This is a genomic window from Ochrobactrum sp. AN78, assembly GCF_029909885.1.
GTDB lineage: Bacteria > Pseudomonadota > Alphaproteobacteria > Rhizobiales > Rhizobiaceae > Brucella > Brucella quorumnocens.
Window position 1 is genome coordinate 1 of record NZ_JASAMU010000009.1, and the last position, 112,902, is coordinate 112,902.

Genomic DNA, 112,902 nt, shown 5'->3' on the forward strand with positions numbered 1-112,902 from the left:
ACAGCTACACAATCACCGGAAATGCCGGCTTCCGCGTCAAGTGGTAAATCAATAAAATGCGCAACCGCTCAAGGCGGTTGCGCAATCGTTCAGGCGGAACCATCCACCCATTTCTGTTGGGAACCCACGCTAAGACCATCCGAATATCGACCGAAGTCGCAACAGCTACAATGCCCATCCCCTTGACGGGGTCCCCGCCGTCAGTGTCCTGCCATCTCGCGCTCCTTCGGTCTCTGAGGACGCTTTCTGAGCATTTTTGCGGGTCTGGCTCCCCAGTCGTTCGGCCTGGCATCGGAGAGACATTCAAGTGTCGCCGTCAGCAGATCGAAAGCCACAAAATCGGCTTCAATCTCGGAACGCAGCCGGGCTTCATCAACAGCCTCAACCTCCCCGTCGCTTCGCCAGATCGCCAGGCCAATCCGGGCAAGCGCATTGAGCCGTCTTAGCCTGCGCAAGAGGAATTTCGCGCGACTGGCAGATTCCAGATCAAGCACACACAGAACAATGGCTGTCGCGTGCTCAATATCCGCTCTGCGCAATTGACTAGGCTGGGAATGTTCATGATCGACCACCCTGCTCGTCGCCCCTTGCACCGCCAGAACCTGCGCCAGCATAGCGGCACTCACGTCATCCAGCGGACCCCGGCCCCCAAGACAGATGATCGATTTTCCGTCGCCGGACGGCAATTGCAGCGCTTCGCCCTGCTCACCATCGGTCACGGTCTCAACCGCAACCTCTTCCTCATTGTCTTCCTCTTCCTCGGCGATCTGTCTTAAATTTGCGACAACCAATCGCGCGCTGTGCGAAAGCTGGCTCAATTGCGTGTCGCTTAACACGCCACGCACCCTATCCTGTTCGGCAATCAGCAATGCTGGTATCGCCACGCTGCCGTAATACTCCACCAGAAACGCCTTGGACAGAAATTCCAGCGCGTTGTCAGTCGCCTCGTTGGGATCGCCGGACAACAGGCGCTGATAAAGCCGCTCATGCGGGTTCAACACCGGCTCGGCACCAAACAGTATTTCCAGAAACCGGAACTGCGGAACGTAACGCCCCAGCACCACCAGGCAGACCGTCAACGGTGTCGATAACACAAGTCCGATCGGCCCCCATAACCAGGTCCAGAAAATCGCCGCCACGATGATGGCGAGCGGCGACAATCCGGTGCGCGATCCGTAAAGCCACGGCTCCATCACATTGTTGGAAATCAGCTCAATGACAATGAACAGCCCGATCGTCCACAGCAGCAGGTTCCAACCCGGTGCAATGGCAAATGCCAGAAACAACGGCATGACCGCAGCAATCACTGGACCGATATAGGGGGCAAAGCGCAGCAGGACCGCCAGCATGCCCCATAAAAGTGCATTGGGTATCCCCAGAACCCAAAGGCCAATCCCCAAGGGCACACCATAAGCGATATTGACCATAAGCTGGGTTAAAAGATAACGTCCGACCCGGCTGCCCGCTTCCTGCAGGGCGATGGTGGTGCGGTGCAGATCCCCATAGCCGACCAGTCTAATGAAGCGATCGCGCAACTCCTCCCTTTCAAGCAGCATGAACACAACCACGACAATCACCAGACCGAGCGTGGCAAGCGGCCCCACCAAGGGGCCGATCACCGTTTCAAGCGTTTCGATCGGATTGCGTTGCGCAAAGATCTCCACCAGGATCGGTTTGCGTTCAACCTCTGCATTCCCTGGGGCGGAGGTGGCCCTTTCTTCGTCCTGGTTGATTTCTGCGCCCACCCGTTCGACAAAGCGATTGAGGCGACTGATCAGGCTGTTGTCGGTGCCCGCCTCTTTCAGCGTGCGGATTTTCTCTATGATATTATATTGGTATGTCGCGATATTCTGACCGACTTCCGAAACTTGAAAGGCCAGGATTGCGCTGAACAGAACAATCACCAGGAAGCCACCCGAAACACTTGTTATGATGGCTGGCAGACGCGGCAGGCCCAACCGCCGCAATGACGAGACGATTGGCGCCAGCATGAAGGTCAGCAAAACGGCAATGGCCAGCGGCAGAAACACATCCTTGGCAAAATACAGCACAGCAATCCCAGCAGCGATCGCCGCGAGAGCCGGCAGGCGTGACTGTTCCTGCGCTGCGGATAAGGGGCGGGATTCTAGTCTGAGTTCGGGCTCCATCAAAGCTCTTGTCTTCTGGCATTCATTTTCTATTGAGGTAGATAGAGCCCGACCCGATAATGGCAAAGGCTCGGAGCCTGCAAATTTTGGCTGTCGACAGGGTCGGGCCTTTCGTGCAGCACGCATGTCCTTCGGACGCGAGAAAACCCACTTATCCGCTGAAAGTCCTCTTATCTGGTGCCTGCGTCATACCGCTTCACATGCGCCGAAAAGCGCACGCCATCGGCCGAATGATCGTCGAGCGCCGATTTCGCCTGTGACCAGATCCCGCCAGTACTGACGCCGACATCGCTTGCAATCCGACCAATCAGGATCGGGTGACCCATCGCCGCGACAATTGCACCCCCTGACGCAGGCCGCTCTGCTGATCGTCACAATGGGCGAATAAAAACTCGTCTCCCCCTATCCAAGCCACCCGCTCGCCATCGCCTGCAACGGCCATTAACCGTTTGGCGGTCGCTACCAATATTGCGTCTCCCATTGCGTGACATTAGCGGTCACTGACCGCTTTGAAACCGTTAAGGTCAATTACCAGAACGCAATAGCCCAGTCCCGAGTGCAGCGCATCAAAACCATGCTCAAATCCGCGCCTGTTGCGCAGACCGCTCGACTGATCTGTTTCCGAACGTCGCTCCAGATCCTCAAGCTTCAGACGTTCCTGTGTCCCGTCTATGGTGACAACAACAATGCGGGTCGGGACGCCATCCTCATCCCGCAACATTCTCCGGTCGCAGCGCATGAAGCGCTCGCCATCCACTGTCTTCAAACGGCATTGCGCCACTGACTGATTCACCACACTCCGCATCAATCATTCAAGATCGGCAGCGGCAACGTCGTCGAGCTTGATCCGGCCGAGAGGGCTTGCAGATCAAGCCGTGGCGCCTGAGGGCCCTTGATGAATTCTGCAAGCCGGTCGGATGTCTCAAAGGTTTCGCTTGCCACGTCCATGTGCCAAAACCCACCGCGAAGCGCCTGCATCGCCATTGACAGCATCGCGGCGCGCTCGGCGAGTTGCCGCTCTGCCTCCTTTTCTTTCGTAACGTCTTCGATCTGGGAAATAAAACCAACCACCTCGCCCTTGCCATCGCGCATGGTCGCGAATGAATGTGCACATAACATGGGGGTTCTCGGGACGCCGCAAGCGTTTTTCGATCGTGTAGCCATCATGCGCACCGGCCAGAAGCTCATTGATGAGATTAAGGTCCCCCGAAAGGTCATCGGAATGGGTAAACGCCCTGAATTGCATTGATTGGGACCGCAGAGGCCAGACCAACTGGACCTTGTTCGCCTATTGATCTATAAAAAGCGATGAAAGATGCAGTATCTTAAAGAATAGGTTAATTTTATTGTTCTAGGCTCACCCCGAATGCTGTGCAATTGTACCATACCATATTAGGAGAAGTGACACATGGCCGATCAGAACACGACTGAAGTTTCGGAAGCGACTGCAAGCCCGAAACCGGAACAGGCGAAGGCTGCGGAGAAGAAATCACCAGCTGCAAAAAAGACCGCCCCGAAATCCAAATCGGCTGCAGCAGCACCGGTTGCCCCGGTGCGTAAGCTGCGTCGTTACACGCCGGAAGAACGCTCCAGCCTGCTGGCAGCGGTCAGCAGCGAAACCGCTGCCGGTAACACCCTCAAGGACACGCTCGTCAAGCTTAATCTGAGCGAACAGACCTATTACAACTGGAAGAACGACGTCCAGTCGAAAGCCAAGCCGGCTGCGGCAAAGGCTACAACCAAGTCAGCACCGGCAAAAGGTTCCAAGCCGAAGACCGCAGCTGCAAAAGCCCCTGCTTCCAAGTCATCCTCCACAAAGGCTCCGGCAGCCAAGGCCGCTGTTGCAAGCGACGATCTCAAGGCATTGGTCTCGCTCGAAGCCGAAAACCAGCGTCTGCGCAAGTCGCTCGCCGAAAAGCTGCGCAAGGAGAATGCTGAACTGCGTAAACGTCTCGGCCTGAATTAATCAAGACTATGGCGCCTGGTGACCCCGGTGACCGGGATATTGACCAGGCGCCTCCCGCAGACTTCCCACAGACACGCATTCCACTCTCCGTTGTGATGGTCGCGGGAGGACTTTCATAACGAGCAAGGTCCCCTTGACCTCGCCACCTGCCGCAGCGTTGATCTCCGATCACCAATCAATCCCATAGGCGGCGTCGGGCATTGTCTCCGCATTACCGATCGCTGCGGGCAAATACGTCAGAGCCCCTTTCAGCAGCCGATCGTTTGCTTTGCTCTCGACATTCGAAATGAACCTTATTACTGTTTGCTTATGGAGCAGCCGGTCACACGACGCGCGGTCTTTTTTATCGGTGGTTATGACCCCAAGACGCCGACCACTTTTTTCAGGCGGATGCGCAAGGAAATCCAGCGGTTTGACCGGCTCTGGGGCACAGAGACCCAACTATTGGATCAACCCTCTCAGACTGATGATGAAAGTGGGAGTGTTGCGATCACCGCGCGCAGCCTGCCTGAAGGCTGGTCAACCCAGACCGATTTCAGCTTTCTCGCCCTCGACCCGATCGTGCTTTCCGATTTCAAAAGGCCCATCCTCAATCGACTGCTTCGCTATCTTAGAGCCTTTTCAGGCTTCATCATCGAGGGCAGCGCGCAGCGTTTCTTTCTCAAAGCCTGGCGCTTCGGACTGTATTTTCTTTACCCGTTTCTGACAATTGTGGCATTTGCAATGCTCGGTGGCCTTGCGGCTCTGTTGCTGTCTGCATGGCTCGGGCTTGCCAGCATCGCGATCGGCTTGATGGTGTTTTTCCTGGCGCTGTCGACCCTGGGAAAGCGTTGGTCAGCCTTGCACTTGATGGACCTGTGGTCATTCTCGTCGCAATTCATGCGGTCGCAGCGACCTGACGCGGACGCGCTGCTCCAGCGCTTCGCCAGTCGCATTGTAGATAAGGCTCAAGGGCAGCGTTACGACGAAATCATTCTCATCGGTCACAGCACCGGCGGCATGCTCATTCTGGATGTTGCAGCCCGCTGTCTTTCACTTGATCCAGATTTCTCCCGGTGTGCGCCTGACGTGAGCATTCTGACCCTTGGTTCCACTGCATTGAAAGCCGGCTACAGCAAGGCTGCGAAGGACTTTCGCCAGCGGATGCGCCAAGTCATCGCTGACCCGCATCTGCGATGGGTGGAAGTTCAATGCCTCACGGACCCGATCAATTTCTATAAAACCGACCCGGTAAGGGAGATGAAGCTTGATCAGGAATCCAGAAGCGAGTTTCCGTTGATACGCACCGTCAGAATAAAAGACATGCTGCAACCTGATAGCTATCGCCGCATCAAACGCAATTTCTTCCGCGTGCACTATCAGTATATCTTCGCGAATACCAAAGCCTACTGGTATGATTTCTTTCAGATCTGCTGCGGGCCGACCACGCTTGAGAACCGGGCACGCAATCACCTTCTGGGCAATCGACAGGGTTTGAAGGAGCCTTCTGCATGACCCCACAGCTGGCAATGATTATCTGGGCGACCGGGCTCGTTGCCTGGGTGGTCATCCGACTTCCCCACCGCAGGCGAGCGCGCAAGACCAGCGTTGCAGAGGATCAACGCACAGGCCTCGACCGGCTGGCATTGGCGGCGGCGACATTCTCGCTGTCGCTTGTTCCCCTTGTCTATGTGACCACAGGATTTCCCTCCGGCGCCGACATGCCGTTTCAGCCATGGCTGGCTTGGACCGGCCTCGGGATTGAGATCGCGTTCCTGGCCCTTTTCTATGCAAGCCATCAACAATTGGGCCGTAACTGGTCGGTTTCCTTACAGATCCGCAATGAACATGCGTTGATAACCGAGGGTCTCTATCATTACGTCCGCCACCCGATGTATCTCTCGTTCTGGCTATGGGCGCTTGCGCAATTTTGTCTTCTGCAAAATTGGATTGTCGGTGCGGCGGCTCTGATCGGGGTGGGGTTCCTGTATTTTTACCGCGTTCCCCGCGAAGAAGCGATGATGCAGGCTCGTTTTGGCGCGGAATACGACGCCTATTGCAGGCGAACCGGTTCTGTCATTCCAAAATTCTGGTTATTTGTACCATGACCGATCCTGACAGCTGTTTATTTCAAGCATCCCTGCATCGTCGTCATTTGCTGCGGCTTGGCCTGGCCTTGTTGGCCACACCCGCAGCGCTCACCGCTCCCGCATCAGCAAGAAAGCTTGCATCCGCTGCTGCAAACAGGTCCGTACCCGCAAGCCGCGCGTCGGTCTATCTGCTGCGCGGCTTTGGTAATCTTTTCTCGACCGGCTTGGACGCCATCGCCGCAGATCTCAAAGCGTCCGGAATTGTCACCCATGTTGAAAGCCATGTTGCCTGGCGACAGGTCGCCAAGACCATCATCGCCGAGCGCCAGAAACCCGGGCCCCGCCCCATTGTCCTGATCGGCCATTCGCTGGGGGCCAACGCCATCATCGCCATCGCCGCATCGCTCGACAAATTTGCCATTCCCGTCGACTATCTCGCGACCTTCGCTGCGACCGCGCCGGAGCCCTTGCCTAAGAATGTGCGAAAGGCCGTCAATTTCTACTTCTCACATCATGGCTGGGGATTGCCTCTCAAAGCCGGCCCAGGTTTTAAGGGTAAGCTCGACAATCGGGATTTTTCCGACGCGAAGGACGTTGGCCATTTCAATATTGAAAAGCAGCGTCCGTTGCAGCAAGAGGTGGTGCGCCAAGTCATTGCCCTGGTAAAATGATGATGGCAATCCGACCAAATTCTTCTAGAGCATTTCCTGTTTTGACTGAGGCATTGGAAATGCTCTATCGATTTGTTTTTACGCGGATCTTGTGCCGTAAACCGCTTCGTACTTTTCGGGATGCGCTCTAACAACCGCTATCACACAGCATCAGCGATCAGCCTTGTGTGTTTAAGGTGCCAGCCAAGGGGTCCCGAGGCTGGGCGACGTACTGTCACCGCGCCTTATATGGGTTGTAAACCGGCTCAGGCGATGGATAGGGCACAGATTGCCGCGATGCGCCAGCACCAATCGGCGTTGATTGCGGGGATACGCCTGTTCCAACGGGGCGAGATTGATCACTGTGGCTTTCAACGCCCCCACCGATTGCATGGGGCAGGATCACCGGACCCGGCGCAAGTGGAATCGTATTGGGATAGGACATACCCTGATCAAAACGGTGATCGGGCAGCGGACCCGCTGCGGAACGCTTATGATGATGCGGCTTCAAAACCAGCGCAGCGCCACCCACCACGACGCCACCAATAATCGCAGCCTTCAATGCGTCAGACTGTTTTTCGCCGGCATGAACCTGCGGAATGCCCAAGGCAAGCGCGGCGATCAAAGCTGGAAAAACTACATTTCTGTTCATCCTACTCCCCTTCCTGCCCACTCTCTGGTTACAACAGTGCATTGATGGCTCAATGGCCGGGATCGCCGACAGATGGCAATCCCGGCCATTGACGTTGGCCTTCAGGCATGGCGCGGATAGGCACCAATATTGATATCTTGGATGTCCGCCTTCGGAAGACGTAAGCCATTCAATGTCGACAGCAAAAGTTCGATATGCGGCGAAGCAGCCGAGTAGAAAATGGTCTGGCGATGGCGGCGTGTTGCCACAAGCTGCAACTCCCGCAGCTTCGCCAGATGCTGCGACAGCGCTGACTGGCTGATGTTCAGCCATTCGGCCATGTCACCCACCGAACACTCACCGTCGAGAAGTCTGCTCAGGATGCGCAGACGCGTCGGGTTCGCAAATCCCACCAGGAATCGAGCAGTGCTCAGTGCGTTTTCATTCAGTTCTGAATAATTGTGATGTATTGTCATGAAGTCATCCAGTTACTGTGTTGCCCTTTGACTGGCATTGCCCAGAAATGCCCTGTCATGATTCGATACCATCGAAATAAACGAAGTAAAAAGACTGAAACATTCTAAACGCCTAGCTATCTGGACAGCTGTTAAAATAAAACAACTTAAATTAGGCGCATAAAATTTATAACAGATACAGAAACGGCGCGCAGAGCTATATCCATGCAATTTGTCTCTTTTATTATAGTCAAATGTATCATTTTGTTGCATTTATTGCCCGCACCTGACTAAACCCTGCGGCCGGGCGAGCAATAGGCCGGCGAATAAGTGACGCTTGGATGTGCAGTGCAAACAAAGGTCCAAAAGGGCGGATATTGCTTCGTAGCCGCCACATCGTCACTCCAGCAGGACATTCTGCAGTCACCGCTCTGATCAGAACGCCTGTTGAAGTGACAAACTTTAGCAAAACTATCGAGAGATGCGAGGCGCTCTTCATAGCTCTCTAATATTTCTCAAATATAATTATCTATTTATAGGAGAAATACATTTTAATATAGATATTACTTTACCATATTATACTAATAAATTGGCATAATTGAATATTGAAAACTTTTTTATTGACACAACTCGTTATTATATTGATAAAGATCATGCATAGCGAGTGTGTTGACGTATTGGGCTCGACAGACTCCTCCTTCAGAAGGGCCGCGGTGCCATTGGTGATCTGCGGCTCTTCTTCCATTGCAGGCGACCACGACGATTGAGATTCCGTCAACTTGCTCTGTACAGAGGAGGAGATCGGGCCATGCACGCATCAGGGAGGGGGCGGATGACCACGACTATTCACAGTTTCAAGGCAGATCCTGCAATCAGGCACCGATGGCTGGTTGAAACCGCGTGTCTGCTCTCAAGCCGCCTTAAACCGTGGGCAGCGTAAGGCGCGTCGCCGGCCCTGAAATCGGCAACGAAGCAGTTTGAGAGGCGGCAACAGTTGCTTACGACCGCCGTGATAGAATTGAGAGTGCTCCGCATGCGCTGCCCTTGCTGGCAACCGCGCGCATTGAAATACCACCAGTTCAACCCAGGTCAACATCACGATGTCCAGCATTAAAGTCGATGCGCTCCTGGAAGGCGTCCGGGAGTTTCACAATGAACAATTTGACACCGTCCAGCGCTTGCGGGAAATGGTGCTCGCATCCGGCGATCCCGTTCGCGAACATGTCAAATTTGGCGGGATATTGTTCAGCGCGCGCGGATTTCTGCGGGATCTTCTCATTCAAGGATCACCTGAACCTCGAATTCAGTCACGGCGCCACCTTTCTCGACCCCTATGGCCTCCTTAGAGGCGCCGGCAGTCTGCGGCGCCACATCCGCCTGCAACAATTTTCGGATATAGAGAGCAAGCATGTCAGCTATTATATCCGGATCGCGCGCCAGATCGCCGATCATCAGCCCCTCTCACTGCGGCCCAGCCGGCCTTTGGGCAGCAAAATCGGCAGAAATATCCTGCGCAACGCGTTGATCAGTAAAGCCGAGCGCCCAACGAGCTGGAGGGGCGTTGAGCGCTCGGTCGACACTCCCAACCTCCCGGAAGTGTGAAACATAGCATTGACCATAGTCCGCCAGGCGGTTCAACTCCAAGTTCTAGTGGTAAATTCTATAGGGTTTTCAATAAGAAACATGTGATATATGAGCGGGGATGCGGTCTCCTTTGAGCCATCCTCGGGTGCCCTCGCGGCGCGGGATAGCATGGAGAAAAGCGACAAACGCCGCCTTGCGTCGCGAGCGCCCACCAGAGTTATGAAATCCGCACTGCTCATCAGATCCCATCCCCATAAACCTCCACCAGACCTCAATGCCGCCTGTTCGCCTCCAGCCTGTCCTTAATGCTCTGAGAGTCTCCGATTTATTTGCGATAAGCCGTTCCAATCAATCGGGATCAGGGCGGATCAGCACCACAGGACGGCAATACCGCATGTGTGCCGGCAATAAGTTGCGATTGAGCAGAAGCAGGCAATTGACTTATGCCTTTTAGTTATAGGTATAAACCATCAGTCAGGGTTCATTCCATGTCCCACATGACCAATCCAGTGCCAACTGCATTTTCGCCCGCCTTGACCCGAACAGCGCGTGCAAGCCGAAAGCCGAGCGGCTATGACATCGCGCGTGCTTATCTCGATCAGCAGGATCAGAACAACCATCTCAATCATCTCAGCGAAACGCGCCACCTCCCCCTGCTTCCTGCGCCAACGTGGCTTGCTGCGCTAACGTGCCGAGGCGCCATTCGTTGGTTTCATCAACAAGCCTTCTTAACGCAGTCGCGATGCCCTGCAGGGAAGGACGCGGCTTTCGGCGCAGGCATTCGACACAAAAGCCGCGGCAGCCGCTTCTGGCTGCGTCTCGCTCAGATCAAGCGACCGCGACCATCTCCGGCTCTTCAAACGCTGTTTCGCGCATCGAACACGACCGCGGGCAGTCGTCATCGGCACCAGCCGCCACAACGCCCTGCAACCGCGACGGACAGGGCGAGTTTCTGGTCACGGGTCCTCCATATGATTGTTGCCCCCAATATTTTCCTGTTGCTTGGCAATATGCTGTTGTTGCTGCCCGTTCTGCTGCGCCCGCAAAGCTTGTCGCAAGACATGCTTCTGCAGACCGCACTGCTGATCAAGCTGAGCTGCAACTACATGCTGCCACTGCTGTGTGGCTGGGCGGTGATGCTGTATGCTCTCAGACGCCGCACGGGCATTGTATGGCCGGTTGCCGGGCTGGTCAGCCTGGCCAGCAACAGCTGCTGGCTGCTCATCGACGCACGCGTCGCGTTAATTGGTGGGTCGGTGCGTGTCTGTACCAACATGAATGGTTCCAGCTGGAATTGTTTCATGCTCTATCTGGCGGCGACGCTGCCCTTTTTTCTGCTTTGTCCAAAGCGATTGCGCCCCAATTTGACCCGCACGCGCCGGCTGGACTTAGGGTCGACAGAAACGTTTCACGACCACGACGCTCACCAAGCCCGCGGCAGCGAAACGCTTTTCCACCAGGATCCGGGCTTTCTTGTCAATCGGTGGCGTCACTGAGCATGCGCGGCAGCCAAAGCATGCGGAGCCGTATGCCCGCAATAGAGCGAGTCCCATTCTTCGCCTCAGACACCCCGCAAGCACCTCTCTTTGAGCGCTTGCCACAAATAACCGGCTTGGAGCAGCCATGGAAAAGCAGTTTGTTGACCTTCGCGATACGCTTTTGCGCCAGGGTGTCGTCCGGCGCCATGCGCATCTCTGTGTGCGGGAATTGTCTCACCATTTCGAGCGGCTGTGTGAGCATTATCGGGCGGAAGGTTATCCGCCGGATCAGGTGCGCGCGCGCGCTGCGCGCGGGCTTGGTGATATCAGGCAACTCACGCAAGCCATGCTTAACGCGCCACACTTGCGTTCCCGCTGTGCAACAACCCCTTTCCGCGCACTGGTTGTCGCGCCTGCTGCCATCCTCATACTCTCGCTCGCCCTCACCGTAATCGGGCTGTCAATGCTATCAACTGCTCTGTCGCCCATCGCCGCGCAATCGCTCATCAAGGGAACAACGAGCATATTTACCGGCGCGCTGCCGGTGGTTTGCGGCTGGTGGGTGGCCTCCATTGCCATCCTTCAGAGGCTTCCGGCATTCTGGCCGGTCTTCGCCCTATGCCTGCTTGCCGCTCTGAGCAGCCTGATCAATTGTGCGATAATCGTGCCGGAGGCGCCTTTGCCTGGGCTTGTCTGCGTCACGCTGCGGATTGGCAGTGAGAATTTCGGTCGCATCACTGGTGATCTGCTGTTGACGCTGATGCCTTATTGGATCATCACGCAATGGCAGGAACTGCGCCGCTACCAGGCTTGATCCATATCGCTGCATCGCGTGGTGACAACCCCTGAAACCGCGACCGAACCTCACACAGTCCCGAGCGGAAGCGTGCTGAAAACGACCGTCTGGATGGTGGTTGCCAGCGCGCTCCAGTTCGATGCCAATTCCGTTAGCCGCGCCTCACCGATTCGGGTTATCGAATAATAAATCCGGGTGCGCCCGGCGACAGCCAGGCGCCGGGACCGCAATGCCCCTTCGCGCTCAAGCGTATGAAGAACCGGATAGACCACACCTTCACCCAGCGCGATCGCCTCGCCGGTGTGGAAGCGGATCGCCTGTACCACCTCATAGCCATACATTTCCCGGCCTGACAGCAGCTTGAGAATGAGAAGCTCCGGTACACCATTCATGAAACTGGGATTTGTACGATTGCCTGCCATGATCAAAGTCCTTATGCTCAACTGCCCATGAAGGCGGATCCACGCTCCGTCCTGTCACTACACCCGGTGCCGTGCAAACCAAAACAAAGAAACGACAGCAAGGGCGCACTGAGCCTATTCATTCATACAAAAATACCCAGTCCTATTCGCTTAACATGCAAACACACCGCGGACGAAACATCGTCGGATAAAACATTCTGACATGCTGACCTGAAAGCTTGCAAAAACCGGCTCCATGACGCGGCTCTCCTTTCGAGCGAAAAGGAACCGACCTGAAGATCAATACCAGACACTTCTAGGTATAAGCCTGGCTGACGTGCCCGCAAACCCCTAGAAATGAGGATGGTGGCTCGGGGTAACAAACTCGTGCCTCTCAACCGGTGGTCGCGGCTCGGATCACTTCCGCCGCCGAACCAAACTGACTGTTGCGCGCTTGCTGGAAATGGATGAAATCAGCCGCCGGCAAAGGGCGCGAGAACAGCCAGCCCTGTCCGAAATCAACATTCTGCGCACACAGAAAATCAAGCTGCTGCTGCGTCTCTATGCCTTCTGCAACGCTGAAAAACCCCAGATCCTTGGCCATATCGATAATATGCAGAACCACCGAACTGGTTGCCGCCTCCCGTCCAATCGTATCAACGAAGGCCTTGTCGATTTTCAGGGCATCCAGTGGCAGTTGCTGAAGATGGCTTAGGCTGGAATAGCCGGTGCCGAAATCATCGATGGCCACAGAATGTCCGCGCTGTCGAGCAGCGGTCAATGTGTTGCGCGCGGCCGTCACCTCAATGAAACCACGTTCGGTGGCCTCAAGCCAGATCTGCTGCGGACGAATATCCGCCTGTACGAGCTGTTGATCCAGCACCGCGAGCACCCGACCAGATTTTATATCCTGCGCGCTGATATTGATGGCGATATGCAATGTCCGGTCGGTAACGAGAGTGCCTCCCAGCTCTTCCACCACTGCAGCGATCACCTGGTCGGTAATGGGTTCAATCAGGCCTGTTTCTTCGGCCAGCGGAATGAATATATCCGGACGGATCACACTTCCATCTGGACGTTTCCAGCGCACCAGCGCTTCTGCGCCCACACAGATCCCGGTCTTAAGTTCGACGATCGGCTGATATTCGACAATAAATTCACGATTGCGCACAGCCAGCTCCAGCTCCGCCTGCGGCGACAGGCGTTTGCGCGAGAGCCAGATCACCAGCCCCACCATGAAAAAGGCAATGCCTGCGCCGATCGGCAGGAATATAATCAACTCCCGAACGAACTTGGCTGCAATATTGGCGCTTGGCGCAGTGGCAATGGCGATCAAGCCATTCTTGCGCGCCGTGCTGAAGAAAATGCCATTCTCCTCCCCTTGCTCCTGCGTGGTGACCCGTTGCAAAAGCGCAGGCGCGATCGGTTGTCCGCGCGCACCCAGAAGGCGTCCGCTTTCGGTCATCAGCGCGACGTTCATGCCGGGATCCAGAACCACGTCGACAAAGCGTCCGGGCTGGATCAATACATTATGCTGCCCCAGCTGTAACGCGGTCATAAAACTCCCCGAACTGACATAGGGCCTGACCTGAAGCGTCACATGAAGCCCGTCCTCCCTCACAAAATCGGGGGCGCTTTGTTGCAGTTCGTCTTCTACCGGCCCCCAGGACGTGCATCGCAGCCGACCTTGCGCAAAGAAGCCAATCTCCTCCACACCCGTTGAATTGACCGTGGCATCGCGCATCTTGGCGATATGGGCGGCAGTACAGGCCTGCAGTCGAGCATCCTGCATGGCAACAAGCACGGCCCGTGCATCAGAAAATGTCGTTTCGGCGCGAAACTCCACCCGTTGCGCAAACAGACTGAGATAGCTCAACTCCTTCCTCACCGCGATTTGCCATGACATCCACGCCATCACAATCAGAGGAACGAGAGCACCGATCACCGCCAGCAGGATGGCGATCACCATGATACGGTATCGGGTTGACTGCATGATGCTCTTTGTCCCAGTAAATCTTGCCAACACTTATAGCCCTGAAAAGAATAACAGAAGTTTGCCAACGGGTCGTCAACTGGTATTCTGTACCTCCACCTACCGCTTATATGTTGGGAATTTGTTGCGAGTTGAACAATGAAGATTCGGCGCGCAGAATTCATTTACGCTCGCGACCGCCTCGCTATTTCCTCATCTTCAGGCGGGTATGCGTGATGAAAAACTATCCATTCACCGACAGGCAAAAGACGTGGCTGGGAGGCTATTGGCGGTCGGAGATAGCGTTGAGAAGGAGCCACCATGAGCTGGGGACACCCGTTGAAAATACATTTTGAGAGCGGGCCGCGCATCATCAGATCCTCCGCCGGTGCTGCGCAGTGCCTGTTAACCGTCTGGCCCGAAGACGCGCTCGATGAGGACTACCGACTAGCGCTGCACGCCTGCCTGAATGATATAGAGGGCCAACCCAATGATGCACGGAGTAGTTTTGTAGCTGCGGCGAAAAGCGCCGGCCTGTTAACCACGACGCTGGGACAGAGCTAGTTGCCAGCGACACCCATTCCTGGCGGGCAGTATAGGGCCGACCGCAGCCTCCATCAGCTGTCGGCGACACCCATAAAGAGTCGATGATGGTCGGTACGCCCCGCGTCGCAGAATTTGATCGGCGGCCTGGTCGAACTGCGCGGGTTTGAGACTTCAAGGCGAATCCGACCCCACGATCCCCAATGCAAATCGCACACGGAGCCGGCGACCGCGACCGTCGCTCTGAAACAGCACCAGCCCCGAAATGCTGCCGCAGCGCTATGAAAACGCCGCCCGTTCATGCTCTTCCATGTTGGAAACGGCGCGCAGTCGCAGAATGTCCTGGCGACTGACCAGACCTTCGAGGCAGCCTGTCATCCTGTTTACGATCGCAAGGCGTCCACTTTCATTGGCCAGCATCAAATCAATCAAATAGGCCACACTATCATCGGGATGGGCGATGACCCACTTTCGCCCGGCTACGAAAGCCCCCAGCGATTGCTGCAGCATGGGTTCAGGCGAGGCGACCCATTGCAACGCCTCCGCGCGTCCAATCATGCCCAGCAGCACATTGCGACTGTCCGTGACCGGATAAAAGCGGTGCCTTTTGCTCGCCGATCCGAAGAAATCAAGTGCAGCGCGGACCGACATCGACGCCGGCAAGGTCTCAGGCGGCGCCACCATGACCTGGCTGGCGCGCATAGAATCCAGAAGATTGACACTATATTCGCGGGTAATGTGATGGCCACGGCGGGCGATCTTCTCGGTCAGCATGGACCGTTTCAAAAGCAGAACAGTGACACAATAGGCCGTGACACTAGCCACAAACACCGCAACAAGCGGATGAAAGTCACCGGTGACCTCCACCGCAAAGAAAGTGGCGGTTAGCGGGGCGCGCATGGTTCCGCCCATCATCGCAGCCATTCCGAGCAAAGCCCAGAAGCCGGCCTCGCCGCCCGGCAGCCACAATCCCATCAACCAGCCGATGGCACCTCCAAATATCAGCAGCGGCGCAAGCACGCCGCCAGAGGTTCCCGATGCCAGCGCCACCAGCCAGATAATCACCTTCACAGCCAGCACGCTGATGACAAGGGAACTCACAAACCTGTCGTGTAGGAAACCGTCAATCAGATCATAGCCGACCCCCAGGGCCCGCGGTTCCACCAGGCCGCCGAGGCCGATCACAACACCGCCCAGTGCTGGCCACCACATCCAATGGATCGGCAGCCGCTCAAAGGTATCTTCAAGCTTGTAAAGCAATTGGGTCAGCAGGCCGGAGAAAAGGCCACAGACAAGGCCGACGGCGATGAAACAAGCCACACCCCACCAGGGCAACGCGAGCTTGAAGCTACTCGCAAACAGCGCGGCTGTTTCGAAAAAATATGGCCGCACTGCAGCAGCAACAACCGTTGCAGCCGCAACAGGAATGAAACTGCGGGGCTTCCATTCAAACAGCAGCAGCTCGACACCAAGCATCACCGCAGCAATCGGTGTACCAAAAATTGCCGTCATGCCAGCACAGGCTCCCGCAACCAGCAGCGTCTTGCGTTCGGCTGAACTCAGTCGGAACATCTGCGCAAAAAGCGAGCCGATCGCACCGCCGGTCATGATGATCGGACCTTCCGCACCAAACGGGCCACCGGTGCCGATCGAGATTGCTGAGGAAACCGGTTTGAGCACCGCCACCTTCAGCGACATGCGGCTACGGCCAAACAGGATCGCTTCGATCGCTTCGGGAATGCCATGGCCCCGTATTTTTTCGGAGCCGAAGCGCGCCATCAAGCCAATCACGGTGCCGCCAAGCACCGGGATCGCCACCACCCACCAGGAAGCAGCAACATCCGCAAGCCGCACCGGCGCGAAACTGACACGACCAAACCAGGCCAGATTGCCGACAAGCGCAATCAGACTGATCAGCAGATAAGCGACCAGCGTGCTCGCGGCACCAATGGCAACTGCCATGCCGATCAGAACGAGCATGCGCCTGTCCGCCGAAAAATCAGCCGCCGCGCGGCGTGGTAGTCCGCGCATGAAATCGCGCTCCGGATGCATCGGTTCTTGCCCGGCCATGGCCTATCCTTGTTGCTCAATGAAATTGCATTTGAAGAACGCTCACGACCATTGCGGCCACAGCGCGGGTTATTACATCGTATTGCGATATATTTTAAAAACACATTTTCGTGTAGGCGCGCGCTCTCGATTATGATCAAACACAGTCGCCGCGCCCCCGTCTTGCACCCCACCGCAAGCGGGCAGAACGCCGCTACAGGAGTGCGCATGAGAGAACCCGGCAGCCATTTAACCGCCGACGATTACCGGTCGCTGGCCCAGTTTCGCCATGACCTGCGTCGCTTCATGAGTTTCAGCAGCGTGGCCGCAGAAGCCGAGGGCCTGCCGAGCCAGCAGCATCAGGCACTCCTGGCGATCAAGGCGCATGCATATTCCATGACCATCGGCGACCTCGCCGACTGGCTGGTCATTGCCCCCCATAGCGCGACCGAACTGGTCGGACGCCTCGTCGAGGCCGATCTCGTGCGGCGGGAAACCGATCCCGCTGACCGCCGGCGCCAACGCATTCTTCTGACCACAAAGGCCGAGGATATATTGCACCGCCTGACCGAAACCCATCTGACGGAACTGCGCAGCATAGCCCCCAATCTGATCGCACTGCTGAAAGCGCTGACCAGAGCCGACACAGCCGAATGAGGGAAGAAAAGCCGCATTCGCACACCATCACCGCGACGCGGTGATGGGTCACCCAATCGCAATCACACCAAGTAAACTCCCATTTCGTTGATGGCGAAATTGAATTGAGGGATGAACTAATAGCAGGCTTGATCTCGCGGTAGGCAGGACTTGCAAACTCTGTAATATGGCAATTGCTTCGAGGCGAAGACGACAAACATCTCGACATGTAAGCTCTATTTATCCCTGCTATTTTGGAGAATTATCATGCTATCGACATCCTACAGTCAGAAACTCGCACATAAGGTCATTGGCCAGACCGCTGGCCTGCCAAAGGCACAAGCAGCCTGCACCAATGCTCCCGGATGTACCGGAATGGAATGCGCAGGCATTGTCAATACCGGGCCCGACTGTCACTAGCGCGGACCCACGCCATGGCTCAAACTGCGTGCATGTTGCAGCCAGACCTTGAGAAATCGGATCTGGCTACGACGCAGGCTCTGGGCGAGCCAAAGCATTGCGGGCTGCGCATAATCCGCAGCCCGTCTCCATGACGGAAATCCACTATTGGAGGGCACATGTTGATGGGACCCTGTCAGACCTTGACTGGCGATGCTGAAATCAAACAGTTCAGCTATTTCACCGAGCATTTCAAAGATGAAAGCTACCATATCGAGTTTCTGACCATTGATGACACCCAGTTGACGGCATCAACTCATGTTCAAAGCCGCGATCGGTTTCATATTCCGCTTCTCCTGTTGGACCGGCTGGTGCAGTCCATCGGCTTCGTTGCCATCCAGCATGTCAGGCAGCAGCAGAACCGTCCCTTGCGCTTTATCTTCATTCGCCAGATGAACTGGTGCTTTTCCGGGCCTGTCAGGCCTTCTCTGCCGGTGTTGGTCCAGGCCAGCTATCGCTTCCACGACGAAACAATCAGGAAACAGTGTTTTGACGTGAAGGGCGCAGTGAACCGCTCTGCCAGTTTCTCCCTGTCGGTCGATGTGATCAGCACCAAGGGCAAGCCCGGCTGCCTCTAGACAGGGCGCACTCCAATCGCCGTGAACCCTGCGCTTGGCAGCACGGTTCCCCTGCACCCCTCCCGCTTTCCCCACGATGGACGATGAAAAGGCAACCCATGGTCATGTTTGAACAGGATATGTTCGGTTGCATCTATCGGCATCTGCTCAAGCGCACCGCTGCGATCGAGCAGTTGCAGCCATCCGCCTTGATCCGGATCGAGGCCGCCCACAGGCTCCGCGATAAGGCATGGTTGCCCTTGTTGCGGCGCTGCTTTGAACGGGTGTTGATGGTCGAAATGAACTTCGCAGAGGCCGAAGGTCTTCTGAAAGGGAGCGATCCCACCGAGCGTTTCGACTATTTTGTCACGCAAGTGGTGCGCGAGCAGAACCTGTCAATGCTGTTAGAGAAATATCCCAGCCTGTGGCAACGCTGGTGCGTCCAGGCCGGTGCTTTGCAACAAAGCCTGTCTCTGCTGCTCGCCCGCGTTGAAAGCGATCTCGCCGCCGTCGCCCAGAGCTTATATCAGGATGAAGAGGTGCGGCAGATCACCGATATTGATCTGGTGGGCGACCCGCATCGCGGCCAGCAGCAGACCGCACGCATCACCTATCGCAACGCCGACAACACCAGCCGTGTCGTCTATTACAAGCCGCGGGATCTGGCGATTGATGCGGGGTTTTCTGAATTCATAGGCTGGTGGAATGGCACGGCCGCCATTGACCACCGCGTTCCGCGGGTCATCGTGAAGCAGGATTATGGCTGGGCCGAATCCATCGATCACACGGCCTGTGACAGTCAACAAGAACTGCGGCATTATTATCGCCGCTATGGCTCGCTCGTCGGCCTCACCCACATATTTGCCTCCACCGACCTGCACAAGGATAATCTGATCGCCAACGGTGCTTTCCCGGTCATCGTCGACTGCGAGACACTGTTCTCATGCAGCCTGAGACAACCGCTTTCCAATCCTTGGGAGTTTCATCTCTATGCTTCCCTGCTCCTGCCGGCGCGCCAAATCCACCCGGAGATCGAAATGAGCCCTTTGCCGGCGCTTGACCCCGAGCAAAGGCTTGTAAGACGGGTCAACTTGCAGCAGCATCTCAGCAATGCGCGTCTTAAGATGCGATCCCTCCCGCTGAAGAAATCACAGTCTGAGGTCCGCCTCGGCTCTGAAACCATTGCCGATTTCCTCGTCTATCAGGCAGACCTAATGGAAGGATTCCAGGAAACGCTCGCATGTTTGAAGCAAAACGCCGCCAAAGTGATGGAACGGCTTCACATTGCCATGCATGGCGCTCCTGTGCGGATTCTCACTGCGTCGACCCAGCATTATGTGACAGCCCTCGACAACAGCTTTCATCCCGACACGCTTTATCACAATTGTGCGGAGCGCGAACTTTCGGTTCTGTGTACGCCCGATCGTCACCCATCCATCGCAGCCAGTGAACGATCTCAGCTCCGGCAGGGCGACATTCCCTATTTCCACATGGGCTTTCAGGGCTTGGCGCTTGCGGACGGCAGCCACACTGCGCTTGACGTTGCAGTCTGCCGCAATCCGGCTGCGAAAGTTGAACATCAGCTCGCGCAGCTCTCTGACGCGTTCATCACAAAGGTCATTGCCGATCTGCAACAGGCTCTGCTTGCCTTCAGGCTGCGCCGCGGCGACGCGATCACGCCAGTCAAACCACCGCGAAAAGCAGCAACCAAGCCCAACAATCCATCCTGGCTGCTTGCTCTTGCAAAGACTATTCTTGATCAGGTGATTGCCGAAGCGATTCTTGCAGAGGACGGCACCTATTGCTGGCGCACCATTACCGTCGGCGCCGATCACACAGCCCAGGCTGGCTTGAGCGGACATGATCTTTATGATGGCGCCTCCGGCATCGCGCTCGCCTTTTATCTGATCGGTCATCGCACCGGCAATAAGCGCTATCTGGCCTTTTCGCAACAATTGGCGTCTCAGCTCGCGCAACAACTCGATGAAGCTCCGGTGGCGAGACAGGGCGCGCTGACCGGTGCCGCCGGCACGCTTTGGGCATTAAGCTTCATGCAACCGGACAGATTGCTGCAATTGCTGCCGGTCCTGCAGCGCTGCCTGCAAAAACTGTGTTTTTCCCTGACCAGTGGCGACTGCCAACATTATCGCGACCTTGATTATGTTTCCGGCTTGGCGGGGACGCTTGCCATGCTGCTGCGCCTGGAGCAGATCTACGCAGCACTGCCGATCGCAGCCGACATCCGACACCTTGCCAATCAGCTGTTTGACCGGATCCTCCGCTATGCAACACGGTTGCGCAAGCAGGACACCCTGCTCGGCTTTGCGCATGGTACCGCCGGAGTCTCGGCGGTTCTCGCCCAGTTCATGCAGCAGATGCAACTGGAAAATGCCGCAGCGAGACGGCTGATTGAAAGCAATTTGTGCCGTGAAACTGCGCATCGCAGCGAGGCCGGATGGCGACGGCTCGACAGCAACGATCCGCCAGACAGTTCCTGGTGTCACGGTACAGCAGGATTCGGCTTCTCCCGTCTGGCGCTGCGCAGTTATATGCCGCGGCAGATGTTTGAAACAGACATGCGCATCGTGCGCAGCAGACTTGGCGCGCCACAACAGTCGCTTGGACTCTGCCATGGTATGATGGCGGACTTCTGGCTGGAACAGGCTCTCGGAGACAGCGGCGAACACGCCTTGCAGCGCGTGCATGACAGCTATCAAACGCAGGGCATCTGCACCAATTTCGGGCTGCATGGATTCGAACTGATCGGAGCCATGACCGGCGTGACCAGTCTGTTTTCAGGGGCGGCAATCTTGTTGAACCGACCGGATTTTTAAACGGCTCAGCCGCTGCAGCCGATCCATCTTTTCACAAGCAAACATCCCCAGATGGCAGCCCGCGCGGCGATCGCACTTGCGGGCCCAGGTGCGCGCAAGCGGTATACCCACCCAATATTCAAGGTATTGCTCTCATATAGCTTTGCCTGCAGAGAGACCCATGCAGCAGTCACAAACCCCCAATCCGATTTAAAAACACCATTTTATGCCCAACAACCGCATCGTCAACCGCGCTGTTCTCACCTTCGTCGCAACCATGTTCTGGATCAGTTCCGCTTGGGCACAGGATGACGACTATGATTGTGGTGGGCCCATACCCTTGCGATCATGCAGAAAATCTACCCCCAATCCATCGCGAGAACGCCCGGCCTTCCGTTTCCCGAAAATATCCATGTGGATCTGGCCCGCCACCGTGACGAGACAAGCGTGAAATGCCGGGTATGGCCCGGGCATCCCGATCTCACTTTGCTGGCATTTCCGCCTATCGACAGCGACGACATCAGACTGATGGTCATCAAGTCATCAAATCTGGACATCGAAGGCCAGCTGCTACTGAAAAATGCCACCGCCGCCGAGCAGCCGTTGCAGATTAAATTCGTCGATTTCGATACCGCGAATTATCACGTCACATCATCGCTTGTCGCATTTGGACTGAGGACAACACGAGAGGACATTTCCCCCGCGAGCCCGCTGATCAAACAACAATTGTCACTGTTCAGCTTGCAGAACGGCAAGATCGTTCCCCTACTGGAGGATATGATAACCAAGCTTGAGGTTGCCGATCTTGGGCACATTTCCTGTCACGATCAGAAATTCGACAAGGAAATCGCGCTTCACATGTCGCTGTCGAGCCATCATGGATATCGCGACATTTTTGTTCTGGAAAATCAGATCGCCACCACCGGAGGTAGCATTATCAGCCACTGCGCACCCACCACCGTTTCCCTCACTGTTCGCCATGTGCTGAGCTTTGATGGCACGCGCTACCGCTTGCCGTCTTTGCTCAAGGCACAATAAAGGAACAGTGTCGTAAGCACGTTCTGCTACCCAAAGCCAGTGCGCCAGCGATCTCTCTTTGCTGTGAATGCGAGCTTGTCTGCGGGCGAGCCTGGTCGCGTCGCCCCACGTAAGAAGGATTGGCGCTGCCTGCATGTTTCCCCCCGCAATCCCAGGCGACATTGTCTTAAGCCTGACGTTGCAACGCAAATCGGACAGGCTCTTCTCAAAAAGCCGCTGCGCAACCGCGCGCAAGCCTTCTTCCAATCCAGACATCAACCAGATTTTGACAGGCCTTTCATGCATTTGAGCCATTTCTTGAAATTCAGCCCCATCGTCGTCGCCCTGGCAACGCTTAACAGCAGCCATGCTCTCGCAAAAGACGACAGCTATGACTGTCATGGTCGCGCGATCACCATCATGGAGAAGATTTACCCTGCATCGGTGCCAGAAGGCGACGATATGCCGTTGCCACACGAAACCCATCTCGACTTGGGCGGCGGACGCAATGAAAACAATGTGATCTGTCGCGTCTGGCCTGCCCATCCCGAACTCACTCTGGTGGCTTTTCCAATTATCACCGATGACGGGTCTTTCGACACGGAAGGCGACGTGAAACTCTTTGTTCTCAATACCGGCAATCTCGCCGTCAGAGGCGAACTGCTGGTAAAAGATGCCGCATCGGAAGATATCATGCGGATCAGCGCTATGAAACTTGATACCGCCAATTATGCGGTCTCACCTTCGGGCCCGGTCTTCGGACTTCGAACGACGAAAGAACATCAAAGCCGCGTCGATTCCACGAGCCAGGAACAACTCTCACTGTTCGAATTTTCAAACGGGACCATTCAACCCCTGCTCGACGGGATGATGACCGGTCTGGATGTGGCTCGAAATGAAAACGATGCTTGCCTCGATGAGCAACAACACGTTACGACGCAACTCCGTGTCGCAAAAAACGCTCACCACGGCTATCACGATATTGTTGTATCCAAACAAGGCGTCACCGCAAAACTCGACACTATGTCCGTCGACTGTTCGCCGAAGATCAAGCAAAGCAGCAGCCAACATAATCTTATCTTTGATGGTCAGCGTTATAGAGTACCGTCAGCTCTTGGCACCGCCTACTAGACCGCACTGGGAGTCCCTGCAGCCTCGAAGGAGGCTTCGACCCCCACCCTGGAAATGCCTCTCAGTCAATGGCGGGTTCAGTTTGCACCTTCCCATCGAGATGGTGCGCTTGAGCGCCTTTATAACCGTATTCTAGTCAGGCCTTTTCATGCATCCCTTTTTCGAAACGATCTTTGCCCTCTCCATGCTCGCACCCTGTTTTGTAACCACAGCCACTGCCAGCGCAGATGATCACTATGATTGCAGCGACCGCGCCAGCGCCATCGTCAAACAGGCCTACCCTTTCGCGCGTGCCGTTAACGGCGGATATAAGGTGGGGGAGAAGACCATTAGCCTCCCGGAAAGCCGAGAGAGTACAGCGGTGATGTGTCGCGTCTGGCTTTCTCATCCGCACCTTACCCTCGCCGCTATTCCGCTGATGAAAAACAACGATGGTGCCGAAAGCGACTGCGACATTGAACTGCTTGTGCTCGATAGCACAGATCTGGCTGTGCGAGGCCGGATCCTGTTAAGCAACCGCGCCTCCGATCAAGGCGCCCCAATCGATATTGTCAGCTTTGATGACGGCGAATACCAACTCTCCGCAGACACGCTTGTCTTCGGATTTCGCGTCAAGCGTGAAAAGAATTATCCCACCGCCTCTTTTCAACAGGAGGTGTTGTCTTTGTTCGCGTTCGCAAATGGTCGGATCAAACCTCCACTGGACCGCCTGGTGACCTTGAGAAGCAGTGATGAAAGCGGTTCTGATGATTGTACGGATCAAAGCACCGAGATGCTTGCGGCGTTGTCGCTGACCAAACTTAGCCATCACGGTTACAGGGATATTGATCTGCGTGAGGCCAACCGTTCCAGCCGGCAGACCGGCACCGCAGAACATTGTTCGGAAGAAAACGCCCATTCGATAAAGCACCACCAACTCATCTTCGATGGTACGCACTACGCAGTTCCCGACGCTCTGCACGATGGCAACTAGCCGCGCAGATCGCAAGCAACGAGGCGCTCGACCCAAACAAATCCGCTATCACGCCACCGCAAAGGATTGCAGTCTGGCGGCAGTGATCAGCTGCTTTTTCTGGCCGCATACTTCTAGGATTTTCCCCAAGAAATGATGGGCTCTGACTGCAGAGACCGCCTTTTAGGATCACGCGCTTACGCGCCTTTTTTAACCGCATTTTAGTCAGGTTTTTTCATGCGTTCCTTTTTCAAATCGATCTTTGTCATCTCCATGCTCGCACCCTGTTTTGCAACCACGGCCAATGCCAGCGCAGATGATCACTTTGATTGCAGCGACCGCGCCGGCGCCATTGTCAAACAGGCCTATCCTTTCGCGCGTGCCGTTGACGGCGGATATAAGGTGGGGGAGGCAAGGATCAGCCTGCGAGAAAGCGGCGAGGCAAAGTCTGTTTCGTGTCGGGTCTGGCCCTCGCATCCGCAACTCACCCTGGCCGCCATCCCGTTGATCCGCAGCGAAGATGATGAGGAAAGCGACGGTGACATTGAACTGCTTGTGCTAGACAGCGGCAATCTCGCCGTGGAAGGGCGGCTTCTGTTAAAAGACCGGGCCATTGAAGATGCAGTCCGCATCAAGACGATCGAGTTTGATACAGCCAACTACCGACTTAGCCCTGATCTCCTGGCTTTCGGACTTCGCATCAAACGCGCGACTAACTCTCGTGTCATGCCCTATGAGGAAGAAGCTCTCTCGCTGTTCACTTTCTCCAAGGGCGAGATCACCGTTGTGCTGGACGGTTTGCTGAGCCAACAAAACAATATTGATAGCGGCTTTGCTGTTTGTGAAGATGAACGCACTGAGCTTGCAACCGAGTTGACCATGGCACGGACCAACCATCACGGTTACCGCGATATCGATGTGCTTGTCCGCGAAAGCTCCGCCCGGCAGATTGGCACCGTCGATCACTGTTCAGAGGACGACTCGCATTCTATCAAACATCAGCAGCTGATCTTCGATGGCACCCATTATGAAATCCCCAAGACAATGAGCGCCGGACGATGAGGGATGCGGCTGAAACCTCAATCAACACAATTGGCTCGGACGATTGCGTCAGAGCGGCACCTGCCGGGCCAGCCCCCGCCCTTCTTTCCGATCGTTTTCGAAAACCGTTGCAAAGCATGGCCGGCATCAGGCTTGCACTGTCGGTGATCGCGCACACCGCACGATTTCGCACTTTGCTAACAAGCTATTTTTCTCTCCCAATTAATTGAGGTTATGTCTTCATATAATTCTATTAGCATATTCGTAAAGTAACCAACTAATTGTCTATAATATAGAAAGAGTTAATTAGTTGCTTTTTTGATACATTGCTATTTCTAATCTCTATTTTCCTGGATCTTGTAGTTGCGCTGATCCGTTAAATGCTTTCTACCGGTGCCACCTGAAATCGACTCTGGAGTAATAAAATGAAGATCAACAGCCTGTTGTTGGGATCAGCCGCATCCCTGATGGTTATGTCCGGCGCGCATGCGGCCGACGCCATCGTATCGCCGGAACCAGAAGCCGTCGAATATGTCCGCGTTTGCGATGCCTATGGCGCAGGATATTTCTACATTCCTGGCACCCAGACCTGCATGAATATCTCGGGCTATGTGCGCTATGATGTCGGCGGTGGGGACAATGTCTACGGACGCGGCTTCCGCGATCGTGACGGCAATGTCGACACTCGTCGCAATGGTTGGGACAATCTCGCTCGCTTCACGCTGCAGCTGTCCACCGCATCGGAAACCGAACTGGGTACCCTGTCCACCTTTGCCGAAACCCGTTACGAATGGGGCAATGGCGAAGAAGGCGCTTCAGGCCAGTTGCGCTATGCCTATATCCAGCTGGGTGGCCTGCGTGTCGGTCTGGATGAATCGGCCTTCGTGACCTTCCCCGGCTATCTGGGCAATGTCATCAATGACGACGTCATTCTCGCCGGTGGATACCGCACTGGCTTGATCAGCTACACCTTCAATGGCGGCAACGGCTTCTCGGCGATCCTGTCGCTCGAACAGGGCAACAATGTCGATACCGACGGTGACTACGGCTTTGACGGCGCCATCAAGGATTACACCCCGCATATCGTTGGCGGCCTGAAATATCAGCAGGGCTGGGGCAAGATTGCCGCCGTTGCTGCTTATGATGCCCGCAACGAAGAATGGGCCGGCAAGATCCGCGCCGACATCAATATCACAGACCGCTTCTCGGTCTGGGCAATGGGCGGCTACAAGTCGGTCAAGGACGAATATATCCAGCAATATGACGGCAACGGCAATGATCTCGGTGCTGTGCGCGCCATCAACAGCTTCTACGGCACATGGGGTGGCGATTGGGCTGTGTGGGGCGGCGCCGCATTCAAGGCGACCGACAAGGCAACAATGAACGCGCAGCTCGCCTATGACGGCAGCTCGACTTTTGCTGCCACCGCGAACATTGCCTATGAACTGGTTCCAGGCTTCACAATCACCCCTGAAGTCTCCTACACCAAGTGGAAAGATGACAAGTCTTACCTCAATGGTCAGCATGCCTGGGAAGGCATGGTTCGTTTCCAGCGCAGCTTCTAAATCCGGGCGTCCTTCCCGGACGCATCGACAAGCCGAAAAACCTACTCCCAACAACCCGCAGGTTGTTGGGAGTATTTCTTATTTTAAGATTTTATATATATTTCTCTTTTCAAAGCATATCTTAGTTTAATACTTTATTATATGATAGTAATTATTTTTTATAACGTAAATATTACTTTACTATGCAATTAAATAGAGCTAGCAATGCATTACCGTTCGACGAGGTAGAAGGACTGCCTTGTCATGCTCTGATCTCCAGCAGATGAATGGTACGGCGAGCATCATGCTCGCCGTTTTTATAAGCTTTTGGGCTGTTCGGCCTATCGCCCCCCCCTGCGACGAAGCGACCACACTCTGATCGAGGCGGGCGGCAGGAAGACCGGATCCCCTCTTGATCTATTGTGCGCAAAGGGCGCGCGGCCTGTGCTTTCGGCGGTTTTCCTGAACGCACAAACTTGTGCTTCAGGCCTTGCAGTCCGGCCCCCGCTAACCCATTGGTTGCTGCCGCAATGCAAGCGATCGCATGTCATTATCACCCGCTGCAGCGCGCAAGCGCACGCCGGCAATTAGCACTTTTCAAGGTGGGTTTGAGCCCGCCACTCTGTTTGATTTTAAGGAATTGACAATGAACACCAAATTTCGCGCCGCGCTGTCGCCATTAAGCGCGGCAACGCTGACCCTCTGCCTGGCCGTTTCGCCGATCGCCGTCAAGGCGCAGACAGTCCCAAAGCAAACAATCGAAAACCTGCAGCAAGCCTACCAGCAACAATGGGTGAAAGAATTTGGTCCCCTGGCGACAGAGCCGCAAGCCCCGCTCGCCAAACTGCTTAGCACGCTGCCCCATTCGGATAGAGATGCAGACTATGACACACTCTCCAGTCGTGAGGGGCTCGCGTCGATCACCACGGCCAATGTGACACGGCCCGCACCACTCGCTGCGATCATCTCAACAGATGTGCAGTTAAACGGCCGACGGATCCCGGTTCGGATCTATTGCCCAGAAAGTCACGCAGCCCGCAACGTGCTGTTCTTCATTCATGGCGGCGGCCATCTTAGTGGTTCCGTGACAGTCTATGACCCGATCGCCCGACGTCTCGCCCTTGCAACCGGTGATACGGTTGTCGCCGTCGACTACCGGCGTGCACCCGAAGCGCCCTATCCCGCAGGTCTTCATGATGCCCGCGCGGTCCTGCTAAAGGTCTATCAAATTCTCAATCAGCATCAGATCGCGTTTCAGCCCCATCTCACTTTGGTCGGCGACAGCGGCGGCGGCGCTTTCAGTGCAACAATTGCCCAGGACCTGCAAACAACCAAGCCGGGCTTTATCTCCAAACTCGTGCTCATCTATCCAAGCCTGGATTACACCATGTCCTGGCCGTCTCTCATGGAGAATGGCAAAGGAAAATTGCTCGATAAGAACAAGATCGCCTGGTATTTTGATCAATATTTCCAACACAATGAAGATCGCCGCGCCGTTTCACCGCTCTATCGGCCCATCGCCGCAGATTTTCCACCAACCCTTTTGTTCAGTGGCGGGCTTGATCCGCTACGCGATGAAGATTTCGCTTTTGTTGCCCGGCTCAAGCAACAGCATGTGCGCGTGAACCATGTGCATTTCCCCGATATCGTCCACGCATTTCTGATGATCGAGAATTTGGTGCCCGACCAGGCCAACCAAGTCTATCATGACATTGCCGACTTTGTTGCAGACGCTCCGCAAACGCCCCTAAAAACGCCCGCGCATGATCCCGACCCGCTAGCAAACCCTTAAAGCGCATGCACAACCGGGTCACGAGAGACGACCGGAAAGCATAAAGCCCTTTTGGGTGCCATGTCGGTTGCCGGGGATTGGCCGATGACGTGTCGGTGCCGTATGGGCTTGTTGGAGGCTTGTTGGTGAATTTTCACGGCCCGATCAACCGAAGATATTGCGCGACCATCTGCAGATCGGCGATCGTATCGATGTCTCGCATCATCGAATCCGCGGCGACAGGTCCATGCGCATCACCCAGCAAGGCCTTCGCGCCATCGTCGCCGGTTTTCGGCAATTTGCCGAGCAGAGCGCGCGGGAATATGGCCGGTGGGCAAAAGCCGGAAGCGGCTTTTGTGGCCACCGTAGCAGCGCGATTGGCACCGAACGCCGCCAGCAGTTCCTCAATATGGCCCCGGCTGATCAGTGGCATATCCGCGAGACAGATCATGACCCATGGCTGGGTGGTGATCTCTGACAATCCACGATGGATCGACCCCGCCATGCCCGCATCAGCATTGTCAATCTCCGCTCTGACGAAGCCGTCATCGACATAGGCCTGCATCCATGCCGGCTTCGAACGACAGACGACAATTTTTCGGCCCCAGTGAAAGCCGCGCAATGCCGCAAGGACATAATGGGCTACCGGCTTTCCCAACAGAAATTGGTCGAGTTTGTCACCGCCTTTGAAGCGCTGGCTGCGACCAGCACCCAGGACGATGACGGCGATCGCGTTGGCCTGATCGCTATCGGGCGCTTTCATTGCGACACCGAAATGTTTCTCAACGACAGGATTTCAGCAACAATCGAGACTGCGAGCGAGCGGGCATCGCGTGTGGGTCCGAACAGTCCAATCGGCGCACGGATCGCCGCAATCTGCTCCTCGGCAAAACCTTGTTCGCGCAGTCTGCTGCAGCGCTGCTGATGCGTCTTTAGACTGCCCAGACAACCAATATAGAAAGCCGCACTGCGAAGCGCATCGCCAAGCAAGCGGGTTTCGCGGTCCAGATCATGATACAGCATGACGATGGCGCTGGAGCGATCCACTGGCTCCAGATCAAGCCCGCTGACCATTTCAATGCCCAATGCGCCCGCAATCCGGGCAAGCATTGTGGCCTCCTGTCCCGTGCCACATACCACAAGGCGCAGCCCCGGACGGTAGACGGTGACAAAGACATCATCATCCCAGCCAGAGCAACGTTGCGCATCCTCGGAAAGCGCAATGGCCGTCAACCGACATTCCACAGGATCATAGGCAAGGCCCGCAGCACGGCGTCTGTGATGCGCTGCAAGAACCTGTCGGATCGGCTCACGTTGCCTGACCACATGGATTGCAAGCAGGATGCTGCTGCCACAGGGCAGGACAATATCGAAATAGGCCGATCCCTTGCCGAGCCGCAACTGGCGGTCGCGATTGGCGGCGATCGCAAGCAGCGCTTCCTGCGCCACAATCGCTTCGACACAGCCGCCCGAAACGAAACCGCAATAAGCGCCGTCTTCGGCTACCGCCATCTGAGCCCCCAGTGATCGCGCAGCACTGCCCCCAATATCCACCAGCGTGACCAGCGCGCAGCCTTGACCGGCTGTGAGCGCACCCTCGACAAACTGCAATATGGCCGTGGCGTCGTCTTCGACCAAGGCACAAAAGGGTTGGATCTGCGCGTCGTTAAATGGGTTGTTCATGTCGGAACCCCATCAATGGAGCTAATGCTGTGCACGCTCAATTTCCATGCTTGTGATGTCGGCGGGCTGATCACCCCACTCTTTGCGCATGTAATTCACCAGATCTGCGATCTGTTGCGTGCTGAGTGCCGTGCGGAACCCCGGCATCGCCTGCATCACCTCACCATCGGCCATTTTCTGCTCCGCCACCCCATTGACAATGACATGGATGAGATTACTTGGATCAGCAAGCATGGCGCTTGTATTGATGTTCATCGCAGGCGCAATATGCGGTTTGCCCTCACCGTTGAGACCATGACACCCCGCACAGACAGAAATATAGACGTCCCGACCTGCAGATTGTGTGATCGCGCGCTGATCCGGCTCAGCCGCAGTGCGAGCACTGCTCTGTGGAAGCCGTCCCTTGGTCAGATAAACTTCCAATGCCGCAATGTCGGCATCCTGCATATATTGTGAGGAATGCATCAGCACCGGATACATTTCCAAGGTCATCGTGCCTTGCGGAGCCATGCCTTTCTTCAGAAACGACTGGATGTCTTCGGAGGTCCAGCCGCGGTCCGCCAGCGCCTTCGGCGTCAGGCTCGGCGCGGTGATCCTACCCAGACTGGCCCCCTGATAGGCCCGTGACTGCACGAGCCCGCCCATGAAGTTGCGGGGCGTATGACATTCCTGGCAGTGACCGAGCACATCGGCGATATAGGCACCCGCCAGCGCAGTTGGGTCACCCTTCAGCCGGATCGGTGGATTGACCAGCCGCCAGTAAGCCAGCGCCCAGCGCTGATTGAATGGAAATGGCAGCGTATTGGGGGGAACCTTCCGTACGACCGCTTGCTGGGTGTTTAAATAAGCGAAAATCGCGTCGGAATCGGCCTGGCTCATATCATGATAGGAGATGAAGGGCATCGCCGGATAGAGAAAGGCGCCGTCCGGGCGAATGCCATCGGTCAGCGCATGATAGAAATCGCTGGAACTGTATTTGCCGATCCCTGCCTGCTTGTCCGGTGTAATATTGCTGCCATAAATGGTGCCAAAGGGCGTTTCCAACCCTAACCCGCCCGCATAGGGCGCGCCGTCCGGCGACTGATGACAGGCTGCACAATCAGCCATCACCGCGAGATATTTGCCCCGCTCCACCAGCTTGCTGTTCTGATTGGCAAAGCGTTGCTCTGCAGCCTTGTGGTCATAAGGCTGCCTCACAGGCCAGAACGGCACAGAGGCGGCGATCAGTCCACAGACAAGCCCCATGCCCAGACCCCAGACTACGCGCCGCCTCATTTCACGAGCCCCGGCATGCTCAACACCAGATCATGGACAGCCTGATAATAGCGCACATAACCAGTACAGCGGCAAAGATGATCGTTGAGGGCTTCTTCAATCACGGTCTTGAGATCGTCATGCCGCACCGGTTCACGCTGAAGACGCTCGACAAGTACCGTTGCGGCATTGACAAAACCGGGCGCGCAATAGGAACATTGGAAGGAGAAATGATCCAGGAATGCCTGCTGGACCGCCGAAAGGCGGAGATTACCACCTTCCTCGGTGACCGCATGCCCTTCGACCGTCCGGATCGAACGGCCATCAAAATACAATGCGCCGGTGATACAGGTCCGCATCTCACGGCTGCTGCCGTCGGCATCGTCAACAATCACCGTGCAGGCCCGACAAAGTCCCTGCCCGCAGCCATAACGGCTTCCAGTCAATCCAACATATTCGTGCAGGAAGTCGACCATCGCCAGTTCGACCGGCACGCTGATGGGACCAATCTCTTCATTATTGATGCGCAAGCTGATTTCGCGCGTCGCAATGGTCATGACAAGGCCTCTTTGATTTTCTCTTCCGTGAGCGGCAGTTCGCGCAAATAGCTGCCAATGGCATGCGCCACTGCATTGGCAATTGCCGGAATGGTCGGGATCTGAACCACTTCCGCAATTCCCTTGGGATCGTTCTCATCCGCAAGCGCCGGAAGAATTGTGGTGGTTTGGTTCCACACCGCGACATTGACGGCGCGGGGCAGTCGGTAGCGATTGAAATTCCAGTTGCCGCTCCCCGGCCCGCCTTCATAAAGCGGCATGGATTCATATAGCGCATGTCCGATCGACATGGCGATACCGCCCTGCAATTGTCCCGACACAAATTCGGGGACGAGCACCCGTCCGCAATCCATGGTGGAATGATGTGAGAGCACCGTCACCGCACCCGTTCCGCGATTGACACTGACCTCAACAAGCGCCGATATCGCAGAAAAGCGAGACCAGCTTGCTCGGTCTACACGCGGATCCATGTAACGCATATTGGAGCGCTCGACCCATTGCCAGCCCTCAGATCCGGCGCGAATGGCCAAACCATCCAGCGGTCGCCGTGACGTCTGACCCAAGATCGTGAAATCAGCCTCCCCCCAGCCCCAGCGGTCAAATCCATGCACCATCGCGCCGGACAAAGCGCCGATCTCATGCAGGGTCGCGGCGATTGCTGCAAGGCTAAGCGAGCGTCCATCAGAAAGCACAAAACTGCCATCGATCCATGTTGCCTTGGTGGCCAGATCCTGCGGGATGTTCCACAGTTTCGCCGCCGCAGGGACAATGCCCCGCTCAAAGATCAGGCGTCCGGCTTCATTGGTGGCGTGGGAGAAATAAAAGGAACTGTTGGAGGCACTCGACGGTGAGGCGAAAGCCGGCGTCCAACGCGGATCCGACATCATCTTATCCTGATAGGCCTTGTCCATCACAAAGGGGCTCAGCGTCTCGTACATCTGCAGTGGCGACCAGTCAAAGGCGGCGCTTTCGACCGTATCGGCCGATTTTCCCAGCCAGCGCGCGCAGAGCACCGCTTGCGTGCTGACCGCGCCGGTGCCGATCTCCACAGCAATATGCTGCAGATGCACCCGGCCATCGCGGTCAAGCTCAATACTTGCGGCAACCCCCTCATTGGTGCTGCCAAACGCCTTCTTGCCAATGGCATAGCCCACACCATATTTGAGGGCCGGATGCTCCGCCTCAAATGCGGTCTTTCTGCTGGCACGATCGACCCATATCGGATTTTTTCGATCCGTTTCAAGAATCTCCGTCAATCGGCTCTGGCTGAGCGGCACCGCACCTGCGGAATTGCGCTCGAAGCTTTGCAAGGCGTTAGCAAGGCGCAACTCCATCGCGTCGACGCCAAGGTCCCCAGCCAGTTCGTCAATCAGCATTTCAGTGCCAAACTGAGCTTCCACGGCACCAAAACCGCGCATCGAACCGGCAGTCGGTGCTCGTGAAGAAAGGGCAACGCCAACAATGTCGCTTTTGGGGAAATAATAGATCCCCTGCGCCGCACCGGCGGCAACCTGCACAACCGGCGTGGTAAAATTCTGCCTGCCGCCACCGTCGAGCGCAAGGTCAACCGCCAACGCCTGCATCTTGAGCGATTGGCGATCAATGCCAATCCGATAGGTCATATCAAAACTATGGCGTTTGAGCGCCGTCTGAAACTGCTCTTCACGATCAAATGCAAGTCGAACCGCCAGTCCCTCTGCATAAAGCGCCGCCACAATTCCATAAAAAGGAAACGGGCTGTGATCCTTGGTGCCATAACCCACCGTATAGGCGGAATGGCCTTTCAGGGACCTGATCTTGAAGCTGCTCTTTTCGAGCATCGCGGCCGTTCCGGTCATCACTTCATGTGGGCTTTGGCTCGCCATGACCAGCTCGAGCGCAGCATTTTTTGCATCATACCAACAATTACAATTGTCAGCTTCAAGCGCTGCGCCATCAATATAAGGGGAATGGTAGCTGCGTTCGATGACATGGAGACGATCGGGCGGCGTCTGCAATTCTGCGCGGATCGCCTGGGCAAATCCCATCCCGCGCTCCATCCCCTGACCGTCACTGTTTGCCGAGGGCCAGATGATCTTGTTGCCGTCATAGCGTGCGAAGACGTAGCTGTCATCGACCGGGTTGAACCGATCTTTCGCGCCCTTGCTGCCCTGATCGCCCTCCACCCGGACAAAACGGAAATTGGCCTGCGGCCCCTGTTCAACAGGCTGTGTTGTTTCCCCAAAGCGGATGAGGTCGTGGCGGCGCGATTTATAAAGACGTTTGGCAATGCTAAAGCGCGTAAAATCTCGGTAAATCAGGATTGCCAGCGGATATCCCAGAAACAATGGAACCTTGCCCTGCGGCAACAGCATTTCCTTGCCATAGACGAAAGGATCATAGAAATCCAATCCCGCCGCCTGCAATTTTTTCGCATCCACCACGAAATCAGGCTGAAACTCGGATCCCAGCATGGACAGATTTAGACCGAGATAGGGGGCATCAGCCCGCGGCGACAGAACCATGAAGGCATGGGCTTGCGCTGAAGGCCAACCTCGCATGTCGCGCGCGCGAATGTCACGCGCAAACACCTTGCTGCCAGTAACTTTGGCGACACCGTCAATACGCCGCTTGAGCCGCATGTCTCCTTTGACCGCAACGGGCAATTCAACCAGTCTGTCTTCAAACAAGGCCGCTCTGGCCGCTTGAACAGGCATAAGAGTGACCGCGATGCCGGACGCTGTAAACTTGAGAAAGTCTCTGCGTGTCGGTGTCATTTCCGGTGGCTTCCTTTTGAAATTAACTGTTTGAAATCGAAAGGCCTGCGGGCCGTTCAGCGCCGGCTGCCACGCGGCTCCCGCCGCATCAGATCCACCGCAGCAATGGCCCGACCGCGCTTGCCAGATCAGCGATCGGCACCAGCCATAGTGTTCTGCTGCCTCCACCCCGGCGGACGGAGCCTGAGATAAACCGCGGGCCTAAGCAATAAGGTCAAATTCATTTATGCTAATATTATTATCGATCTAAACTTTCGTAATGTCCTTACTACATTAAATATTTCTTCACAATACACCATTATTTTACAGATATATGATTATATAACAGTTTAATATGTATATCTAATATATTTGTTCTTGAAAATCAGTCCAATCAAAGTAGCCCCTGCCGCGCGAACCGCCGCCCATCGATCATCGACGACAGGGAAAGCCAGCGCGGGTCTATCCGTCGTTTTGCTCGCAACAAACTGGTGTTTCTTTAGCCGCGCAGCCCGCGCCATGTCCCGCTCAGCTTTCCCGGACCGGATTGTTTTGCGCGCCCTCTCCCGGAGCGTGATCGGGAGCCGATAAACCCGCCCGGTCATGCCCTGATGGTGATTGAATCCGCCACAAAGAACGCCATCAGAAGCCACTCAATTCAGCTCCGGCAGTTCAGTTCCGGTCAGCCATGTGAACGGCATCGGTCCCGGTGACTTGGGATTGCACCGGGACCTCCCTTACCCACTCCCATCAACAATTTTTACCACCGGTTGCGCGCTTGAAGTCGCAGCAGAACGCATATTTGATATGCTGCGACGCCTGCAGCCAGTCATCCTCAAGGGGATTTCTCGCAATCCCGCAGATTGCGTCTTGTCGCCATTTTCCCACCAGAGCCGCCGCCAATTGCACCCATGGTCATAGGCAGCGCCCAGCCCCACTTCGCCCCTCCCCAACTAGTTGTAGGTAATATCCAAACAGCAAGTATTAGGCAGCGCTCAATTGGTATTGTTGTCGACGATCAAGCTCGCGATGATACCACCTCCACCAAAGGAGGATAGACCAATGCCACCAAGATTATTCATCGAAAACTATTGTTCCACCACCGATTATTTCAGCCATCTGCTGCATGCCCTGCACGATCGATGCCATCGTCTGGTTAGCCGGCTGCGCAAGGCCCGACAACGCCGCGCCGGTCTGAGAACTCTACAGTCGCTGCCACCGGAGATTCTGCGCGATATCGGCTGGCCGGCAATCGTCGACGACACCCAAACCATGGTAGACAGCCAATTTGTGCATCATCTGCCCACAAGCCTGTCGCAGTCGCGACGCAGCCGCCAATGTGCCCGCTCTGTCCCCCGGCGCGACTGGCACGACCCCATCATCTGAGCTGCACCTGATCCCCCCAAACCTGGAGGCCCGGTACGCTTGCAGACCCGGTGCTCTTGCAGACCCGGTGCTCTTGGAGACCCGGTGCTCTTGCAGACCCGGTGCTCTTGGAGACCCGGTGCTGGGGTTCACAGAGCCTCTTGCTCCCCGCACCAGAGGCAGGGCCACATGCGAACTAAAAAGCTAAAAAGGAGACACAATCATGTCCAATCATCGCAAGGAAGCGATCGCCGCAATGGTGCTTGATAACGCAACAGCGGTTTTCGCAAGCGGTTTGGTTGTCCTGGTCATTCTAGCAGCCATCGAATAGCGATGAAGCGATGCCCGCCATATTCATCTCCCGCATCGCGTTGAAACCGCATCCCTGTCAATCGCTTTGAGGTCTTCACCGCCGCTTTCAGGCGGCGGTGCATGGAGGAACAAACCACAGTTCAGGGGGACCCGCCCTCACGGGAACATTTCATTTTTCACAAAACCATAACGGCCTTGCGCGCCGTTGAGGGGATGATCATGCGTTTCATTCTGATGATGGTCCTGCTCTTGCCGACCGCCTGTTGCAGACCGGTTCCCTCGCAAGGCCGGTCGGTCTTGCCGCTGATCGACACAGTCAACCAGCGCGTAAGACGACAAAAATCTTTCGTCTATCTCGATCCGTCAGCTTTCAATAAGCGTCCCTTCGGCGTGATTGAACAATCCGCAGTGCCGGTGGCGCGCGATGCCCTCAAGACATCAATCTATGCCCCTTTTCAGGCCAATTTTCAGGGGACTGTCGAAGCGCTGCTCGCCGCTGTGGCCAGCAGGACGGGTTATCGATGGCGTTTCGAAGGATCCCGGCCGGCGGCACCGATTCTGGTCTCGGTCAACCGGGACAGAGCCAGTGCCTATGCGATTCTCGAAGAAGGCCTGCTGCAGGCGCAGGGACTGGTCACGCTGCGGATCGATCGAGCGGGTAGATGGATGACTCTGCATTACAATCGGCGCCGCCGCCACTTGCTGACGCATCTGGATGATCCGAGGTTTTGAATGCGCAACCGTGTTGGTTTCCTGTTCCTCGCCTGTTTCTTGAGCGCTTGCGCGCGCCACCATGAGGCTCTTTTGCCCGCGCTGCCCTCGATTGGCGGCAAGGAAGCGCTAACCCAGCCCGAGGTCCCCCTCAATTATGCAGGGTTTATCGCCCAGACACAGCAAAACGAGCCTGGTTCGGGTGTCGCAGCCGCGCGGGCCCAGATTCTGCGCGAAGCCGCCATTTCCTACGCCGCCCAGGCCGGTTATCGACGCCGTGTCTTTGAAATCATGCGTGGCCTCGAAACCAGGGCGCCGCAACTCTCTGAGCAGTTCAATTTCAACGCCATTGTCTTCACTGCCCCCCACCAGGCAGGCTACATCGTGCCCCCGGTGGTGTCCCGGACAAGGCAGGCGCTTACCATCAGTCAACAGGGTCGTAAGAGCGTCGCCGCCGATGACTATTATCGCATTCAACAACCCGGCCGCATCGTTGGCATCGCTCCAACCTGGCGTGATTATCTTGTCCTCCCGCTGGACAAGCCTTCCGAACCCGATCCACAATTTCTACCCAGAGGAAAAGCGGAGCGGACATTCTGGGAAAGCGCGCTGGCCGAAGGCTGGGCAGCCGGAAACCAGCAGGCCGACGAGGCGCTGGCGATCAACCTCAATCGGCTGGCGCGCGACTATCTGGGAATGATCGAGTATCGCAGACTGGTTGCTGCCGGTATGATCACCTCCCTGCTCGTTTCATCAAGCCAAAGCACCATCGCCGGCAACAAGAGCGAATTGTTTATCGGCCAGCGCCAGGTGCGCATTCAATCCGATGCAGGCTTTGCGCCCCAGGTTGCGAAGGGGAGAGCAATCAAGGCTCGATTGAGGGCTCAATCACGCAAACGATCATCGCCATGATCGATATGGACAAAATCTCTCGACAGCCCTTGGATCCGCAATCAGCTGTGGTGCCGCTGCTCATAGCCGAGAGCCAGCGCTTCGACAGCGACCGGGACCTGATCAACCACCTTTTGGTCGCTGCAGCCTTCAGAGGCGCATCCGACTTGTCGGTCATGTCGGAGAGCCGCGTCCACCTTCAAATCAATGGCCGCCAGTATTTTGGTACTGGTCGAGCGCTCTATCATTCAGAGGTGGATATCATGCTGGCGACCCTTTGGCGCTCAGCGGATGCGATAGGCATTATCAGACAGGGACGGGTGCTTGATTTTGCCTATGAGATTGCTGTCGACCGGTTCACACGGCAACGCTTCCGTATCAATGCCACCGGTATCACCGTCAATGGCGCCGAAGGGGTCGAACTATCGGTGCGATGCTTGCCAAACCGCACACCCTCGCTTGATGATATCGAGTTCGAAACCGAAATTCGAGACTATCTCTCCCCCAAAAGCGGCATCATCATTGTTGCCGGCGGTACCGGTCACGGCAAATCCACCACTATGGCTGCCATGACGCGGGCCCATCTCGAAAACAATATCATACCGCGCAAGATCATTGATTATCAGGCCCCCATTGAGTTCACCTTTCACGACGTGCTCGAAGACAATAGAGATAAGCCCGCCTTCATCGCGCAATCCGAGGTCGGTGACGGTCGCAATCTGCCGAGTTTCGGCCAAGCCATCTGGGCCTCCCTGCGCCGCGCGCCACAGATCATCAATGTCGGGGAAGCGCGCGATCATCAATCGATATCCGGTTGCCTTGCCGCAGCCTTGCAGGGCCATATCGTCAACACCACCACCCATGCGGGTTCGATTGCCGAAACACTGAGGCGCATGGTGCTCGAATTTCCTGCGGCCGAGCAAAAGAGCCGTGCCTACGATCTTATAACTGCATTGCGGCTGGTGGTGGTGCAGCATTTGGTGCCAACCACCGATTTCAGCGCGCGATGCGTGGTGCGTGAGTTCCTGGTCTTTACCGACAGGATCCGTGATCGCTTTGTCTCGACGCCCTTTGAAGACTGGACACGGCTTGTCAACGACATCTTCAGCATTACCTGCCGCGATCGCCAAGTGATCGCACGTTCACTCACGCAATCGATAAAAATGCGCATCGATACCGGTCGATTGACCCATCAAGGCGCTCGTGACCATCTCGGCGCGCTTTACGGCGACAGCGGTTCAGATCCATGCACAAGGCGGAAAAGCGGACGACAATGAAGCCACCTTCACCAGAACCCCGCTACCGGATGGGCGCCACAATCCTTGCGTCACGCATCGCCGAGAGCGGCGTTTCAGACAAGGGCAATGGCGCTTGGGCGCAGACGATCCGTTCCGCCGCAGCGAAAGGCCAGCGGCCAAACTGTTTGTGCACGCTCCCCAATCCACCCATGTATCTTTGCCGATTTGACGACAGATATGTCATCAAGCGAATGCCTGGAACAGGCTTTCTGCACGCGGCTGGCTGTCTCCACTATCAACCGCGCCCCAAGCCGCTTTTCAATGCGCATCCCACCCCCTCAGCCCCCAGTCGGGGCACCAATGAGACAGGCAATCTGAAACTGACTTTTGACCTGTCTAAAAGACCGCCACGCTGCCTTGTGCCCGCCACATCCTCTCTGACCGATCCAACCACAGCGCGCCTATCAACGCTGCCGGGCCTCTCTTTGATCGCGCTGCTGCAACTCTTGTGGCAATCTGCCGACCTTCATCACTGGCATCCGGCCTTCGAAGGAAAGAGGCACTGGTGGACTGTGCGCAATCGACTGCACGACGCGGCGGCGCGCTTTCGCGTCAAAGCTCAACCGCTGCTCGACAGGCTCTACATTCCCGAAGCCTTCAGTCACGCGCAGAAACAGGCGATCGCGAGCCGCCAAAAAGCGTTTCTGCAACCGTTTCGAGCCCAGCGGCAGGTTGGGCGGGAACTCATTGTCATGATCGCCGAGATCAAAGACATCACGCCGGCCCGCTACGGCTTTCGGCTCTTTTGCAAACATGCGCCGCAATTGGCGGTGTTCATCAATCAGAACTTGCTGAACCGGCTCAAAAGGCATCACGCTTCCGCCTTTGCACTGCATCAAGCGCATCCCCATACCCATCTGATGATGATCGCAACCGCCGGCATCACCCTGCAGGATGCTGTCTGTATCGAGCAATGTGCCCTGATGCTTGTTACGCAACACTGGCTTCCCTGCGCGAGCGAGCCGGAGGTGAGATTGCTGGAAGGCCTGGTGCAACAAGGAAGGCTGTTCGTGAAAAAACTTGATTCGGACTGCCGCGACAGACAAACGCCCACGGTTTTGCTGACCGACACCCGTCCGCCGACGGCGCTGTTTATCACCGAAACCGCGCTCAATCCAGCGCGACGGCAAGCCCTGGCTGACACGGCACATCAATCCGGCTTTGCATGGCGAACCTTTAGCCCCGTCGAGACGATCTGGCCCGAACTGCCGCCCTTGGAGCCCGGCCATGATACAGGCTGAAACAGGCCTGATGGCCAAACCCTGTCGCCGCAACCCGTCTGCAGCCAGGTGGAATGCGTTGACGCCTATCACGCTTCGCCAAGCAACGGTGCGGTGTCGGGCTCCAGCGCTGACCCGCCGCTCCAAGGGCAATAGACTGGCAATCAGGCTTCGTTTTCCGCCGAAAGCGGATTGAGTTGAAGGGATTGCGGTGCTGCCATCGCAACCACGGCATCGCAATGGCTACAAACAATGGCTGGGAAACTGTGCGGGCAATTCACAACCGAAAGCGATTGCAGCCGGAATTGCAGCTTGCCACAGAAACCACATTTGGGCGCGGGTGCACGGATCATTTTTTCTCCTGTTGCCTGTCGATGACGATCCGGATGATCAGAATCGCGGCACCGGTCGCCAAGGTCATGCCGACAATCATCCCGGCGCCGAAAGCCACACTTGTGCCAACAAGACTGCCATGAAGGGCCAGCAGGAACATGCCACCGAGAAGTAAGCAGCTGCCGGACGCAAAGCTCAATGGATTTCGTATCATGGGTCTCTCCTTGCCCGGAAAGTCTAGGTGAAAATATCTGCTGATTGAAACCCCAACTAAATCCCAGCAAGATTTGAAGTTCATCACGCCGGCCAGCGCTGAGGCATTGAGACCCCGTTCCTGGAGCGGAACGCCGCATCCCTGGCCCGGCTCACTGCGCACCCCCGCCACCGATGCCAGGCGCGGTCGACATCAACACAGGCAGACCGCCATTGTAGCGGTTCTGCGCGAAGCCCTTTGGCAGCGGCTTTGCTGGGCGGGTTTGGGGAGTCTTTCGTCGGATAAAACATGTCGATAAAGGGCGGAAGAGGCGCTCCGAACCAAGGAGCCGAAAGGTTTTGAACTCGTCGGAGCGCCGCGCCTGCATCGGCAGAAACAGGCGCCCCCCATTGCAGCATGGAGCCCCGGTCCCGACAACCGCAACAATGTGTGGGTGGATTGGTGCGGGCATGCATTTACCGGCAGATTGTTTTGGGGGGATCGGTGAGGTCCCGGTGCAGGATATTAAACACCAGGACCTCTACAGCCTGCTGCGTCCCAACGCAGGCTGCATATTCATCGTCGCCTCCGTCGCAAACAACGCTGGCCGGTCTGCGCGGGCACAGGCCCTTTCATCCTCCCAAGAGAAAGCCCAAAAAGACAGTCTCATTGAAACGCTGCCTGATAGACACGCCTTTGAAGACGATGTTTATGTGCCGGATAAACCCATGCAACGCAACCCGGCGATAATTGGGGCCTTATTTATGTGTTTCTGAAGCTCTGAGCCTTGCCTCCCCTCATTCTTTGGCGCTGGCGCCAGAGCATTCCCGGTTTGACAGCGACGGACCAAAACAGTCTCTCACACTGACGCCGTCGGGAATATCATAGTGCCGCGCATGCGCGGCGGAGCTTCTCCAGCCTTTTTCCGCAAGGATTTTGACCTGCTGCTCAATCCGTTCACCGTTGCAATGCGGACAACACTGCAGCAACGTGACGAGTTTGACAGCGCCCACCCCTTTCTGGCCATTGGGCGGCGTGAGAGCGAGCAGCGATCGAAACCTCTCTGCGTCCCCACCCATCTCAGCCAGCGCATGGTAATGAACCGAAAAAATCGCCGGATCGGAGAAAATCTGATTTTTGCGCGCCACTGTTTTGAGATAGCGGGCGCAGGATTGGCAAACAGGATGGGTCAGTAATGCGAGATAGGCCGCCAAACCACCCAACAAGAAGCCCAGATATTCAATCACGGCGATAAACCATCCGATGCCACCCAGGGCACCCAGATCGCGAAAACCGCGGCCACCATAAATATGGGTGGATCGGAGATAGGCTTGCACATAATCGAGGAAGCCCATCACGGTCGATACGGCCGTGCCATCTTCAAAGCGCATCAGGCGGAATTCAGCGTAGTAGATCATCAGCTGCGCCAGTGCCGCAGAAAGCACCATCTGCGACAGGACCATCCTGTTGGGTCGAAGATCGAATTTGATCGAGGCAAAATAATAGCCCGAACATGCCGCGAAGCCGGCGATCATGCCACCAATCGGGACGATGGCATAAAGGTTGAACGAAAACAGGTTGAAACCGGTGATTTGATTGATCAGCACAATCAGCGAGATTGTCAGAACAAGACCAATTGCGCCGCACAGACAAACGGCCAGATGTTTTCCACTCTTCAAAATTTGCTCCATCGATTCTGGCTGCAAACTAGGGCGAGACGCCCGCTCATGGGTATCCCTCGACCTTGGGATGCGTGCAACCCGTGCAAAGGCGCCCAATAGGGAGGGGACTGGCCGCTTGAGAAGCACGGTTCTTTGCGGTTTCGCACGGCGGCCATCGAGCCTGCTCGGCTTTTTCGGTTTTCATAGCGACCGGGCCCGGCCCGCAACCACGCCGCCCATCCGATCGCTCCTGCGATGTCTTAGCGGGGGGACAGGAGGGAAATATTCGCCTTTTGCACGCTGATCAGAAACCGGCGTGCAACTCTCAAAGCGGGCCCGATTAAAATTAAGTAAGCGGCAGTGAAACTTTTCGCGCGCTGTCGAGTTACTATCGCATCAAGAATTATTCGTCTGAAAACAGGCTATTCTGATCGCTACGCATTTTAAAAGGAGATAAGTCAACATGAACTCTATCATCTATTTAGTAGGTCTTGTCGTGATCGTGTTGTTCATTCTTTCTTTTCTGGGATTACGTTGATGGTAGACCAAACTGTGATCGAAAACACTTCCGACCGGAGCTATGTTGACTGGGCTGCCATCTTCGCTGGCGCTGCTGTGGCATCCGGCGTCATGGTGGTCATGACCACTTTTGCCAGTGGGCTCGGCCTCAGCTCCTTCTCCGTTGATGAGGGCGGGGACGTGAGCACTGTCTGGCTGGTGATTACCGCTTTGTTCCTGATCCTGTCCATGGTGGCCTCCTATATGCTCGGTGGCTACATTGCTGGCAGAATGCGCCGACCGACTGGAACCGCAACGCGCGATGAGTCAACCGTACGCGATGGCTTGAATGGTCTCGTCGTCTGGGGACTTGGAACGATCATCTCTGCCCTTTTTGCGGTCAGTTTGATCTCCGGCGGTGCAAAAGCGGTGGGCGGCGCGGCGCAGACAGCTGTCGAAGCCGCGGGAGCCGTGGTCGCTGGGACAGCACAAGGTGCAGGCCAACTGGCAGGCGGCATCATATCTGGTGCCGGCAATGCGGTTGGTGGCGTCGCGCAGGGTGCCGGTCAGGCAGCAGCGCCGTCGCTTGAACAGATGCTCCCCGAAGGTCTCAAATCCAACCCACTGGACTATCTGACCGACAGTCTGCTGCGCAATGACGGGCAGACCACCGGTGCGGAGCAGCAGGTGCAGGATATGGCCGCCCTCCAGCGTCAGGTAACAGGCATTCTCGGCAATCTGCTGACAACCGGTGAAATCTCCGACGCCGACAAGGCATGGTTGGCCAGTCAGATTGCCAGCCGCACCGGCATCACCCAGAATGACGCGCAGACCCGCGTCAATGAGACGGTCAGCCGGGTTCAGGCTTTGCGCAGTGAAGCCCAAGCGAAGGTCGATGCAGCTCAAAAAACCCTCGCCGACGCGAAGACGCAGGCTGAACAGGCCCTTGAGGAAGCCAAGACGAAGGCTGCGGCTGCGGCTGAACAGGCACGCATCACCGGCATTCTCACCGCCTTCTTCCTCGCTGCCTCCGCGCTCGTCGCCGCTGCGGCCGCTTATATTGGGGCCGTGCATGGTGGACGTCATCGTGACGAAGGCCGCATCTGGGGCGGTCTCGCCTATCGCAGATAACCTGCTTTGGTCACACTGCCTGAGCATCGCAGCCTGCATGGCTGCGATGCTCTCCTTGTTTTCGACCGGCTTGTTGGAGCATTCCATTCGTTTGAAACGATAGATTGGGTGGTGGCCTGCACCCTGGGCGTGGATTTTGCACAACCCCCTTGCCGTCATTCTTTCGGATCTGCGGCTTTTCCAGCAGTTTCAGGACCGTCTGCAACGCGGATGGTCGCTTCAATCCTATCCTATATCCACAGCAGCCCAGCACCAAGAGCAGTCGGGCGTAAAGAGCAGTCACGTCGCTCTAGGCCCAAAGGCAAGGCCGATGCGCAACATGCGCGGGAGCAGGGCGCATTTTCCTTGAAGTCGAGATCAACTGAGCTAGCACGGACACAATGGCTGCGATCCTGCGCCCGCATATCAGACACTGACCTCTTGCTTGGGCATCGTTGCTTGGTTCCTGTCGTGTTTGACACTGCGGCGCTGTCTTTCACTGTTATCGCCCGACAGCCCGTTGCAATGGCTTGCAAGCGTCGCCGTGCGTGGCACGCACCGTCAAAAAGCTGTGGAACCAAACGGTCCGGGATCGGTTAGTGTGGATAATCAAAGCTGAAAGATGGTCTGCCATGCGCCTTCACAATCACCTGCTACGCGCAGCCCATCGCGCTGTTGCCAGCAAGAAGACACAGGCATTGCATCCTGCCCAGGCAATCGGGGAAGCCTTGCACGAACTCAGCCCATTGCCCTCCAAGGAGGAGGCGACCTTCGATGATCTGCTGCAACAATTGCACGAGGCGGAACAGAGCTCGCCCAAAGAGCGGTAGATTCTGCCTCCGAACCTGCATTTCCGACCTAACCTTGATCGGCAAGCGTCATGTCCATGTGGTCCAAGTCCAAGTGTTCCAAGTCCAAGTGATCGGTGCTTATCCGTCTTTCACGATTACGCCGCGTTCAAAAGCGGGCGAAGCTGTTGTCCCGCCCGTCCGCTTATCACTGCGAATGAAACTTTTTGAAACAGCATGGATCCTATAAATTCATCAAACGTTAACCAATGCTTAACAAAACGAGGTTCGCGATGACGGAAGAACTTTTGGCAGCGGCTGCAACAATTGGGGTCCTGGCTATTATTGTCTCAGCACTGAAATGGCGGTGCCGACAGACGCTTGATCGGTCTATCCACTGATCGTTCTTCCCATGGAGTTTGGCCGCAATTAGCAGCGCCTCTATCTGAAAGCTGGCCCGGCCTTCGTAACCTTAAACGCGGGCCGACTGTGGCGTGGCTTCCAACGATTGGCCGATGATCAGCCCGCTTTTCTTGGGTCATGGCGACCCCTATTGCGTTTCAGCCGATCAGTTTGGGTGGCTTTTTGCCGCGCAGACCGGGTGTTCCATCATCGCCGTCATCGATGATTGCTCTGGCCGGCTCTGGCCGAGACGCCGATTTTCTTGGGTTATGGCACCGAACCATACATCAACAATTCCCACGTCACGCATCTTTGCTTTTCCGTTCAGTTTCCAGTCATCTGAATGCTGCTCAGGCGCTAGCAATATCACGCGTCGACCGTCATCCTGTCCCGACGCGCGCCAGTTTAAGGATCGTTGAACCATGTCGCCTGCCCGTTCCGTCATCCCCTATGTCGCTGTTGTCGTGGCAATTGTGCTGGCTGGCTGCCAGAAACAGACAGTGGCTGCGGCGACCGATCCGCAAAAATCAATCTGTGATCAGTCTGCGGCAAGTGCTTTGACTGGCAAGGACAAGATCACCGATCAGCTTGCAATGCAGCAAACCGGTGCGACCCTTGTTCGTCAGATCAAGCCCGGCGACCCGGTCACGATAGAGTTTCGCCAGGAGCGCGTCACCATCGAGACTGACCCCAGGAGCGGCAAGATCGTTCGCGTTGCCTGCGGCTGACTGACGGGTCCCAAAAGCCCCGGCTCACCAAGGCGGCCCCGCCGCCCATGCCCTGCGCAATGCTTCGACAAATCGCCGAACTTTCGGCGACACATGACGACGCGTGGGATAGACTGCAACAATTGGCGGTTCTTCACGAGCATAGTCCTCCAGTACCGGGATCAGCCGCCCCTGTGCAATATCCGCCCCCACCAGAAACGCGCCGAGTTGCACCATTCCGAACCCCTTAAGCGCCGCATCGCGAAGGGCTTCAGTATTGCTGAGCCGCAAACGCCCCTGCACGGCCAGCTCGCGCTGTTGACCTGCGATCTGATAGCGCCAGGGCACCGGCAGATTGGCATAGGTGAAGCCAATCCTGTCATGATGCTTGAGATCATCAAGCACAAGCGGGATGCCGCGCTTGTGTAAATAAGCCGGCGCAGCACAGGTCAGCAAACGATGCGGTGCCAGAACCTGGCGGATCAATCCGCTGTCGGTCGGTCCGCCAATGCGCACAGCAACATCAATGCCGTCGCTGACCAAATCACAATAATCGTCCGAAAATGAAACCTCGGCTTCAAGCTCCGGCCACTCCGCCAAAAAGTCCTGCAGAACAGGCAGAACATGCAGCCGACCGAAGGCCGTGGGAAGATCGACGCGCAGGCGTCCTTTCGGCCTCTGGTTGCGTTGCGACAGCGTGGCTTGCGCATCATCCACCTCACATAGAATGCGCAGGGCGTGCTCGTAAAACAACTGGCCTTCCTCGGTCAGGCGAACGCTGCGGGTTGTGCGGTGCACCAGACGCGTCAAAAGCGCCTCCTCAAGCCGCGCGATACTCTTGCCCACCGCAGACCGCGTCACGCCAAGCCGCTCGGCAGCCTTGGTAAAGCTTGCCGTGTCCGCCACACGCACAAAGGCCAGCACATCGCCGAAATGATCGATCATTGTTTCCAAATCGTCCCATCTGTTGCCACAACAGCCTTCTTTATCGAATTTTCAGACCGAGTAAACAGGGCGCCAATACCAGGCAACCCAGCCGCGTCTTGAAAGAACACAAAACTATGGAACCCATCACACCAGCATCGCTCACCCTCAGACATGGCGGATGGCCAGCGGTCCATGCCGTCGCACTGGCAATCTTTGCCGTGGTCACCACAGAAATGTTGCCGGTTGGCCTCATGGCGCCGATCGCCAGCAGCTTCGATATAGCAGTGGGCGTCGCCGGCCTCACCATCTCGGTTCCGGCAATGGTGGCTGCTTTGTTTGCGCCGCTCATCATCGTGATGGCCGGTCGCATTGACCGGCGCCAGATCCTTGCTGGTCTGCTGGTTCTGTTGGTCGCCGCCAATCTCATGGCCATGTTCGCTGCCTCCTTCTCCTGGCTTGTTGGCGCGCGGATTCTTGTCGGGTTCTGTATGGGGGGCATATGGGCGATCGCCGGCGGCCTGGCGCCACGGCTGCTGCCACCGAAATCAGCTGACCTGGCAGCAAACGCGGCAGCCGACTTGCCAACAGACCTACAAACCGACCAGGCAACCCCAGCAACCTGCCGATCCGGCACTCACTCAATCGCTCACTCATCGGCTCGGGCGACAGCGCGGACGGTGGCGCGGGCGACGGCCGTCATCTTCAGCGGGGTCGCCGCCGCCTCCGTTCTGGGGGTACCGCTCGGCGCGCTGATCGACAGCCTTTTTGGCTGGCGCGCAGCCTTCGGTGCAATGGCCGCATTCAGCCTGGTCGTCCTTGGTCTCAATCTCTGGACATTGCCGCCGCTGCCTATTGATCAAGCCATCGATCCAACCCGTTTCAAAGCGGCGCTGCGGCTTCCCCTGGTGCGACCGGGCCTGATGCTGACAATATTGCTGGTGGGCGGGCATTTCATGGCCTACACTTTCGTCACACCAGTGCTTTTGACGCTAAGCGCCGTTCCGGCATCCGCAATCAGCCTGCTGCTCTTTGTTTATGGCGCTTCAGGGATTATCGGCAATTTCCTCGCGGGCATGATGGCTGCGCGGCGCGTCAGAACGCTGATTGGCGGCATCGCCTGCATGCTTGCAGCCACCCTGCTGGGCTTCGCGCTCGGCGCCGACAACATCCTGAATGCCACTGCGCTACTGGTCATCTGGGGACTGGTCTATGGCGGTGTGTCGGTGGCCTTGCAGACATGGATGATGAAAGCCGCACCCGCCGCCATCGAAATCGTGACCGCGCTTTTTGTCTCGGTCTTCAACATTGGCATCGCAGCCGGTTCTTTCATCGGTGGCCGCATCCTTGACCGGTTCGACCTTCAGATCAACCTGATGGCAGCAGCAAGTCTCGCAGCCCTCGCATTCTTCACGCTGCTCCTTCTCGCAATCAACCGACAAAGGCCGCACGATGCATTATGATAGACTAGAATTGGGCGACATTGTCTTGCAATCGGGGCGCATCATTCCCAATGCAAAACTCGCCTATAAAACCTATGGCACACTCAACCCGGCCAAAGACAATGTCATTGTCTACCCGACATCTTTTGCTGCAACCCACTGCGATGCGGAATGGCTGATCGGCCCCGGACGTGCGCTCGACTCTACCCGCTACTTCATCATCGTGCCCAATCTATTTGGCAACGGGCTGTCCAGCTCCCCCAGCAACACCGCCGCACCAAACGGCAGCGCCCGTTTTCCCGACATCACACTGCATGACTGCGTCAAACAGCAGCACCGGCTTTTGACAGAAGTCTTCAATATCAAAACAATTCGCCTGGCAATTGGCTGGTCATTGGGGGGTGCCCAGGCCTTTGAGTGGGCGACCGCCTATCCCGCGATGGTTGAGCGTCTGTTCACTTTCCAGAGCGCCGCCCGCACCTCCCGTCACTTCCGGCTCTTTTTTGAAAGTGTCCGCGCAGCGATCGAACTGGATACAGAGTTTCGGCAGGGCTTTTATGCCAGTCCGCCCCAGCATGGTCTGCGCGTGGCGGCCCGCATCTATGCTGCCTGGGGCTTCTCGCAGGCTTTCTTCAGACACAGGCTGGACCAACGCGCCCTCGGCTATGCCGCGCTCGAAGACTTCCTCGTCGACTTCTGGGAGGCCTGGTTTCTCAAACGCGACGCCAACGACTTGCTGGCCCATCTGTGGACCGGCATTCACGCCGACATCAGCGCAAACGACACATATCACGGCGATCTCGACACAGCGCTTGCCGCCATCACCGCGGATACCATCATCATGCCCTGTTCAAGCGATCTGTATTTTCCGCCTGAAGACGCAGCGCAGGAGGCAGAGCGGATCGCAAAGGCCGAATTACGCATTCTGCAATCCCCATGGGGCCACGTTGCCGGAGAAGGCTTGAATGACGCCGACACCCTGGTGATTGAGCAGGCCATCACGGATCTCCTTGGACGCTAAGCCGCAGGCTCCGCATGCAGCTAAAACGCCCGCGGAGCCTACGCCAGTGAGCGCTGGATCCGCGCTCAACGTCGACGATCATTTTTTGGCAGCAACGGCGCGATTGAAATCTTCAATCACCTTGGCCCGGTTGGTGTTGATCTCCTTCCAGTTGGGAAGCGACAGGTTCTGCACGCTGCCATCAACACCCCACGGCATTTTCTGCTTCGCATTGTCAGACAATTCAACGCCTTTGGTCGCTGGACCGACGAAGATCCGTTCGGACATGCATTGCGCCGCCACCTTGCTCACAGCGAAATCGATAAACTTCTCCGCCGCTTCCCTGCGCGGCGTGTTGGCAACCAGGTGCAACCGGATATCACCGCCAATCGCGCCTTCCTGCGGCACCACAAATTCGATTGGCAGCCCCTGGTCGCGCATGGCAAATGCCGAACTGGCATAATGCGCACCAGCAATTACCTCACCGCTCTGGAACAGATTGGTGCCTGCACCCGCCGTATCGAAATAGGCCGCAACCCGCAATTTCTGGAGTGCATCGAGAACCGGCGCCATCGCGCTCAGCGGCGTACCCTTGTGTTTGGCAAGCTCCGCCAGGAACGGCACGCCCATCGCATTGGCGGGGCTCGGAAATGTCACCGCGCCCTCGTAATCCGCACGCCACAGATCCTGCCACGACTTGGGCGGAGTCTCCACCTGGTCTTTGTTGTAGACCAGGCCGAGCGAATAAAAGCCGGTGCTCACCGCGAAAATATCGCCCGCGTCATCCTTGTAGACGCCTTCCGCAACAAGCCCGTCCACGCCGGGAACCTGTTTGGGGTCGATCGGAGCGATCACGCCCTGAGCGGCAGCCTGCTCGGAAACGCCGCCATCCAGCCAGACCGCATCAAGAACCGGCGCGCCTTTTTGCTGAAGCAATTTGCTTAACGTAACCCCGGACACCCCCGGTTCAGGCGTCACCTTAATGCCTGTCGCCTTGGTAAACGGATCGATGATGCAGGCTTGCAGCGCTGCCCCCCATTCGCCTCCATAGGTGGCGACGGTGATGGCCGACTGCGCCAGTGCCGGTCCACCCATCAGGCCCAGAGCCAGGGCCGTCATGGCGATCTTGCTGCTGTGTTCGCGTTTCATTGTCAAGTTCCCCTTATGTTGTTGTTTGCTTAACTCTGGATATTAGGTATCGTGAAAGAGAAACCGCAAATTGCAATTTATTCATCTGAGATAACCAAAAGTTATGAATATCAGACAACTCGAGGCCTTCAAGGCCATTATGGAGCTTGGCAGTTTCACACGCGCCGCAGAAAAGCTGCATCTCACCCAGCCGGCCGTCAGCAAGCTGATCACACTGCTTGAGCACAGCTGCGGCTTTCAACTGTTTCTGCGCCAGAAGAACGGCGTCCTCCCCACCGCCGAAGGCGAAATGCTCTATTCGGAAGTCGAACGGGTGTTTCTGGGACTTGAATCCATCTCGGCACGCGCGCGGGCCATCAAGAATTTCGATTTTGGCGAGATCGATCTGGTGGTGTTTCCGTCGCTCGGCACCCGGGTGCTGCCGCTGATCCTTGCCGAATTTCTCGAGATAAAGAAAATAAGACTGAATCTGACCAGCCGCAATTCCTGGCTGCTGGTAGACCGCGTCGCCACCCAGGGAATCGATGTCGGCTTCGGCATGACCCGCACCGAGCGTCCCGGTGTGCATTTCTCGCATCTCTGCTCGATGCAGGCGGTCTGTGTCCTGCCGCCATGGCACCCCTTAGCTGAAAAAGACTGCATCACCGTGCGCGATCTGGAGAATGAGAAATTCATTTCCCTGGTCGAGGAGGACCGCGCCCAGATCGAAATCGATCGCACCTTTGGCGAGCATAATGTTTCCCGCAACATTGTCCTGAAATCCCAGCTTTCGGAAAGCATTTGCTCCTTCGTCTCCGCAGGCAGGGGCGTTGCGATTGTCGATCCATTAAGCCCGGTCGGCTTCACCCGCGACGAGATCGTGGTGAAACCATTCTTCCCCGAAATCCACCAGGATATCTGGGTCGTCACCCCCAGTTTCCGCGAGCCCTCTCTCGGGACCCAGGCTCTCATCAAGCATGTGCGCAGCGCCTTGCCTGCGAAAATCGCCGCACTCACCCAAGCCATCGCCCCCGCTGGCTCCCAGGCATGACAAAAAGTTATGTCTGACTGTCGATAAGCAATTTGCTTTCCTCAAGCCTTGCAGCGCATCCTTTAATCGAGGTTGGAAATACTTCCGCTACGAGCATGCCGAAGTAATGCCAATAAAAACTTGATAAAATGGAAGTATCTCATGGCACTCAGTGGCACGATTACAGTTCTCACTCCCACCGGAACTTTGGGCTATGGTTTCGGTGCTGAAGCACTCGCACGCGGAATGGCGCTGGGACCACAGGTCATTGCCGTCGATGCCGGATCAACCGATCCTGGCCCCTCCTATCTGGGGTCGAATGAGCCGCTGGTATCGGATTTTGGCATTCGCCGCGAACTCAAGCAGCTCATCACCGCCGCGCATCAGGCGGGTATTCCGGTCATCGTCGGCAGTGCCGGCGGCGCAGGCACCGGCGCCCAGGTCGACCGCACGGTCGCCCTCGTCCGCGACATCGTTGCCGAACTCGGCATCAAACGCAAACTCGCCTTTATCTATTCCGATATCCCGATCGAACGAGCAAAGGCCGCCGTGCGTGCCGGCGAAGTCATCGATTTTGAAGTCGGAGCGCCGTTGACAGAAGCGATGCTCGATGAAACCTGCAATCTCGTCGCACAAATGGGTCACGAGCCGATCTGTGCGGCGCTGGAAGCCGGCGCAGACATCATCATCGCCGGACGCGCCTGCGATGACTCCGTCATTGCATCCTATCCGATCTGGCGCGGCGCCGACCCGGCTCTCGCCATCCACATGGGAAAAATCCTCGAATGCGGTGCCTTTTCCGCCGAACCTTTCGCCATGGATGTTATGCTGGGCACCATCCATGACGATCATTTCGTGCTCGAACCCGGCAGCGTCGATCGTCGGGCATCGGTGAAATCCGTTGCCGCCCATTCCCTCTACGAACGCGAAGATCCCTTCTCTCAGGGTGGCCCCGGCCATATCATCAATCTTTCCGACTGCGCCTTCGAGCAGATCAACCAACGCCAGGTCAAAGTGACAGGCGCAAAACTATCCGACACCCAGGCCTACTATATCAAACTCGAAGGCGCACGCCTGGCCGGCTATCGCTCGATCTGCATCGCCGGCCTACGCTGTCCAAGCCTGGCCAACGCCATCGAGCGCCTGCTGGAAGAAATCCGCGTGAAAACACGCGCGTATTTCGCGCCACAAGCCCTCACGATCACCTTCCACCTCTATGGCCGCAACGGCGTCATGAAGGCGCTCGAACAGGCACCGCCCTCAGGCCACGAATTGGGGCTTCTGATCGATGTGGTCGCCGACAGCCAGGATATTGCCCATGCTGCCTGCCACTATATCAGCGGCGGCCTTTTGCATTACCATTATCCGGACGTCATCAATCCATCCGGCAATCTGGCGTTTCCCTACTCTCCCTCGGACCTCGACACCGGACCGCATTACGAGTTCAGCGCCTATCATCTGATGAAGGTGGAAAGCCCGACCGAACTGTTTCCCGTTCATTTCGAGGACCTCTAAGATGTCACACCAGCCTCTTCATCAAGTTGCCGATATTGTCCGCAGCAAGAATGCCGGCCCCTATCGCATCACATTCGACATCATCTTCACGGACAAGGGGCGTTACCACGCCGTGCGCGACAGTGGCGCGATCACCCCGAAGTCCGTCGCCAATGCCTATGGCCTTGATGTTGCGCAAATCTCGTCTTTCTTCAAGATCGATCAGGCTATGGCGATCAAAGTGACCATCAAACGCCCGATTGCACAAGGCGCCGCAGGCGATGGCGACATGTATGGTTGCCAACACCACGTGCCTCTGATGAACATTCTCGTACCACCAACCAATCCCAAGGGCGACAATGGCTAATTACATAGAGGTCAGAAATCTCACCAAGCGCTATGCCGACTATGTCGCCCTGAACGATGTGTCTCTCGCCATTGCCGAGGGCGAGTTTCTGGCACTGCTGGGGCCAAGCGGCTGCGGCAAGACCACGCTGCTCAGATCAATCGCCGGCTTCGTCGACAATGTCGCAGGGGAAATCCTCATCGACGGCAGATCCATGCGGGACCTGCCCCCCAACCGGCGTCCGGTCAACACCGTGTTCCAGAACTACGCGCTGTTTCCCCATATGACGGTTGCCGACAATGTCGCCTATGGCCCGCGACGCAACGGCGCCAGTCGCAAGGCGGCCGCCGAACTCGCCGAGGAAAGCCTGACAACGGTCGGCATGGCTGACTTCCGGCTGCGCTACCCCACCCAGCTTTCCGGCGGACAGCAGCAGCGCGTGGCGCTCGCCAGAGCCATCGCAAACCGTCCAAAGGTCCTGTTGCTCGACGAGCCGCTTGGCGCACTCGACCTTAAACTGCGCAAACAGATGCAGATCGAGCTGAAAGCGTTGCAACACCAGCTCGGGATGACGTTCATCTTCGTCACCCATGATCAGGAGGAAGCCCTGGTCATGGCCGACCGCATCGCCGTGATGGAAGCAGGCCGGATCGTGCAGGTTGGTTCGGGTCGTGACATCTATCACAAGCCCGCCACCCGCTACGTCGCCGATTTTATCGGCGATGCCAATCTCATCGAATGCCGGATTGCCTTAAATGGGTTTCTTGAAACGGTGATCGGAAACATTGCCATACCCGCAGGGGCCGCAGGGGCGGTGGGGAGCACCGTGACCTATCTTGTGCGCCCCGAAGCGATCGTGCTCAGCACCGATGCCCTGCCTGCCAAACCGCAAACCATCGGCCTCACCGCGACTATCCAGGACATCGTGTTCGTTGGCAACGCCACCCGCGTCTATGCGCAGACGCAGGGGCAAGTGTTTATCTGCCAGTTTCCATCCTCGGTGCAACCCGCGTCTCTCAGCACGGGGCAAACCGTTATGCTGCGATGGAACCCCGACAGCGGACAGGTGTTGGCGTCATGAGAATAACAAACCTCTGGGCCCTCATCCTCATCGCCCTGCCGCTCAGCTTCATGGCCGCGTTTTTTCTGGTGCCATTCCTGTTCAGCGTCATCGCCAGCCTGCAGAACCCGCAAGGCGACTGGACGCTGGAAAACTATCAGAAGATCGTCGCAGATGGCTATTATCTCGGCATTTTCTACACCACATTCAAACTGTCGCTGATCGCCACGATCCTGTCTTTCTTCATCGCTTATCCGATCGCCTACTACATCGTGAACATTGTGAAATCACGTAATCTGCGGCGCTTTTGCTATGTTCTCGTCATCATGCCGCTATTCACCAGCAATATTGTTCGCTCCTTCGGTTGGCTGATCCTGCTCGGACGACAAGGCCTGGTCAATCAGGCGCTGACCGGCCTCGGCCTTGCGGACAGACCCATCGGCATCCTGTTCACCGAAACGGCGGTGATTATCGGTCTCGCCTATATCCTGGTGCCCTTCATGGTGCTGACCATCGCAGCCATCCTCCAGACCATTGACCGGTCCCTGGTCGAAGCCTCGCTTGATCTGGGCAGCAGCCGGCTGGCCACCTTCTTCCATATCACGCTGCCGCTCAGCCTGCCGGGCGTCATCGCCGGGTCGCTGATTGTCTTCACACTCGCCGTCAGTGCCTATGTGGTGCCGGCAATCATGAGCGGCGGACGGGTGATTGTCGCCGCCATGCCGATCTTCGACAATTACGCATCGCTGTTCAACTTCAATTTCGGGGCCGCGCTGGCAGTCTCCCTGCTCGTCGTCACCTTAATCCTCATCGCACTCTACCTGCTGTTCATCGAACGGGGCAGCGCCAAAAAAGCGGGGCGCACATGAATATCACCGATCGCATTGCACGCTGCGCGGTCATCCTCATGGCCTGGGCAGGCCTTGTCTTCCTGACCCTGCCGCTGGTGATCATCATCGCCACCTCGTTCACCGAAACCCAGTTTCTCGCCTTCCCGCCCGTCGGTTTTACCTTCAAATGGTATGGCGAATTTCTCAGGGATACCTCCTATCTTGAATCGATCTGGACGAGTGTTGCCATCGCGGCCCTTGCCACCGTGCTGGCGATCAGCATCGGTATTCTGGCGGCTCTGGTCGTTTCGCGCAGCGAGATCCGCGGCAAACGCATCATCAGCACCGTGTTCATCGCACCGCTTATTCTGCCGACAATCGTCATCGGTGCGGCGCTGCTGCAATATGCCAATGCACTTGGCTTCGCCCGCAGCTTCTTCGCACTCGTCATCGGTCATACCGTGATCGTCGTCCCCTATGTCCTGCGCACGGTGCTTGCATCGCTTCAACGGTTCGACCGCTCACTTGAAGAGGCCAGCCATGATCTTGGCGGGACTTCCGTCTCGACCTTCTTTCTAATCACCTTGCCAATCATCAAGCCAGGCGTGGTTGCCGGCGCTCTGTTCGCCTTCATCATCTCCTGGATCAATGTCGAATTGTCGATCTTCAATGCCACAGCCGAGGTGATGCCGATCCCGGTCAAGCTGTTCAATTACGTGCAATATGCCGTTGATCCAATGTTGGCCGCCGTCTCGGCAACAACAATTTATGTGGCGATCATTGCCGTCATCATCCTGGACGTGTTCGTCGGTCTCGACCGGGTCGCAGCCTCGCAAAAATAAGAGTGTAAAAGGGAAACTCGAAATGTCATTTGGTTCAGGAAACGCTGAAGATGCTTCAGCGCTGGGGGATATCCGCGTTCTCGAATTGGGATCGATGCTGGCGGGGCCATTTGTCGGCTCGCTGCTGGGCGATTTTGGTGCGCAGGTCATCAAGGTTGAAAAACCCGGCAAGCCGGACGCCCTCCGCGAGTGGCCACCCCACAAGCAGGAGGTTCCACTGTGGTGGAAAACCATGGCGCGCAACAAGCACGCGGTGACCCTCGACATCTCCCGGCCAGAGGCCCGGGACATCGCCGAGAAACTGATCGGTGGCAGCGATATTGTGATCGAAAATTTCCGGCCCGGCACCCTGGAACGTTGGGGCCTGTCTCCGCTCACACTGCGCGAACAGTTTCCACATATCATCTGGGTGCGGGTCAGTGGCTGGGGGCAGACGGGTCCCAAGGCGCGCGAGGGCGGCTATGCAACCATTGCCGAAGCCTTCTCCGGCCTTTCTTCCTTCACCGGCTATCCCGAAAAGGGACCAATGGTGTCCGCTTTCCCGATGGGCGATTACCTCGCCGGCGTGTTCGGCGCGTTCGGCGCCCTGGCAGCCTTGCACAACCGCTCCAGGACCGGCAGCGGCCAGATCATCGACGTTGCGCTCTATGAACCCATTCTGCGCATCATTGAGTCACTGGTCGTGCGTTACGACCAGACGGGGCGCGGCAAACCGCTGCTGGGAAACCAGATGGAGGAAGATGTTCCGCGCAATGTCTATGCCACCGCCGATGGCGGGGCGATCGCCATCAGCTGCGGATCGCAAAGCATTTATGAAGGACTCGCCAACGCCATGCAACGCAACGACCTGATCAGCGATCCGCGCTTTCGCACCATGGCCCTGCGCGTTGAACACCGCGATCTCGTCGATCGGGAAGTTGCCGCCTGGATGAAAACCCAAACCACCCAGGCTGCTCTCGCCAAACTGCAGGAATTCCGGGTTGTGGCCGGCAAGATCAATTCGATCGAGGATGTGTTTGCCGAACCGCATATCGCCGCCCGAAAAGCCATTGAGACGATCATCGACAAAGAACTCGGTCCCATCCGGATGCCCGCGCCAACGCCCAAGCTCTCCGATACTCCGGGGCGCATTCGCTGGACCGGACAAAATCCCGGCGACGCCAACCAACAAATCTTCGGCAATCTGCTCGGTATGAGCAGCAGCGAAATCGACGCATTGCGCGCGCAAAACATCATGTGAGGATGAGATGAAACGTGACAGTCAGATTGGCATCATCGGCTATGGTGCGACCGCGTATGAGAAAAAGACAAGCCGTTCGCTGTTTTCCTTTCTCTCCGAAGCGGGACGTTGTGCCGTTGAATGTGCTGGGCTGCAATTTGCAGATATTGACGGGCTGGCAATCAGCTCCTTCGAGCTGCCGCCCGATAATACCGTGACCACGGGCGAGCAGTTTGGTCTGTCGCTCAGCTGGGCTTATCTGGGCACAGCAGGCAGCGCCGGCCCCGTCGCCAGTATCATCAATGCCGTCCACGCCATCGAAACCGGGCAAGCGACCACCGTTCTGTGTCTTGCAGGCGATAATTATGACGTCGGCGGCCATTTCAAACTGATGGATAATTTCAGTCGCGGTCTGCGCAATTATGGCACGCCGCTGGGCTTTGGCGGCGCCAATGGCCTGTTTGCCATCATCCAGCGCAAACATATGGAAACCTATGGTACCCGTATTGAGGATCTTGGCCGCATAGCCGTCGACCAGCGCAAGAGCGCGCAATACAATGAAGCGGCGCTGCTGCGTGGCCCCATGACCATTGACGATTATATCAATGCCCGCATGATCGCCGACCCGCTCCGGCTTTATGACTGTGTCTTGCCCTGCGCCGGCGCGGAAGCGGTGGTTGTCACCACACTCGATCGCGCATCCCCCGGCAAAGGCGTGCGTGTGGTCAGCGGCTATGAACGCCATAATCATCCAAAGATGGAAATCGCACCCTTGCGAGGCGGTTGGGAAACCTTCGCCGGCAAACTCTATGCGGATGCGGGTTATGGCCCCGGCGACATGGATTTCGTGCAGCTCTATGACGACTACCCGATCATGGTTGCCATTCAGTTCGAAGACCTCGGCTTCTGTGCCAAGGGCGAGGTCAGCAAGTTCCTTGCCGACAACAGCTTCCATTTCAAAGGGTCGGTGCCGCTCAATACCGGAGGCGGACAGCTGTCCTGCGGCCAGGCCGGCATTGCCGGAGGGCTGTTGAGCGTCACGGAGGCCGTGCGCCAGTTGCGCGGTGAAGCCGGGGGGCGTCAGGTGGAAAACGCCACACGCGGACTGGTCGCAGGTTATGGCATGGTCGGATATGGCCATGGCCTTTCCGCAAGCAGCATCATATTGGAGACAAGCCGATGACCCCTGTCTATGATTACCCGGTTCCTGCAGCGGATGACGACAATGCCGCCTTCCTGACAGCCTGGCGAGACCGCGCTGAAATCCTGCTGCAAGTTGCTGCTGTGGGCGGCAAGCCGTTCTTTTATCCAAGGCCCATCTGCCCCTATACCGGTTCCGCGTCACTGGTGTCCATCACCGCAAGTGGCCAGGGCCGCATCCTGTCTTATGCACTCGTGCGACGCCCCAACCATCCCGCATTCAATGCGGAAGTGCCGATCATCCTGGCGGAAGTCGAACTCGAGGAAGGCGCAACCATGCTGGCGCGCATCCTTTGCGCCGATCCCGATAAGGTCCAAACCGGACGGGCGGTTGAAACCCTGCCGCGCGCCGAGGCGGCCCGTTATCCTTTGCCCACCTTCCGGCTAAAGGACCCGGACAATGTCTGAACCCGTGCGCCGCTACAGCGATGCCGATGTGGCCGCACGGCTTGACTGGGCGACGCTTGTTAATGCCTTGGCCACAGCCTTTAAACGCGGGGGCGAAAGCCCGCCGCGAATGCATTACGATATCGGCGTTGCGGGTGAGCCGAACGCCACATTGCTGTTGATGCCCGCCTGGAACCAAGGCCACCATATCGGCCTTAAAACGGTCACGGTGTTTCCTGGCAATGCGGCGCGTGGCGCGCCGAGCATCGCGGCGCAATATCTGTTGTTCAGTGCAAAAAACGGTGCGCTGATTGCCCTGCTGGAGGCAGGGGAATTAACCGCAAGGCGCACCGCCGCAGCATCGGCACTGGCATCCCTTTATCTGTCACGCAAAGATGTACGGCGCCTGCTTTTGGTCGGAACCGGCCGGCTCAGCGGCAATCTTGCCTTGGCCCATGCCACAATCCGCAATTTCGAGGATATTGCTGTCTGGGGCAGGAACCGGGAAAAAGCCCGCGCCGTCGCCGATCATCTTGTCGCACAGGGCCTGCCGGCGCGCGCCGCCGGCGATCTGGAGAAAGAGGCCCGCGCCGCCGATCTCATTACCTGCTGCACCCTGTCCTGCACACCGCTGATCAAAGGGGCCTGGCTGAAACCAGGCACCCATCTCGATCTGGTCGGCGCCTTCACCCCGCTGATGGCGGAAACCGATGATGAAGCCCTGCAAAGGGCAACGCTGTTTGTCGACACGCGCACCGGTGCCTGCCAGGAAGCCGGCGAAATCGTCCAGGCAATCCGGCGTGGGGCGATCAAACCCGACGATATCCAAGCCAGCCTTTTTGAACTTGTCAGCAAAGCGCATCCGGGACGAACCAGCACCACGCAGATCACGGTGTTCAAATCGGTCGGCTGCGCGCTTGAAGATTTGGCCGCAGCTGAACTCTGTGTGGAAGACGCCAACAGATCCTTTGCCAATGCCACCACAACCGCCTGAGCGTCCGTCCGCCCTGAACGCCTCTGCGGCCTGGGGAATCCCCCTTTTTTATGCGGTCGCCGTTTTGGCGCGCACGATGGTGATCGTGGTCATTCCAACCCTGGCCTTCCGTCATTTCGACAATGCCAGCCTGGTCAGTGGCATCTATTTTATCGCCAGCCTGGCCGGGCTGTTGGCCAGCCTGTTGCTGCCGGCGGTCCTCAAGGCCATCGGCCCATGGCGTCTGACGCTTGTTGCCAGCGCAATGGGTGTGTTGTCGGCACTGCTGTTCCTGCGGTCCGACAGTCTCTCCATCCTCGCAGGCCTTTCGGCCTATCTGCTGATGGTGCAGCTGTTTGAAACTGTCTGTAATATCTACGCTCTGCACATGATACCAAGACGCGATCTGGCGCGCTTCGAACCACGGCGCATGCTGATGGCAGGCATTGCCTATGGCAGCGGCCCCATCATCGGCATGACGCTGCTGCGCCATGGCTTGCCATGGTCTCCCTTTCTCATCAGCGCCGCCTGTGCCGTTCTCGCACCTGCGGTGCTGGTCGTTCTGGTCGACAATGTCCGCGAAACCTTGCCCGCAAGCCGGCAAGCACAAAGACCCGAACGCGCAATCAGACAGTTTTTGCGACAGCCACGCCTGCGTCTCGCCTGGGTCCTGGCAATCGGACGGGCGGCTTGGTGGCAGGTGTTCTTTGTCTATACGCCCATCCTTGTGATCGCAGCAGACTACGACGCCAGCTATAGCGGTGCGATCACCAGCATCGCTTCAGGGTTTTTGCTGCTGAGCCCTCTCTGGGGCCTGTGGATGCGCAGCATCGGTCTGCGCCGCCATCTGACCATCGCCTATGCAGCCTGCGGCATTGCCACCGTCGCCACCGGCCTGATCGCAGCATGGTCATTGCCATGGGCGATGATCGCCCTGATGGCAGCCGCTCTGACAGCCAGCGGGATTGATAGCGCGGGCAACGCGCCGTTCCTGCGTTCGGTCAGACAACGCGACCGGATGCAAATGGTGCCCATCTACAATAGCTATCGCGAAATGTCACAAATCCTGCCGACCGCCGTCTTCACCCTTGTCTTGATGGTTCAGGATGTCTCTCACGTCTTCCAATGGCTGGGGGTGAGCCTGATCGTCCTGTCGCTTTACTGCAGGAATCTACCGCGCCGCGCCTAAATGGATATAGCCCCGACATGACAGCCTGCCGCGGACGCGATGGCTGCGCGGTCCGACGGGCCCGATCCTGCCTGATCACAAGCACCGCACGGCGCTGAGACAGCGCAATCCATAGTCAGCAGCAACCTAGCTGGCGCCCCAGCAGCATGGTCACAGCGGCGACGCAGCCGATCACCCCAAGATAGAGCAGCTTATAGGGCTTAGGCATCGGCAACTTCACCGCCAGATAGGCAAAGGGTCCACAGAGCATCATTGCAAACAGCGCTATCGCTACAGTCAGCATGCCGCCCACAACACAGCAATACGGCACCACTGCCGCGCGTCGAACTCTTGGTCAGCGGATGCGAAAATTTTCATAGGATAGGATCTAGGATATTTGCGTGCCGCGCACAACCAGTGGCGCATTTGCGCTCTGTCAACCAATGGACCAGCGCGGTGCCGGCTTGCTGTTCCCGCTTTTTCGGCACCGGCGGTAACGCCAGTTTGATGGCATGCCTGAGAATTGATGCCACATGCCGCCCGAGCGGCCCGCCTGCGCCTTGCAAAGTGCTTGGATCATCGCGGGATCTCTGCTATGTTCCTTCTTTGTTCGACGCGACACGATCTGGCTTTTCATGCATGTTATCGACCCCACAGCCCTGCGAAAAATCATCCATGTGGACATGGATGCCTTTTATGCATCGGTCGAACAACGCGACAATCCTCACCTGCGCGGCAAACCGCTCGCAGTCGGTGGCGCCGCCGCCCGCGGTGTCGTGGCTGCCGCCAGCTATGAAGCACGGGTCTTCGGCGTTCATTCCGCCATGCCCTCTGTGACTGCGGCGCGCAAATGTCCGGAGCTGATCTTCGTGAAACCGCGTTTCGAGGTCTATCGCGCGGTCTCGCAGCAAATCCGGGAAATCTTCGCTGAATACACGCCGTTGATCGAGCCTTTGTCGCTGGACGAAGCCTATCTCGACGTGACCGAAAACCTGAAACATATACCGATCGCAACCCAGATCGCCGCCGAAATCCGTGCCAGGATCAAGCACGTGACCGGCCTGAATGCCTCGGCCGGCATCTCCTACAACAAGTTTCTGGCGAAGATGGCGTCTGACCTCAACAAGCCCAATGGTCAGGCGGTGATCCCGCCGCAGCAGGGACCGGGCTTCGTCGCGAGCCTGGCCGTTAACAAATTTTACGGCGTCGGACCGGCAACCGCCGAAAAGATGGCGCGGCTCGGAATCCGAACCGGTGCCGACCTCAAGGCGCAGTCCTTGCAGTTCCTGACCCAGCATTTTGGGAAATCAGGAGACTATTTTTATGGAATAGCACGCGGATATGATGCGCGCCCGGTCCGTCCCGATCGGCCGCGGAAATCGCTCGGCGCCGAAGATACTTTTTCACAGGATGTGGAGGGTCTGGGTCCTGCCACAGACCTGCTCAAGCCGTTGACCGAAAAGGTCTGGCACGCTTGCCAGGCGAAAGGCATCAGCGGCAAGACCATCACCGTGAAAATCAAATATTCCGATTTCACACAAGCAACACGCAGCAGGACGGCAACGCGCCCCTTCGCCAGCGCTCAGGAAATCCTGGAAACCGCCACCGCGCTGCTCGCCAGCGTCTATCCGTTCCGGCGCGCAGTAAGACTGCTCGGTGTCACACTGTCCTCGCTCGTCAGCGACAGCTTTGAAGACCGGCAATCTCAGCTCGGGTTTGAGTTATGACAGGCAACAGAGAAACAGGCACGCCGCACGCATCAGAGCGCATTCGAGTCATTGATCTGGAGACTGCCGGCAACGGTCGCACCGATGTCTGCGAGATCGGTTGGCAGGATGTGGCGCGAAACGCCGATGGTCGCTGGGCGTTGACGGAACAACGCGGCGCTCGTTTCGTCAATCCCGGCCGCGCTATCTCTGCCGAAACAATGGCCATCCATCATATTGTGGATGCGCAGGTCGCCGATGCGCCGCACTGGAAAGACATCGCGCCACAGATCCTGCGCAATGCAGCTGTCGGTGCTCTCGCGGCCCATCGCGCCGCTTTCGAACAGCGCTACTGCACGCCGCAGCTGACCGGCGGCCTTCCCTTCATCTGCACCTGGAAATGCGCGCTCCGGCTGTGGCCGGAACTGCCGCGGTTTTCCAATCAGATGCTGCGCTATCAACGGATGCCGAAAGGGCTGGTGCACGAGCTCGGCCTGCCCGCTCATCGTGCCCTGCCCGATGCCTATGTGACCGCCCATCATCTGCGCGACATGCTGAATACCGCATCGCTGAACCAACTGCTTGCATGGAGTGCGGAACCTGGGCTCCTGCCGCGCGTTCCAAGCGGCCCTGATCGTGGCAAGGGCTGGGACCGGATAAGCGCGCAAACCCTCAACGCATTTCTTCAGGACCGCGATGGTGATATCCGCTTTAGCGCCAGAACGGAACTGATCAGACGCGGCGAAAGGCCCGCGCCCGCAAACCTCGAACCCCAGCAAGGCTCGTTGTTATAACCACCCTGCGGCATCGGCGGACCCTGGCTTTCAGTCCGTCTTATCCGGTCATCAGCGGCATTTCACCCGTCTGTCTGTCGCCGGTGATCCTTTGCTGACCCCGCTTGGGGCAATGCCCGCACGAAGTCAATGAAGGCGCGCAGCGGCGAGGGCACCAGACGCCGCCCCGGATAGTAGAGAAAAGGACCCGAAAAGCGCAACCACCAGTCCTCCATGATCGGTGAAAGCGCGCCGCTTTGAAAATCCGGCCTTAGCCAGTCTTCAAACAGATACAGGATTCCGAGCCCGGCCTTCGCCGCCTCGATCCCCAGATCGGTGGCCCCACCGGACTGCACAATAAGGCGGCCCGTGGGCTCAATGAGCACCACATGCCCATTGCGTTCAAATTCCCAGGCCGGGATCGCGCGACCCGCAAAACGACCGCGAATGCAATCATGCACAAGCAGATCCTGCGGTGCTTTCGGGGTGCCCCGCGCGGCCAGATAGGTCGGCGAAGCCGCAAGCGCAAAGCGCTGCTCACGCGGGCCGATAGGCACCGCAATCATGTCCTGCTCCAGCCGCTCATCATAGCGAATACCCGCGTCGCACCCAGTTTCGATGATGTCGACAAAGTTCTCATCCGTGATAATCTCCAGACGGATATCGGGATAGGCTACAAGAAACGCCGGCACGATATGCGGCAGCACAAGCCGGGCTGCACTGGCTGGAACATTGAGCTTCAAAGATCCAGCTGCACGATCGCGATGACTTGTCGCCTGGTCAAGCGCTGAGCCGATCTCGGCAAAAGCCGGACCCAGCCGCTCAATCAAGCTTCGTCCAGCCTCGGTGGGCAACACACTGCGGGTGGTGCGGTTAAGAAGGCGCAGGCCAAGGTCCCCCTCCAGACGTTTAACCGCATCACTGAGCGAAGAGGAACTGCGTCCGCTGATCCGCGAGGCCTCGCGGAAACCACGCGCCCGTGCCACCAGTAAAAAGGCCTCGACATCCGCCATTTCCCGCATGCATCTCTCCTGATCGCCCTGCGCATTGTCCGCCAGGGCGGACAACCCGTCCAGATATTAGCGGATTGTTGGTTCAAAGTCTGCGGCTTAGGCTCAACCAAGCAACAGGAGACAAAACCATGCCAGACACCCCGATTGCCGCCACCTACGCGCTGGGTGGACACCCAGTCTCGCGAATGGGCTACGGCGCCATGCAGCTTGCAGGAAAGGGCGTTTTCGGGCCACCGCGCGATCGTGCCGAAGCCATTGCCGTGCTGCGTGAAGCGGTCGAGAGCGGCGTCAATCATATCGACACCAGTGATTTCTATGGTCCGCATGTCACCAACCAGATCATCCGGGAAGCCTTGCATCCCTATGCCGATCCGGTGGTGATCGTCACCAAGGTCGGGGCCACACGCGGTGCGGATGCGTCCTGGAATCCGGCTTTCTCACGCGCCGAACTCACACAGGCGGTCCATGACAATCTGCGCAATCTTGGCCTGGATGTTCTCGATGTCGTCAATCTGCGCGCCATGTTCGATGTCCATGGACCCGCAGAAGGCGCATTGGAGGAACCGCTCAGCGTTCTCGTGGATCTGAAGCGCCAGGGACTGATCCGAAATATCGGCCTGTCGAACGTGACGGCAAAACAAGTCGAGGACTCCAGGGCATTGACCGAAATCGCCTGCGTGCAGAACCAGTATAATCTGGTTCATCGCGCGGATGACGGCTTGATTGACAAGCTTGCCGCAGAGCAGATCCCCTATGTTCCCTTCTTTCCGCTCGGCGGCTTTTCACCCATCCAGTCCTCTGCACTCAGCACGGTCGCGGAAAAACTTTCGGCGACGCCCACGCAAGTGGCCCTCTCCTGGCTGCTCAGGCGTTCGCCCAATATCCTGCTGATCCCCGGCACCGGCTCACGACTGCATCTGCGCGAAAATCTCACAGCCCCCCAGATTGAACTGCCTCAAGACGCGTTGTCCGAACTCGACGCCTTAGCGGTGCAACCAGCCTTTGTTGAGCGACGCTGAGCGTGGCCCTGCACCATGTGGTCAAACCACGGCGCCGATCTTAGGCAAAGCATCAGCGCAGCACCTCTCCCACCTTAGCCTGTAAGCAAAAGCCAGAGGCTGGCCGCAAGCCGGTCGGCATGCCCTGCACGCTTTTGCCGAACAAAGACCCGTTTAACGCGGGTTGCGCCCAGTTCACCCGGCGCAATGGCGCCGCGGCGACTGGCGTTTCACAACAGTCGATTGCGCAAGCCTGCACGGGCGCCGCTGTTTCATTTCATGTTCAATATCCGGTCAAATCCCAGTCAAATCGGCGCAGGGAACGCAACGCATCCCGCAAAAACAAGGTGCAAGCACCTCATCGCATCAAGAGAGGATTAATCTCTCTCGCCTATGGAGGGAGCAACACCAAGACATAAAATGCGGGAGGACGTCGATGTTGTCAGATTTCATCATAGGATCAGCGGTCGGATTGATGGTCATGATCGTGCATCTGCTATCGACACTTTTGATTTATTACTTCGTTCATCTCATCGGCACCCGGATGAACGAACGGCGGGTTTTGTTCCTGGTGATCTCCCTGATCGTGCTTTATCTGGTGCTGTTTCTCTGCGTCTGCCTGAGCGTCAGCATCTGGGCTTTGACCTATTATCAGATGGGATTTGCCGGCAGATTCAGCGATGCGTTTTACACAGCCATGTTGAACTACACAACGCTCGGCCCTGGCGGATCTGCCGAAATCCTGAAAACGCGGCTGTTTGGACCAATGACTGCCGCCAGTGGAATATTGATGTTTGGCTGGGCAGTGTCGCTGATGGTCTACATCATCCAACTGCATTTGCCGGCGATCCTCAAAAACAGATGGGGCGGAACGGCCGAGAACTGATCTGATCCACGCACCGCAAAATTGGCATTATCGGCTCAGTGCGGATGCTGCCGGCTGATCACCCGCCGTTCCTGTCTGTTGGCTGCCATTATGACCTGGCGCTTGCTCGACAGGCCGGGATGGGGCAGCGGCGCCGGGTTTTGATTGGATGAAGCGTGTTGAGGAGACCGATGCTCCGCCAAGGAATGACCAGGCCAGAAAAATCACGATCAAAACGGCCAGCAGCAGCAGCACCAAGCGCGGAATGTAACGAAACAACCGCGGAGCCTTGCCTCTTGTGTCACCCTGCTTATCCGATTTCACACTCATTGCCACATCCATGAAACCAGCAAATATCCAATGATCCCCGCTGCAATCATCAACCACCAGATCAGAAAGGCGGGTCCCTCCCGCAGCAGCGCCTCCCCCGAGGGGGTTTTCGTGGCTTTTCCCCGCCAGGCGCGCAGCGAAGAGCCATGACTGGACGCATTGCTGTCATGCGGCTGCATCGATTGCGGCGTCAGATCGCGATCCGCGGGCTGTGACGTGCCGCCCGCTTCCGCATCGGTTTCATAAGGCGCAGCCGCAGGGTCAACGCCAGGCACCTTGTCGCCGCTTTCACCCCGCTGAATGGCGCCGCGCAACCGCGCCCCGGCGCTTTTGTCTGGGGAAATATCTCTTGTCATGCTTCACCTCTGCTTTCTAACCGCAGAATAGCTCGATTGTTCCGCAGGTTTCCGATCGGTCGCAACCGGTCGCCCGCGTCTGGCTTTGCAATATCAGTGTTGAGCGCCACCAATCCGCCGCCTTCTTGCAAGCAGTGGCCGGGAACACTGTGGCTCGTTGGCAGTTGGGCTCTCAAGACATAATTTCAAAGGCCCCTGGCCACAGCTAAAACCTTGATTGAGCAAGCATGGATATTGCCCTGATCATTGGTTACCTGGCTTCGATATGCTCGGTGACCAGTTTCATTCCCCAGGTGATCAAGGTCATCCGGACCGCCGACACCGAAGCCATTTCGACGCGCATGTACACGGTGACAGTTATCGGCTTCGCATTGTGGACAACATTCGGCTTTCTGCGCATGGAATGGCCAATCATTCTCACCAACACAGCCTGCTTTTTCCTCTCCGCCTATATCTTGCTGCGCAAACTGCGCGCGCCATAAAACAGCAAGCGACACACGTGTCATTCAGGAAAACCGTCAGCTTAACCTAACCCCGAACGGCGGGTTGTTTGGGAACCTTCGAAAGCCGTCAGAGTTGTCATGGCATCGCCGTTCAACCATCTGTGGGGGCCCCTTGAAGATTGCAACCTACAATGTCAATGGCGTGAATGGTCGGCTTGAAGGCTTGATGCGCTGGCTCGAGAAAGACCGCCCTGATATTGTTGGTCTTCAGGAACTCAAGACGGCCAATGAGAAATTCCCTTTCGAAAAACTCGAACGTGTCGGTTATGGGGCTGTGTGGCACGGGGAAAAGGGCTTCAACGGTGTGGCAATCCTCGCGCGCGGCACCACACCTGTCTTGACGCAGATCGGGCTGCCCGGTTTAACCCCAGATCCACATAGCCGCTATATCGAGGCGGCAGTAGCCGGTATCCTGGTCGGTTGTCTCTACCTCCCCAATGGCAATCCCGTCCCCAGCCGCAACTTTGACTATAAGCTTGACTGGTATCGCCGTTTCAACGCCCATGCCGAGCAGCTTTTGGCTCTGGCCGTTCCAGCGGTTCTGCTTGGCGATTTCAACACCATTCCGACCGACCGCGATGTCTACGCGCCTGAGCGTTGGCGCGGCGACGCCCTGTTTCGCCCAGAAGTTCGCAAGGCTTATGCCGATCTCCTCGCCCAGGGCTGGACCGATGCGCTCCGCCATCTGCATCCTGCGCAGACGCTCTACAGCTTCTGGAAATATTGGCGCAATGCATTCGAACGCAATGCCGGACTGCGGATCGACCATATCCTCGTCGATCCCACCCTCGCCCAAGCTCTCCGATCGGCTGAAGTCAGACGCGCCCCGCGCGGCTGGAACCATGCCAGCGATCATGCCCCGGTGATGATTGAGATCGAAGCCTTAATAAAAGCCCGCAACTGACCTTAAACCCGGTTGCGCGGGCGCCAAAGTCCCGCAGCATGCACCCTGCCGCGCATCGCGGTTCAAACCCCGGCGCTTATGTGAGCAATCTATCACTCTTAAATGAGCGAGGGCTGCAGCCTGGATCAAAACAGCCTGTCATTGCGTTATGCTTGCATCCTGGGAGGAGACCACCATGAACGTTGCCAATCTGCAAATTGAAGGCCTCTGTCTGGCGATCGCCGCTCTCAACCGCGCCCTGGTTGAAAAGGGATTGCTGTCACGAACCGAAATCGAAAGCGCGCTGCAAACCGCTGAAGTGACCGCGCGCAGCGATGATCGCTTTGTCGAAGACCTCACCCCCGCCCAGCGCGATGCCGTGTGTTTTCCAATTCGTATTCTGCTGGTGGCCAACAGCTGTGACAACGCAGCGCCAACCACCTTTTCCGAGCTGGCGAAATCCGTAGGGGAGACAAAAAAGCCCTATAATGACATGTTGTAATCGCCCAAAATCACCCGTCGGTTGCAGGCCGGCAGCCATGGTTTCCGTTTGGTGCTGAGCCATCCCCGCGCGGATGATTGACTTTCGGGTCTGCGCTTTCCATCTATTCTAACCATGACCAAGTCTAAAAAATGCAATGGCGCGCAAAAGATCAAGAGCTGGACCTTGCCCGTCGAGGCGACGCTGGGTTCCGCCGTGCGTGCCAAGGGCATCTTGCAGCACATACGGGCGAAGCTTGTGCTCAGCCAGCGCAAATCGATCGAGCTTGACGGCGGCACCCTTTGCTTCTGCATGCCGGTCACCCCAGACAGCCTGTCAGCGGCAGCGATCCAAACCATTCAACAAAGCTTGGAGGATATTCGCAGCCTGCCGATCATTCCACGCGAGATCGAGGATATTCTGTCCATCTCAGCAAGCGAAAGGCATCGATGGCTGAAGGATGGTCGCCTGGTGAGCGCCGGGCTCAGGACGGTAAAACTGCGCGGGCGGGCCAAAAAAATCAGCTTTCACGTCTATGAGCCCCGCTTCGTCGAGGATGTTCTCGATCGAGGTGCACCCGACCTGTGGCGCGTGCAAGACCGGGAAACCGCCGCTGAAAACCGCAGACGTGCGGCAGCAAAGGCCAAACACACACGCGTCCTCGCCAAAAAAACCGGTTCCGGTGAAAAGGCACCGGCTTCAAAGCAGACGCCACAATTGCGCGGTTGGGAAGACTTCGATGCTGACGGCTTCCTGAAATAATGGCTTGCACTCGGCTTGCTCAATCAAATGAGGCTGCCGTGGCATGGTTTGCGAGGCGAGCGGCGCTCGCTGGCTGGCTCGTCTGACAGTGACAAAGGCTGCTGGTGTTTTAACCATTGCCGCCTAGTCGGCAAAACATGCGGACCAGTGACGGCAATAATGCCGGACCACGAACTCCGCCCTCACCGCATTGATAAGAATATAGTTGGAAAGGCCAGTATGGCCACTGTCCTGCAAATCTCTGATCTCGTTGGAGAGCACCGCCGCATTGGCGATCATCTGGGTATGAAGCACACTCTCACTCCAATAAATGTCGCCCCGGAAATCCATCAGATCATCCATGAACACCCGTTTGAAATTCTCTTTGAAGCGTGGAAGAATGAAGTGATCACTCAATCCGCTGCGGGCTAAAGTGAGCCGGTTGAGCAGGCGGTTCTGCTTCAACTCCAGCGGAAGCATCTGTGCGAACTGCGCCAATCGCGGATCGATGAACGGGTTTTTCGGCCATATACCTTGCCGGAGAAAAAGCGGCGCGCGCACAAAAGCCGCCGATAAAGCGCTTTGGCTGACGCCAGTCGCCGGCAGACGGCGCGTGGGGATCACCTGATGAAAAAACAGCGCTTCGAGAGCCTCTGTGGATCGTGCGGAGATGGTCATTGTGGCATCGGATAATTCGGTGATCGTCAGCTCATCCCCCCCAATCCCGGTGATCACCAGATCCGGCCTATCACCGGGCATCGCATTCAGACAATCCAGAATCCCGTCCCAGTACAAATCGTCATAAACAGAGATGCAATCGACCCCCTCGACACAGTGTTGTTGCAGCCGGGTAAAGGGTTTACAGACGCGCGAGGAGATGCAGCGATCCGTGCAATCGAGTTGCGATAGCAATTCCTCGCGCCTGATTTTCTGTTGATGTCCGGCATTGCCGTCATGCAGCAACGCATAGGAAAGAAACGACATGTCTGCCGCCTTCAGGGCAACGGCCACACAGGAGGAATCCATACCGCCGCTGAGTTCGAGCGCGGGCCGCGCCGCATGCTGCAACAATGCGCGACAACTCAGATTGATCAGATCCAAAAAAACCGCAGTGACATGCGCCCCCGGGCTCAGAACCGATTGTTCCAGACTCTGGCATTCGACCATGGGTTCAATGTCAATCTGTGGCTGACCCATCCGCCAGCTGGCGGCCTGGCCGGCGAACACCTGCTTCACGCCGATAACAATGGTCTCCTGCGCAAGTTGTGGACCATAAAGGATGAAGCAACGCAGTTCGCTTCTCGACAGCACCACCGCACCACGCGCCGCAACAACGGCATTATAATCCCAACCGACATTGAGCCGATCGGCCTCTGCGGAAACATAAAGCGGTATTGTGGCATGGGCCGTTCGCACCAGTGTCACCCGCCGATTGTCCGAAATATAAATCAGCAGACCATCGCCAGTGCCATTTTGCGCAAAGGCCGACAGCACTTGCTGGCGCGTCAAGGCGGACAGGGAGGGAAGCACAACCGATTGTTCGGCCACGATGAAGATCAATCCGTCTTCGGCGACAAGCATCGCCCGCTTGAGACAGCGATTATCGATGAGGCTGATACGGTTCGGCCCACAGTGCCAGCCAGCCTGGGTTTCGACCCAGCCCGTCGCGGCTATATCCGACACAATCGATAGTGAAATCATCGGGATCTCCACTGCTGCAGAGCCGCATGGAGCGGCCCTGACTGGCGCAGAGGCTATTCGTAGAAAACATAGCCCGCATCAACGGTTCCATCCGCCTTGCGCGCACTGCGCGCCGGCCCGATGCGTGGTGCCGACAAAAACACGGTCGTGAATATTTCCATGTCATCACTCCTTCTCTCTGGATTGCCGATGGTCTGGATGAAGATGTCCCGACAGATCGCGGATCTGTTGAAGCATCGACCGATTAACGCATATTCAGCGAAAAGGTTAAACTGCTAGTAATAGTGACCACAGCTTTAGAGAGCGCGCAGTATGCTGCGGAAGCTGTGCGCGCCCCTGATTTCTGGAATTATGATTGCGAGCATTGTGATTACGGGCATGGGGATTGCAGGCATGGGGATTGCGCGCCTTGTGATTGTCTGGGCAAACGGCGCCTGCGTCCAAGGGCAATCTCTTTGCCTTGATCAAAAACCGCTCATATATCCCCTCTTTGCTGGAGTTACGCAGTCCCGGAGCAGTGTGCTAGCTGTTTGTTGTGTAGCAGAATCGACTCTGTCGAGCGATTTTGCGCAACGTCCCTGGTTCCGACCAGGGATGTCATTGGCCGGGTTATTGCGAATCTGATTCCGAGCAATGCACATCGGTCGGCCCGAAACGTCTTTTCAGGCCGACCGATGACGAAGCATGCGTGAAAGACGATCGGTGGGCATGGCAGCCGTCATCCCTGACCCTGACCGGCAAAACCCACCCCCGCCTGCACCGGGTGGATTTCTTTAAAAGCCTAACGCAGCCAATGCTTGGGTTATGCTGAGAGCATTCAGACGATTTTTGCCCGGATCACAACCCGGTCTCTTCGTGAGAGACCGGAAAGCGCCCGATCCTGTCACCGGATGCATCCGGAATAAAGCTCGGGCCAACGCTGCGCGGAACGCGCGTGGGCATCGGCTTGTCATCAGAATAGACGCGCGTATCGGTTGCTGCGCTGTTTATTTCGGGACGCTTGTCCGGCAGCGGTATATCGCGCTTGGCAAGCTGCTTCGACTGCTGGCGCAGGAGGAGATGGGCGCGCACCTTGGCCACATAGCCATTCCAATTGCAGCGTTGGAACGCCGCGCCGCCATGGTAGTTGTAAGCCACCGGAAGATCGGCATAGGATTGGCCTGTGGCGACAGATACCATGTCGGCGCTTTCATCATTGTGATCGTTTAAAACATAGACCGCTATGTCCTCTGTCTCACAGATCATGCGGCATTGCGCCAGTGCCGTGTCGGCTCCCCCCTTCTGGCCATATTGCGAATTTGGGGTAGGGAAATAATAACCATCCGAGAGACGTACGCAATAGTGCAGCGCGTTTTTCGGTGCACGGCGCTTTCTCGGCGCCAGCTCTGATGATCGCACCAATGCTTGCTTCACTGCCGTCGCCGCTTGCGGCGCCCGCTCTGGACCGCGCTGCGGTTTGACATGGCCTGCCTCCCTCGCCCGCGGGCGCGTGCAATTGGTCTTTGTCGTCGAACCAAGCTGTTGCTGAACCGCGTTGATCTTGAGCGCGACTTCCCGACAGGCATTGAAAAACCCACTCCGGTCCCCAGACTGGCAGCCGCGCGCCCGTTCAATGGATCTCAAAGCAGATAATTGTCGCTGCAGCATTTTTGAAGCCGCGTCATCGGTCGCGCGCGCTCCGCCACAGGCTTGAGCGCGGGCCACCGGTGGAAGCAGAACAAGCAGAAAACCGGAGAGGACAGCGATGATCTTCAACATTGATCCCTCATAGTTCTGTCCGACCGACATGGGCGCGCAGGCGCGCTTATATCCGGTCGCGGCTTGACCGCTTGTCTGGTAAGACTGAGACTAAGAAAAGCGAGCCCCCTATTTGCTCTGGCGGCGCGGGACGAGACTATCCGACCCCGTTGGCAAGAGAGGGGCGAAGCGAGGATGCGGATTGGCAAGGTCTCAATCATGCAGCAACAGCCGGGTGAGAACCAGGCAGGCGGCGATTTGGACAAGCCCTCCAGCCAGCGCGCCGTCCAGGAATGGGCCGATGATCGCGCCGAGATCCCAACCCGTCGCAACCTCGGTATTGCCGAGAATATGGCTGATCAACTGTCCACCCGCGACGCCACCCAGCGCCCCTGTCGCAGCATTGATGACCCGGCCCGCGTCCGAAAGATGGACCATCTTGCCCGAAACCGAGCCTCCGGTCAGTCCGCCGAGAAACTGAATAAGGATCGTCTCCATGCAAAGTCTCTCCAAGAGCGCTTTAACCTAATACTGAAGACCGCTTAAATAGCGAGTAAATAAAAATAGCCGTTCGTTTAATCCATTTTCTCGCTTTAAATCTCAAACCTAACAACAGCATGAAAAAACATTTTTATACTTATGACAAGTAATTTTTATAAGAGAAAGAACGATACATTATATTATATTTAAGTTATATTATAATCCGATAGCTATTATTTATTTACCTCACTTACATCTAATATTTGCTGAAATGTCGTTTTACCTCCGGGCGAGGATCCAGCCGCTGTCGTGCGCAACGGGATATTCTTACCCCTTCGCATAATTTAGACGGCTAGCGCGATCTTTTTGCGCCCGACACGGCGCACGGCGCTCTAAGCCCTCATTCATAAATGGTTTTCCCAGGACAGAGGGCACAACGCTCTGGTTGGGTTCAAGGCCCAGTTTCGGTTCAAGGCCCAGCCAGGTCTTCCCAGACTGTGGCATAAGCATGCGAACGCCGTCAAAGCCGCAGCAACACGGACGTCCTCGCTTTGAGGCGATCACAAAGAACGCGCGGCTTTGACTGCCTTTGAGAGGACGCAAGTGTCGTGCAGCCTTGTCCTCGACGCTGCTTTCAGGTCACAACTGGCTTGATCAATCGCGCAGAGCCCATGCCGACCCCTGTGAAACGGGAGGGGCTTGGAGATCAGTCCATTCTTCCACTGGACTGATTTCTGGTGCCGCTTCAAGCAGGCAAAGATCCACGTTAAAATAGATGATACGAGCGCCGATCTGATCCAAACAGATCGGAACCTGCCCCCCGCGCAGTCGTGACGAGGTCCGCACAGTTCAACGCCCGCAGCACGCACTGGTCTCGGTGATTTGCCCGCTGGAACCCTGGGCGCCACCCACACCTATTCCGGGCATGGCCGCGACAGGATCAGGGCATATTCTTCATCATGTCATGGGTAACCGGCATCATATTCGCATTGAGGTGATGCATGACCCATAGCGAGCCCGCAAGGGCAATCCCCACGATAATCAGCGTGAAGATCAGCGCCATCAATGTCCATCCGCCCTCCGAGCGCGGGCTCATATGCAGAAAATACACCATGTGAACCACAATCTGCACGGCGGCAATCGCCATGACCAGCATCGCGGTCAATTGCTTGCTGGCGAAGACATCTCCCATCACCAGCCAGAACGGAATCGCAGTCAGAATGATCGACAGGACAAAGCCGGTCATATAGCCGCTGAAACTGGCATGAATCTCGCCCGTCGCCGAGGCATGCAGGTCGTGGCCGCCTTTTTCCAATCCGTGCTGTTTGTCGTCAATGCTCATCCCAGCACTCCCAACAGATAAACAAAGGAAAACACGCCAATCCAGATCACATCCAGAAAATGCCAGAACATGGAGAGACACATCAACCGCCGTCTGTTTTCGACAATCAGCCCATGGCGCTTTACCTGCAACATCAAAGTGATCAGCCAGATAATGCCAAACGTGACATGCAGCCCATGGGTGCCAACCAGCGTGAAGAAGGAGGACAGGAATGCCGAACGCCCCGGTCCCGCTCCCTCTCTGATGAGATGGCTGAATTCGTAAACTTCTATGGCCAGAAAGATCGCACCAAACATTCCGGTGATTGCGAGCCAGAACAATGTTGCAGTCTTCTCATCGCGCTGCATCTGCAGCATGGCGAAACCATAGGTAATCGACGACAAAAGCAGCATCGCCGTATTGATCGCAACCAGATTGAGGTCAAACAAATCCGCAGGCGCCGGGCCCGCCGCATAATTGCGGCCCAGCACTCCATAGGTGGCAAACAGAACCGCAAAAATCAGACAGTCACTCATCAGATAAAGCCAGAAGCCCAGCATGGTGCTGTTTTCCGGATGATGATCTTCAACCAGATAGAATTGCGGCGTTTCGGCAGTGTCGAGACGGGTCTGGGTCATCGTGTCAAACCAACCGGGCCAAAAGTTTGGAACGAGCGTCCTCGGTCATCGCCACCGTCTCGGCGGGGATGTAGAAGTCACGGTGATAGTTGAATGTATGGGCGATCGCCGCCAGCAGCAAAGACAGCAGGGACACCCCGGCCAGCCACCAGATGTGCCAGATCAGCGCGAAGGCAAGAACAACACTCAAACCGGCAAGCATCACCCCCGCACCGGTGTTGCGCGGCATGTGAATGGGGCGGAAACCGGTTAACGGTCGCTCATATCCGCGGTTCTTCATGTCATACCAGCTGTCATGATCATGAACGACCGGAGTGAAGGCAAAATTATAATCGGGTGGCGGGGATGCGGTCGACCATTCCAGCGTGCGTCCACCCCAGGGATCGCCCGTCAAATCCCGCAATTCATCACGCTTGCGATAGCTCACCACCAATTGGATCAGAAAGGAGGCGATGCCCAGCGCGATCAACCCGGCACCAAAAGCCGCCACAATGAACCATATCTGCAGCGAGGAATCCTCAAACTGGCTGACGCGGCGGGTCACCCCCTTCAGACCCAGCACATAAAGCGGCATGAAGGCGAAGAAGAAGCCGAGCTGCCAGAACCAGAAACTCATCTTACCCCAGAAGGGATCGAGCTTGTAACCAAAGGCCTTCGGCCACCAATAGACCAGTCCGGCCATCAGCCCGAACACCACCCCCCCAATGATCACATTGTGAAAATGGGCGATCAGAAACAGCGAATTATGCAGGACGAAGTCAGCAGGCGGAATGGCCAGCATCACACCCGTCATACCACCGATCACAAAGGTCACCATGAAACCGATCGTCCAGTACATCGGCACTTCAAAGCGAATGCGTCCGCGATACATTGTAAACAGCCAGTTGAACATCTTCGCCCCCGTGGGGATTGAGATGATCATCGTGGTGATCCCGAAAAAGGCGTTGACCGAGGCCCCCGAGCCCATGGTGAAGAAATGATGCAGCCACACAATATAGGAGAGAATCATGATGACGCAGGTCGCGTAAACCATCGATGCATAGCCAAACAGCCGCTTGCCACAGAAGGTGGCTACCACCTCCGAAAAAATGCCAAATGCCGGCAGCACAAGAATATAGACCTCCGGATGGCCCCATATCCAGATCAGATTGATATACATCATCGGATTGCCACCAAGATCATTGGTGAAAAAATTGGTCCCGACATAACGATCCAGCGACAGCAGGGCCAGCGTTGCCGTCAGGATCGGAAATGTTGCCACAATCAGCACATTGGTGCAGAGCGCGGTCCAGGTGAAGATCGGCATTTTCATGAACGACATGCCCGGCGCCCGCATCTTGACGATGGTGGCGATCAGATTGATCCCCGACAAGGTGGTTCCGACGCCCGCCACCTGCAGACCCCAGATATAATAGTCGACCCCAACGTCAGGACTGTAATCAATCCCCGATAAGGGCGGATAAGCGAGCCAGCCGGTGCGCGCAAACTCGCCAACGAAAAGCGACATCATGATCAACACCGCGCCACCCGTCGTCATCCAGAAGGAAAAATTATTCAGAAACGGAAAGGACACATCGCGCGCGCCGATCTGCAGCGGCACCACATAGTTCATGAAACCAGTCACGAACGGCATCGCCATGAAGAAAATCATGATCACGCCATGGGCTGTGAATATCTGGTCATAGTGATGCGGTGGCAGATAGCCCTCATAGCCATTAAACGCAATCGCCTGCTGGATGCGCATCATGATCGCATCGGCGAAGCCGCGCAGCAGCATGATCAGAGCCAGAATGATATACATGATACCGATCTTCTTGTGATCGACACTGGTAAACCACTCATGCCATAGATAGCCCCATAGCCGGAAGTAGCTGATCAGTCCCACCACAGCAATGCCACCGATCGCAACCCCGATGAAGGTGACAAGCAGGATCGGCTCATGATAGGGAATGGCCTCCAGCGTGAGCCGCCCGAAAATCATACTGCTAGCACTGTTATCGCCGATCATGGTGGACATTCCCGAGGTTAACGTTATCTGTCGCCGCGGCTTGACGCTCACTCCCGTTCAAACAGCGGATCGCATCGAAATTCGCCCTTCCGCGCGCAGGCCGGATGCTGATCCGGTCGGGTTACGGCATGCTGTGGTGTTCATGCGCTTGCTGCTGCGCTGCGTCTGGCAGCGTTGCAGCTTTTGTGGCACCAATCGGCACGACTTGATTGCTATGGCGATTGTCATGTTCAAGCCTCGACTTGTTGTCGTGACTGTCCAGACCGCCGCCGCCCATTCGATCAATATGCATCATGTCGTGCATGCACATCTGGCCCGGACGCACACACATGTTGAGCACCGCCTGGTAAAGCCCATCCTCCACCGCCCCGAAATACCGCACCGGTTCGCGGATACTCGGCTTTTCCAGCTTGAGATAGCTATCCCGGTTGAGCATGGTGCCATTCTGCTTCACCTGCGCAATCCAGCTGTCAAAATCCGGCTGTTCGAGCCCGCGAAAGGCAAAGCGCATATGCGAAAAGCCCTCACCACTGAAATTTGAGGAAAAGCCCTCAAACGTGCCGGGCTTGTTGATGACCGCATGCAACCGTGTCTGCATGCCGGGCATCGCATAGATCATGCCTGCCAGCGCCGGAATGTAGAAAGAATTCATCACCGATGACGCCGTGATCTTGAAGGCAATCGGCCGATCAACCGGCGCCGCCATCTCGTTGACGGTGGCAATGCCATAATCTGGATAAAAGAACAGCCATTTCCAGTCGAGCGCCACCACTTCAACAACCAGTGGCTCGGTTCCGGCGGCGACCGGCCGAGCGGGATCAATCCGATCGAGCGGTCTGTAGGGATCAAGCTTGTGGGTATTGACCCAGGTGATCGCCCCCAGAGCGATGATGATCAGCAAGGGCGCGGTCCAGATCACCACTTCCAGCGCGGTCGAATGATGCCATTCCGGATCATAGCGGGCGCTGGTGTTGGACTGCCGGTAGCGCCAGGCAAAGTAGAATGTCAGGAAAATGACCGGAACGATGATAATCAACATCAGGATCGTCGAGATGACAATCAGATCCCGTTGCTGCGCGGCGATGTCACCAGAGGGGGACATGACAACCATGTCGCAACCCGCCAGCCCCAACCCCACAAGCAGGAGCAGCATCGATTTTCGTGTGAAACTCAAGAATGCGTTCATGTCTAATCCGACCTACATTCTGTTCCTTTCAACATGATAAGGCACAATTGGATTTCGGAAAGTCCAATTTTTCATTTTATACAGATTTCGTAGTAAACTGTGTTTTTGTGCAACTATATCTACTTTTTTTTTCGACTTTTCCTTGATATCGTAGGTTGGTGCGACATCATAAAACCATTGATACGCCTTTGGAGAGTTTCATGAGTTCGTCAGCCACACCGACGTCAAAAGGTCTTGAACAAGACGCGCGCCGCATCCACAGCGACGGAAAGCCCCTTTCCCCCGGCAATGTCGCCATCGGTGTTGTCATCGGACGAACCTCCGAATTCTTCGATTTCTTTGTTTACGGCATTGGCTCGATCCTCGTGTTCCCAAGGCTGATCTTTCCTTTCGCACCCGATCCAGTCTCAGCGACGCTGATGTCGTTTGCGGTTTTTTCGCTGGCCTTCATCGCGCGACCGGTCGGCTCCTTCATCTTCATGTGGATCGATCGGCAATATGGCCGTGGAACCAAGCTGACACTCGCCCTGCTGATCCTTGGAGGATCCACCGCCTCCATCGCCTTCCTGCCCGGCTTTGAAACGATCGGATATTGGGCGGTGCTGCTGTTGGCTTTGTTCCGCTTGGGTCAGGGCTTTGCACTGGGCGGGGCCTGGGACGGCCTGGCGTCGCTGCTCAGCCTGAGTGCGCCTCCCGAAAAACGCGGCTTTTATGCCATGATCCCGCAGCTGGGCGCACCGATCGGTTTCGCGCTCGCCAGCACGCTGTTCGCCTATTTCGTTCACAATCTCAGCGAGGCCGATTTTCTGGCCTGGGGCTGGCGCTATCCGTTCTTCGTCGCCTTCGCCATCAATGTGGTTGCGCTGTTTGCACGCCTGCGCATCGTTGCAAGCAGTGAGTTCGGCGCGGCAATGGATGCGCAGGAGCTGCAGCCGCGACCGGTGTTTGAAATGCTCAGCAAGCACAGCATCGATGTCATTCTCGGGGCATTTGTCCCCCTGGCAAGCTTCGCCATGTTTCACCTTGTCACCATCTTCCCGCTGAGCTGGGTGATGCTGACAGGCGCGCAACCCGCTGAACGCTTTCTGCTGGTGCAGATCGCCGGCGCAGCCCTTGGCATTGTCGGCATCGTTCTGTCGGGCTTCATCGCCGACCGCATCGGTCGGCGCCGGGAATTGATGCTGGGCGCCGTACTGATCGCCATCTTCAGCTTTTCCGCCCCCTTCCTCCTCGATGCGGGCAGCGCCGGACAAGACGCCTATATTCTGATCGGCTTTGCCGTTCTCGGGTTGACCTTCGGGCAGTCCTCGGGCGCGGTCTCTTCGCGTTTCACCCAATATTATCGCTACACCGGCGCTGCCCTGACCTCAGACCTTGCCTGGCTGGTCGGCGCCGCTTTTGCGCCTCTTGTCGCGCTTGGGCTTGCCACCAGTTTCGGCATCGTCTTTATCGGCGGCTATCTGATATCGGGCGCGATCTGCACCTTGTTGGCGCTGAGCATGTCGCGCGTTCTCGATCGGAGCGACTGATGGTCTGCGGGGGCGCCGGTCGCGCCCCTCAGGCCCCCGCCCTCATCAACAGGGCTGTCATGACCGCGCCTCCTTTGCGCCGGACTGTGCATGCAGACGATCGGGCAAGGGTTGGCGGCGCGCGTTCAAGATCAATGCCGCAACCAGACCGATCATCAGCCCCCAAAACGCCCCACCAATGCCTAAAAGCGTGATATTGGCCGCACAGGCAAGGAAAGTGATCAACGCGGCTTCGCGCGCGGCAGCCTCCGCCATGGCCCCCGCCAGACTTGTCGCAATAGCGCCAAGCAGCGCAAGTCCTGCCAAAAGGGTGATGAAGCTCGACGGCAATGCCATGAACAATCCCGCCAGTGTGACACCAAATATTCCCACCAGGACATAAAGGCTTCCCGCAGCAATCCCGGCGATCCATCGCTTGCCCGGATCTTCGTGGGCTTCACGCCCGGTGGCGATCGCCGCTGTGATAGCGGCGATATTGAAGGCATGCGAGCCAAATGGCGCCATCACAAGCGACCCAAGGCCCGTCACCGCCACAATGGGATTGGCACTGGTGGAAAAACCGTCATTGCGCAGCACCAGCATCCCCGGCATATATTGCCCGGTCAACGTTATCACAAACAGCGGCAAGGCAATGGCGAGCGTCCCATTGACGCTGAATTGCGGCCAGGTCATCACCGGCGCCGCAAATTGGAGCTGCAGGTTGGAGACATCGATGCGGCCTTCAAAAGACAGCATCACCAGTCCAGCCAGCAACACTGCAACGATGGCGTAGCGGGGCAACAGCCGCTTAACGACCAGATAAACAGGGATCAACACCGCCGCCAGCAGAGGATCTACGCTCGCGGTTCCGAAGGCGCCAATGCCGAACTGCAACAATATTCCTGCCAGTAAGCCCGACGCAATGCCGGCGGGGATCAGACGAATGACCCTGTCAAAATAGCCCGACAGACCCAGCAGCACAAAAGCTAAGGCCGAGATCATATAGGCACCCACCGCTTCCGCATAGGATGTGGTAGCAAGTGCGGTGACCAGGAAGGCTGCAGCGGGTGTCGACCAGGCTGTGATGATCGGGGCCCGGTAACGCCAGCTTAGATAAATGCCCGTGAGACCCACGCCAATCGATACCGACCAAACCCAGGATGCGGTCAGTTCTGGACCCAGATTGGCCGCCCGCGCCGCGTGAAAAACAAGAATGAATGTCCCGCCATAATTGACGATCACCGAAATAAAACCCGCGACAATGGGATGAAGGATATCTGTTAATGCAATGGATGGGGGTGACATCTTGAACGGCATGAACGACTTTCTCCAGAAATGATGCGATGACTGGCTTGACATCTAGCCGATCATTGGCCTGATATTTCCAGCCAATTTTGCCCGGAGGACCAGACCATTGTTCAAGCATTCGCAACTGGAGTCGGTGAAAGCATGGCTCAGTCATCCAACCCATGCCAGCATGCCGCTTCACGCCCGCATCCAGCGGGCAATCCGTCAGCTCATCGTTGATGGACGTCTTAAGCGGGGCAAGCCTTTGCCTGCCTCTCGCAGCCTGTCCCAATCGCTCGGCGTGTCCCGGGATACGGTGGAAGCCGCTTATGCACAGTTGCACGCCGAAGGCTTCATCGAGCGAAGGGTCGGCAGTGGCAGCTTCGTGGCGCAGACCCCGGAATTGAAATCGCGGCAACCACGGTCGCGACCCCATTCCACCTTTCCGCCATCCTCGGAACTAAGCCAGCGCGGCGATGCACTGTACAAGCTTGGCGGCGTCACTGAAATAGAAGCGCCGCGGCCGTTTGCCCCGGGCGTGCCAGACGTGCGCAGCTTTCCCCTCAGGATCTGGGAAAGACTGCATCGGCAGGTTATCAAAGAGCTTGGCGCTGGCGCCCTCTGCCATGCCGATCCGCAAGGGGTGAAGCCGCTTCGCCAGGCCATTGCGGATTATCTCAATCTTGAACGCGGTGCCCGCACCACTGCCGATCAGCTGTTGATCCTGACCTCCTCACAACAGGCCCTGACTTTGTCCGCCACCATGCTGTTCGACCCGGGAGAGCGCATCTATATAGAAAACCCGGTCTATCAGGGCGCGCGCAAGGCATTTGACGCAGCCGGGCTCATCCCGGTGCCGGTGCCCGTGGACCAGCAAGGTATGGCGCTTGCTCCCATCATCAGCGATCCCAAGCCAGGGCGAGGTGTTTTTGTCACGCCATCCCATCAGTTTCCAACCGGCACGACGCTTCCCTTAGACCGGCGCCTGCAGTTGATAGAATGGGCGCGACGCCACGACGCCTTCATTCTCGAAGATGACTATGACAGTGAATTTCATTATGACGGAAAGCCCACGGCCTGTCTGCAGGGGCTCGATACCCATGACAGGACCCTCTATATCGGCACCTTCACCAAATCGCTGTTTCCCGGCCTGCGGATTGGCTATGTCGTGCTGCCCCAGAGCCTGGTAAAGCCGATGACCGCCGCACGCACATTGCTTGACGGTCACAGCGCATCCATCGCGCAACACACGCTCGCACGATTCATCGAAGGCGGGCATTTCGGCATCCATATTCGCAGCATGCGACGTATCTACGCCCAAAGACTGCAGGCATTGAAGCAGCTTGTTCACAAGCACCTCTCGGAATTCGTCACGCCACAGGTTCCCGCAGGCGGATTGCAGATGCCCTGCCTTCTGATCGGTAATCTATGCGAAAAGACTGTTGTGGAGGCTGCCGCGCGGATCGATATCGAGTTGGTCGGCCTGTCATCACTGCACGCCGGCACAACCGACCAGAAAGGCTTTCTCATTGGTTTTGCAGCCTATACACCTTCAGAACTCGAGGCGGCAATCCAGAAACTCGCGGCTCTTTTTCAATCCTTGACAAACAATCCGCGTGAGAGCATGGCCGGCAATCCTGCAGGCGCGTTCGCGCCCCTTCGCGTCCATAGGGCTAAGGATCAGCGCCAGGATAGCGGCTGCGACAACAAAGACGCGGAATGAACAGAGCGGCAGCCACAGTTGCTCGTCCTGCCAGATGCTTTTGGCAGCCAGGCGGCGACCCGGCGATTTCATGCTATGAGGCACATAGAGATGTGCGAACAACGGATGGCGGACCATGCAATTGGCAAGACAACAACTCTTTCCGGATTTCAAGATGCAGGATGTGCAGACCCAAGCTGTTCGCTTTGCGGTGATGTCCGCCGGACAAGGCCTGCCGATCCTGCTGCTGCACGGCTATCCGCAAACCATGGCCGCCTGGCACAGGATCGCGCCCGCCCTGGCTTTGTCGCATCAGGTCATTATCGCGGATCTGCCCGGTTATGGTCGCAGCCGTATCACCGCTCATGCTCAAGGGGCCGGTTCGAAACGCCGCATGGCCGCAAGCCTGGTCGAAATGATGCGCGCGCTTGGCCATCAGCGTTTCGTGGTCTGCGGTCATGATCGCGGGGGACGCGTCGCCTATCGCATGGCGCTGGATTATCCTGATAAGGTCATTGGCCTGATCTCGGTGACCGTCGTTCCCACCCCTGAAATGTGGGAGGGCGCCAGCAAAGCCTTTGGCTTGGGCGCCTGGCACTGGTTTATGCTTGCCCAACCCGAGCCATTGCCGGAAAAACTGCTGTCGGGCGATCCGCGCTTCATCATCGATGCAACCCTCGCAAAAATGGCAGGTAGCCTCGATCAGTTGCATCCCCTTGCCCTTGCCGATTATCGGCGGGCCTTTTCAGACCCGGGGGTGCGGCATGGCATGTGCGAAGACTATCGCGCCGCGGCAGGGGTCGATGAATCCGATGATCTTCATGATCGTGCCGCAGGACGGCGGATCACCAGCCCGGTGCTCGTGTTGTGGGAACAGGGCCGAACCTATGGCGGCGATAGGCAACCGCTCGCAATCTGGAATGACTGGGCGACCGATGTTGTCGGGCAAGGACTCGGTGGCGGTCACTTGCTTCCAGAACTGGCTTCAGAAGCAGTCCTTGCGCAGGTGAAGCCGTTCCTTGCCCGGCTTGAGCACGCCGTTGCGTAAAATCACGGCGGTTGAAAATTCGCACCAGGGCCCTTATGGAAAACAAGCCAGCAAGGCTTGATGGCAGAGACGTAACAAAATTTTGTTTGCCGGGCCTCGCAGAGAAATCTAAACCATGCGCAGCCCAACAGCACAGGAGCGCCAGCATGGATTTGTCCCCAACCCGCCGACAGGCCCTGATCGGACTGAGTGCTATCGGCGCTGGCCTGGTGCTGGGCTCGCCCGTCCGCGCCGCCACCCGCAATCTTGCCGTGCTGCATCTTGCAAGCCACGCCCCCAGCTATATCGCCTTTGAGCGAGGCTATTTCAAAGATGCTGGGCTCGATATCGCACTGAAATTCTTCGAGGCCGCCCAACCAATGGCGGTTGCGATCGCATCGGGGGATGCGGATTTCGGCGTCACGGCAATGAGCGGCGGTCTGATCAGCCTGGCGGACAAAGGCGCCATCAAGGTGATTGGCGGCGCGCTTTCCGAGGAAAAAGGCATCACCGGCAATATCATCCTCGCCTCCAACAAGGCTTATGATAGCGGCCTCACCGATCCCTCCAAGCTCGCCGGGCACAGCTTTGGCATCACCACCGCCGGATCCTCCTTCCATTTCATGGCGCACAAGATTGCAAAAGCCAACAATATCGCGCTTTCCGACATTCAGCTGCGACCGCTGCAAAAGCTCGGCGCGGTGGTTGGCGCCCTGTCGACCGGCCAGATCGACGCCTGGGCAATCCAGCCCAATGTCGCCAGAAAGCTCATCCGTGACGGTGCCGCCAAACAGATCGGACTTGTCGCTGATTACGCGCCGGACTATCAGGTGACGACCGCTTTTACCTCAACCCGCAATGCCAGCGATCAACGCAGCATGACCGAGGCTTTCGTAAAAGCCTATGCCAGAGCCATCGATGACTATAATGCCGCCTTTGTCGACAACCATAGCGACGACGCAGCCCGCGATGATATCGCGCGGATCGTGCATAAATATGTGGAGAGCGACAGCCCGTTTGAGACAGCAAAACAGAACCTGATCGATGGTGCCATGCGTATCAACAAGGGACTTGCCCTCTCCCTCTCCAGCTGTGTCGAACAACTCGACTGGTTTCGCGCCGAAGGCATGGTCAAGGAAGCGGTCACAAAAGAAAAGCTTTTCGACACTTCCTTTGTCAAAACAATCTAACCAAGTGATGCCGACGCGCTGCAGGCAACGCTCAAATGGGGGCAGATCGATCACGATCAGCCAGCAACAGCCTGCCGGTTCAGCGCTCTTTGGTGTCTGGAGTTAAAATGGATCTGCTGCTTGAAAATATCAGTCATAGCTATGGCTCGGTTGAAGTCCTCAAGGACCTGTCGCTGCGGATACCAAACGGTCAGATTGTCTGCGTGATCGGTCCTTCCGGCTGCGGGAAATCGACATTGCTGCGCTTTCTGGGTGGACTTGAACGCCCGGCCGCAGGCAAGGTGCTGGCGATCGGAACGCCGCCACCAGACTCGCTCAACCCGCTCACTTATGTCTTTCAACATTTTGCCTTGCTGCCCTGGCGCAGCGTTGAAGGCAACATCCGACTGGTGCTTGAGGATCATGCAATCAGTCGCGCGCAAACCGACCAGATCATCAGCAATGTGCTGGAGCGGACTCGACTTGTCGACTTCCGCAAGGCCTTGCCCAAGCAGCTTTCAGGCGGCATGCGTCAGCGCGTGGCGATTGCCCGCGCGCTGGCGGTCCGACCGGCCGTAATGCTGATGGATGAACCCTTGTCCGCCCTCGACAGCCAAACCCGCGAATTGCTGATGGACGACCTGGTCACATTGTGGAACCGGCAACCCTTCACATCCGTCTATGTCACCCACAACCTCAATGAAGCGGTGCGGCTCGGTCATCGCGTGGTTGTGCTGTCACGGCGTCCAGGAACAATCCGCGAGATTGTCGACATCGACATTCCGCTGGGCGAGCGCCGGCTTGGCGATCCCTTGCTGGAAGACAAGCAAAAACAACTCTGGGAATTGATGCGGGCGGAGGCCAAGGCCGCAGATCAGGAGCTGATTCATGGTTGAAATCGCCCCGCTGGACCCACAAGCGCAGATCGTGCGTCCGGTGCCATTCCGCGGCGGCGGTTTTGCGCCCAGACCGGTTCGCCATATCGCGCTGGCCCTGTTCCTTGCCCTGATCCTGCTGGCGGAAGTCGGAACGCGTCTTGGTTTTATTTCCAATCTGACGCTGCCCCGCCCCTCTGCCGTCCTCCAAACATTCGTCCAGCTCTGGCAGACGGGTCTGTTATGGCAACATTTGCTGCCATCGCTGCGCCGCCTTGTCGTGGGCGCCAGCCTTGGCATTGCAGTCGGCGTCAGCCTTGGCGTGATGATCGGTCTGTTCAGCCATGTGCGCGCCGGGCTGGTGCCGCTCGTGGCCGCCTTGTTTCCGATCCCGAAAATCGCGCTGCTGCCCCTGTTTGTCATCTGGTTCGGCATTGACGAGATGTCAAAATATATGCTCATCGCCTTCGGGACATTCACCCCGACTGTCGTGGCAACCTATGGCGCGGTCGACAATGTCGATCGATCCCTCATCCGTATGGGCCAGAGCTTCGGCCTGGGCTGGTGGTCCATCGTCCGCAAGATCGTGCTGCCCGGCGCCTTTCCCGCCATCCTGTCAGGTTTGCGGGTGTCGATCTCCATCGCCATCATCTTGCTGGTCGCCGCTGAAATGCTGGGCGCACAGTTCGGTATCGGCTCCTACATTCTGGAAGCCGGATCGCTCTACGATCTCGAAAAACTGTTTGCGGGCGTTACCATCCTCTCGGTGCTGGGTTTGATCGTCAACGCCGTCATCGCACAGATCGAAAGACATTTCCTGAACTGGCGCGGTTGATCTCCATATCCCGCCCGCCTCAAGAAGGCCTTTGACGGCGCGCCGACCGATGCAGCCAAGAACCGTCACACCCCACAGGTCTCCCCGCAAGGCGCCTGTCGGGCGTGATCCCTCATGCGACGTTAAGCACCGTTTCTGCTGCATAGGCCTGATAGCCCAGGGCTTCCGCCACCGGTCCGTTGGTAATCCGCCCCCGATGGACATTCAGTCCATTGCGCAAATGCTTGTCCTCCGCCAGCGCGCGCAATCCCCGGTCAGCGAGCGCAAGCCCGTGATGCAGCGTGGCATTGTTAAGCGCATGGGCTGCGGTAACCGGCACGGCACCGGGCATATTCGCCACACAATAATGCAGGATCCCCTCCACCAGATAGGTCGGGTCAGAATGTGTGGTGGGCCTGGAGGTTTCAAAGCAACCGCCCTGATCAATCGCCACATCGACGATGACCGCGCCGGCTTTCATGCCCGACAACATATCATGGCTGACAAGCTTGGGAGCGGCGGCGCCCGGTATCAGTACAGCGCCAATCACCAGGTCGGCCGCAAAGACCTCATCTTCAATCGCTTGCAGACTGGCGTAGCGCGTATGCACTCGTCCCTGGAGCAAATCATCGAGCTGGCGCAGACGCGGCAGAGAACGGTCGAGAATGGTGACATCGGACCCCAGGCCCACCGCCATCCGGGCCGCGTGCAGCCCAACCACCCCGCCGCCGATGATCGTGGTTTTCGCTGGCAAAACACCCGGCACGCCACCCAGCAGGATGCCGCGTCCACCATTGGCTTTCTGTAATGCAGTCGCGCCCGCCTGAATGGACAGACGTCCGGCCACTTCCGACATCGGTGCCAGCAGGGGCAAACCACCGCGATCATCGGTCACCGTCTCATAGGCAATCGCTGTCACGCCCGATGAAAGCAACCCCTTGGTCTGCTCGGGATCAGGAGCCAGGTGAAGATAGGTGTAAAGGATCTGGCCCTCGCGCAACTGTCTCCATTCTTCGGCCTGCGGCTCTTTCACCTTCACGATCATGTCGCATTTTGAGAAGATTTCCTGCGCTGAAGCAACGATCCTCGCCCCGGCTGCACTGTAACTCGCGTCATCGGCACCGATGCCGGCTCCGGCCATGGTTTCCACCAGGACATCATGGCCATGGGCCACATAGTCCCGCACTGCATCAGGCGTCAGCCCAACTCGATATTCATGGTTCTTGATTTCCTTCGGGCAACCGACACGCATAAACGTTCCTCTCTGTTCGCCCACTTCTGTGGGTCCTTATCCAGTCTAAAATCAAAACATCTCCAGCGCGCAATGTCCTTGCAAAGACGATTTGCAACCATCGGTATTCTGGTGGATTATTGCGTAACCAACCCTTTGTTTCGAAGGTTCTTCGAATGAGCACTCTCGATCCGATCGATCTTGCAATCCTCAGGACCTTGCAGGCAAATGCCCGCATCACCAATGCGGAGCTTGCGGAAAAAGTCGGTCTGTCGCCCTCTGCCTGTTCACGCCGGCTCGACAGTCTGGAAAAAAACCAGATCATTGCCGGCTATCACGCCCGGCTGTCGCCGAAAGCTCTCGACTATCGGATGATTGCGATTGTCCATATTTCCTTGTCAGGCCAGTTTACCAAAATTCTCGCCGATTTCGAAGCCGCCGTCAGACGTTGCCCAAATGTGCTGGTCTGCTATCTGATGTCGGGTGAGTATGATTACATCCTCCGTATCGCCGCACGGGATCTTGAAGACTACGAACGCATTCACCGCGACTGGCTGTCCGCCCTGCCGCATGTGGTCAAGATCAATTCAAGCTTCGCTTTGCGGGAAATCGTCGACCGGCCATATGTCGGGCCAAATCAGATTTAACACCGTCAAATAGCTGAGAAGAGCCCGTCGCAGGGACGGACTCTCCCGATCGAGCCTATTTTTTGTCGTTTGACTGACTGGTCTTGCCCGTCTGGCCACTGCCAGACTTCTTGTCTTCATTCTTGTGGCTCTGTTCGCCAGCCTTGACATGCTGCTCGTGGCTTCCGCCTTGCTTGCCGGAGGCCGTTTTCTTGCTGTCCTGCTGATTGTTGGCCATGGTCATTCCTCCACATGTACCGGAATGGTACGCCCCCCTAACCGAGGTGATCAGGAAAAGTTGCATCCGCAATGCCTGCGTGTCATGCAGCGTACCAAAACCTTAGTGCGCCTCTGCGTAGCCGCTGCCGTCCGTGTTCAGCCTTGTCCGCAGGCTGCTGATCAGGGCCTTTCGCCAAGCATCTCCAAAGCCTCCCGATAGCGTGTGCTGCGCTCCGCATCCTGCTGGTGAAGGCGCAAATTATCCCTTAAATCAGCGATCTTGACCGGTCGGGCAATCGGATTGGAGCAGGCACGCTTCACAAAGACCAGATGGTCTTCGTCATCACGCCGCGTGATGGCATTGAGCGCTAAAACAATATCATCATCAAAGCCAAAGGAATAAACATCATTCAGTGATGTCGCCGTATGCTCGATCATATCATGCATGACAGCAAGAATTTGTGCCTCCCTCGTGGTCTGCGCCATCATCACCCGCAAGGCGTGAAGGATATAGGGATCTCCATTGTGATCTTGCTGATCCATATGGGCGGCTGCGGCAACCGCGATCGCTGTTTCCAGATTACTCAATTGTCACTCCTGCCCAACGGATTGTTGGGGCTGCACTGTTTGGTCCGCCGATACCACATTCCTCGGCAAAGACAAATTTGGCGGCGCGCGCGACGCGCGTCGACTGTTTCAAAGATCCCGTGACTCCTGCCCAAAACAGCGTATACTCATCGCATCGTCACCAACACGAATATGTAGGCGGTGGCGGCTGAGGGTTTCTTGTGCTCTTGCCTGCTAGCAAGGAGGAGCACGAATGGTACTCCCCGATGATGCACGCGGCTACTCCAACATTGATCATCATGACATTGATCACTTCGACCATGATCAGGATTTGCGTAGGATGATCGGCAAACGCGCTGAACACTACTCCCCGGTCATGCGGATCCGGCAACGCATTGTTGAAGCGACAATCGCCAGGCTGATCGATTATCCCGAACAACTATCCCAAGGCGATCCTGACAGGGTTGTGTTTGGTGTCCTGCATAAAGTGGCGCTCGGTATTCTTTGCGATCAGCGACGGGCATCAAAGACCGCGAATGGATATGTCGAGGCGGCGGAATAGCGCGTCCTCCCCGTTGGTTGGATCCTTTTTCGGAGCGCCTTTTGCTGTGTTTAAATCGCAAGCCAGGCTTTTAGCACCCTCGCAGGGCTGGTCCCTGCGTTCAACCCGCGGCACACAGGTTGGTGATGATCAGGTGGTAATGGCTGCGCCGGGCGATTGCCCGACTTCGGTTCGCCCCCCATCCTTGGCTCTGCCCGTAGGCGCGTTGCAATGGATCAAAGGTTGTTCGGAATAAACCAAAGTCAGGCATGACCCTCCTTGCTAGGGATGGTAGAAGACTCGCCTGAACCCAGGGGGAAAAAATGGGGCACGGTGCTGATCTACACAAATCGGAAATTTTGAATGCGTTGCTTGCGGAAGCGAAAGATGCAGCAACAGACCCGGGTTCGTCCGGTCGCGCAAGCTGGCTCGACAGAATGCCCTGGAGTTATTTTTCCGCGCTGGCTGGTTGCTGTATCTTGGCAACCCTCTACGCCATCACCTTTCTTGTGTAACACCCGCCGACTTTGTGTCTTGATCGCTCGCCACATCAGGTCGGTCTGATGAAGCATATCGCCTGCCCCCCAAACAATAGCAAACTCCGACCCCATTGGCCGACCGCGGCAGGCCCGACCATAGCAATGGGCTGTTGTGCCGCCTTGCTCGTCGAAAGACCAGTGCTCCAGGCAATCATGCTCATCCCACCACCGAAACCATCGGATCAATCCTCTGTGACCGCAACTATTCATGCATCATTATCAATGATAATGCAGCCTGTAGTGCAGCAAAGGAACGACAGGTCGATGGGCATTTTCGCGGGTGACAAAACAACTGTACTGGTCGTCGAGGACGAAGCACTGTTGCGTCTTGTCGCCGTCGGCGAGCTGGAGGATGCGGGCATCGTCACGTTGGAAGCAGAAAATGGCAGCCAGGCGTTGGACATCCTCAGTTGCAATCGCGGCATTGATATCGTCTTTACCGATATTGATATGCCAGGCGGCATCAATGGCATCGAACTGGCTAATATCGTCCGGGAAGCCTATCCGCATATACGGGTGATTGTGGTGTCTGGTCTCAGCAATATTAAAAATACCGCACTGCATGAAACCATTCCCTTTTATTCCAAACCCTATGACATGGCGCGCATTATCCAGCAGATGCAGGCGCTTGATCGGGATGCCCAGCCTGAAGCTCCGCTCAAATCCGGCATCTGAACCTCATCGCCCTCCGAGCGCTGCTGGGTCGCTTGAACCGACTCTTTCCCTGATCCGAAGATCCCGCTATAGCAACACAATGCGATCTAAGGCGGGGGGACAATGGCGCACACAATCATTTCACAAGGCATACCCAACCGGCTGTTCATCGCCGCAGCCATAGCGATTGTCTTTGTGCTGGCGCCTTTCCTACAAGGCAGGGCACAAGATCTTCCTGCCTATCAAACGCTCGACAGCCGAAGGCTCTGTACACCCACGCTGATCAGCCAGACGCCTGGCCAAGCGGGCAGCCGGACCGGTCGCATTCTTCTGGATGCTGGCAGTCAGGTCAGGCTGATTGACATCACATTTGGCCCCGATCTTCAGCCATATTTCGTGGTGGATTACCCTACAGGCAAGGGTCTGCAGCGTGCGACCGGCTTTGTCCCTGTCGAAACCGCATCCAATTTCTGCGGTTTTTCACAGCGCGCCGACAAGGGTCAGCGCTTTGTTGCACCGCCCAACACCTGCCATCTCATCGCCGCCATAGCCCCATCGCTTGCCTCTTTGAACAACCAGGCTCGGGCGCTTGAGGCATTCCGCCCATCGATGGCCGCTTATCTGCAGGCCGACGGTCACTATGCGTTGTCGCTCGGCCTGCTGAATATCAGAGCAAGCAGCAACATTCTCGCGCGCGCAACGCGCCTGCCACAAAACAGCCATTGCGCGACCGGTCGGGAATTCATCGCTTCGCTGGTGAAGACCGGTAGCGAATTTTCGCAAGCCGAAACAGCGGGTTACGCGTCCGACCCAGAGCGGCTTGCCGCCGCAGCCGCTCTGTTGCAGGCATATGCCGCAGCGCAAGACGCTAATAGCCTCAAGAAAGCCTGCGATCTGGGACTGTCCGCAGCATGCAGCCTGTATGCGCAGGCGATCTATGATGCCCCGGATCCCGCTGGCGACCTGCCTGCGACCGTGACCCATTACGCTTTGCTCGGCTGCATGGGCGGCGATGTTCTGGGTTGCAAGCTGGCGATCAACCGTTCCGAGAATACGCTTGAAAATGCCCAGTTTCGAGCGATCGAAGGCGGCACCGGCGACGCCGCCGATCTTGTCACACCGGAACTCGCCAAACCTGGCTGTGATGCCGGTGACGCTGTGAGTTGCGTTTTGCTGGCGCGTGGAACCGCAAGCGGCACCACTCCAACAGCAGTCGAGGCAAGCTCCAATTTTGCCGCCTCCTATACCGCCTGCCGGGCAGGCATCGCCTTTGTCTGTCGCGATCTTCTCGACAGTTTCGACCCTGTGATCAGGGCGCGTGGCCAGGCAGCATCCGCGACGCCGGACGAAAATTATGCGCTGGCTGCCTTTCTCGAGGAAAGCTGCGTACCAGGCCCCGCACAAGACAATCGGGTCCACTGCAAACCTGCCTACTACAAATATCGTGATTTTCTGCAGGCCATAGAGCCCAATCCTCGCGACACGCCCCGTCTTATAAAGGCCAAGGCCCTGCTTGAGCGCGGCTGCGCTCAGGGCGACCCCTCGGCCTGTATTGCCCAAACCCGGCTTGCCGCGCATTGGGCCTTGGATGCCCGCAATGAAAGCGCGGCGCGCGCACTCGCCCTATGCAAGGAGCAGGCCGACAAAGACAGTGCCTGCACCAGTGTGGGGTCTGCTCTCGACCCGACACTTGCTGCGGCAGCACCGGCGCAAATTGACAGCTATCAGGCTCTTTCCAACAGCTGTCGCACCGATGCATCCGCCAGCGGACCACAGGCCTGCGCGGCAGCGGTCTCCGCTGCTCTCGCTTCCAAAGACATTGAGCGGTCGCAACTCGAAGCCATGCTCAACAGCGCCTGCAGCGATGAAACAATCAACGGATGTCAGGCTTTGGCCTCGCTGCTGTTCGACAAGACACAGCCGCAATCCCCGCCCCCGATCATCGCCAATAGAAATGTTAGGGCGTTGGTTGCCCTTGAAAAGGGCTGTCGTTTCGACAATGCACCGGCAAGCACCTGTCTGCCGCTCGCGCAGCTGCATGGCGGTGCCGGTGACATCGTCGCAGCGATGGATGTATTTGAGAGAGGCTGCGCCGCCCATATCGCGCAGAGCCGCAGTCGGCCAGAAGCCGTCAGCCTCTGCTACGAGGCGGCAAAATTCGCGTTGCAACATAAGACGAATTATCCGGCAGCGCTGCAATGGGCGGACTTTGCCTGCAAGGCCGCTGATCCCGGACTTTCGCCTTATGCCTGCAAACTGATCGGCAATATTTACGCTCTCGGCCTCGGCACCGCTGTCAACACTCAGCAAGCAGCGATGGCCTACCAGACCGGCTGCTTTCATCCCTTCGTCACCACCACCGATGGCGAGGCCTGCATAAAATATGGCAATCTGCTGCTTGAAGCGCAGCCACCGATCGTGCTGGCCGGTGACGCCTATGATCGTGATCCGGCAAGCCTCATCACCGAAGCCGCGCGCGCCTACGACATGGGCTGCATGGATGATTTGGAGCAGGCCTGTGAACTTAACCGGACATTGCTCGGGGACTGGAGCCGGGGCCGCTATCCGCATGACCGCGCCACCTGCAGTGTGCGGGATGATGCCGGAACCATCCGGTCTGAAAAGACCTGCCGCAGGTTTTTCTTCTATCAGGCGGCAGCCGAACGAAAAATAAGCCGACGTCAGCTGCGTCTCGACGTCCATGTGTGGCCCGATGGTGATAAGACCGTGATCTATCAGGACAATGGCCGTTGGCTTCTCAACGAAGTGATCACCGATGGTCCGCGGCAGAAAGCCGGCAGAACGTGCTGGCGCAACCCGATTTCAAAACGCAGCTTTTGCGCAGAACCGCTGTGACGGGCGCCTGGACCATGCCCCCCCGCGCCCCTTAAGTCCGGTTGGTCATGTCAGGCGGATGTCAGCAGACACCGGTGAAGGCAACGACGGTGATTGACGAACAAATCAAGAACATCTAATCTCCGCCCATGGCTTCCATGACCCTGCAACGAAAACTTGAAATCCTGTCGGATGCGGCAAAATATGATGCGTCCTGTGCTTCCAGTGGGGGCGAAAAGCGCAATGCCCTGAAAGGGGGACTGGGGTCCTCCGGTGGCTCGGGGATCTGTCATGCCTACGCGCCCGATGGGCGCTGCATTTCTCTTCTCAAAATCCTGATGACCAATTTTTGCATGTTCGATTGTGCCTATTGCGTCAACCGGGTTTCGAGCAATGTCGAGCGTGCGCGCTTTTCCGTCGACGAGATTGTCACCCTGACCCTCGAATTCTATCGCAGGAACTATATTGAGGGCCTGTTTCTGTCGTCGGGCATTATCCGATCACCCGACCAGACAATGGCCGACATGACCCTCGTTGCCCGCAAATTGCGGAGCCTGCACGGTTTCAAGGGCTATATACATCTCAAGACAATTCCGGATGCCGCCCCTGAGCTTATTCGGGAGGCCGGGCTTTATGCAGACCGACTGTCGATCAATGTCGAATTGCCTCAGGACCAAAGCTTGCGGCAACTGGCCCCTGAAAAGCGCCCGGAAACCATTCGCGCCACCATGGCTCAGGTCCGGCTTGAAGGCGAGGCCGCGTCTGAAAAGACCATCCGCGGGCGCAAGCCGCCAAAATTCGCCCCTGCTGGTCAAAGTACCCAGATGATCATCGGCGCCGACAGCTCCAATGATACCGTGATCCTCAACACCGCTGTCCGACTCTATACCGGCTACAAGCTGCGCAGGGTCTATTACTCCGCCTTCAGTCCGATCCCCGACGCAACCAAGGCATTGCCGCTGATCCGTCCGCCGCTCGAACGCGAACATCGTCTCTATCAGGCCGACTGGCTGATGCGCTTTTATGGCTATGAGGCCGCAGAAATAACCGCAGGCACCCGGGACGGATTTCTCGATCTGGATATCGATCCCAAACTTGCCTGGGCGCTGCAAAATCGCGGCCATTTTCCGGTTGATATCAATAAGGGATCACGGGAAATGCTGCTGCGGGTTCCCGGCTTCGGCGTGCGAACCGTCGATCGCCTCATCAGCGCCCGTCGCCTGCAGCCTTTGCGGATCGGCGATCTTGTGCGCATTGGTGCCCTGACACGCAAGGCCAAACCCTTCATCACCGTCACCGACTGGACCCCGGGATTGATGCTCGACAGTGCGGATTTGCGGCAGCGTTTCATGCCCGCGCCCAAACAGTTGCGTTTGCTTTGACAGAAAGGTTGAAACCGGCGAAATGTCCTTTTGTGCCACAATTGACGAGATTGGAACGGTCAACAGCTGGCGCCAGGCGGCGCGCCGCGCCATGTCGCATCGTATCCCGCCGGAGAGCATGAACTGGAATCCCGCTGACGGCCTGTTTGACGGCGACGGTTTGCCGGAAAAGGACGGTCCGCACGCAACCCTTGCCTCCAAAACCTTCCTTGAAACCATGCGCAACGTGATATGGCACGCCGACACCGAGCGATTTCATCTGCTGTATCAGGCGTTGTGGCGTCTGGCGCATCGCGACGGCGATCCGCTGTCTGCGGTGGATCCGCTCGGTTATCGTCTGATCCGGATGAGCAAGAATGTGCGGCGGGATCTGCACAAGATGCATGCGTTCCTGCGCTTTCGCGAAATCAGCGCGACAACACAACGCCGGCACTTCATCGCCTGGTTCGAACCCGAGCACAATATCGTCGAGCCGGCATCAAAATTCTTCGTGGCTCGCTTCTCCGATATGGACTGGACAATCCTGACCCCAAAACGCAGCGCTGTGTTTGAAAATGGTGCGCTGGAATTTCAACCAGGGGCCGCGAAACCCAATCTGGCGCCCGATGACAGCGAGGCGCTTTGGAACGCCTATTTCACCAATATATTCAATCCCGCTCGAACCAATATACGCGCCATGCTGTCGGAAATGCCGAAAAAATATTGGCGCAACATGCCCGAAACAAGATTGATCCCGGCCATGCTGAAGGACGCGGAGGCGCGCACCACCAAAATGCGCGAAGCCCAGGCCACCGCTCCGCGAAAAGGTTCTGAGCTGATCGCACAGCGCTACCGCGACCAGTTTCCAGCCATCGCAGCCACAGCAAAAACGCTCGACGATCTGAGCGGCGCGATCCGCAATTGTCAGCGCTGCAGCCTTTGCGAACAGGCCAGTCAGGCCGTTTGTGGCTCTGGCGCCCAGAATGCCGCGATGATGATTGTTGGCGAGCAGCCCGGAGATCAGGAGGATTTAAGCGGTCAGCCCTTCGTTGGACCTGCCGGCCAGATCCTGCGCCGGCTGATGCGGCAAGCCGATATCGCAGACAACACCGTGTTCCTGACCAATGCAGTCAAACATTTCAAGTTCACACCGCGCGGGAAAAGACGCCTGCACCAAACGCCAAACCGCGATGAGATCGACCATTGCCGATGGTGGCTCAATCAGGAAATAACGCTGGTAAAACCCAGGCTTATTCTGGCACTCGGTGCATCAGCAGCTTTTGCTGTGAGCCACATCTCTGTCCCGATCTCCCGCCGCCGCGGAACTGTCGAACAGTTGCAGGATGGAACCCGACTGCTTTTTTCCTGGCATCCCTCCTATATTTTGCGGTTGCCTGATCCGGCGCGGCAGCAGCGCGCAGAAGGCGAATTGCTTGAAGACTTGGGCCAGGCCAAAGAACTCACCGCCACATTGGGGCGCGCTGCCTGACCGACCGCAATGAATTAATGATCACCGGGTCGGCAGTCGCATGGCCTCTGCAATCAGATCTGCGTCCGCATCACTGATTTCAAACAGCCCAAAACGAAACTGGTAGCCCCAGTTTGACTTTGAACGAGTGAAGGAAAGCTGGTCAAGCATAGGTCTGATCGGTGCCTGGCGTGCGGGCAACCACTCCACATCGCGCCGCCATGGATAAAAGCCGCGCGCCATCTCGACCTGATAGGGCTGATGATCACGAAGATATCCGATCGTCGTGAATGCCTGCAGGCTGTCATTGCTGCCGAGACTGAGTTTGGGTGAATACGTGAAGATGCGATCACCACAATGCAGCCGGCGTAACGGTGCCGCCTTGCCGTGGCAGACCTGTACGAAGCCGAGCCTCTGGCCGACCATCGCATGCTCGGCAGAAACAGTGGCAATCCAATGCCGAGGCGCGATATTCATTCGTAATCTCCCAGCGCATAAACGCGCAAACGGTGGCCATCCGGGTCAAGCGCGACAAAACTGCGCCCGAAATCAAGCACCATCGGTGCCAGGGCAATCGTTACCCCTTTTGAACGCCACTCGACATGCAGCCTGTCGACCTCATCAGCACACGCAACCTGGAACCCCAGCTCGCCGCCGCCGGCCCGGGTGACGGGGACCGGCTCTACACGGGCTTGCGACCACAGGCCCAAACGCATACCGGATGGTAATAGAAACAGCGCAAAGCTTGGGCTGATCTGGTCGGCCGCACGACCAAACAAACGAGTGTAAAACCGCGCACTTGTCCAAATATCGGCGACATAGAACAGGACAATGGGCGATCTCAACGAAGTCGCCAGTTCAAACGGCGATGACGCCACTGCAGCGCCACATGGTCTGGTTCTTGACCGCAATCCGCCAAAGCACCCCGATCCACCTTGTCAATCACCATGGCCTGTCATCAACATGGGTTTTCGTTGTAATGATCATCCCTCTTCCTTCAGCCGTTGATCACTCCCTGTGCCCTCGGCTATCCTTGCCATATCCGCGACCCAAAGCGAGCGATTTAAGCCCCCCAATCAGACAGCGCAACTCCAACTCTGATCTCCCATTTACATGGCTATCTTTTAGATTAGCCGCATATTTCGGGGTATCGCTGGGAACACAAAGCCCGCCACTGGGTTATACTTTCTCAGAAAACAAGGAGGATTTGAGATGGATCACAGCAAACATGTAAGACTGACAGCGCCGGAATTGAATGCGGACACGCTCGGTGGCGCGACCGTCTATGGTATCGATGACCACAAGATCGGAACCGTCGACCACCTCCATGGCATAGGCCCCGACGCGCAGATCATCATTGATGTCGGCGGCTTTTTGGGCATTGGCGCCAAGCCGGTCTCGGTTCCACTCAGTGGCTTTGATTTCATGCGCGATGATGATGGCGATGTTCATGCTGTTACTTCCTGGACCAAGGAGCAGCTCAAAGAACTGCCTGAACACCGCGACTAGCCAGCACTTCTGCGAATTCCTGGCGTCATCGGCGCGAGCGGCAGCTCTCCGCTTTAGCATTCTGTGGCGCCGGGCGTGTTTTGATCGCTAAAAAAGGCGGTGGCAATGCGTCCACTAGTCGGGAACGTCCCCAGCCATTTGGTGGCACTGACAGCACGTGGCGCACAGTCGTCGGACGGCATTGCGCCTAAATGAATCAAGAGGAAAGTCATGACTGAGATCACCGATGCCAATATCGTCATCCTCGCGACAGATGGATACGAACGCTCCGAACTTCGTGTCCCTCTTGAGAAATTGCGCGAACGGGGAGCCAAGGTGAAGATCGCCTCTCCCAAAAGCGGAACAATTAAGAGTTGGGACGATGGCGACTGGGGCGACAGTGTCAATGTCGACCTCACCCTTCAGGAAATTGCGCTCGATGACACCCATGCGCTGGTACTGCCGGGCGGGCAGATCAACCCCGACACGTTGCGCGCTGATGAGGATGCGATGGGCGTGGTGCGCGCCTTCCTGCAATCGGGCAAGATCGTCGCCGCGATCTGCCATGCACCCTGGTTGCTCATTGAAGCCAACGCCGTCAAGGGCCGCAAGGTCACCTCCTATGGTTCGATCAAAACCGACTTGAAAAACGCCGGTGGGCACTGGATCGACGAAGCGGTGGTTGCCGATCAGGGCATCATCACCTCGCGATCGCCGGATGATCTTGACGCCTTCGTCGACAAGATCGTCGAGGAAATCGGTGAAGGCCGCCATCCGCGCTAAACAGAATCGCCACGATCAGGGCCGCCAGTTGCGCTGGCGGTCATTATCCTAAGCAAAATCCGGAGGACCGCATGCAAAGCAAACTTTTGTCCAATGACAGCGAGCGCGTCTTCATATTGGTCGTCGAACCGGGCGAGGAAGCTTTTGACGCAATCCGACATTTTGCCATCCAACATGACATCAACGCCGCCTCGGTTTCAGCCATCGGAGCGTTTCAGGAAACCGTGCTGGCTTTTTTTGATCTCGAAAGTCGACGCTACCAGCAGATCCCGGTCACCGAGCAAAGCGAGGTCTTAAGCTTGATCGGTGATATCACCTTGAATGAAAAGGGTGAGCCGCATCCCCATCTTCACGCGGTGCTGGGCTTGTCCGACGGACAGACACGGGGCGGGCATTTCATCAAAGGCTATGTCAGGCCAACGTTGGAAGTCATTATTCGCGAAACACCCGCATCACTCAAACGCAGCTATAATCCCGATTTTGGCATCGCTCTGATTGATATTGATCGATCAGACAGGCTTGAGCAATAGCAGGCGTCGCTGGCTGAGCCGGTGGTTAAATGCCCGTCAAGGAAATAAGCCGTGTCGGTGTCGCCGGGTTGGTGGCGTGCCAGCCTGGGGCCCGTGCGGTGAAACTGCGACAGGGCCCCTGCGCCCCTGCGACTAACCATGCCGTGACCACCGACAGCAAGCAGCCACGAAACCGCTGTTTTTGATCTGATCCAATTGGAGGGCTGCTTTTCGCTCTCGTATAAAAAGCCCAAATTTGTCGCGGAAGCCGTTGCTGACTTACGCGCCCATGCTGTAAAATCGCCAAAAATTAAAAGCATTCCATCCGGCTCTCTGCGCATCCCTGTTGCTGCATCTCCGCCAGCCATTTCATTGCTGCGAAAGGAAAGAGGGAGGCGCAGGCCACCCAACGACGCCTGAGCAAGCAGCCCCGATTTCAGGCGGGCATCCGCTCCACTTTACCCCTCAATGGCCGGCCTGCGGCCGTCTCCGATTTTTCTTCGCCCCTGACAGCAGCGATCGATCCCGTCAAGCGGTCCGTGAAGTCCTGCGGTTTTCCGCACCACTTGCTCAGCGGGCAAACTCCGCTGAGCAACCGTGAAAATCCTCACCCTTCCGCGCCACACCACTTGACCGGCTCAATCCCGGCCGCCGGGCGGGCTTTGCCCTCCCGCTCTGTCCCGGGGAATGTCAGGAGCCATCCCCGGCCAGACCGCAAGGCCTCGCCCAGGGGCCAGGGAAAATCTCAAGGAGAAAGATCATGAGCATTTACAGCAACAGCGCCCGCTTCGACCACACCCATGTCCTGACGGAAGCAGAAATGCAGGCGCGGGCACCATCGATTTTTGCAGTCACCGCGCATGCGAGCCGCTCGCAACAGTTCCGTCCAATTCCCACCATTGAAATATTACGCGGTCTCAAAAAGGAAGGCTTCGTGCCGGTCGGGGCAAGACAATCCGCAAGCCGCAGCTTAGACAAGGCCCATTTCACCAAGCATCTCATTCGGTTGCGCCATGTCGATGATGGCAACACCTACCATGTTGGGGACAATCTGTGCGAAATCCTCCTCAAAAATGCCAATGACGGCACAAGTCCCTATGAGCTGATGGCCGGGCTCTATCGCATTCGATGCATGAATTCGCTTGTTACCCAGACAGGCACCATCGACGCCATCCGTGTACGACATTCCGGTGACGCCGCGCAAAAAGTCATTGAGGGCACCTACCGGGTGCTCGAAGAGGCAGAACGGACCCTGCTGGCACCCCGGCAATGGTCGCAGATCCTTCTCAATCCCGAAGAGAAAGACGCCCTGGCCCACGGCGCCCACCTCTTGCGCTTTGCTCCCAATGCAGGCGAAACGGAAACACCGATCAAACCGCAACAGTTGCTGCAGCCCCGACGCAGCAGCGATCAGGCTGACGATCTGTGGACCGTCTGGAATATTGTTCAGGAGAACGCCTTGAAAGGCGGCCTTCGCGGCCTGACGCTGGACAAATCCGGATGCCAGCGCCGCGTGAAATCCCGCGCCATTCAAAACATCGACCAGGATATCAGACTCAATAAAGCCCTTTGGGTGCTGGGCGAAAAAATGGCTGAGCTCAAAGCCCATGCCTGACACACGCAGAAGATCGCCGTTGCCGACCAGGCAACGGCAGACTTCACCCTTCAGATCGATTTGCCAAGGTCACGCGCATCTGTCAGAAAACAGGCCTTCCGGTCCGGTTCGCGCTCCAGATGCTGGAAACGTTCCTGCGCAACGTCATCCCCGCCGATATCACAAATAAGGTTTAGGCTGGATACGAGCGATGCACGAAGATCAGCGGCACGCTCTCTGCTGGCGTCCCCCGCGCTTCGACCGCTCAGAGAAATTCAGACTTTTGCAGAGGCGCTGATAGAAAGAATTTCCAGTTCAAGAGGCCCCATCTCAACAACATCGCCAACCGCCTTACCCATCAATGCGATCGCAACCGGTGAACCATGCGACAGCGTGGCGTGAGAAGGATCAGCTTCATCTTCACCAACGATTTTGAAGGTCTGCTTGCGACCATCCGAGCGCTGAAAGCTGACCACATGGCCAAAGCCAACAACATCGGAGGATGCAGACGGCTCAACCAGCTCAGCCGTGCGGATGCGCTCACTGTAATAGCGCACATCACGCAGCCAAACCGCTGACTGGCGCCGCCTCTCATTGATATCCTCGAGAAGGGTCGCAGCTTCAAGCCCGCGCTGCGCTGATCCGAGCGCTTCATGCAGCATCTTAAGCCCGACCTCCGTTACCAGATTAATCCGGCCAGAAATCGGTCGCGGCGGCAGAATTGTTTCCGCAGCAGCTTCCGCACTTTCTTCTTTGACAAAAGCAACGCTCAAACTGTCAGGCTCCCTATCGATTTATCCCCCAAGAGATTAACCCATGGACGATTAAAAAGCTGCAGGAATTGCCAGTCGGATTGCAGACCGCTGTTCGTTCCTGTCATCGGCGCCCGCCATTGTATCGAAATGGCACCGACATGGCGCTACAGCCTGAAACGGCGCTTTTGGAACAAATTAAGCGACAAGACCGTTTTCCTTGCAAGTCCAGCGTTTCACAACAGCCGGACCCCGAGAGGCAGCAGACAACCAAAAACTGTCTGCCACGATTGAGCAGGAGGGATTTTAATGCTTCCACATGTCGATCATACCACCTTAATAGCGCCTGAAGAACTCACGCGGGCGCAGCATAACGCTTTGCGCGCTATCGCCTTCTTCCGCCGTCAGAAAAAGATCGGCAGCGACTGGCTGGTTGGTGACAAGCGACTGTCCCATCGCGTTATCGGACGCCTCGAACAACTCGACCTCGTTGAGGAAAGCCTCATTCGAGGCGAGCCGATGTTGCAGCTCACCATCGTTGGTGAAGCGATGAAAGCCAAACTGCTGCAGTAGCCACGCCCTTGATAAACCAGCCCCGCTCTGGAAAAGGCTGCCGCTCACGCTTATCTGAAGCCATGCGCAACCATCCTGATGAGAGTGGAAACCATGGCAATGGCCCAACCCGCATGCCAAGACGAAGCTTTAGAGATTGAAATTCTGCTCCCCAATCCGCGCTTGGACGCAACGGCTCTTCTCTGCGATTGTTGCCGGCAGAAAAAGCCTGCTTATTGCTTTGAGGAGGACAGTTGCGGTCTATGCATGGATTGCCTCGAAAGTGACAATTTGCTGGAAAATGGCCTGTAACCCGGAAACCCCCGCGTGGCGGGGACCTGTCTCCTGCGCCAGGATGGCATTTCTATCGATATGGCGAGGACATGCCTTGCAATATGCCAACAGCCCTGACCTTTCCAAGAAGACTGGCCCGTTTGGGACCCCGATCCTATCCCGCCAATCAAGGGCCATCGCCCCACCAACCCAATAAAATTTTCCTGCAAGATATTGGGCTAACCCGGGCCCTCAGCGCGATGATAGTCTGAAAGCTGTTTCAGGTTTGCAGGGAAGACATCGATGATCGTCCCCAAATATCTCAGACCGGTGTTTGATCGCGACGCCTATGGGCCCTTGTCGAGGATGGAAAAGGCCATCCGTTTTGTGATCTTTGTTCCGATCGTCTTTGCCCTGCAGGTACCGGCCATTGTGTTGCTTCTGGCATTTGGAGTTTCTTTGGGCATTGGGCCCATGCGTGTTTTATTAGATGATACCGGAATGATGACGCTTCCAAAAATCTCAATGTTTATTGTGGCACCGCTAATGTTTCTCGTTGGGATGTGGATCCGAAAATATTTTCTCCCCTTCGACTGATAGGATAGCGGGCATCGGCATCGTCAAAGAATGCGGCTATTGTCGGAGATATTTCTCGATTTCAGCGTGTCGAGCCGCTTCTGGTTCGCGCCAATAATTCCTGTGACCGCAGTCATTACACCAAAATTTGCACTTCTGAATTGGGCGACTGCGCCCAAGCCGGTTCTCAACGACGACTGGCTGTCCAGCTGATCGCCGATTTCTTCAAACCAGCGAAACACCCGTCCAGGAAAACCGGCAATCAGCGAGAATGACAGTTCGATGATCGCAATATAGACAAAGACCATGAAAATCCCCACCACAAGAATGCCGGCATACCAGGCAAAGCCCACCCAGCTGTCAGCGACCAGGGATTGCGAGGAGGTCAGCGCATAATACATGCCTGCATTCAGCAGATTTCCGGCAATCCGAAAGATGATCATGCCCGCAACCAATCCAAAAACCATCAGCACCGGTGTCAGCAGCAGCGACAACAATAAAATATAGCCGCGGCGCGCATGCGCGCTGATAAAACCCTGCCCCCCCATCGACAGATGCGCAATGGCCCATAAGGGCGCAGCAAAAATCGCCTCTAGGATCACGATGATGAATGACAAGAGCGCCAGTACCCAGATAATGGAGGGCATCAGCGGCAGCACAAAGGACATGGTGCTGCCGAGCGCCATCAACGCCAACAATGCGGGACCGATAATGGTGCCCAGCGTGGTGGCGGCACCCCCAATGAAGGGAGTGGCACCAAACCCCACGATCGCCACCGTCGTCACGGTTGCAAGCGTGGTCAGCTGGATACCAAACAAAACAACCGCATTCATTGGGTCAATGATGGAAGAACTGGGCGCAAAAAACGCCACGCTTTCCAACAGACCGCCGGCCGGCGGCAAGATATTTGCGAGATCGCCACCATTATCGGCGAAGGCCAGACGCTCATTGGTGAACGCCCGGATACCGCTGCGTGCAACCGATTCATTCCACCAGTCGACAGTTCCATTATAGGTCGCCGCAACCTGATTGAGGAATTTGCTCGCGTCGGCCTCCGGCGTTCCCAACCAGTAGGCGTAATTGGCCGCATATTGCGACGCGATCGCAGCCATCACCGGACCACGCGGGTTTGACGCACCGCCAATCGCCCCGCCCGGCGTCGTCGTCGGCATCATCGAGCCCACCGAATTGGCGTCCGAAGACAGGCGGGAAACCAGCTGATAGTAAAATCCAGCTTGCGACCAGCCACCATTTTTTACATTGATCGACAGTTTCTGGTCCGCACTGCTCATCGGCGTCAGGACCGTGATATCCTCAGTCTGTTCGAATGCGTTCTTGGCAAGCCGATCAAGCTGTCCCGCACCGATCAATCGGCGCAGCAACTGGCTTTGCGCATCGCGCCAGCGCTTCATATCCCCGGCAAGATTGCGATAAGGCGGTAGAGGCTTGCGCGTTGAAACCGCTAGCGCCAACTCCGCAGCGATCGGTGCGAATTGATCCGCCATCATCTCCACATTCCTTTGCATGCCGCTCAAAAATGTGTCGAACGACGCACTGCTCTCCGGGCGCAGGTTGTCTTTGTCAGCACCACCGGCTGCGACCATCCGGCGAAACCCCAACGTTTCGGTGGGAAGGCTTATTTTTCCGCAGGCCCCCGATCGCGAGAGCAACCCGTAATCGAGAACCCGAATACCCGATTGCAAGCTCCATTGGCGCCCAACACCCTCCATCCCCGCCCCGCCCTTTGCCACCTCAAGATTATAAACCGCCCGGCAGAGTTCCATGCGAAACAGCGCCTGTAGGAATTGGCCATCCGGCCCGTCCGTGTCTGCCGCCACCACGGGAATCTTCTGCTCAATAATCAGATCAGCGGTCTGGTTCCAAAAATAGGTCGCCGTAGCCGTACCAACCTTCACGACATAGGCGGCGACATATTGCGCACCATTGTAGCCACCCGGCATCACCGGTGCGAGTGCGGCTGCCGCAAGCAGGATACGGATGGGAACCCACGCCGTCGAATAGCGGCTGCCAAACACTTCGCCTTCAGTGGCCGTGTCCACAGTGGCGGTCACGATATTATAAAGGAAAATCGCCAGTCCGATTGTGAAAAACAACAGGTTGAAATCGAGAATGAGCCGGGAAATTAACGTCTCCTGGTTGGGGCCGTCAAACAATGGGCCAAAGATCATATTCAAATAGGAATTGGTGCGCGGATCCCCTGTGCCGCCAAGAATGTTGTTGATATCGAGTTCTGCGGCAGCACTGGCACCCGCAAAACCCATGGCGCACATCCCGGTGATTCCTCTGAACATCCCCCGTTGCATCACTCGACCTGCGCCATGCTGTCGTGCCCGCGTCGGGCGCAGAGAAAATCGCGCAATGACCCAATCCGCCGCGCGCGCACCTGCCAACGACGGTAGCCGGCACGAACGGCAAGAACTCCAAAAAAACCGGCCAGAAACAACAGACTGAACACTAAACGCGGGCTGAAGCAACCATTGAGCCAGACCAGCGGCAGCACGATTAGACACAGCGTGGCACTCCAGCCAAAAATCAATTGTTCGCGCCGCCATTTCAGAACGGCGCGGCTCCACTCAACGGGCCCCAATTCCCCCAGCAATTGCTCGAACCGTCCGCGACCGCCATCGCCATCCTGTGCAAAAAACCAGCCTTTTTGCGGTCGCCGCAACAGCATGAACGCGCTGAACCCCGACCGGGCGGCTCGCAGTCCCATATGACTGCCGCGCAGCGCCTCCGTGTAACAGCCGCGGCGCCAACGCAGATAACGTCGTAACGCTGACAATCTTGGTTTCTTTCTCGCCTGTTCTGTCATTCTCCTTCCTCTCATCGAACGTATTTTGCGCGGCTGTCCGCCATCGCCGCTGGCACAAAAAGCCATCCGGATCGTCCGGCTCAGCGCCCCTTGGCCGGTGCGAGCGGGATCATTGTCGTTCCTGTGTCACGCGCATCCAGCAAGGTTGAGAGCACGGCGGCAAGGGCAAGCGCATTGCGCCGTTCAAGATCAAACCGCATCCACTCGATTTGCTGGGTGAGCGCGGTGGCCAGCACTTGTTCGCGCTGCACCGCGTCGGGGGACATCTGCGCCAATTGCTGATGCCATTTGGCATTTGCAAAGCGCGACCGAACGAAAATATCGATCGCCTGCAATTGTGAGACATGCTCACCGACCGCGTGCGGATAACCCTGCGGCGCGGCTTTTTTTGCCCAAGCGGCGAGGTCGTCGCTGCCGGTTGGTGTCACCAGATCGCCAAGATAACTGACGATCGCATGCGCTGCCGAGCGACGGCTTGCATCCACCTGGCGTGCCGCGATCTGTGCCCGGCCCGCTGGCGTCCTGTCTTCCAGCGCGGTAATCGGCTTGGCTGGAATCGGATCGATGATATTATTGACCAGTCGGATATGGGCTCCAGCAATATCCTTTTTCGACGTATCAAGCGTCATCGCATCGGTGAGCAACCGCGCGTCTGAAGTGGGGTCGGCAAGTCCGCCCGTCCCCTTGAAGCGGTCGCGATCGGTGATGATGGCATTCGCCACCGCCAGACCACCTTGCACCACCGGTTGGCCGATCTCCTCATTGCCATAGGACCAGTTGCGCGACGCATTGGTGACATCCTTGCCACTCAGACCGGCGCCGCGATTGGCTTTGCCAATGCTGAAGATGCCGGAAAGGTCCAGACATGCCGAGGCCGCCGGATCATAGCGTCCACTTTCGGCAAACCCGCGCGCAATCTGCTTCTCGCGGCTTATAGCATTGACTTGCGCGGCTTCCATGACACGTTTTTGCGCCTCCGTTGCGCGTAAGGAGTAGCCACTCAATTGTGCCACCCCGTCGAGAATCGTCTGCGCAATCGTCCCACCGACCGCAGATGTATGCTCATTGATGGTCTCTACACCCTGATGAACGATATTGCGGACCCGCGCGCAGTCGCAGGCAGCGGCAGCCGGCGATGGCGCAAGCACTCCCATGACGACGAACCGTGCAAAATGACGCAGAAGCCCGGTCATTTTCCACCACCATAAAGCTTGTGATAAAGCTCATCGAGGATGGTCTGCGGCGGTTCGCGCGGGCCGCTATCCGGAGGCTCGAGGCCAAAATGACTGATCCCGCCTAAAGGCGTGCTGTAATCGATGTCAGGGCCGCCGCCCGCGCCGCGCTCCCCAAAACTGAAGCTGTTCAATGGCTGCGTCGGAAAAACATTGTTCAGCGGCTCGGTCAGCTTGCCAATCTCCTTTTCCGCCATCCGGCACAGCTGGTTTTGCGCGTCCGAGACCGCGCTGTTGAACAGACCACGCAAGTTCGGCAGGCGAATTGCCGTGTCGAGATTGATATCCATCAACCGGTCAAGACAGCTTAGTCCAGCGAGCGGGACTGGCATTTTGAGTGCCTGCTCCCGCCGTTTGACCTCGCCCTCGATGCCGTTGCGGATCGCATGCATCAGATCGGTCCTGATGACAGGCAGACAGCCATCACCCGCATTGGTGAACAGGTCATCAAGACCATGCGCTGATACCGGCATCAGACTGGCAGCAAGCAACACAAACCCCGACAGTCTTGACATCACAAACTCCCTTTTTCTCCCTGAAATGGTGGCCGCTCTTCAATCAGCACCGCCCGCAGATTGCCGATGCCGGGAAAACCCGCCGTCTGGCTTTCGCGGCTCGTTGTTTGCGCGTCGGCCAAGGCCCTGTTGCCGGCGCCGCCAGACATGCGCTTGATCAGATAGTCCTGCAATTGTGCGGCGGAACGAAACCCGTTGGCAGTCAGATATTCGGGCGGGAGTGAGGCAGCATCAAACCCGCTGGCGACCCAGGAGTTGAATCCTTCGGCGCCCAGGAAATGTGCGGCCTGCAGTATTCCGTCCTCGGTGATCAGCATGCCGCCGAGGCTCGCAAGGCGCTGCCCCACCAGACTGCGCGCCCTATCACTCATTGCAGACCAGTTGCGTGTGGCCAGCTCGCCATTGGCGCGATCCTGAAGCACGGCACCAGCCGCCGAATAGCGCAGGTCACTCATTGAGCCCACGCCGGCCGTCCTGGCTTTGTCGGTGAAGGAATAATTCGCATAGTCCGATCTGCTGCCAGTGCCGCGATAGCGGAGATAGCCAAGTCCTTCCCAGGTTCCGGCCGTTATCTGATACTTCCCCAGGGCCGAGGAACCCCTCTCATTCATCACCGAATAGGAGTCTCCGCCCTCAAATCGCGCCACCGCATCATTATAAGTCGACCGACCGGGGCCGGCGATGATAACCAGCCACAACGTGGCGATTGAGACTGTGATTGGAACAGCGGACTTCATTGGCGTTGCCTCCCGGCGATGATTGGGCTTTGTGCGCGGATCTCCATAACCGGTTGTTGGTCGCCGATCCGATACAGTTCCACACCGCGGACACTGCGCGTCTCAATCAACGGATTGTCGTGCACATCGCGCGCCAGCGCCGCACCGCTCTCCCCGTCCATCGACTGCAGATGCGCCAGGATTTTTGCATTTTCATCCAGCACGAACACCGGACAAACACTCTGGCTGCAAAAAGTGAGGCTTGAGAGCGATACGAGTGCTCCGGTCCCGCTCTTAAGCGGCAGGTCGAGCACTTGATAGCGAGCGTCGGGAGCGCTCTGGCCGAAGGCGCCTTTTAAGGCTGTTTCAATACTGGTCTTTTCCTGCGGTTTTATCGCGCGGTAATCAAAGCGATATTCGCGCAGATCTGGTCTGTAGACGCCACCCATCCAGCGCCACAGACGCACGCCATCATGAATGCCGCGCAATCCGTCCGGACCAACAGCTCCCAGTTGCAACTCCGTCGCTCGCCCGCGCCACAATTCAAGCCAGTTTCGATCATCATAAAAAAGAACGGCATAAAGGCAATTTACGCTGCAGTCGCGATCCGCTGACAGCTGAGCCGCCATCTGCTCGAAACCGTCATCCGGGGCTTTGAGCCAGATGCGCTGGGCCACCACCCAACGAAATGACGCCCCATAGATTTGCCGCGCAACCGCTGTCGCCTGCGGATCGCCACCATCAAAAGATAAAGCAATTTCAGGCGCGCGCTGCCACAGGCGCAACTCGTCGCCGCCAGATGCTGCGGTTGTCGCCGCCTTGATCGCCAAAAACAAGGCCAAAGAGATGATCCCCAACCTAGGCATCGCCAAACCCCCGAATGATTTCGTCGGCAACACGCCTGATGATCGTGTCGCGGGCGCTTTGATCAATCGTCATGCCACCCGCTTCCAACTCCGCCTTGCGCGTTTCGAAAAGCGGCGTCGCAGTGCCGTCGGGAAAGCGCCGGGCCAGGACCTGTCGGGCTCTTTTGGGTCCCAAGGCGGCGTAAAGCAGCCCGCGCAATGCACTGTCATCCTGCGTGGTCGATAATGCCCAGGTTTCGATCGGGCCGATATCGTTAATAAGTGACTGGATATAGCGCCCAGATTTGAGTTTCATCACAGCCACAAAAGGTGCCCCCTGTCCGGGCACCGGCCCATGCAACTTGCGCAGCGCGTCGGTGACGGCATCGGTGAAGTGATAGGTTTCGGCCAGTGATGTTAGTGCGGCCTCAGTGGGAACATTGCAGAAGAAAAAATTATTGGCGAGCGCCTGGATTTCCGGGTCAAAATCCTCCATCAACTGCGATGCATAGACCTGTTGCACGCCGGTCTTGCGGCCAATGCGGGCATCACATTCATTCTGCTTGCGAAAATAGCGCAGCCCCCCCGTGCGATGATACTCATCATAAGCCAGACGCTTGTGCATCTGCGCATTGTCAGCGACGCGGCGCAGATGATAGGCCCGCACGGCTTCCGGCATCCGCGGATCCTTCAGATCATCCGCATGAAGCCAGAAATCGGTGGTCAGCGTATGCCGCGCCAGCATGTACATGACCGCCGACTGACGCGGCGCCTGCGATCCCGATTGTGCCGTCACCGCCTCAAGATCGAAGGCTGCGATCCGCGCATCCGCAACACTGAAGCGGGTGATGCCGGCAAGAAGCGGGAAATCCCGACAGGCGGTCGTTATCATGCGCTGGAACGCCACGATCACCGTTTCACCGGTCGATTCCACATGCATGTCGCGGAAGGATTCCTTCACCGTTTCACGATTGGACATCGTCACCAGATCCGCAAGCACCGGCACAGCAAAGCGCTGCGCAAGCGTTGCCTCATGGTATTTTGCTTTGTCGAAAAGAAAGTCGACGACTTCATACCAACTCGTCGCCCTATCGGCTGAAAAGCCCAAATCCTGCAACGTGCTGTCGACGATCTGGCTTTCGCTGCGCGCATAGCGCTTTGGGTTCATGGCCTCCGAGAAATATTCATAGGCCTCTAAAATTGCGGCACGCGCCAGTGTGGCAATGCCGTCATAAGGCGCGCTTCGGTCATCGGCCGTGCAACACAGACATATCAGATTGGTGAGATATTCCAGTTCATAGGACAAAGGCCGCCGCATGCACAAGTGAAGATCAAACGGGTTAACGGCATGGCTTTCCTGGTTCTGTAGGCGCAAATGCATCACCTCATGGCGGCGTTTGGGTGGCAATGCCTCCTTGAGCAGATCGATGAAACCCTCACTGGATGGACCGATATCGATGATGGAGATGCGTGGAAGCAAGCCCGCACCGCTGTCTGAGCGACCGATCTGTGGCGAAAGCGCGATTGCAAGATTGATGACATTGGACAAGGTGGATTTGCCACTGCCCGGCTGCCCGACAATGATATCGACCCAGCCCAGTTGCAGCGAGGAACCCGGCTGATAGGCCCATGGTTTGCCGTCCGGGGTGCGAAAGCGGATCGCGCCGTGACGCCACGGGCTTGAAGGTCTGGAAAAAGGCGCCAGCGCAAAGGCCTCGGTCAGATAGGCGGAGGCTGCCGGCGCCGTGGAACCGGGGGAGAGTGCCAGCGCAGAGGCGAGAACACATTCGACCGGATCCCCCACCTGCATGTCGGTTTGACAATTGCCCCAGCCATGCACCGTCTGACGCAGGCTGGCCACATCACAAAGCAACTGCTTTTCGTCATCGCGATCGCACCAGACAGCAAAGCATGCCCGCCAGCGGATGACGGTTTCGCCATCGCCATGCTTTTGGCGCGCTGCCTCAAAGGCCCGCCGAATGCGGTCATTGGTGATACGACCCGTGAAAGCGAGAAGATTGACATAGTGTTCCTTGAACATCTGCCCCTGAAAGCCGCCACTGTCCAGCAGCATCGAGACGCGCCAGGACATCCGACGCTGCTGATCAAGAACCCGGGCGATCAGATCATTGAAGGCAACAATCTGCTCAGGACCAAGAACAATGTCGAAGCCGCAAAATATCTTGCTGCCAAATTCAAACACCCGATCACTGCGCAAACTGCCAGCTTCGGACATCAGTTGCACCGTGAGCGGTGGCCATAACAGATGCGCGACATCGCTTCCCGCCCATTGGCGAGCGCTACGCGGCATTCTGGCGCGTAAATGATCACCAGGCAGCACGGCCTGCCAGTTTCTTGCGGCTGACAAGAACTCCGGATTCAAGATGCCCTTGATCTCGGCAAGGGCCGTACGGACATCAAGCAGTTCCAGGTCGAAATCACAACGGCCTGTCTCAATGAGCAAAGATTGAACCAGTGCCTGATGGCGGGTCAGCAAGGCTTGCAAGGCGCGCGCCGGCAGTTGCGCACGCAAAAAGCGTGGCAATGCCAGGTCCTCCTCGAGTTTGACTTTTTCCGATAGCCTTGCCTCCTCGCGCGTTAACATGGTTGGCCGCGACCACAGCGCAATATAGGCGCGCTCCCCACTGAGCTTTGCGGGAAGCCGGGC

113 protein-coding genes (1 of these 113 only partly in view) are annotated in these 112,902 nt (G+C 57.0%); 67 read left to right on the forward strand and 46 right to left on the reverse strand.

Annotated features, from left to right (window positions below; translation table 11 throughout):
* Nucleotides 1-200: 200 nt before the first annotated feature.
* From QBD00_RS16305 to QBD00_RS16320, 4 genes are all read right to left on the reverse strand, one after another.
* A complete protein-coding gene (locus QBD00_RS16305; RefSeq protein ID WP_151093226.1) occupies nt 201-2,147 on the reverse strand; it encodes an AI-2E family transporter in 1,947 nt (648 codons plus the stop codon).
* Between the two features lie 170 nt (nt 2,148-2,317).
* Nucleotides 2,318-2,473, reverse strand: a complete 156-nt coding sequence (locus QBD00_RS16310; RefSeq protein WP_191793536.1) for a hypothetical protein — start codon at nt 2,471-2,473, stop codon at nt 2,318-2,320.
* 164 nt (nt 2,474-2,637) lie between these two features.
* Nucleotides 2,638-2,940 carry a GGDEF domain-containing protein gene (locus QBD00_RS16315; protein ID WP_151093230.1) on the reverse strand — a complete coding sequence of 101 codons (303 nt, stop codon included), beginning with the start codon at nt 2,938-2,940 and terminating at the stop codon, nt 2,638-2,640.
* Nucleotides 2,941-2,951: 11 nt separating this feature from the next.
* On the reverse strand, nt 2,952-3,266 hold the full coding sequence (locus QBD00_RS16320) for a hypothetical protein (protein WP_318580043.1): 315 nt from the start codon (nt 3,264-3,266) through the stop codon (nt 2,952-2,954).
* A gap of 289 nt (nt 3,267-3,555) precedes the next feature.
* Between QBD00_RS16320 and QBD00_RS16325 the strand changes: the two genes are divergently transcribed.
* The 4 genes from QBD00_RS16325 to QBD00_RS16340 all read left to right on the forward strand — a co-directional run bounded on the left by QBD00_RS16325 (nt 3,556) and on the right by QBD00_RS16340 (nt 6,853).
* On the forward strand, nt 3,556-4,113 hold the full coding sequence (locus QBD00_RS16325; protein ID WP_191793535.1) for a transposase: 558 nt from the start codon (nt 3,556-3,558) through the stop codon (nt 4,111-4,113).
* Nucleotides 4,114-4,422: 309 nt separating this feature from the next.
* On the forward strand, nt 4,423-5,607 hold the full coding sequence (locus QBD00_RS16330) for an alpha/beta fold hydrolase (RefSeq protein ID WP_151093236.1): 1,185 nt from the start codon (nt 4,423-4,425) through the stop codon (nt 5,605-5,607).
* Complete coding sequence (locus QBD00_RS16335; protein WP_318580044.1) at nt 5,604-6,200, forward strand: protein-S-isoprenylcysteine O-methyltransferase; 597 nt, start codon at nt 5,604-5,606, stop codon at nt 6,198-6,200. The genes QBD00_RS16330 and QBD00_RS16335 overlap by 4 nt, the downstream gene beginning before the upstream one ends.
* Nucleotides 6,201-6,232: 32 nt before the next feature.
* Nucleotides 6,233-6,853, forward strand: a complete 621-nt coding sequence (locus QBD00_RS16340) for an alpha/beta fold hydrolase (RefSeq protein ID WP_412535039.1) — start codon at nt 6,233-6,235, stop codon at nt 6,851-6,853.
* A 214-nt stretch (nt 6,854-7,067) separates the two neighbouring features.
* Here the strand turns inward: QBD00_RS16340 and QBD00_RS16345 are convergent, their stop codons facing one another.
* Nucleotides 7,068-7,484: a hypothetical protein gene (locus QBD00_RS16345; protein WP_318580045.1), complete on the reverse strand. Its 417-nt coding sequence runs from the start codon at nt 7,482-7,484 to the stop codon at nt 7,068-7,070.
* 101 nt (nt 7,485-7,585) lie between these two features.
* On the reverse strand, nt 7,586-7,939 hold the full coding sequence (locus QBD00_RS16350) for an ArsR/SmtB family transcription factor (protein WP_151093244.1): 354 nt from the start codon (nt 7,937-7,939) through the stop codon (nt 7,586-7,588).
* A 1,131-nt stretch (nt 7,940-9,070) separates the two neighbouring features.
* On the opposite strand from QBD00_RS16350, the gene QBD00_RS16355 reads away from it, so the two are divergent.
* Nucleotides 9,071-9,520 carry a hypothetical protein gene (locus QBD00_RS16355; RefSeq protein ID WP_318580046.1) on the forward strand — a complete coding sequence of 150 codons (450 nt, stop codon included), beginning with the start codon at nt 9,071-9,073 and terminating at the stop codon, nt 9,518-9,520.
* Nucleotides 9,521-10,330: 810 nt separating this feature from the next.
* Here QBD00_RS16355 and QBD00_RS16360 read toward each other — a convergent pair.
* Entirely contained in the window at nt 10,331-10,462 is a 132-nt protein-coding gene (locus tag QBD00_RS16360) for a hypothetical protein (protein ID WP_268967527.1), read from the reverse strand.
* Nucleotides 10,463-10,473: 11 nt separating this feature from the next.
* Between QBD00_RS16360 and QBD00_RS16365 the strand changes: the two genes are divergently transcribed.
* Both QBD00_RS16365 and QBD00_RS16370 read left to right on the forward strand, forming a co-directional pair.
* Nucleotides 10,474-10,998, forward strand: a complete 525-nt coding sequence (locus QBD00_RS16365; RefSeq protein WP_151093248.1) for a hypothetical protein — start codon at nt 10,474-10,476, stop codon at nt 10,996-10,998.
* Between the two features lie 127 nt (nt 10,999-11,125).
* On the forward strand, nt 11,126-11,794 hold the full coding sequence (locus QBD00_RS16370; protein WP_151093249.1) for a hypothetical protein: 669 nt from the start codon (nt 11,126-11,128) through the stop codon (nt 11,792-11,794).
* A 50-nt stretch (nt 11,795-11,844) separates the two neighbouring features.
* Here the strand turns inward: QBD00_RS16370 and QBD00_RS16375 are convergent, their stop codons facing one another.
* Both QBD00_RS16375 and QBD00_RS16380 read right to left on the reverse strand, forming a co-directional pair.
* Nucleotides 11,845-12,198, reverse strand: coding sequence for a PadR family transcriptional regulator (locus QBD00_RS16375; protein ID WP_151093251.1), 354 nt, complete (start codon nt 12,196-12,198; stop codon nt 11,845-11,847).
* Between the two features lie 373 nt (nt 12,199-12,571).
* A complete protein-coding gene (locus QBD00_RS16380) occupies nt 12,572-14,170 on the reverse strand; it encodes an EAL domain-containing protein (RefSeq protein WP_318580047.1) in 1,599 nt (532 codons plus the stop codon).
* Between the two features lie 300 nt (nt 14,171-14,470).
* Between QBD00_RS16380 and QBD00_RS16385 the strand changes: the two genes are divergently transcribed.
* Nucleotides 14,471-14,713, forward strand: coding sequence for a DUF982 domain-containing protein (locus QBD00_RS16385; RefSeq protein ID WP_151093255.1), 243 nt, complete (start codon nt 14,471-14,473; stop codon nt 14,711-14,713).
* 258 nt (nt 14,714-14,971) lie between these two features.
* Here the strand turns inward: QBD00_RS16385 and QBD00_RS16390 are convergent, their stop codons facing one another.
* Nucleotides 14,972-16,762 (reverse strand): chloride channel protein, encoded by a 1,791-nt coding sequence (locus QBD00_RS16390; RefSeq protein ID WP_318580048.1) that lies wholly within the window; start codon nt 16,760-16,762, stop codon nt 14,972-14,974.
* Nucleotides 16,763-16,969: 207 nt separating this feature from the next.
* Here QBD00_RS16390 and QBD00_RS16395 point away from each other — a divergent pair, with 207 nt between their 5' ends.
* The 10 genes from QBD00_RS16395 (at nt 16,970) to QBD00_RS16440 (ending at nt 28,683) form a co-directional block, all read left to right on the forward strand.
* On the forward strand, nt 16,970-17,398 hold the full coding sequence (locus QBD00_RS16395) for a MarR family winged helix-turn-helix transcriptional regulator (protein ID WP_151093259.1): 429 nt from the start codon (nt 16,970-16,972) through the stop codon (nt 17,396-17,398).
* A 246-nt stretch (nt 17,399-17,644) separates the two neighbouring features.
* Complete coding sequence (locus QBD00_RS16400; protein ID WP_318580049.1) at nt 17,645-17,797, forward strand: hypothetical protein; 153 nt, start codon at nt 17,645-17,647, stop codon at nt 17,795-17,797.
* A gap of 158 nt (nt 17,798-17,955) precedes the next feature.
* Nucleotides 17,956-18,414 (forward strand): hypothetical protein, encoded by a 459-nt coding sequence (locus QBD00_RS16405; RefSeq protein ID WP_151093261.1) that lies wholly within the window; start codon nt 17,956-17,958, stop codon nt 18,412-18,414.
* Between the two features lie 83 nt (nt 18,415-18,497).
* Nucleotides 18,498-21,227: a type 2 lanthipeptide synthetase LanM gene (gene lanM, locus QBD00_RS16410; RefSeq protein WP_318580050.1), complete on the forward strand. Its 2,730-nt coding sequence runs from the start codon at nt 18,498-18,500 to the stop codon at nt 21,225-21,227.
* A 327-nt stretch (nt 21,228-21,554) separates the two neighbouring features.
* Entirely contained in the window at nt 21,555-22,244 is a 690-nt protein-coding gene (locus QBD00_RS16415; RefSeq protein WP_318580051.1) for a hypothetical protein, read from the forward strand.
* A gap of 297 nt (nt 22,245-22,541) precedes the next feature.
* Nucleotides 22,542-23,354, forward strand: coding sequence for a hypothetical protein (locus tag QBD00_RS16420; protein ID WP_191793527.1), 813 nt, complete (start codon nt 22,542-22,544; stop codon nt 23,352-23,354).
* A gap of 148 nt (nt 23,355-23,502) precedes the next feature.
* A complete protein-coding gene (locus QBD00_RS16425) occupies nt 23,503-24,327 on the forward strand; it encodes a hypothetical protein (protein ID WP_318580052.1) in 825 nt (274 codons plus the stop codon).
* A 216-nt stretch (nt 24,328-24,543) separates the two neighbouring features.
* A complete protein-coding gene (locus QBD00_RS16430; protein WP_318580053.1) occupies nt 24,544-25,368 on the forward strand; it encodes a hypothetical protein in 825 nt (274 codons plus the stop codon).
* Between the two features lie 404 nt (nt 25,369-25,772).
* A complete protein-coding gene (locus QBD00_RS16435; RefSeq protein ID WP_151093273.1) occupies nt 25,773-26,912 on the forward strand; it encodes a porin in 1,140 nt (379 codons plus the stop codon).
* A 625-nt stretch (nt 26,913-27,537) separates the two neighbouring features.
* Nucleotides 27,538-28,683, forward strand: a complete 1,146-nt coding sequence (locus QBD00_RS16440; RefSeq protein ID WP_191793525.1) for an alpha/beta hydrolase — start codon at nt 27,538-27,540, stop codon at nt 28,681-28,683.
* A gap of 133 nt (nt 28,684-28,816) precedes the next feature.
* Here QBD00_RS16440 and QBD00_RS16445 read toward each other — a convergent pair whose 3' ends face one another.
* From QBD00_RS16445 to QBD00_RS16465, 5 genes are read right to left on the reverse strand one after another with little or no spacing between them, the layout of a single operon-like run.
* A complete protein-coding gene (locus QBD00_RS16445) occupies nt 28,817-29,425 on the reverse strand; it encodes an NTP transferase domain-containing protein (protein WP_318580054.1) in 609 nt (202 codons plus the stop codon).
* Entirely contained in the window at nt 29,422-30,345 is a 924-nt protein-coding gene (locus tag QBD00_RS16450; RefSeq protein ID WP_151093279.1) for an XdhC family protein, read from the reverse strand. The genes QBD00_RS16445 and QBD00_RS16450 overlap by 4 nt, the downstream gene beginning before the upstream one ends.
* 21 nt (nt 30,346-30,366) lie before the next feature.
* On the reverse strand, nt 30,367-31,620 hold the full coding sequence (locus tag QBD00_RS16455) for a c-type cytochrome (protein ID WP_151093281.1): 1,254 nt from the start codon (nt 31,618-31,620) through the stop codon (nt 30,367-30,369).
* Nucleotides 31,617-32,156: a (2Fe-2S)-binding protein gene (locus QBD00_RS16460; RefSeq protein ID WP_151093284.1), complete on the reverse strand. Its 540-nt coding sequence runs from the start codon at nt 32,154-32,156 to the stop codon at nt 31,617-31,619. The genes QBD00_RS16455 and QBD00_RS16460 overlap by 4 nt, the downstream gene beginning before the upstream one ends.
* The gene (locus QBD00_RS16465; RefSeq protein ID WP_318580055.1) at nt 32,153-34,912 is read right to left on the reverse strand and encodes a xanthine dehydrogenase family protein molybdopterin-binding subunit; all 2,760 of its coding nucleotides are present in this window, start codon (nt 34,910-34,912) and stop codon (nt 32,153-32,155) included. The genes QBD00_RS16460 and QBD00_RS16465 overlap by 4 nt, the downstream gene beginning before the upstream one ends.
* A 1,041-nt stretch (nt 34,913-35,953) precedes the next feature.
* Here QBD00_RS16465 and QBD00_RS16470 point away from each other — a divergent pair.
* The 5 genes from QBD00_RS16470 to QBD00_RS16490 all read left to right on the forward strand — a co-directional run bounded on the left by QBD00_RS16470 (nt 35,954) and on the right by QBD00_RS16490 (nt 40,709).
* Nucleotides 35,954-36,277 carry a DUF1127 domain-containing protein gene (locus tag QBD00_RS16470; RefSeq protein WP_318580056.1) on the forward strand — a complete coding sequence of 108 codons (324 nt, stop codon included), beginning with the start codon at nt 35,954-35,956 and terminating at the stop codon, nt 36,275-36,277.
* A gap of 411 nt (nt 36,278-36,688) precedes the next feature.
* Entirely contained in the window at nt 36,689-37,300 is a 612-nt protein-coding gene (locus QBD00_RS16475; RefSeq protein ID WP_151093289.1) for a DotD/TraH family lipoprotein, read from the forward strand.
* A complete protein-coding gene (locus QBD00_RS16480; protein WP_318580057.1) occupies nt 37,301-38,191 on the forward strand; it encodes a type IV secretory system conjugative DNA transfer family protein in 891 nt (296 codons plus the stop codon). It begins immediately after the preceding gene.
* Nucleotides 38,188-39,447, forward strand: a complete 1,260-nt coding sequence (locus QBD00_RS16485; RefSeq protein ID WP_151093293.1) for a type IV pilus twitching motility protein PilT — start codon at nt 38,188-38,190, stop codon at nt 39,445-39,447. Before QBD00_RS16480 ends, QBD00_RS16485 begins: the two co-directional genes overlap by 4 nt.
* Nucleotides 39,444-40,709 (forward strand): DUF1173 family protein, encoded by a 1,266-nt coding sequence (locus tag QBD00_RS16490; RefSeq protein WP_318580058.1) that lies wholly within the window; start codon nt 39,444-39,446, stop codon nt 40,707-40,709. The genes QBD00_RS16485 and QBD00_RS16490 overlap by 4 nt, the downstream gene beginning before the upstream one ends.
* 143 nt (nt 40,710-40,852) lie before the next feature.
* On the opposite strand, the gene QBD00_RS16495 is transcribed toward QBD00_RS16490, so the two are convergent.
* From QBD00_RS16495 to QBD00_RS16505, 3 genes are all read right to left on the reverse strand, one after another.
* Nucleotides 40,853-41,041, reverse strand: a complete 189-nt coding sequence (locus tag QBD00_RS16495; RefSeq protein WP_151093297.1) for a hypothetical protein — start codon at nt 41,039-41,041, stop codon at nt 40,853-40,855.
* A complete protein-coding gene (locus QBD00_RS16500) occupies nt 41,038-41,235 on the reverse strand; it encodes a hypothetical protein (RefSeq protein ID WP_151093299.1) in 198 nt (65 codons plus the stop codon). The genes QBD00_RS16495 and QBD00_RS16500 overlap by 4 nt, the downstream gene beginning before the upstream one ends.
* Before the next feature lie 151 nt (nt 41,236-41,386).
* Nucleotides 41,387-41,686, reverse strand: coding sequence for a hypothetical protein (locus QBD00_RS16505; RefSeq protein ID WP_151093301.1), 300 nt, complete (start codon nt 41,684-41,686; stop codon nt 41,387-41,389).
* On the opposite strand from QBD00_RS16505, the gene QBD00_RS16510 reads away from it, so the two are divergent.
* Entirely contained in the window at nt 41,685-41,990 is a 306-nt protein-coding gene (locus QBD00_RS16510; protein WP_151093303.1) for a hypothetical protein, read from the forward strand. The genes QBD00_RS16505 and QBD00_RS16510 overlap by 2 nt on opposite strands.
* A 21-nt stretch (nt 41,991-42,011) precedes the next feature.
* On the opposite strand, the gene QBD00_RS16515 is transcribed toward QBD00_RS16510, so the two are convergent.
* Nucleotides 42,012-43,022 (reverse strand): hypothetical protein, encoded by a 1,011-nt coding sequence (locus tag QBD00_RS16515; RefSeq protein ID WP_191907276.1) that lies wholly within the window; start codon nt 43,020-43,022, stop codon nt 42,012-42,014.
* Nucleotides 43,023-43,412: 390 nt separating this feature from the next.
* Between QBD00_RS16515 and QBD00_RS16520 the strand changes: the two genes are divergently transcribed.
* The 3 genes from QBD00_RS16520 to QBD00_RS16530 all read left to right on the forward strand — a co-directional run bounded on the left by QBD00_RS16520 (nt 43,413) and on the right by QBD00_RS16530 (nt 46,401).
* Nucleotides 43,413-44,504 (forward strand): hypothetical protein, encoded by a 1,092-nt coding sequence (locus QBD00_RS16520; protein ID WP_318580059.1) that lies wholly within the window; start codon nt 43,413-43,415, stop codon nt 44,502-44,504.
* A gap of 611 nt (nt 44,505-45,115) precedes the next feature.
* Nucleotides 45,116-45,313 (forward strand): hypothetical protein, encoded by a 198-nt coding sequence (locus QBD00_RS16525; protein WP_318580060.1) that lies wholly within the window; start codon nt 45,116-45,118, stop codon nt 45,311-45,313.
* A gap of 782 nt (nt 45,314-46,095) precedes the next feature.
* Entirely contained in the window at nt 46,096-46,401 is a 306-nt protein-coding gene (locus QBD00_RS16530; protein ID WP_151093311.1) for an I78 family peptidase inhibitor, read from the forward strand.
* 24 nt (nt 46,402-46,425) lie between these two features.
* On the opposite strand, the gene QBD00_RS16535 is transcribed toward QBD00_RS16530, so the two are convergent.
* Nucleotides 46,426-47,325, reverse strand: coding sequence for a LysR family transcriptional regulator (locus QBD00_RS16535; RefSeq protein ID WP_151093314.1), 900 nt, complete (start codon nt 47,323-47,325; stop codon nt 46,426-46,428).
* A gap of 116 nt (nt 47,326-47,441) precedes the next feature.
* On the opposite strand from QBD00_RS16535, the gene QBD00_RS16540 reads away from it, so the two are divergent.
* Nucleotides 47,442-48,767, forward strand: a complete 1,326-nt coding sequence (locus QBD00_RS16540) for an MFS transporter (protein WP_151093316.1) — start codon at nt 47,442-47,444, stop codon at nt 48,765-48,767.
* Nucleotides 48,757-49,767, forward strand: coding sequence for an alpha/beta fold hydrolase (locus QBD00_RS16545; RefSeq protein ID WP_151093317.1), 1,011 nt, complete (start codon nt 48,757-48,759; stop codon nt 49,765-49,767). The genes QBD00_RS16540 and QBD00_RS16545 overlap by 11 nt, the downstream gene beginning before the upstream one ends.
* A gap of 78 nt (nt 49,768-49,845) precedes the next feature.
* Here the strand turns inward: QBD00_RS16545 and QBD00_RS16550 are convergent, their stop codons facing one another.
* Nucleotides 49,846-50,895, reverse strand: coding sequence for an ABC transporter substrate-binding protein (locus tag QBD00_RS16550; RefSeq protein ID WP_191793515.1), 1,050 nt, complete (start codon nt 50,893-50,895; stop codon nt 49,846-49,848).
* Nucleotides 50,896-50,998: 103 nt separating this feature from the next.
* On the opposite strand from QBD00_RS16550, the gene QBD00_RS16555 reads away from it, so the two are divergent.
* The 11 genes from QBD00_RS16555 (at nt 50,999) to QBD00_RS16605 (ending at nt 61,444) form a co-directional block, all read left to right on the forward strand.
* Nucleotides 50,999-51,925: a LysR substrate-binding domain-containing protein gene (locus tag QBD00_RS16555; RefSeq protein ID WP_151093319.1), complete on the forward strand. Its 927-nt coding sequence runs from the start codon at nt 50,999-51,001 to the stop codon at nt 51,923-51,925.
* A gap of 141 nt (nt 51,926-52,066) precedes the next feature.
* The gene (locus QBD00_RS16560; protein ID WP_191793514.1) at nt 52,067-53,419 is read left to right on the forward strand and encodes an acyclic terpene utilization AtuA family protein; all 1,353 of its coding nucleotides are present in this window, start codon (nt 52,067-52,069) and stop codon (nt 53,417-53,419) included.
* 1 nt (nt 53,420) lies between these two features.
* Nucleotides 53,421-53,765, forward strand: coding sequence for a DUF4387 domain-containing protein (locus QBD00_RS16565; protein ID WP_318580061.1), 345 nt, complete (start codon nt 53,421-53,423; stop codon nt 53,763-53,765).
* The gene (locus QBD00_RS16570; protein WP_151093325.1) at nt 53,758-54,825 is read left to right on the forward strand and encodes an ABC transporter ATP-binding protein; all 1,068 of its coding nucleotides are present in this window, start codon (nt 53,758-53,760) and stop codon (nt 54,823-54,825) included. The genes QBD00_RS16565 and QBD00_RS16570 overlap by 8 nt, the downstream gene beginning before the upstream one ends.
* Nucleotides 54,822-55,673, forward strand: coding sequence for an ABC transporter permease (locus QBD00_RS16575; RefSeq protein WP_318580062.1), 852 nt, complete (start codon nt 54,822-54,824; stop codon nt 55,671-55,673). The genes QBD00_RS16570 and QBD00_RS16575 overlap by 4 nt, the downstream gene beginning before the upstream one ends.
* Nucleotides 55,670-56,476 (forward strand): ABC transporter permease, encoded by an 807-nt coding sequence (locus tag QBD00_RS16580; protein ID WP_151093329.1) that lies wholly within the window; start codon nt 55,670-55,672, stop codon nt 56,474-56,476. The genes QBD00_RS16575 and QBD00_RS16580 overlap by 4 nt, the downstream gene beginning before the upstream one ends.
* 22 nt (nt 56,477-56,498) lie before the next feature.
* Nucleotides 56,499-57,716: a CaiB/BaiF CoA transferase family protein gene (locus QBD00_RS16585; RefSeq protein WP_191907277.1), complete on the forward strand. Its 1,218-nt coding sequence runs from the start codon at nt 56,499-56,501 to the stop codon at nt 57,714-57,716.
* A gap of 7 nt (nt 57,717-57,723) precedes the next feature.
* On the forward strand, nt 57,724-58,878 hold the full coding sequence (locus tag QBD00_RS16590) for a thiolase family protein (RefSeq protein ID WP_318580063.1): 1,155 nt from the start codon (nt 57,724-57,726) through the stop codon (nt 58,876-58,878).
* Complete coding sequence (locus QBD00_RS16595) at nt 58,875-59,303, forward strand: Zn-ribbon domain-containing OB-fold protein (protein ID WP_151093335.1); 429 nt, start codon at nt 58,875-58,877, stop codon at nt 59,301-59,303. The genes QBD00_RS16590 and QBD00_RS16595 overlap by 4 nt, the downstream gene beginning before the upstream one ends.
* Nucleotides 59,296-60,276, forward strand: coding sequence for an ornithine cyclodeaminase family protein (locus QBD00_RS16600; protein ID WP_151093337.1), 981 nt, complete (start codon nt 59,296-59,298; stop codon nt 60,274-60,276). The genes QBD00_RS16595 and QBD00_RS16600 overlap by 8 nt, the downstream gene beginning before the upstream one ends.
* Complete coding sequence (locus QBD00_RS16605) at nt 60,257-61,444, forward strand: MFS transporter (RefSeq protein WP_151093339.1); 1,188 nt, start codon at nt 60,257-60,259, stop codon at nt 61,442-61,444. Before QBD00_RS16600 ends, QBD00_RS16605 begins: the two co-directional genes overlap by 20 nt.
* A 115-nt stretch (nt 61,445-61,559) precedes the next feature.
* Here the strand turns inward: QBD00_RS16605 and QBD00_RS16610 are convergent, their stop codons facing one another.
* Nucleotides 61,560-61,727 carry a hypothetical protein gene (locus QBD00_RS16610; protein WP_191793511.1) on the reverse strand — a complete coding sequence of 56 codons (168 nt, stop codon included), beginning with the start codon at nt 61,725-61,727 and terminating at the stop codon, nt 61,560-61,562.
* A gap of 331 nt (nt 61,728-62,058) precedes the next feature.
* Between QBD00_RS16610 and dinB the strand changes: the two genes are divergently transcribed.
* Nucleotides 62,059-63,150, forward strand: coding sequence for a DNA polymerase IV (gene dinB / locus QBD00_RS16615; protein ID WP_191793542.1), 1,092 nt, complete (start codon nt 62,059-62,061; stop codon nt 63,148-63,150).
* Nucleotides 63,147-63,923 carry an exonuclease domain-containing protein gene (locus QBD00_RS16620; protein WP_318580064.1) on the forward strand — a complete coding sequence of 259 codons (777 nt, stop codon included), beginning with the start codon at nt 63,147-63,149 and terminating at the stop codon, nt 63,921-63,923. The genes dinB and QBD00_RS16620 overlap by 4 nt, the downstream gene beginning before the upstream one ends.
* Nucleotides 63,924-63,985: 62 nt before the next feature.
* Here the strand turns inward: QBD00_RS16620 and QBD00_RS16625 are convergent, their stop codons facing one another.
* Nucleotides 63,986-64,915, reverse strand: coding sequence for a LysR substrate-binding domain-containing protein (locus tag QBD00_RS16625; protein ID WP_412535040.1), 930 nt, complete (start codon nt 64,913-64,915; stop codon nt 63,986-63,988).
* A gap of 128 nt (nt 64,916-65,043) precedes the next feature.
* Between QBD00_RS16625 and QBD00_RS16630 the strand changes: the two genes are divergently transcribed.
* Together QBD00_RS16630 and QBD00_RS16635 are read left to right on the forward strand one after the other, a co-directional pair.
* Nucleotides 65,044-65,934, forward strand: coding sequence for an aldo/keto reductase family oxidoreductase (locus tag QBD00_RS16630; protein ID WP_151093345.1), 891 nt, complete (start codon nt 65,044-65,046; stop codon nt 65,932-65,934).
* Between the two features lie 415 nt (nt 65,935-66,349).
* Entirely contained in the window at nt 66,350-66,799 is a 450-nt protein-coding gene (locus QBD00_RS16635; RefSeq protein ID WP_151093347.1) for a hypothetical protein, read from the forward strand.
* A gap of 27 nt (nt 66,800-66,826) precedes the next feature.
* Here the strand turns inward: QBD00_RS16635 and QBD00_RS16640 are convergent, their stop codons facing one another.
* Together QBD00_RS16640 and QBD00_RS16645 are read right to left on the reverse strand one after the other, a co-directional pair.
* Complete coding sequence (locus tag QBD00_RS16640; protein ID WP_151093349.1) at nt 66,827-67,108, reverse strand: hypothetical protein; 282 nt, start codon at nt 67,106-67,108, stop codon at nt 66,827-66,829.
* Entirely contained in the window at nt 67,105-67,464 is a 360-nt protein-coding gene (locus QBD00_RS16645; protein ID WP_318580065.1) for a hypothetical protein, read from the reverse strand. Before QBD00_RS16645 ends, QBD00_RS16640 begins: the two co-directional genes overlap by 4 nt.
* Nucleotides 67,465-67,691: 227 nt before the next feature.
* Between QBD00_RS16645 and QBD00_RS16650 the strand changes: the two genes are divergently transcribed.
* The 4 genes from QBD00_RS16650 (at nt 67,692) to QBD00_RS16665 (ending at nt 70,093) form a co-directional block, all read left to right on the forward strand.
* Nucleotides 67,692-67,946: a SemiSWEET family sugar transporter gene (locus QBD00_RS16650; protein ID WP_113496606.1), complete on the forward strand. Its 255-nt coding sequence runs from the start codon at nt 67,692-67,694 to the stop codon at nt 67,944-67,946.
* Nucleotides 67,947-68,079: 133 nt separating this feature from the next.
* Nucleotides 68,080-68,871 carry an exodeoxyribonuclease III gene (xth, locus tag QBD00_RS16655; protein ID WP_191793510.1) on the forward strand — a complete coding sequence of 264 codons (792 nt, stop codon included), beginning with the start codon at nt 68,080-68,082 and terminating at the stop codon, nt 68,869-68,871.
* Nucleotides 68,872-69,046: 175 nt separating this feature from the next.
* Entirely contained in the window at nt 69,047-69,352 is a 306-nt protein-coding gene (locus QBD00_RS16660; RefSeq protein ID WP_151093355.1) for a hypothetical protein, read from the forward strand.
* A gap of 114 nt (nt 69,353-69,466) precedes the next feature.
* Nucleotides 69,467-70,093, forward strand: a complete 627-nt coding sequence (locus QBD00_RS16665; RefSeq protein WP_191793509.1) for a hypothetical protein — start codon at nt 69,467-69,469, stop codon at nt 70,091-70,093.
* 123 nt (nt 70,094-70,216) lie between these two features.
* Here the strand turns inward: QBD00_RS16665 and QBD00_RS16670 are convergent, their stop codons facing one another.
* The 7 genes from QBD00_RS16670 to cyoA form a co-directional block, all read right to left on the reverse strand.
* Nucleotides 70,217-71,773 carry a hypothetical protein gene (locus QBD00_RS16670; RefSeq protein WP_318580066.1) on the reverse strand — a complete coding sequence of 519 codons (1,557 nt, stop codon included), beginning with the start codon at nt 71,771-71,773 and terminating at the stop codon, nt 70,217-70,219.
* Between the two features lie 837 nt (nt 71,774-72,610).
* On the reverse strand, nt 72,611-73,531 hold the full coding sequence (locus QBD00_RS16675; RefSeq protein ID WP_191793508.1) for a DUF2865 domain-containing protein: 921 nt from the start codon (nt 73,529-73,531) through the stop codon (nt 72,611-72,613).
* Between the two features lie 192 nt (nt 73,532-73,723).
* Nucleotides 73,724-74,008 (reverse strand): hypothetical protein, encoded by a 285-nt coding sequence (locus tag QBD00_RS16680; protein ID WP_151093363.1) that lies wholly within the window; start codon nt 74,006-74,008, stop codon nt 73,724-73,726.
* Between the two features lie 922 nt (nt 74,009-74,930).
* Nucleotides 74,931-75,332, reverse strand: coding sequence for a cytochrome o ubiquinol oxidase subunit IV (cyoD, locus tag QBD00_RS16685; protein WP_151093365.1), 402 nt, complete (start codon nt 75,330-75,332; stop codon nt 74,931-74,933).
* Nucleotides 75,329-75,949: a cytochrome o ubiquinol oxidase subunit III gene (gene cyoC / locus QBD00_RS16690; RefSeq protein ID WP_151093367.1), complete on the reverse strand. Its 621-nt coding sequence runs from the start codon at nt 75,947-75,949 to the stop codon at nt 75,329-75,331. Before cyoC ends, cyoD begins: the two co-directional genes overlap by 4 nt.
* A 4-nt stretch (nt 75,950-75,953) precedes the next feature.
* Complete coding sequence (gene cyoB / locus QBD00_RS16695; protein WP_318580067.1) at nt 75,954-77,957, reverse strand: cytochrome o ubiquinol oxidase subunit I; 2,004 nt, start codon at nt 77,955-77,957, stop codon at nt 75,954-75,956.
* 121 nt (nt 77,958-78,078) lie between these two features.
* Complete coding sequence (cyoA, locus tag QBD00_RS16700) at nt 78,079-79,143, reverse strand: ubiquinol oxidase subunit II (protein WP_151093371.1); 1,065 nt, start codon at nt 79,141-79,143, stop codon at nt 78,079-78,081.
* 200 nt (nt 79,144-79,343) lie between these two features.
* Between cyoA and QBD00_RS16705 the strand changes: the two genes are divergently transcribed.
* Nucleotides 79,344-80,672, forward strand: coding sequence for an MFS transporter (locus tag QBD00_RS16705; protein ID WP_151093373.1), 1,329 nt, complete (start codon nt 79,344-79,346; stop codon nt 80,670-80,672).
* A gap of 57 nt (nt 80,673-80,729) precedes the next feature.
* On the opposite strand, the gene QBD00_RS16710 is transcribed toward QBD00_RS16705, so the two are convergent.
* Entirely contained in the window at nt 80,730-81,968 is a 1,239-nt protein-coding gene (locus QBD00_RS16710; RefSeq protein WP_318580068.1) for a benzoate/H(+) symporter BenE family transporter, read from the reverse strand.
* Between the two features lie 97 nt (nt 81,969-82,065).
* Here QBD00_RS16710 and QBD00_RS16715 point away from each other — a divergent pair, with 97 nt between their 5' ends.
* The 5 genes from QBD00_RS16715 to QBD00_RS16735 all read left to right on the forward strand — a co-directional run bounded on the left by QBD00_RS16715 (nt 82,066) and on the right by QBD00_RS16735 (nt 87,546).
* Nucleotides 82,066-83,661: a PLP-dependent aminotransferase family protein gene (locus QBD00_RS16715; RefSeq protein WP_318580069.1), complete on the forward strand. Its 1,596-nt coding sequence runs from the start codon at nt 82,066-82,068 to the stop codon at nt 83,659-83,661.
* Nucleotides 83,662-83,776: 115 nt separating this feature from the next.
* A complete protein-coding gene (locus QBD00_RS16720) occupies nt 83,777-84,688 on the forward strand; it encodes an alpha/beta hydrolase (RefSeq protein ID WP_151093379.1) in 912 nt (303 codons plus the stop codon).
* 146 nt (nt 84,689-84,834) lie between these two features.
* Nucleotides 84,835-85,857, forward strand: coding sequence for an ABC transporter substrate-binding protein (locus QBD00_RS16725; protein WP_191793505.1), 1,023 nt, complete (start codon nt 84,835-84,837; stop codon nt 85,855-85,857).
* A 107-nt stretch (nt 85,858-85,964) separates the two neighbouring features.
* Nucleotides 85,965-86,732, forward strand: a complete 768-nt coding sequence (locus QBD00_RS16730; RefSeq protein WP_151093383.1) for an ABC transporter ATP-binding protein — start codon at nt 85,965-85,967, stop codon at nt 86,730-86,732.
* Entirely contained in the window at nt 86,725-87,546 is an 822-nt protein-coding gene (locus tag QBD00_RS16735) for an ABC transporter permease (protein ID WP_191793503.1), read from the forward strand. The genes QBD00_RS16730 and QBD00_RS16735 overlap by 8 nt, the downstream gene beginning before the upstream one ends.
* Nucleotides 87,547-87,658: 112 nt before the next feature.
* Here QBD00_RS16735 and ald read toward each other — a convergent pair whose 3' ends face one another.
* Entirely contained in the window at nt 87,659-88,777 is a 1,119-nt protein-coding gene (gene ald / locus QBD00_RS16740) for an alanine dehydrogenase (protein WP_151093387.1), read from the reverse strand.
* A gap of 155 nt (nt 88,778-88,932) precedes the next feature.
* Between ald and QBD00_RS16745 the strand changes: the two genes are divergently transcribed.
* Nucleotides 88,933-89,403, forward strand: a complete 471-nt coding sequence (locus QBD00_RS16745; protein ID WP_318580070.1) for an Lrp/AsnC family transcriptional regulator — start codon at nt 88,933-88,935, stop codon at nt 89,401-89,403.
* 55 nt (nt 89,404-89,458) lie between these two features.
* Here the strand turns inward: QBD00_RS16745 and QBD00_RS16750 are convergent, their stop codons facing one another.
* A complete protein-coding gene (locus QBD00_RS16750; protein ID WP_191793502.1) occupies nt 89,459-89,620 on the reverse strand; it encodes a hypothetical protein in 162 nt (53 codons plus the stop codon).
* Nucleotides 89,621-89,781: 161 nt separating this feature from the next.
* Complete coding sequence (locus QBD00_RS16755) at nt 89,782-90,189, reverse strand: GTP pyrophosphokinase (RefSeq protein ID WP_151093391.1); 408 nt, start codon at nt 90,187-90,189, stop codon at nt 89,782-89,784.
* 232 nt (nt 90,190-90,421) lie between these two features.
* Here QBD00_RS16755 and QBD00_RS16760 point away from each other — a divergent pair, with 232 nt between their 5' ends.
* The 6 genes from QBD00_RS16760 (at nt 90,422) to QBD00_RS16785 (ending at nt 97,587) form a co-directional block, all read left to right on the forward strand.
* A complete protein-coding gene (locus tag QBD00_RS16760; RefSeq protein WP_318580071.1) occupies nt 90,422-90,730 on the forward strand; it encodes a hypothetical protein in 309 nt (102 codons plus the stop codon).
* 302 nt (nt 90,731-91,032) lie between these two features.
* Nucleotides 91,033-91,224, forward strand: coding sequence for a hypothetical protein (locus tag QBD00_RS16765; protein ID WP_151093395.1), 192 nt, complete (start codon nt 91,033-91,035; stop codon nt 91,222-91,224).
* A 48-nt stretch (nt 91,225-91,272) separates the two neighbouring features.
* Nucleotides 91,273-91,923, forward strand: coding sequence for a response regulator (locus tag QBD00_RS16770; RefSeq protein WP_235901826.1), 651 nt, complete (start codon nt 91,273-91,275; stop codon nt 91,921-91,923).
* A 102-nt stretch (nt 91,924-92,025) separates the two neighbouring features.
* Entirely contained in the window at nt 92,026-94,758 is a 2,733-nt protein-coding gene (locus QBD00_RS16775; protein ID WP_318580072.1) for a hypothetical protein, read from the forward strand.
* 137 nt (nt 94,759-94,895) lie between these two features.
* Nucleotides 94,896-96,119 carry a putative DNA modification/repair radical SAM protein gene (locus QBD00_RS16780; RefSeq protein WP_318580100.1) on the forward strand — a complete coding sequence of 408 codons (1,224 nt, stop codon included), beginning with the start codon at nt 94,896-94,898 and terminating at the stop codon, nt 96,117-96,119.
* 22 nt (nt 96,120-96,141) lie between these two features.
* The gene (locus QBD00_RS16785) at nt 96,142-97,587 is read left to right on the forward strand and encodes a UdgX family uracil-DNA binding protein (protein ID WP_318580073.1); all 1,446 of its coding nucleotides are present in this window, start codon (nt 96,142-96,144) and stop codon (nt 97,585-97,587) included.
* Nucleotides 97,588-97,608: 21 nt separating this feature from the next.
* Here QBD00_RS16785 and QBD00_RS16790 read toward each other — a convergent pair whose 3' ends face one another.
* A complete protein-coding gene (locus QBD00_RS16790) occupies nt 97,609-98,043 on the reverse strand; it encodes an EVE domain-containing protein (RefSeq protein ID WP_318580074.1) in 435 nt (144 codons plus the stop codon).
* On the reverse strand, nt 98,040-98,411 hold the full coding sequence (locus QBD00_RS16795) for a VOC family protein (RefSeq protein ID WP_151093406.1): 372 nt from the start codon (nt 98,409-98,411) through the stop codon (nt 98,040-98,042). Before QBD00_RS16795 ends, QBD00_RS16790 begins: the two co-directional genes overlap by 4 nt.
* A 367-nt stretch (nt 98,412-98,778) precedes the next feature.
* Here QBD00_RS16795 and QBD00_RS16800 point away from each other — a divergent pair, with 367 nt between their 5' ends.
* From QBD00_RS16800 to QBD00_RS16815, 4 genes are all read left to right on the forward strand, one after another.
* The gene (locus QBD00_RS16800; RefSeq protein WP_151093408.1) at nt 98,779-99,075 is read left to right on the forward strand and encodes a PRC-barrel domain-containing protein; all 297 of its coding nucleotides are present in this window, start codon (nt 98,779-98,781) and stop codon (nt 99,073-99,075) included.
* A gap of 210 nt (nt 99,076-99,285) precedes the next feature.
* Nucleotides 99,286-99,837 carry a type 1 glutamine amidotransferase domain-containing protein gene (locus QBD00_RS16805; RefSeq protein ID WP_151093410.1) on the forward strand — a complete coding sequence of 184 codons (552 nt, stop codon included), beginning with the start codon at nt 99,286-99,288 and terminating at the stop codon, nt 99,835-99,837.
* Nucleotides 99,838-99,908: 71 nt separating this feature from the next.
* Entirely contained in the window at nt 99,909-100,367 is a 459-nt protein-coding gene (locus tag QBD00_RS16810; protein ID WP_191793496.1) for a PPC domain-containing DNA-binding protein, read from the forward strand.
* Between the two features lie 739 nt (nt 100,368-101,106).
* Nucleotides 101,107-101,961, forward strand: coding sequence for a DUF932 domain-containing protein (locus QBD00_RS16815; protein ID WP_151093414.1), 855 nt, complete (start codon nt 101,107-101,109; stop codon nt 101,959-101,961).
* Nucleotides 101,962-102,215: 254 nt separating this feature from the next.
* On the opposite strand, the gene greA is transcribed toward QBD00_RS16815, so the two are convergent.
* The gene (gene greA, locus QBD00_RS16820; RefSeq protein WP_151093416.1) at nt 102,216-102,713 is read right to left on the reverse strand and encodes a transcription elongation factor GreA; all 498 of its coding nucleotides are present in this window, start codon (nt 102,711-102,713) and stop codon (nt 102,216-102,218) included.
* Nucleotides 102,714-103,001: 288 nt separating this feature from the next.
* Between greA and QBD00_RS16825 the strand changes: the two genes are divergently transcribed.
* On the forward strand, nt 103,002-103,265 hold the full coding sequence (locus QBD00_RS16825) for a hypothetical protein (RefSeq protein WP_151093418.1): 264 nt from the start codon (nt 103,002-103,004) through the stop codon (nt 103,263-103,265).
* A 555-nt stretch (nt 103,266-103,820) separates the two neighbouring features.
* On the forward strand, nt 103,821-104,114 hold the full coding sequence (locus QBD00_RS16830; protein WP_318580075.1) for a hypothetical protein: 294 nt from the start codon (nt 103,821-103,823) through the stop codon (nt 104,112-104,114).
* A gap of 23 nt (nt 104,115-104,137) precedes the next feature.
* Here QBD00_RS16830 and QBD00_RS16835 read toward each other — a convergent pair whose 3' ends face one another.
* The 7 genes from QBD00_RS16835 to QBD00_RS16865 all read right to left on the reverse strand — a co-directional run.
* Nucleotides 104,138-106,375, reverse strand: coding sequence for a DotA/TraY family protein (locus QBD00_RS16835; protein ID WP_318580076.1), 2,238 nt, complete (start codon nt 106,373-106,375; stop codon nt 104,138-104,140).
* 41 nt (nt 106,376-106,416) lie between these two features.
* Nucleotides 106,417-106,926, reverse strand: coding sequence for a hypothetical protein (locus QBD00_RS16840; RefSeq protein ID WP_191793492.1), 510 nt, complete (start codon nt 106,924-106,926; stop codon nt 106,417-106,419).
* Between the two features lie 80 nt (nt 106,927-107,006).
* Nucleotides 107,007-108,119, reverse strand: a complete 1,113-nt coding sequence (locus QBD00_RS16845) for a hypothetical protein (RefSeq protein ID WP_318580077.1) — start codon at nt 108,117-108,119, stop codon at nt 107,007-107,009.
* A complete protein-coding gene (locus QBD00_RS16850; protein WP_151093424.1) occupies nt 108,116-108,673 on the reverse strand; it encodes a hypothetical protein in 558 nt (185 codons plus the stop codon). The genes QBD00_RS16845 and QBD00_RS16850 overlap by 4 nt, the downstream gene beginning before the upstream one ends.
* Nucleotides 108,673-109,410: a hypothetical protein gene (locus QBD00_RS16855; protein WP_191793491.1), complete on the reverse strand. Its 738-nt coding sequence runs from the start codon at nt 109,408-109,410 to the stop codon at nt 108,673-108,675. Before QBD00_RS16855 ends, QBD00_RS16850 begins: the two co-directional genes overlap by 1 nt.
* Nucleotides 109,407-110,219, reverse strand: coding sequence for a hypothetical protein (locus QBD00_RS16860; RefSeq protein WP_318580078.1), 813 nt, complete (start codon nt 110,217-110,219; stop codon nt 109,407-109,409). The genes QBD00_RS16855 and QBD00_RS16860 overlap by 4 nt, the downstream gene beginning before the upstream one ends.
* A 28-nt stretch (nt 110,220-110,247) precedes the next feature.
* On the reverse strand, nt 110,248-112,902 hold the 3' portion of the coding sequence (locus QBD00_RS16865; RefSeq protein ID WP_318580079.1) for a hypothetical protein. Its footprint extends 384 nt past the window's final position; only the last 2,655 of its 3,039 coding nucleotides appear in the window; the start codon falls outside the window, past its right edge; its stop codon occupies nt 110,248-110,250.

What these genes read in the sequence shown, in the direction of transcription:
- QBD00_RS16305 (WP_151093226.1), bottom strand. Translation starts at nt 2,147, where the DNA reads ATGGAGCCCGAACTCAGACTAGAATCCCGCCCCTTATCCGCAGCGCAG.
- QBD00_RS16310 (WP_191793536.1), bottom strand. Translation starts at nt 2,473, where the DNA reads ATGGGTCACCCGATCCTGATTGGTCGGATTGCAAGCGATGTCGGCGTC.
- QBD00_RS16320 (WP_318580043.1), bottom strand. Translation starts at nt 3,266, where the DNA reads ATGTTATGTGCACATTCATTCGCGACCATGCGCGATGGCAAGGGCGAG.
- QBD00_RS16325 (WP_191793535.1), top strand. Translation starts at nt 3,556, where the DNA reads ATGGCCGATCAGAACACGACTGAAGTTTCGGAAGCGACTGCAAGCCCG.
- QBD00_RS16330 (WP_151093236.1), top strand. Translation starts at nt 4,423, where the DNA reads ATGGAGCAGCCGGTCACACGACGCGCGGTCTTTTTTATCGGTGGTTAT.
- QBD00_RS16335 (WP_318580044.1), top strand. Translation starts at nt 5,604, where the DNA reads ATGACCCCACAGCTGGCAATGATTATCTGGGCGACCGGGCTCGTTGCC.
- QBD00_RS16345 (WP_318580045.1), bottom strand. Translation starts at nt 7,484, where the DNA reads ATGAACAGAAATGTAGTTTTTCCAGCTTTGATCGCCGCGCTTGCCTTG.
- QBD00_RS16350 (WP_151093244.1), bottom strand. Translation starts at nt 7,939, where the DNA reads ATGACAATACATCACAATTATTCAGAACTGAATGAAAACGCACTGAGC.
- QBD00_RS16355 (WP_318580046.1), top strand. Translation starts at nt 9,071, where the DNA reads ATGAACAATTTGACACCGTCCAGCGCTTGCGGGAAATGGTGCTCGCAT.
- QBD00_RS16365 (WP_151093248.1), top strand. Translation starts at nt 10,474, where the DNA reads ATGATTGTTGCCCCCAATATTTTCCTGTTGCTTGGCAATATGCTGTTG.
- QBD00_RS16370 (WP_151093249.1), top strand. Translation starts at nt 11,126, where the DNA reads ATGGAAAAGCAGTTTGTTGACCTTCGCGATACGCTTTTGCGCCAGGGT.
- QBD00_RS16375 (WP_151093251.1), bottom strand. Translation starts at nt 12,198, where the DNA reads ATGGCAGGCAATCGTACAAATCCCAGTTTCATGAATGGTGTACCGGAG.
- QBD00_RS16380 (WP_318580047.1), bottom strand. Translation starts at nt 14,170, where the DNA reads ATGCAGTCAACCCGATACCGTATCATGGTGATCGCCATCCTGCTGGCG.
- QBD00_RS16385 (WP_151093255.1), top strand. Translation starts at nt 14,471, where the DNA reads ATGAGCTGGGGACACCCGTTGAAAATACATTTTGAGAGCGGGCCGCGC.
- QBD00_RS16390 (WP_318580048.1), bottom strand. Translation starts at nt 16,762, where the DNA reads ATGGCCGGGCAAGAACCGATGCATCCGGAGCGCGATTTCATGCGCGGA.
- QBD00_RS16395 (WP_151093259.1), top strand. Translation starts at nt 16,970, where the DNA reads ATGAGAGAACCCGGCAGCCATTTAACCGCCGACGATTACCGGTCGCTG.
- QBD00_RS16400 (WP_318580049.1), top strand. Translation starts at nt 17,645, where the DNA reads ATGCTATCGACATCCTACAGTCAGAAACTCGCACATAAGGTCATTGGC.
- QBD00_RS16405 (WP_151093261.1), top strand. Translation starts at nt 17,956, where the DNA reads ATGTTGATGGGACCCTGTCAGACCTTGACTGGCGATGCTGAAATCAAA.
- lanM (WP_318580050.1), top strand. Translation starts at nt 18,498, where the DNA reads ATGAAAAGGCAACCCATGGTCATGTTTGAACAGGATATGTTCGGTTGC.
- QBD00_RS16415 (WP_318580051.1), top strand. Translation starts at nt 21,555, where the DNA reads ATGCAGAAAATCTACCCCCAATCCATCGCGAGAACGCCCGGCCTTCCG.
- QBD00_RS16425 (WP_318580052.1), top strand. Translation starts at nt 23,503, where the DNA reads ATGCATCCCTTTTTCGAAACGATCTTTGCCCTCTCCATGCTCGCACCC.
- QBD00_RS16430 (WP_318580053.1), top strand. Translation starts at nt 24,544, where the DNA reads ATGCGTTCCTTTTTCAAATCGATCTTTGTCATCTCCATGCTCGCACCC.
- QBD00_RS16435 (WP_151093273.1), top strand. Translation starts at nt 25,773, where the DNA reads ATGAAGATCAACAGCCTGTTGTTGGGATCAGCCGCATCCCTGATGGTT.
- QBD00_RS16440 (WP_191793525.1), top strand. Translation starts at nt 27,538, where the DNA reads ATGAACACCAAATTTCGCGCCGCGCTGTCGCCATTAAGCGCGGCAACG.
- QBD00_RS16445 (WP_318580054.1), bottom strand. Translation starts at nt 29,425, where the DNA reads ATGAAAGCGCCCGATAGCGATCAGGCCAACGCGATCGCCGTCATCGTC.
- QBD00_RS16450 (WP_151093279.1), bottom strand. Translation starts at nt 30,345, where the DNA reads ATGAACAACCCATTTAACGACGCGCAGATCCAACCCTTTTGTGCCTTG.
- QBD00_RS16455 (WP_151093281.1), bottom strand. Translation starts at nt 31,620, where the DNA reads ATGAGGCGGCGCGTAGTCTGGGGTCTGGGCATGGGGCTTGTCTGTGGA.
- QBD00_RS16460 (WP_151093284.1), bottom strand. Translation starts at nt 32,156, where the DNA reads ATGACCATTGCGACGCGCGAAATCAGCTTGCGCATCAATAATGAAGAG.
- QBD00_RS16465 (WP_318580055.1), bottom strand. Translation starts at nt 34,912, where the DNA reads ATGACACCGACACGCAGAGACTTTCTCAAGTTTACAGCGTCCGGCATC.
- QBD00_RS16470 (WP_318580056.1), top strand. Translation starts at nt 35,954, where the DNA reads ATGCCACCAAGATTATTCATCGAAAACTATTGTTCCACCACCGATTAT.
- QBD00_RS16475 (WP_151093289.1), top strand. Translation starts at nt 36,689, where the DNA reads ATGGAGGAACAAACCACAGTTCAGGGGGACCCGCCCTCACGGGAACAT.
- QBD00_RS16480 (WP_318580057.1), top strand. Translation starts at nt 37,301, where the DNA reads ATGCGCAACCGTGTTGGTTTCCTGTTCCTCGCCTGTTTCTTGAGCGCT.
- QBD00_RS16485 (WP_151093293.1), top strand. Translation starts at nt 38,188, where the DNA reads ATGATCGATATGGACAAAATCTCTCGACAGCCCTTGGATCCGCAATCA.
- QBD00_RS16490 (WP_318580058.1), top strand. Translation starts at nt 39,444, where the DNA reads ATGAAGCCACCTTCACCAGAACCCCGCTACCGGATGGGCGCCACAATC.
- QBD00_RS16495 (WP_151093297.1), bottom strand. Translation starts at nt 41,041, where the DNA reads ATGATCCGTGCACCCGCGCCCAAATGTGGTTTCTGTGGCAAGCTGCAA.
- QBD00_RS16500 (WP_151093299.1), bottom strand. Translation starts at nt 41,235, where the DNA reads ATGATACGAAATCCATTGAGCTTTGCGTCCGGCAGCTGCTTACTTCTC.
- QBD00_RS16510 (WP_151093303.1), top strand. Translation starts at nt 41,685, where the DNA reads ATGCATTTACCGGCAGATTGTTTTGGGGGGATCGGTGAGGTCCCGGTG.
- QBD00_RS16505 (WP_151093301.1), bottom strand. Translation starts at nt 41,686, where the DNA reads ATGCCCGCACCAATCCACCCACACATTGTTGCGGTTGTCGGGACCGGG.
- QBD00_RS16520 (WP_318580059.1), top strand. Translation starts at nt 43,413, where the DNA reads ATGGTAGACCAAACTGTGATCGAAAACACTTCCGACCGGAGCTATGTT.
- QBD00_RS16525 (WP_318580060.1), top strand. Translation starts at nt 45,116, where the DNA reads ATGCGCCTTCACAATCACCTGCTACGCGCAGCCCATCGCGCTGTTGCC.
- QBD00_RS16530 (WP_151093311.1), top strand. Translation starts at nt 46,096, where the DNA reads ATGTCGCCTGCCCGTTCCGTCATCCCCTATGTCGCTGTTGTCGTGGCA.
- QBD00_RS16535 (WP_151093314.1), bottom strand. Translation starts at nt 47,325, where the DNA reads ATGATCGATCATTTCGGCGATGTGCTGGCCTTTGTGCGTGTGGCGGAC.
- QBD00_RS16540 (WP_151093316.1), top strand. Translation starts at nt 47,442, where the DNA reads ATGGAACCCATCACACCAGCATCGCTCACCCTCAGACATGGCGGATGG.
- QBD00_RS16545 (WP_151093317.1), top strand. Translation starts at nt 48,757, where the DNA reads ATGCATTATGATAGACTAGAATTGGGCGACATTGTCTTGCAATCGGGG.
- QBD00_RS16550 (WP_191793515.1), bottom strand. Translation starts at nt 50,895, where the DNA reads ATGAAACGCGAACACAGCAGCAAGATCGCCATGACGGCCCTGGCTCTG.
- QBD00_RS16555 (WP_151093319.1), top strand. Translation starts at nt 50,999, where the DNA reads ATGAATATCAGACAACTCGAGGCCTTCAAGGCCATTATGGAGCTTGGC.
- QBD00_RS16560 (WP_191793514.1), top strand. Translation starts at nt 52,067, where the DNA reads ATGGCACTCAGTGGCACGATTACAGTTCTCACTCCCACCGGAACTTTG.
- QBD00_RS16565 (WP_318580061.1), top strand. Translation starts at nt 53,421, where the DNA reads ATGTCACACCAGCCTCTTCATCAAGTTGCCGATATTGTCCGCAGCAAG.
- QBD00_RS16570 (WP_151093325.1), top strand. Translation starts at nt 53,758, where the DNA reads ATGGCTAATTACATAGAGGTCAGAAATCTCACCAAGCGCTATGCCGAC.
- QBD00_RS16575 (WP_318580062.1), top strand. Translation starts at nt 54,822, where the DNA reads ATGAGAATAACAAACCTCTGGGCCCTCATCCTCATCGCCCTGCCGCTC.
- QBD00_RS16580 (WP_151093329.1), top strand. Translation starts at nt 55,670, where the DNA reads ATGAATATCACCGATCGCATTGCACGCTGCGCGGTCATCCTCATGGCC.
- QBD00_RS16585 (WP_191907277.1), top strand. Translation starts at nt 56,499, where the DNA reads ATGTCATTTGGTTCAGGAAACGCTGAAGATGCTTCAGCGCTGGGGGAT.
- QBD00_RS16590 (WP_318580063.1), top strand. Translation starts at nt 57,724, where the DNA reads ATGAAACGTGACAGTCAGATTGGCATCATCGGCTATGGTGCGACCGCG.
- QBD00_RS16595 (WP_151093335.1), top strand. Translation starts at nt 58,875, where the DNA reads ATGACCCCTGTCTATGATTACCCGGTTCCTGCAGCGGATGACGACAAT.
- QBD00_RS16600 (WP_151093337.1), top strand. Translation starts at nt 59,296, where the DNA reads ATGTCTGAACCCGTGCGCCGCTACAGCGATGCCGATGTGGCCGCACGG.
- QBD00_RS16605 (WP_151093339.1), top strand. Translation starts at nt 60,257, where the DNA reads ATGCCACCACAACCGCCTGAGCGTCCGTCCGCCCTGAACGCCTCTGCG.
- QBD00_RS16610 (WP_191793511.1), bottom strand. Translation starts at nt 61,727, where the DNA reads ATGCTGACTGTAGCGATAGCGCTGTTTGCAATGATGCTCTGTGGACCC.
- dinB (WP_191793542.1), top strand. Translation starts at nt 62,059, where the DNA reads ATGCATGTTATCGACCCCACAGCCCTGCGAAAAATCATCCATGTGGAC.
- QBD00_RS16620 (WP_318580064.1), top strand. Translation starts at nt 63,147, where the DNA reads ATGACAGGCAACAGAGAAACAGGCACGCCGCACGCATCAGAGCGCATT.
- QBD00_RS16625 (WP_412535040.1), bottom strand. Translation starts at nt 64,915, where the DNA reads ATGGCGGATGTCGAGGCCTTTTTACTGGTGGCACGGGCGCGTGGTTTC.
- QBD00_RS16630 (WP_151093345.1), top strand. Translation starts at nt 65,044, where the DNA reads ATGCCAGACACCCCGATTGCCGCCACCTACGCGCTGGGTGGACACCCA.
- QBD00_RS16635 (WP_151093347.1), top strand. Translation starts at nt 66,350, where the DNA reads ATGTTGTCAGATTTCATCATAGGATCAGCGGTCGGATTGATGGTCATG.
- QBD00_RS16640 (WP_151093349.1), bottom strand. Translation starts at nt 67,108, where the DNA reads ATGAGTGTGAAATCGGATAAGCAGGGTGACACAAGAGGCAAGGCTCCG.
- QBD00_RS16645 (WP_318580065.1), bottom strand. Translation starts at nt 67,464, where the DNA reads ATGACAAGAGATATTTCCCCAGACAAAAGCGCCGGGGCGCGGTTGCGC.
- QBD00_RS16650 (WP_113496606.1), top strand. Translation starts at nt 67,692, where the DNA reads ATGGATATTGCCCTGATCATTGGTTACCTGGCTTCGATATGCTCGGTG.
- QBD00_RS16660 (WP_151093355.1), top strand. Translation starts at nt 69,047, where the DNA reads ATGAACGTTGCCAATCTGCAAATTGAAGGCCTCTGTCTGGCGATCGCC.
- QBD00_RS16665 (WP_191793509.1), top strand. Translation starts at nt 69,467, where the DNA reads ATGACCAAGTCTAAAAAATGCAATGGCGCGCAAAAGATCAAGAGCTGG.
- QBD00_RS16670 (WP_318580066.1), bottom strand. Translation starts at nt 71,773, where the DNA reads ATGATTTCACTATCGATTGTGTCGGATATAGCCGCGACGGGCTGGGTC.
- QBD00_RS16675 (WP_191793508.1), bottom strand. Translation starts at nt 73,531, where the DNA reads ATGTTGAAGATCATCGCTGTCCTCTCCGGTTTTCTGCTTGTTCTGCTT.
- QBD00_RS16680 (WP_151093363.1), bottom strand. Translation starts at nt 74,008, where the DNA reads ATGGAGACGATCCTTATTCAGTTTCTCGGCGGACTGACCGGAGGCTCG.
- cyoD (WP_151093365.1), bottom strand. Translation starts at nt 75,332, where the DNA reads ATGAGCATTGACGACAAACAGCACGGATTGGAAAAAGGCGGCCACGAC.
- cyoC (WP_151093367.1), bottom strand. Translation starts at nt 75,949, where the DNA reads ATGACCCAGACCCGTCTCGACACTGCCGAAACGCCGCAATTCTATCTG.
- cyoB (WP_318580067.1), bottom strand. Translation starts at nt 77,957, where the DNA reads ATGATCGGCGATAACAGTGCTAGCAGTATGATTTTCGGGCGGCTCACG.
- cyoA (WP_151093371.1), bottom strand. Translation starts at nt 79,143, where the DNA reads ATGAACGCATTCTTGAGTTTCACACGAAAATCGATGCTGCTCCTGCTT.
- QBD00_RS16705 (WP_151093373.1), top strand. Translation starts at nt 79,344, where the DNA reads ATGAGTTCGTCAGCCACACCGACGTCAAAAGGTCTTGAACAAGACGCG.
- QBD00_RS16710 (WP_318580068.1), bottom strand. Translation starts at nt 81,968, where the DNA reads ATGCCGTTCAAGATGTCACCCCCATCCATTGCATTAACAGATATCCTT.
- QBD00_RS16720 (WP_151093379.1), top strand. Translation starts at nt 83,777, where the DNA reads ATGCAATTGGCAAGACAACAACTCTTTCCGGATTTCAAGATGCAGGAT.
- QBD00_RS16725 (WP_191793505.1), top strand. Translation starts at nt 84,835, where the DNA reads ATGGATTTGTCCCCAACCCGCCGACAGGCCCTGATCGGACTGAGTGCT.
- QBD00_RS16730 (WP_151093383.1), top strand. Translation starts at nt 85,965, where the DNA reads ATGGATCTGCTGCTTGAAAATATCAGTCATAGCTATGGCTCGGTTGAA.
- QBD00_RS16735 (WP_191793503.1), top strand. Translation starts at nt 86,725, where the DNA reads ATGGTTGAAATCGCCCCGCTGGACCCACAAGCGCAGATCGTGCGTCCG.
- ald (WP_151093387.1), bottom strand. Translation starts at nt 88,777, where the DNA reads ATGCGTGTCGGTTGCCCGAAGGAAATCAAGAACCATGAATATCGAGTT.
- QBD00_RS16745 (WP_318580070.1), top strand. Translation starts at nt 88,933, where the DNA reads ATGAGCACTCTCGATCCGATCGATCTTGCAATCCTCAGGACCTTGCAG.
- QBD00_RS16750 (WP_191793502.1), bottom strand. Translation starts at nt 89,620, where the DNA reads ATGGCCAACAATCAGCAGGACAGCAAGAAAACGGCCTCCGGCAAGCAA.
- QBD00_RS16760 (WP_318580071.1), top strand. Translation starts at nt 90,422, where the DNA reads ATGGTACTCCCCGATGATGCACGCGGCTACTCCAACATTGATCATCAT.
- QBD00_RS16765 (WP_151093395.1), top strand. Translation starts at nt 91,033, where the DNA reads ATGGGGCACGGTGCTGATCTACACAAATCGGAAATTTTGAATGCGTTG.
- QBD00_RS16770 (WP_235901826.1), top strand. Translation starts at nt 91,273, where the DNA reads ATGAAGCATATCGCCTGCCCCCCAAACAATAGCAAACTCCGACCCCAT.
- QBD00_RS16775 (WP_318580072.1), top strand. Translation starts at nt 92,026, where the DNA reads ATGGCGCACACAATCATTTCACAAGGCATACCCAACCGGCTGTTCATC.
- QBD00_RS16780 (WP_318580100.1), top strand. Translation starts at nt 94,896, where the DNA reads ATGACCCTGCAACGAAAACTTGAAATCCTGTCGGATGCGGCAAAATAT.
- QBD00_RS16785 (WP_318580073.1), top strand. Translation starts at nt 96,142, where the DNA reads ATGTCCTTTTGTGCCACAATTGACGAGATTGGAACGGTCAACAGCTGG.
- QBD00_RS16790 (WP_318580074.1), bottom strand. Translation starts at nt 98,043, where the DNA reads ATGAATATCGCGCCTCGGCATTGGATTGCCACTGTTTCTGCCGAGCAT.
- QBD00_RS16800 (WP_151093408.1), top strand. Translation starts at nt 98,779, where the DNA reads ATGGATCACAGCAAACATGTAAGACTGACAGCGCCGGAATTGAATGCG.
- QBD00_RS16805 (WP_151093410.1), top strand. Translation starts at nt 99,286, where the DNA reads ATGACTGAGATCACCGATGCCAATATCGTCATCCTCGCGACAGATGGA.
- QBD00_RS16810 (WP_191793496.1), top strand. Translation starts at nt 99,909, where the DNA reads ATGCAAAGCAAACTTTTGTCCAATGACAGCGAGCGCGTCTTCATATTG.
- QBD00_RS16815 (WP_151093414.1), top strand. Translation starts at nt 101,107, where the DNA reads ATGAGCATTTACAGCAACAGCGCCCGCTTCGACCACACCCATGTCCTG.
- QBD00_RS16825 (WP_151093418.1), top strand. Translation starts at nt 103,002, where the DNA reads ATGCTTCCACATGTCGATCATACCACCTTAATAGCGCCTGAAGAACTC.
- QBD00_RS16830 (WP_318580075.1), top strand. Translation starts at nt 103,821, where the DNA reads ATGATCGTCCCCAAATATCTCAGACCGGTGTTTGATCGCGACGCCTAT.
- QBD00_RS16835 (WP_318580076.1), bottom strand. Translation starts at nt 106,375, where the DNA reads ATGGGTTTTGCGGGTGCCAGTGCTGCCGCAGAACTCGATATCAACAAC.
- QBD00_RS16840 (WP_191793492.1), bottom strand. Translation starts at nt 106,926, where the DNA reads ATGACAGAACAGGCGAGAAAGAAACCAAGATTGTCAGCGTTACGACGT.
- QBD00_RS16845 (WP_318580077.1), bottom strand. Translation starts at nt 108,119, where the DNA reads ATGACCGGGCTTCTGCGTCATTTTGCACGGTTCGTCGTCATGGGAGTG.
- QBD00_RS16850 (WP_151093424.1), bottom strand. Translation starts at nt 108,673, where the DNA reads ATGTCAAGACTGTCGGGGTTTGTGTTGCTTGCTGCCAGTCTGATGCCG.
- QBD00_RS16855 (WP_191793491.1), bottom strand. Translation starts at nt 109,410, where the DNA reads ATGAAGTCCGCTGTTCCAATCACAGTCTCAATCGCCACGTTGTGGCTG.